This is a genomic window from Pseudomonas sp. GNP012, assembly GCF_054343835.1.
In genome coordinates this window covers 4,323,997-4,439,339 of the sequence record NZ_JBTGUU010000001.1, presented here as the reverse complement: position 1 = coordinate 4,439,339, position 115,343 = coordinate 4,323,997, and the positions used below count along the sequence as shown (strand labels likewise).

At 60.4% G+C, this 115,343-nt stretch carries 96 protein-coding genes, 1 other RNA gene and 2 pseudogenes (2 of these 99 only partly in view); 54 read left to right on the top strand and 45 right to left on the bottom strand.

Annotated features, from left to right (window positions below):
• Window positions 1-1,481, bottom strand: the 5' portion of a protein-coding gene (locus ACXX83_RS19970; protein WP_458549414.1) for a penicillin-binding protein activator. It extends 331 nt beyond the left edge of the window; only the first 1,481 of its 1,812 coding nucleotides appear in the window; it begins with the start codon at window positions 1,479-1,481; its stop codon lies beyond the left edge, outside the window.
• A 177-nt stretch (window positions 1,482-1,658) separates the two neighbouring features.
• On the opposite strand from ACXX83_RS19970, the gene rsmI reads away from it, so the two are divergent.
• The 18 genes from rsmI (at window position 1,659) to lpxC (ending at window position 21,180) form a co-directional block, all read left to right on the top strand.
• A complete protein-coding gene (gene rsmI, locus ACXX83_RS19965; protein ID WP_193601761.1) occupies window positions 1,659-2,564 on the top strand; it encodes a 16S rRNA (cytidine(1402)-2'-O)-methyltransferase in 906 nt (301 codons plus the stop codon).
• Window positions 2,565-2,639: 75 nt separating this feature from the next.
• An RNA gene (rnpB, locus tag ACXX83_RS19960) (RNase P RNA component class A) lies at window positions 2,640-2,993 on the top strand.
• 356 nt (window positions 2,994-3,349) lie between these two features.
• The gene (mraZ, locus tag ACXX83_RS19955) at window positions 3,350-3,805 is read left to right on the top strand and encodes a division/cell wall cluster transcriptional repressor MraZ (protein ID WP_007917012.1); all 456 of its coding nucleotides are present in this window, start codon (window positions 3,350-3,352) and stop codon (window positions 3,803-3,805) included.
• Complete coding sequence (gene rsmH, locus ACXX83_RS19950) at window positions 3,802-4,749, top strand: 16S rRNA (cytosine(1402)-N(4))-methyltransferase RsmH (protein ID WP_437179712.1); 948 nt, start codon at window positions 3,802-3,804, stop codon at window positions 4,747-4,749. The genes mraZ and rsmH overlap by 4 nt, the downstream gene beginning before the upstream one ends.
• Window positions 4,746-5,039 (top strand): cell division protein FtsL, encoded by a 294-nt coding sequence (gene ftsL / locus ACXX83_RS19945; protein WP_007998257.1) that lies wholly within the window; start codon window positions 4,746-4,748, stop codon window positions 5,037-5,039. Before rsmH ends, ftsL begins: the two co-directional genes overlap by 4 nt.
• Window positions 5,039-6,778, top strand: a complete 1,740-nt coding sequence (locus ACXX83_RS19940) for a peptidoglycan D,D-transpeptidase FtsI family protein (protein ID WP_458550217.1) — start codon at window positions 5,039-5,041, stop codon at window positions 6,776-6,778. Before ftsL ends, ACXX83_RS19940 begins: the two co-directional genes overlap by 1 nt.
• Entirely contained in the window at window positions 6,778-8,241 is a 1,464-nt protein-coding gene (locus ACXX83_RS19935) for a UDP-N-acetylmuramoyl-L-alanyl-D-glutamate--2,6-diaminopimelate ligase (protein WP_458549413.1), read from the top strand. Before ACXX83_RS19940 ends, ACXX83_RS19935 begins: the two co-directional genes overlap by 1 nt.
• On the top strand, window positions 8,234-9,601 hold the full coding sequence (locus ACXX83_RS19930; protein WP_458549412.1) for a UDP-N-acetylmuramoyl-tripeptide--D-alanyl-D-alanine ligase: 1,368 nt from the start codon (window positions 8,234-8,236) through the stop codon (window positions 9,599-9,601). Before ACXX83_RS19935 ends, ACXX83_RS19930 begins: the two co-directional genes overlap by 8 nt.
• Window positions 9,601-10,683, top strand: a complete 1,083-nt coding sequence (gene mraY / locus ACXX83_RS19925; RefSeq protein WP_008016698.1) for a phospho-N-acetylmuramoyl-pentapeptide-transferase — start codon at window positions 9,601-9,603, stop codon at window positions 10,681-10,683. Before ACXX83_RS19930 ends, mraY begins: the two co-directional genes overlap by 1 nt.
• A gap of 6 nt (window positions 10,684-10,689) precedes the next feature.
• Window positions 10,690-12,036 carry a UDP-N-acetylmuramoyl-L-alanine--D-glutamate ligase gene (gene murD / locus ACXX83_RS19920; RefSeq protein WP_015096765.1) on the top strand — a complete coding sequence of 449 codons (1,347 nt, stop codon included), beginning with the start codon at window positions 10,690-10,692 and terminating at the stop codon, window positions 12,034-12,036.
• A complete protein-coding gene (gene ftsW, locus ACXX83_RS19915; protein WP_015096764.1) occupies window positions 12,033-13,250 on the top strand; it encodes a putative lipid II flippase FtsW in 1,218 nt (405 codons plus the stop codon). Before murD ends, ftsW begins: the two co-directional genes overlap by 4 nt.
• On the top strand, window positions 13,240-14,310 hold the full coding sequence (gene murG / locus ACXX83_RS19910) for an undecaprenyldiphospho-muramoylpentapeptide beta-N-acetylglucosaminyltransferase (protein ID WP_126047474.1): 1,071 nt from the start codon (window positions 13,240-13,242) through the stop codon (window positions 14,308-14,310). The genes ftsW and murG overlap by 11 nt, the downstream gene beginning before the upstream one ends.
• Window positions 14,303-15,763: a UDP-N-acetylmuramate--L-alanine ligase gene (gene murC / locus ACXX83_RS19905; RefSeq protein ID WP_007989894.1), complete on the top strand. Its 1,461-nt coding sequence runs from the start codon at window positions 14,303-14,305 to the stop codon at window positions 15,761-15,763. Before murG ends, murC begins: the two co-directional genes overlap by 8 nt.
• On the top strand, window positions 15,760-16,743 hold the full coding sequence (locus ACXX83_RS19900) for a D-alanine--D-alanine ligase (RefSeq protein ID WP_217836323.1): 984 nt from the start codon (window positions 15,760-15,762) through the stop codon (window positions 16,741-16,743). Before murC ends, ACXX83_RS19900 begins: the two co-directional genes overlap by 4 nt.
• A 4-nt stretch (window positions 16,744-16,747) precedes the next feature.
• Window positions 16,748-17,614: a cell division protein FtsQ/DivIB gene (locus ACXX83_RS19895; RefSeq protein WP_015096761.1), complete on the top strand. Its 867-nt coding sequence runs from the start codon at window positions 16,748-16,750 to the stop codon at window positions 17,612-17,614.
• Between the two features lie 15 nt (window positions 17,615-17,629).
• Entirely contained in the window at window positions 17,630-18,889 is a 1,260-nt protein-coding gene (ftsA, locus tag ACXX83_RS19890) for a cell division protein FtsA (protein ID WP_007972611.1), read from the top strand.
• A gap of 73 nt (window positions 18,890-18,962) precedes the next feature.
• Window positions 18,963-20,156, top strand: coding sequence for a cell division protein FtsZ (gene ftsZ, locus ACXX83_RS19885; protein WP_007972612.1), 1,194 nt, complete (start codon window positions 18,963-18,965; stop codon window positions 20,154-20,156).
• Window positions 20,157-20,268: 112 nt separating this feature from the next.
• Window positions 20,269-21,180, top strand: coding sequence for a UDP-3-O-acyl-N-acetylglucosamine deacetylase (lpxC, locus tag ACXX83_RS19880; protein ID WP_007939852.1), 912 nt, complete (start codon window positions 20,269-20,271; stop codon window positions 21,178-21,180).
• A gap of 188 nt (window positions 21,181-21,368) precedes the next feature.
• Here lpxC and ACXX83_RS19875 read toward each other — a convergent pair whose 3' ends face one another.
• The 7 genes from ACXX83_RS19875 to ACXX83_RS19845 all read right to left on the bottom strand — a co-directional run bounded on the left by ACXX83_RS19875 (window position 21,369) and on the right by ACXX83_RS19845 (window position 31,541).
• Window positions 21,369-22,871, bottom strand: coding sequence for a sensor domain-containing diguanylate cyclase (locus ACXX83_RS19875; protein ID WP_458549411.1), 1,503 nt, complete (start codon window positions 22,869-22,871; stop codon window positions 21,369-21,371).
• Window positions 22,872-23,118: 247 nt separating this feature from the next.
• On the bottom strand, window positions 23,119-23,343 hold the full coding sequence (locus tag ACXX83_RS19870; RefSeq protein ID WP_217838470.1) for a hypothetical protein: 225 nt from the start codon (window positions 23,341-23,343) through the stop codon (window positions 23,119-23,121).
• Window positions 23,344-23,592: 249 nt separating this feature from the next.
• Complete coding sequence (locus tag ACXX83_RS19865) at window positions 23,593-24,957, bottom strand: heavy metal sensor histidine kinase (protein WP_458549410.1); 1,365 nt, start codon at window positions 24,955-24,957, stop codon at window positions 23,593-23,595.
• Window positions 24,947-25,624 (bottom strand): heavy metal response regulator transcription factor, encoded by a 678-nt coding sequence (locus ACXX83_RS19860; RefSeq protein WP_015096757.1) that lies wholly within the window; start codon window positions 25,622-25,624, stop codon window positions 24,947-24,949. The genes ACXX83_RS19865 and ACXX83_RS19860 overlap by 11 nt, the downstream gene beginning before the upstream one ends.
• A 9-nt stretch (window positions 25,625-25,633) precedes the next feature.
• Window positions 25,634-28,735: a multidrug efflux RND transporter permease subunit gene (locus ACXX83_RS19855; protein WP_458549409.1), complete on the bottom strand. Its 3,102-nt coding sequence runs from the start codon at window positions 28,733-28,735 to the stop codon at window positions 25,634-25,636.
• Entirely contained in the window at window positions 28,732-29,892 is a 1,161-nt protein-coding gene (locus tag ACXX83_RS19850; RefSeq protein WP_015096755.1) for an efflux RND transporter periplasmic adaptor subunit, read from the bottom strand. Before ACXX83_RS19850 ends, ACXX83_RS19855 begins: the two co-directional genes overlap by 4 nt.
• A gap of 680 nt (window positions 29,893-30,572) precedes the next feature.
• Window positions 30,573-31,541, bottom strand: coding sequence for a LysR family transcriptional regulator (locus tag ACXX83_RS19845; protein ID WP_007972623.1), 969 nt, complete (start codon window positions 31,539-31,541; stop codon window positions 30,573-30,575).
• Between the two features lie 341 nt (window positions 31,542-31,882).
• Between ACXX83_RS19845 and ACXX83_RS19840 the strand changes: the two genes are divergently transcribed.
• From ACXX83_RS19840 to ACXX83_RS19825, 4 genes are all read left to right on the top strand, one after another.
• On the top strand, window positions 31,883-33,382 hold the full coding sequence (locus ACXX83_RS19840) for an efflux transporter outer membrane subunit (protein WP_458549408.1): 1,500 nt from the start codon (window positions 31,883-31,885) through the stop codon (window positions 33,380-33,382).
• Window positions 33,383-33,524: 142 nt separating this feature from the next.
• Complete coding sequence (locus ACXX83_RS19835; RefSeq protein WP_458549407.1) at window positions 33,525-35,729, top strand: FUSC family protein; 2,205 nt, start codon at window positions 33,525-33,527, stop codon at window positions 35,727-35,729.
• A complete protein-coding gene (locus ACXX83_RS19830) occupies window positions 35,719-35,919 on the top strand; it encodes a DUF1656 domain-containing protein (RefSeq protein ID WP_007896379.1) in 201 nt (66 codons plus the stop codon). The genes ACXX83_RS19835 and ACXX83_RS19830 overlap by 11 nt, the downstream gene beginning before the upstream one ends.
• Before the next feature lie 24 nt (window positions 35,920-35,943).
• On the top strand, window positions 35,944-36,807 hold the full coding sequence (locus ACXX83_RS19825; protein WP_458549406.1) for an efflux RND transporter periplasmic adaptor subunit: 864 nt from the start codon (window positions 35,944-35,946) through the stop codon (window positions 36,805-36,807).
• 180 nt (window positions 36,808-36,987) lie between these two features.
• Here ACXX83_RS19825 and ACXX83_RS19820 read toward each other — a convergent pair whose 3' ends face one another.
• From ACXX83_RS19820 to ACXX83_RS19810, 3 genes are all read right to left on the bottom strand, one after another.
• Entirely contained in the window at window positions 36,988-37,377 is a 390-nt protein-coding gene (locus ACXX83_RS19820) for a DUF4440 domain-containing protein (protein ID WP_458373941.1), read from the bottom strand.
• Window positions 37,378-37,511: 134 nt separating this feature from the next.
• Window positions 37,512-38,336 (bottom strand): SDR family oxidoreductase, encoded by an 825-nt coding sequence (locus ACXX83_RS19815; protein ID WP_458549405.1) that lies wholly within the window; start codon window positions 38,334-38,336, stop codon window positions 37,512-37,514.
• A gap of 33 nt (window positions 38,337-38,369) precedes the next feature.
• Window positions 38,370-38,834: a hypothetical protein gene (locus tag ACXX83_RS19810; protein WP_015096747.1), complete on the bottom strand. Its 465-nt coding sequence runs from the start codon at window positions 38,832-38,834 to the stop codon at window positions 38,370-38,372.
• 174 nt (window positions 38,835-39,008) lie between these two features.
• Between ACXX83_RS19810 and ACXX83_RS19805 the strand changes: the two genes are divergently transcribed.
• Window positions 39,009-41,834 carry an RHS repeat domain-containing protein gene (locus tag ACXX83_RS19805; RefSeq protein WP_458549404.1) on the top strand — a complete coding sequence of 942 codons (2,826 nt, stop codon included), beginning with the start codon at window positions 39,009-39,011 and terminating at the stop codon, window positions 41,832-41,834.
• A 138-nt stretch (window positions 41,835-41,972) separates the two neighbouring features.
• On the opposite strand, the gene ACXX83_RS19800 is transcribed toward ACXX83_RS19805, so the two are convergent.
• The 13 genes from ACXX83_RS19800 to yaaA all read right to left on the bottom strand — a co-directional run bounded on the left by ACXX83_RS19800 (window position 41,973) and on the right by yaaA (window position 60,213).
• Window positions 41,973-43,424 (bottom strand): mannose-1-phosphate guanylyltransferase/mannose-6-phosphate isomerase, encoded by a 1,452-nt coding sequence (locus tag ACXX83_RS19800; RefSeq protein ID WP_458549403.1) that lies wholly within the window; start codon window positions 43,422-43,424, stop codon window positions 41,973-41,975.
• Between the two features lie 212 nt (window positions 43,425-43,636).
• A complete protein-coding gene (locus ACXX83_RS19795) occupies window positions 43,637-44,293 on the bottom strand; it encodes an alginate O-acetyltransferase AlgF (protein ID WP_015096745.1) in 657 nt (218 codons plus the stop codon).
• Between the two features lie 14 nt (window positions 44,294-44,307).
• Complete coding sequence (locus tag ACXX83_RS19790) at window positions 44,308-45,483, bottom strand: alginate O-acetyltransferase (RefSeq protein WP_458549402.1); 1,176 nt, start codon at window positions 45,481-45,483, stop codon at window positions 44,308-44,310.
• A gap of 11 nt (window positions 45,484-45,494) precedes the next feature.
• A complete protein-coding gene (locus ACXX83_RS19785; protein WP_458549401.1) occupies window positions 45,495-47,060 on the bottom strand; it encodes an MBOAT family O-acyltransferase in 1,566 nt (521 codons plus the stop codon).
• A 213-nt stretch (window positions 47,061-47,273) separates the two neighbouring features.
• Window positions 47,274-48,395 carry a mannuronate-specific alginate lyase gene (locus ACXX83_RS19780; RefSeq protein WP_458549400.1) on the bottom strand — a complete coding sequence of 374 codons (1,122 nt, stop codon included), beginning with the start codon at window positions 48,393-48,395 and terminating at the stop codon, window positions 47,274-47,276.
• An 8-nt stretch (window positions 48,396-48,403) separates the two neighbouring features.
• Window positions 48,404-49,852 (bottom strand): alginate O-acetyltransferase, encoded by a 1,449-nt coding sequence (locus ACXX83_RS19775; protein WP_458549399.1) that lies wholly within the window; start codon window positions 49,850-49,852, stop codon window positions 48,404-48,406.
• Window positions 49,853-49,862: 10 nt separating this feature from the next.
• Window positions 49,863-51,440, bottom strand: coding sequence for a mannuronan 5-epimerase AlgG (algG, locus tag ACXX83_RS19770; RefSeq protein WP_217836309.1), 1,578 nt, complete (start codon window positions 51,438-51,440; stop codon window positions 49,863-49,865).
• Between the two features lie 26 nt (window positions 51,441-51,466).
• Window positions 51,467-52,951 (bottom strand): alginate export family protein, encoded by a 1,485-nt coding sequence (locus ACXX83_RS19765; protein ID WP_458549398.1) that lies wholly within the window; start codon window positions 52,949-52,951, stop codon window positions 51,467-51,469.
• Window positions 52,948-54,453, bottom strand: coding sequence for an alginate biosynthesis TPR repeat lipoprotein AlgK (gene algK / locus ACXX83_RS19760; RefSeq protein WP_458549397.1), 1,506 nt, complete (start codon window positions 54,451-54,453; stop codon window positions 52,948-52,950). The genes ACXX83_RS19765 and algK overlap by 4 nt, the downstream gene beginning before the upstream one ends.
• Window positions 54,454-54,468: 15 nt before the next feature.
• Window positions 54,469-55,638: an alginate biosynthesis protein Alg44 gene (locus ACXX83_RS19755; RefSeq protein ID WP_217836307.1), complete on the bottom strand. Its 1,170-nt coding sequence runs from the start codon at window positions 55,636-55,638 to the stop codon at window positions 54,469-54,471.
• Window positions 55,639-55,674: 36 nt separating this feature from the next.
• Window positions 55,675-57,156 carry a mannuronan synthase gene (gene alg8 / locus ACXX83_RS19750; RefSeq protein ID WP_458549396.1) on the bottom strand — a complete coding sequence of 494 codons (1,482 nt, stop codon included), beginning with the start codon at window positions 57,154-57,156 and terminating at the stop codon, window positions 55,675-55,677.
• A gap of 151 nt (window positions 57,157-57,307) precedes the next feature.
• Entirely contained in the window at window positions 57,308-58,624 is a 1,317-nt protein-coding gene (locus tag ACXX83_RS19745) for a nucleotide sugar dehydrogenase (protein WP_126047434.1), read from the bottom strand.
• A gap of 809 nt (window positions 58,625-59,433) precedes the next feature.
• Window positions 59,434-60,213: a peroxide stress protein YaaA gene (yaaA, locus tag ACXX83_RS19740; RefSeq protein WP_095965506.1), complete on the bottom strand. Its 780-nt coding sequence runs from the start codon at window positions 60,211-60,213 to the stop codon at window positions 59,434-59,436.
• 269 nt (window positions 60,214-60,482) lie between these two features.
• On the opposite strand from yaaA, the gene ACXX83_RS19735 reads away from it, so the two are divergent.
• The 6 genes from ACXX83_RS19735 (at window position 60,483) to ACXX83_RS19710 (ending at window position 65,811) form a co-directional block, all read left to right on the top strand.
• Window positions 60,483-61,607 carry a polysaccharide deacetylase family protein gene (locus tag ACXX83_RS19735; RefSeq protein WP_407799165.1) on the top strand — a complete coding sequence of 375 codons (1,125 nt, stop codon included), beginning with the start codon at window positions 60,483-60,485 and terminating at the stop codon, window positions 61,605-61,607.
• 336 nt (window positions 61,608-61,943) lie between these two features.
• Window positions 61,944-63,338, top strand: a complete 1,395-nt coding sequence (locus ACXX83_RS19730; RefSeq protein WP_007972659.1) for a PhoH family protein — start codon at window positions 61,944-61,946, stop codon at window positions 63,336-63,338.
• A 249-nt stretch (window positions 63,339-63,587) separates the two neighbouring features.
• The gene (gene moaC, locus ACXX83_RS19725) at window positions 63,588-64,061 is read left to right on the top strand and encodes a cyclic pyranopterin monophosphate synthase MoaC (protein ID WP_007972660.1); all 474 of its coding nucleotides are present in this window, start codon (window positions 63,588-63,590) and stop codon (window positions 64,059-64,061) included.
• Window positions 64,058-64,300: a MoaD/ThiS family protein gene (locus ACXX83_RS19720; protein ID WP_217836305.1), complete on the top strand. Its 243-nt coding sequence runs from the start codon at window positions 64,058-64,060 to the stop codon at window positions 64,298-64,300. The genes moaC and ACXX83_RS19720 overlap by 4 nt, the downstream gene beginning before the upstream one ends.
• 3 nt (window positions 64,301-64,303) lie before the next feature.
• Window positions 64,304-64,756: a molybdopterin synthase catalytic subunit MoaE gene (gene moaE, locus ACXX83_RS19715; RefSeq protein WP_015096731.1), complete on the top strand. Its 453-nt coding sequence runs from the start codon at window positions 64,304-64,306 to the stop codon at window positions 64,754-64,756.
• Window positions 64,757-65,034: 278 nt separating this feature from the next.
• Complete coding sequence (locus ACXX83_RS19710; protein ID WP_015096730.1) at window positions 65,035-65,811, top strand: L-arginine-binding protein AotJ; 777 nt, start codon at window positions 65,035-65,037, stop codon at window positions 65,809-65,811.
• Between the two features lie 134 nt (window positions 65,812-65,945).
• Here ACXX83_RS19710 and ACXX83_RS19705 read toward each other — a convergent pair whose 3' ends face one another.
• From ACXX83_RS19705 to ACXX83_RS19685, 5 genes are all read right to left on the bottom strand, one after another.
• On the bottom strand, window positions 65,946-66,587 hold the full coding sequence (locus ACXX83_RS19705) for a helix-turn-helix transcriptional regulator (protein ID WP_007972668.1): 642 nt from the start codon (window positions 66,585-66,587) through the stop codon (window positions 65,946-65,948).
• Between the two features lie 90 nt (window positions 66,588-66,677).
• A complete protein-coding gene (locus ACXX83_RS19700; RefSeq protein WP_458549395.1) occupies window positions 66,678-67,805 on the bottom strand; it encodes an NAD(P)/FAD-dependent oxidoreductase in 1,128 nt (375 codons plus the stop codon).
• A 146-nt stretch (window positions 67,806-67,951) separates the two neighbouring features.
• A complete protein-coding gene (locus ACXX83_RS19695; protein WP_458549394.1) occupies window positions 67,952-68,896 on the bottom strand; it encodes an ornithine cyclodeaminase family protein in 945 nt (314 codons plus the stop codon).
• A 123-nt stretch (window positions 68,897-69,019) separates the two neighbouring features.
• On the bottom strand, window positions 69,020-70,510 hold the full coding sequence (rhlB, locus tag ACXX83_RS19690; protein ID WP_458549393.1) for an ATP-dependent RNA helicase RhlB: 1,491 nt from the start codon (window positions 70,508-70,510) through the stop codon (window positions 69,020-69,022).
• A 109-nt stretch (window positions 70,511-70,619) separates the two neighbouring features.
• Entirely contained in the window at window positions 70,620-71,276 is a 657-nt protein-coding gene (locus ACXX83_RS19685; protein WP_217836302.1) for an alpha/beta hydrolase, read from the bottom strand.
• Window positions 71,277-71,744: 468 nt separating this feature from the next.
• On the opposite strand from ACXX83_RS19685, the gene ACXX83_RS19680 reads away from it, so the two are divergent.
• From ACXX83_RS19680 to ACXX83_RS19655, 6 genes are all read left to right on the top strand, one after another.
• Window positions 71,745-72,776: an amino acid ABC transporter substrate-binding protein gene (locus ACXX83_RS19680; protein WP_217836301.1), complete on the top strand. Its 1,032-nt coding sequence runs from the start codon at window positions 71,745-71,747 to the stop codon at window positions 72,774-72,776.
• 65 nt (window positions 72,777-72,841) lie between these two features.
• Entirely contained in the window at window positions 72,842-74,023 is a 1,182-nt protein-coding gene (locus tag ACXX83_RS19675) for an amino acid ABC transporter permease (protein ID WP_217836300.1), read from the top strand.
• Between the two features lie 10 nt (window positions 74,024-74,033).
• Window positions 74,034-75,131 carry an amino acid ABC transporter permease gene (locus ACXX83_RS19670; protein ID WP_015096723.1) on the top strand — a complete coding sequence of 366 codons (1,098 nt, stop codon included), beginning with the start codon at window positions 74,034-74,036 and terminating at the stop codon, window positions 75,129-75,131.
• 10 nt (window positions 75,132-75,141) lie between these two features.
• Window positions 75,142-75,906: an amino acid ABC transporter ATP-binding protein gene (locus ACXX83_RS19665; protein ID WP_007972685.1), complete on the top strand. Its 765-nt coding sequence runs from the start codon at window positions 75,142-75,144 to the stop codon at window positions 75,904-75,906.
• Between the two features lie 289 nt (window positions 75,907-76,195).
• A complete protein-coding gene (locus ACXX83_RS19660) occupies window positions 76,196-76,855 on the top strand; it encodes a FadR/GntR family transcriptional regulator (RefSeq protein WP_458549392.1) in 660 nt (219 codons plus the stop codon).
• Window positions 76,845-78,155: a CynX/NimT family MFS transporter gene (locus tag ACXX83_RS19655; RefSeq protein WP_458549391.1), complete on the top strand. Its 1,311-nt coding sequence runs from the start codon at window positions 76,845-76,847 to the stop codon at window positions 78,153-78,155. Before ACXX83_RS19660 ends, ACXX83_RS19655 begins: the two co-directional genes overlap by 11 nt.
• Before the next feature lie 7 nt (window positions 78,156-78,162).
• Here ACXX83_RS19655 and ACXX83_RS19650 read toward each other — a convergent pair whose 3' ends face one another.
• The 4 genes and pseudogenes from ACXX83_RS19650 to ACXX83_RS19635 all read right to left on the bottom strand — a co-directional run.
• Complete coding sequence (locus ACXX83_RS19650) at window positions 78,163-78,813, bottom strand: DUF1120 domain-containing protein (RefSeq protein WP_458549390.1); 651 nt, start codon at window positions 78,811-78,813, stop codon at window positions 78,163-78,165.
• Window positions 78,814-78,891: 78 nt separating this feature from the next.
• Window positions 78,892-79,500 carry a DUF1120 domain-containing protein gene (locus ACXX83_RS19645; RefSeq protein ID WP_458549389.1) on the bottom strand — a complete coding sequence of 203 codons (609 nt, stop codon included), beginning with the start codon at window positions 79,498-79,500 and terminating at the stop codon, window positions 78,892-78,894.
• A gap of 86 nt (window positions 79,501-79,586) precedes the next feature.
• Window positions 79,587-80,729, bottom strand: coding sequence for a DUF1120 domain-containing protein (locus tag ACXX83_RS19640; protein WP_458549388.1), 1,143 nt, complete (start codon window positions 80,727-80,729; stop codon window positions 79,587-79,589).
• A gap of 10 nt (window positions 80,730-80,739) precedes the next feature.
• Window positions 80,740-82,515, bottom strand: a pseudogene (locus tag ACXX83_RS19635) (fimbria/pilus outer membrane usher protein); the annotation flags it as partial.
• 32 nt (window positions 82,516-82,547) lie between these two features.
• Between ACXX83_RS19635 and ACXX83_RS19630 the strand changes: the two are divergent.
• From ACXX83_RS19630 to ACXX83_RS19615, 4 genes and pseudogenes are all read left to right on the top strand, one after another.
• Window positions 82,548-82,661 (top strand): annotated as a pseudogene (locus ACXX83_RS19630) (response regulator); the annotation flags it as partial.
• A 110-nt stretch (window positions 82,662-82,771) separates the two neighbouring features.
• Window positions 82,772-83,242, top strand: coding sequence for a nuclear transport factor 2 family protein (locus ACXX83_RS19625; RefSeq protein ID WP_217836296.1), 471 nt, complete (start codon window positions 82,772-82,774; stop codon window positions 83,240-83,242).
• Window positions 83,243-83,282: 40 nt separating this feature from the next.
• Window positions 83,283-83,567 carry a GIY-YIG nuclease family protein gene (locus ACXX83_RS19620; protein WP_015096713.1) on the top strand — a complete coding sequence of 95 codons (285 nt, stop codon included), beginning with the start codon at window positions 83,283-83,285 and terminating at the stop codon, window positions 83,565-83,567.
• 84 nt (window positions 83,568-83,651) lie between these two features.
• Window positions 83,652-84,587 carry a glutathione S-transferase family protein gene (locus ACXX83_RS19615; protein WP_217836295.1) on the top strand — a complete coding sequence of 312 codons (936 nt, stop codon included), beginning with the start codon at window positions 83,652-83,654 and terminating at the stop codon, window positions 84,585-84,587.
• Window positions 84,588-84,694: 107 nt separating this feature from the next.
• On the opposite strand, the gene ACXX83_RS19610 is transcribed toward ACXX83_RS19615, so the two are convergent.
• The gene (locus ACXX83_RS19610; RefSeq protein ID WP_015096711.1) at window positions 84,695-85,045 is read right to left on the bottom strand and encodes a glutaredoxin family protein; all 351 of its coding nucleotides are present in this window, start codon (window positions 85,043-85,045) and stop codon (window positions 84,695-84,697) included.
• On the bottom strand, window positions 85,045-86,049 hold the full coding sequence (yejK, locus tag ACXX83_RS19605; RefSeq protein WP_126047407.1) for a nucleoid-associated protein YejK: 1,005 nt from the start codon (window positions 86,047-86,049) through the stop codon (window positions 85,045-85,047). Before yejK ends, ACXX83_RS19610 begins: the two co-directional genes overlap by 1 nt.
• A 396-nt stretch (window positions 86,050-86,445) precedes the next feature.
• Here yejK and ACXX83_RS19600 point away from each other — a divergent pair, with 396 nt between their 5' ends.
• Complete coding sequence (locus tag ACXX83_RS19600) at window positions 86,446-86,727, top strand: HU family DNA-binding protein (protein WP_007905514.1); 282 nt, start codon at window positions 86,446-86,448, stop codon at window positions 86,725-86,727.
• Window positions 86,728-86,798: 71 nt separating this feature from the next.
• On the opposite strand, the gene rlmF is transcribed toward ACXX83_RS19600, so the two are convergent.
• The 5 genes from rlmF to ACXX83_RS19575 form a co-directional block, all read right to left on the bottom strand.
• Window positions 86,799-87,827: a 23S rRNA (adenine(1618)-N(6))-methyltransferase RlmF gene (gene rlmF / locus ACXX83_RS19595; RefSeq protein ID WP_217836294.1), complete on the bottom strand. Its 1,029-nt coding sequence runs from the start codon at window positions 87,825-87,827 to the stop codon at window positions 86,799-86,801.
• Between the two features lie 214 nt (window positions 87,828-88,041).
• Window positions 88,042-90,888: a valine--tRNA ligase gene (locus ACXX83_RS19590; protein WP_458549387.1), complete on the bottom strand. Its 2,847-nt coding sequence runs from the start codon at window positions 90,886-90,888 to the stop codon at window positions 88,042-88,044.
• Between the two features lie 239 nt (window positions 90,889-91,127).
• A complete protein-coding gene (locus ACXX83_RS19585; RefSeq protein ID WP_458549386.1) occupies window positions 91,128-92,444 on the bottom strand; it encodes an MFS transporter in 1,317 nt (438 codons plus the stop codon).
• Between the two features lie 261 nt (window positions 92,445-92,705).
• Complete coding sequence (locus ACXX83_RS19580) at window positions 92,706-93,938, bottom strand: transporter associated domain-containing protein (protein ID WP_458549385.1); 1,233 nt, start codon at window positions 93,936-93,938, stop codon at window positions 92,706-92,708.
• Window positions 93,939-93,950: 12 nt separating this feature from the next.
• The gene (locus tag ACXX83_RS19575) at window positions 93,951-94,763 is read right to left on the bottom strand and encodes a cytochrome C assembly family protein (RefSeq protein WP_217836290.1); all 813 of its coding nucleotides are present in this window, start codon (window positions 94,761-94,763) and stop codon (window positions 93,951-93,953) included.
• 210 nt (window positions 94,764-94,973) lie between these two features.
• On the opposite strand from ACXX83_RS19575, the gene ffh reads away from it, so the two are divergent.
• The 11 genes from ffh to ACXX83_RS19520 all read left to right on the top strand — a co-directional run bounded on the left by ffh (window position 94,974) and on the right by ACXX83_RS19520 (window position 105,432).
• The gene (gene ffh, locus ACXX83_RS19570) at window positions 94,974-96,350 is read left to right on the top strand and encodes a signal recognition particle protein (protein ID WP_217836289.1); all 1,377 of its coding nucleotides are present in this window, start codon (window positions 94,974-94,976) and stop codon (window positions 96,348-96,350) included.
• Window positions 96,351-96,758: 408 nt separating this feature from the next.
• Window positions 96,759-97,010, top strand: a complete 252-nt coding sequence (gene rpsP, locus ACXX83_RS19565) for a 30S ribosomal protein S16 (protein ID WP_007972721.1) — start codon at window positions 96,759-96,761, stop codon at window positions 97,008-97,010.
• Between the two features lie 5 nt (window positions 97,011-97,015).
• Window positions 97,016-97,552 (top strand): ribosome maturation factor RimM, encoded by a 537-nt coding sequence (gene rimM / locus ACXX83_RS19560; RefSeq protein WP_007972729.1) that lies wholly within the window; start codon window positions 97,016-97,018, stop codon window positions 97,550-97,552.
• A 2-nt stretch (window positions 97,553-97,554) separates the two neighbouring features.
• Window positions 97,555-98,307: a tRNA (guanosine(37)-N1)-methyltransferase TrmD gene (trmD, locus tag ACXX83_RS19555; RefSeq protein ID WP_007897583.1), complete on the top strand. Its 753-nt coding sequence runs from the start codon at window positions 97,555-97,557 to the stop codon at window positions 98,305-98,307.
• A gap of 45 nt (window positions 98,308-98,352) precedes the next feature.
• Window positions 98,353-98,703, top strand: coding sequence for a 50S ribosomal protein L19 (rplS, locus tag ACXX83_RS19550; RefSeq protein WP_003175895.1), 351 nt, complete (start codon window positions 98,353-98,355; stop codon window positions 98,701-98,703).
• Window positions 98,704-98,801: 98 nt separating this feature from the next.
• Entirely contained in the window at window positions 98,802-99,698 is an 897-nt protein-coding gene (gene xerD, locus ACXX83_RS19545) for a site-specific tyrosine recombinase XerD (RefSeq protein WP_095965481.1), read from the top strand.
• A gap of 164 nt (window positions 99,699-99,862) precedes the next feature.
• Window positions 99,863-100,594, top strand: a complete 732-nt coding sequence (gene dsbC / locus ACXX83_RS19540; RefSeq protein WP_015096703.1) for a bifunctional protein-disulfide isomerase/oxidoreductase DsbC — start codon at window positions 99,863-99,865, stop codon at window positions 100,592-100,594.
• A gap of 133 nt (window positions 100,595-100,727) precedes the next feature.
• A complete protein-coding gene (locus ACXX83_RS19535; RefSeq protein WP_085715854.1) occupies window positions 100,728-102,032 on the top strand; it encodes a homoserine dehydrogenase in 1,305 nt (434 codons plus the stop codon).
• 66 nt (window positions 102,033-102,098) lie between these two features.
• A complete protein-coding gene (gene thrC, locus ACXX83_RS19530) occupies window positions 102,099-103,508 on the top strand; it encodes a threonine synthase (RefSeq protein WP_007971289.1) in 1,410 nt (469 codons plus the stop codon).
• Window positions 103,509-103,627: 119 nt separating this feature from the next.
• Window positions 103,628-104,983, top strand: a complete 1,356-nt coding sequence (locus ACXX83_RS19525; RefSeq protein ID WP_458549384.1) for a transporter substrate-binding domain-containing protein — start codon at window positions 103,628-103,630, stop codon at window positions 104,981-104,983.
• Between the two features lie 161 nt (window positions 104,984-105,144).
• Window positions 105,145-105,432: a DUF3509 domain-containing protein gene (locus ACXX83_RS19520; RefSeq protein WP_095965478.1), complete on the top strand. Its 288-nt coding sequence runs from the start codon at window positions 105,145-105,147 to the stop codon at window positions 105,430-105,432.
• A gap of 170 nt (window positions 105,433-105,602) precedes the next feature.
• On the opposite strand, the gene ACXX83_RS19515 is transcribed toward ACXX83_RS19520, so the two are convergent.
• On the bottom strand, window positions 105,603-106,571 hold the full coding sequence (locus ACXX83_RS19515; protein ID WP_458549383.1) for a TIGR02285 family protein: 969 nt from the start codon (window positions 106,569-106,571) through the stop codon (window positions 105,603-105,605).
• Complete coding sequence (locus tag ACXX83_RS19510; RefSeq protein ID WP_458549382.1) at window positions 106,525-107,724, bottom strand: CaiB/BaiF CoA transferase family protein; 1,200 nt, start codon at window positions 107,722-107,724, stop codon at window positions 106,525-106,527. The genes ACXX83_RS19515 and ACXX83_RS19510 overlap by 47 nt, the downstream gene beginning before the upstream one ends.
• A 147-nt stretch (window positions 107,725-107,871) precedes the next feature.
• Between ACXX83_RS19510 and ACXX83_RS19505 the strand changes: the two genes are divergently transcribed.
• From ACXX83_RS19505 to ACXX83_RS19495, 3 genes are all read left to right on the top strand, one after another.
• Entirely contained in the window at window positions 107,872-108,414 is a 543-nt protein-coding gene (locus ACXX83_RS19505) for a YaeQ family protein (RefSeq protein WP_007971297.1), read from the top strand.
• A 66-nt stretch (window positions 108,415-108,480) separates the two neighbouring features.
• Window positions 108,481-110,190 (top strand): single-stranded-DNA-specific exonuclease RecJ, encoded by a 1,710-nt coding sequence (gene recJ / locus ACXX83_RS19500; protein ID WP_458549381.1) that lies wholly within the window; start codon window positions 108,481-108,483, stop codon window positions 110,188-110,190.
• Window positions 110,191-110,466: 276 nt separating this feature from the next.
• Entirely contained in the window at window positions 110,467-111,573 is a 1,107-nt protein-coding gene (locus ACXX83_RS19495) for an NADH:flavin oxidoreductase/NADH oxidase (RefSeq protein WP_015096696.1), read from the top strand.
• A 67-nt stretch (window positions 111,574-111,640) separates the two neighbouring features.
• Here ACXX83_RS19495 and glpD read toward each other — a convergent pair whose 3' ends face one another.
• The 3 genes from glpD to glpK form a co-directional block, all read right to left on the bottom strand.
• Window positions 111,641-113,179, bottom strand: coding sequence for a glycerol-3-phosphate dehydrogenase (glpD, locus tag ACXX83_RS19490; RefSeq protein ID WP_458549380.1), 1,539 nt, complete (start codon window positions 113,177-113,179; stop codon window positions 111,641-111,643).
• A 293-nt stretch (window positions 113,180-113,472) separates the two neighbouring features.
• Window positions 113,473-114,228, bottom strand: a complete 756-nt coding sequence (locus ACXX83_RS19485; protein ID WP_007971301.1) for a DeoR/GlpR family transcriptional regulator — start codon at window positions 114,226-114,228, stop codon at window positions 113,473-113,475.
• A gap of 95 nt (window positions 114,229-114,323) precedes the next feature.
• Window positions 114,324-115,343 carry the 3' portion of a glycerol kinase GlpK gene (glpK, locus tag ACXX83_RS19480; protein WP_015096694.1) on the bottom strand. The gene runs 486 nt beyond the window's last position, so 1,020 of the gene's 1,506 nt are visible here — the last part of the coding sequence; the start codon falls outside the window, past its right edge — the gene reads right to left on this strand; its stop codon occupies window positions 114,324-114,326.

The window sequence follows — 115,343 nt, the reverse complement described above, 5'->3', positions numbered from 1 at the left end:
CTGAACACGTGAGAGGTGGCGTAGACCGGTACATCGCCCGCGTACTGGAAGTTCAGGGTCGGCTTGATCTGTTGGGCCTGTTGCGGCGTTGCGGCGAGGAAGATGAATTCGATGTCCTGGCGGCGCGATGGCTGGGCTGCCACTTGCGAGCCAACAGTGCTTTGCAGGCTCTTGGCGCGACCTTCGCTCTGGCGCAGCTGGAACATGTCGGCAATCTGCTGGGCCAACTGGACCGGTTGGTCGACGCGTTCGGTGGCAACGATGGTACCGCCATTGGCTTGCCAATCCTGGCTGAACGCCTTGAGCACGCGGTCGCCCCATTCGCCTTTCGGCACCATGATGGCTGCGCGATGCAGGCCGTCGGCGCGAGCGCGGCGCGACACTTCACGGGCTTCGTCTTCAGCGGCAAGTCCGAACTGGAACAACTGCGCCGGGCCTTGATCGCCTTCGCTGTAGTTCAGCGCCAGGGTGGTGATCGGGAGTTGCGGGCGAGTGCTCAGCTGTTTGACCAGCGGCTTTTCCAGCGGGCCGACGACCAGTTGCACGCCATCGGCCTGGGCCTTGCGGTAGAACTCGTCCATGGATGTCAGGCGCGAGCTGTCATAAAACTCGATGGCAGGTGGTTTCTGTCCGGCCTGTTGTGCCTGGTAGTGGGCAGCCATGAAACCGTCGCGCAATGCTTTGCCAACCGAGGCCAGCTGGCCATCCTGAGGCAGCAGCAGGGCAATCTTGCTCAGGGGCTGGCTGGCCAGCTCCTTGAGTTGGGTCAGTGGCTGCGGCAATTGAAGGGCAGCCGGGTGTTTCGGATTCTGTGCGCGCCAGTTGTCGATGGCGGCCTGTTGCTGCTCCAGGGTGCCGGCGGATTTCACGGTCAGGGCCAGGGCCATCCAGCCGCCGAGATCGTCGGTGGCGTTCGGCTGCAACTGCTCGGTCGGCAGCGAAGCGATCAGGGTCCAGATCGCTTCGTGGTTTTTGCTCGCGGCTTCACCTTTGAGCATCGGGGCAATGAAAATGCGCTCGCGAGCGGCGGCGAGGGTCTGGCCGTCGGCCTCCAGGGCGCGGGCGTGAACAGTGCCGGTGCGGACCTGTTGTTCCTCGGGCAGTTCGCTCAAGTATTGCATGCTTGGGTGGCTCAAGGCGGCCAGTGCGGCCTTGGGCTGATTGCGGGTCATGGCCAGTTCAGCCGCCAGGGTGTTGGCGAAAATCTGTGGGCCCGGCTTGAGCTGCTCGACCGGGACCTGTTGCAGGATTTGCGCGGACTGGCCGGCATTGCCCTGGCGATAGGCCAGGTCGGCAGCGCTCAAGCGCAGAAGGGCGGCATCTTCCGCAGATTTGCTTTGGGCGGCCTTCTCAAGCAGTTGCTCGATACTGGCGTCCGGTGTCCGTGGTAGTTCGCCAAGGCTGGACGAGGGCGAGCTGGCGCAAGCCGCCAGCAAGGCAGCGAGGCAGAGGGCAGATAACAGCCGCAGGCAAGCGATCATGTAAGCGTTCCTGATACTCGATCAAATTAGCGTGGAATTGTACCCAAGCACTGGCCGGGGCGCGATGTTACTGGCGTGAATCGATCAATTTAGCTGGTGTAAATGTTGCACCGGCGCACAAACGCTCGCCGATGGCGCGATTGCATGCGCGTAGCATGAGCCTCGCTACGCGCTACAATGGCGACTTTTACCGATCATGAGGTGTGCGCTTTGACTGCTCCAGGTGCTTTGAATTCTGCTGCTGGCTCGCTTTATGTGGTGGCGACGCCCATCGGCAACCTGGATGACATCAGTGCGCGGGCGCTGAAGATTCTGCGTGAAGTGGCCTTGATCGCCGCGGAAGACACCCGTCATTCGCAGCGCTTGATGCAACACTTCGGCATTTCGACGCCATTGGCCGCCTGTCATGAACACAACGAGCGGGATGAAGGTAGTCGCTTTATCACGCGTCTGCTTGCCGGTGACAACGTGGCATTGATCTCTGACGCCGGAACGCCGCTGATTTCCGATCCGGGTTATCACCTGGTGCGACAGGCTCGCGCGGCAGGCATCAGCGTGGTGCCGGTTCCGGGTGCCTGCGCCTTGATTGCGGCGTTATCGGCGGCGGGGCTGCCATCCGATCGTTTCATTTTCGAGGGATTTCTGCCGGCCAAGGCTGTGGGGCGGCGAGCGCGCCTCGAACAGGTAAAGGAAGAGCCTCGCACATTGATCTTCTATGAGGCCCCGCATCGCATACTCGAATGCCTGCAAGACATGGAGCTGGTGTTCGGCCCCGAGCGCCCGGCACTGCTTGCCCGTGAGCTGACCAAGACCTTTGAAACCCTCAAGGGGTTGCCTTTGGCCGAGCTGCGCGAGTTTGTCGAGTCGGACGGCAATCAGCAGCGCGGCGAGTGCGTAGTGTTGGTGGCGGGCTGGTCTGCCCCCGAGGAGGAGGGCGCTGTCAGCAGTGAGTCGATGCGCATCCTCAATCTGTTGCTCGAAGAAATGCCGCTCAAGCGTGCGGCGGCTTTGGCGGCGCAAATCACCGGCGAACGAAAGAATGTGCTGTATCAGATCGCACTGGATAAGCAGAAGGGCGAGTAAAACCCGACGCGCAGGCGTGCGCACCGGCGCTTAACGCTTGTTCTTCGGGCGCTCTGCCGGTAACCTTCGCGGCGGAGAGTCGATCGGACAGTCGCTGCCCTCTATGAAAATTAGGGGGGGGAGGAAAGTCCGGGCTCCATAGGGCGAAGTGCCAGGTAATGCCTGGGAGGCGTGAGCCTACGGAAAGTGCCACAGAAAATAACCGCCTAAGCGCTTCGGCGCCGGTAAGGGTGAAAAGGTGCGGTAAGAGCGCACCGCACGTCTGGCAACAGTTCGTGGCTAGGTAAACCCCACTTGGAGCAAGACCAAATAGGGTCCCAAGGCGTGGCCCGCGCTGGGACCGGGTAGGTTGCTAAAGATGTCCAGTGATGGCCATCGTAGACGAATGACTGTTCAAGACAGAACCCGGCTTACAGATCGACTCTCCACCTTTTTTTCCCCTCTGCTTAAATCAATGGGCAAGGGGAATGGTGATAGCAATTTCCCTCCTTACACATTCATCCGCAGAACCTCTTTTGTAATACCAAAAAAATCTTACTCTTAATAAATTACTTTAACTTTCGAACGCAGCCTCCTGCGCTAATTCAAGTTATCGGGCAGTTTCATGTGCCGGATTCTCGTTACCCCTCCGCTAATGATCCTAAATCTCAGTTCTGTAAGGGTTTTCCTTTAATCCGCGCCTTGACGGTGTGGTGGGCGCATTCCTATAGTGTGCGCAAGTGGCGGAAAGTGGCATGAAGTGGGTTTTTTGAACTCAAAACGCTAGAATTTGGAGAAACGCTGACGTGTTTCGCGGAGCCAACGCTATCAGTCTCGATGCAAAGGGCCGTCTCGCAATGCCGAGCCGGTACCGTGACGAGCTTGATTCGCGTAGTTCCGGTCAATTGATCGTGACAATTGATGCCGTTGATCCTTGTTTGTGTGTTTACCCCCTCGATGAGTGGGAAATTATTGAAACCAAACTGCGCGCACTGCCTTCGCTTCGCGAAGAGAACCGCCGCCTGCAACGTTTACTGATTGGTAATGCCGTCGATCTCGAGCTCGATGGCAGTGGTCGTTTTCTGGTTCCGCCGCGTCTTCGTGAATATGCCAAGTTGGATAAGCGCGCGATGTTGGTAGGCCAACTGAACAAGTTCCAATTGTGGGACGAGGATGCCTGGAACGCGGTTTCTGCCGCTGACCTGGCTGCTATTCAACAACCGGGCGCGATGCCTGATGAACTGCGTGATTTGATCCTGTGACTATTGATAGCGGCTTTAACCACATCACCGTACTGCTTGACGAAGCCGTCGAGGCTCTCGCCGTACGTCCTGATGGCTGCTATCTGGACGGTACGTTCGGGCGCGGCGGGCACAGCCGGTTGATTCTCAGCCAGCTCGGTCCCGATGGTCGCTTGCTCGGATTCGACAAAGATCCACAAGCGATTGCCACCGGGCAGACGCTAGCGGCCGAAGACGGCCGCTTTGTCGTTGTGCAGCGCAGCTTTGCCGAGCTCGGTTCGGAAGTCGCCGAACGCGGTCTGGCCGGCAGGGTCAGCGGCGTTCTGCTGGATCTGGGCGTGTCTTCGCCACAGCTCGATGACCCTGAGCGCGGTTTCAGCTTCCTCAACGACGGCCCGCTGGACATGCGCATGGATCCGTCCCGTGGCATCAGCGCCGCCGAATTCGTCAACACCGCGCCCGTGGAAGAAATCGCCCGGGTGTTCAAGGAATACGGCGAAGAGCGTTTCTCCGGTCGCATGGCCCGTGCCGTGGTTGAGCGCCGCGACATCAAGCCATTCGAGCGCACCGGTGACCTGGCAGAAGTCCTGAAGGTCGCCAACCCGGCGTGGGAAAAAGGCAAGAACCCCGCAACCCGTGCATTTCAGGGCCTGCGCATTCACGTCAACAACGAACTGGGTGATCTGGAAGCCGGCCTCGAAGCCGCTCTGGAGTGCCTGGAAGTGGGCGGTCGCCTGGTGGTGATCAGCTTCCACTCGCTGGAAGACCGTATCGTCAAACTGTTCATGCGCAAGCTGGTGAAAGGCGAAGCCGACAACCTGCCGCGCAATCTGCCGGTTCGGCATGTCGCCTTCGAACCGAAAATCAAAGTCCATGGCAAAGCGCAGACGGCCTCTGACGCCGAACTCAAAGCCAACCCACGTTCGCGAAGCGCTGTCATGCGTGTGGCGGAGAAGCTGCGGTGAGCAAGCTTTTCGCCAAGCCATTGCCCGGCGGAAGCTTCTTCATGCTGCTGCTGTTTGTCGGCGTGCTCGTTTCGGCCATCGGCGTGTCCTACAGCGCGCACTGGAACCGTCAGCTATTGAATTCGCTGTACAACGAATTGAGCGTGCGCGACAAGGCGCAGGCAGAGTGGGGGCGGTTGATTCTGGAGCAGAGCACCTGGACCGCCCACAGCCGTATCGAAGTGCTGGCCACCGAACAATTGAAAATGCACATCCCCGGTGCCGCTGACGTGAAGATGGTGGCGCCATGATGAAACTCGAAGGTGCACTCTTTCCTTGGCGGTTCCGCCTGGTGCTGGGCTTGCTCGGCATCATGGTGGCCGCGATTGCCTGGCGCATCATCGATTTGCAAGTGGTCGACCGTGCCTTCCTTAAAGGTCAGGGCGATGCCCGTAGTGTTCGTCATATTCCGATTCCGGCTCACCGTGGCCTGATCACCGACCGTAACGGCGAGCCTTTGGCCGTGAGTACTCCGGTCACCACCCTTTGGGCCAATGCCAAGGAAATGCAAACGGCCAAAGAGAAGTGGCCGGCACTGGCGGCTGCCTTGGGGCAGGACCCGAAAGCCCTGGCCGAACGACTCGAAGCTCAGGCCAACAAAGAATTCATCTATCTGGTGCGCGGGCTGACCCCGGAGCAGGGCCAGGCTGTGCTCGATCTGAAAGTGCCGGGTGTTTATGGCATCGAAGAGTTCCGGCGCTTTTATCCTGCCGGCGAAGTCACCGCCCATATGGTCGGGTTTACCGACATCGACGATCATGGTCGTGAAGGCGTCGAACTGGCCTACGATGAATGGCTGGCCGGGGTTCCCGGCAAGCGTCAAGTGATCAAGGACCGGCGCGGCCGGCTGATCAAGGATGTCCAGGTCACCAAAAACGCCAAGGCCGGCAAGCCCTTGGCGTTGTCCATTGACCTGCGCCTGCAATACCTGGCCAACCGCGAATTGCGCAACGCGATCATCGAGAACGGCGCCAAGGCCGGCAGCCTGGTGATCATGGACGTGAAGACCGGCGAGATTCTCGCGATGGTCAACCAGCCTACCTACAACCCGAACAACCGTCGCAACCTGCAACCGGCGATGATGCGTAACCGCGCGATGATCGACGTGTTCGAGCCGGGTTCGACCATGAAAGCGATCTCGATGAGCGCCGCCATCGAAACCGGTCGCTGGAAACCGAGCGACACCGTCGAGGTGTATCCGGGCTCCTTGCAGATTGGCAAGTACACCATCAAGGACGTTTCCAAGACCGAAGGCCCGGTGCTCGACCTGACCGGCATCCTTATCAACTCCAGTAACGTCGGGATGAGCAAGGTCGCGTTCGATATCGGCGGCGAAACCATTTTCCGTCTGGCGCAGAAACTCGGTCTCGGCCAGGACACCGGCCTGGGCTTCCCGGGTGAACGCGTTGGCAACCTGCCGAATTATCGCGAATGGCGTAAGGCGGAAACCGCCACGCTGTCCTATGGCTACGGTATTTCCGTGACCGCGATCCAGTTGGTCCACGCCTTCTCGGCCCTGGCCAACAACGGCCGCCTCGCGCCGCTGACCCTGATCAAGACCGACAAGGCACCGCAAACCACAGAGGTATTGCCAGAAGCTGTCGCGAAAACCATGCAAACCATGCTGCAGCAAGTGATCGAAGCCCCGCGCGGTGTGTTCCGTGCGCAGGTGCCGGCGTATCACGTGGGTGGCAAGTCGGGTACTGCGCGTAAAACCTCGGTCGGTACCAAGGGTTACGCCGAGAACTCCTACCGTTCGCTGTTCGCCGGTTTCGGCCCGATGAACGATCCACGCTACGCCATCGTGGTCGTAATCGATGAGCCGACCAAGGCCGGTTACTTCGGTGGCCTGGTCTCCGCGCCGGTGTTCAGCCGTGTGATGTCGGGCACCCTGCGCCTGATGAACATCACGCCGGACAACCTGCCACCTACTCAACAAGCGAACGCAACACCGGTCGTTCCGCTGAAAGCCAATGGAGGGCGTGGCTGATGTCTCTGAGCCTGAACAAAATTTTCCCTCACGCCGGCCACGATCTACTGATTCGCGAGCTCGCCCTGGACAGCCGCAACGTGCGAGCGGGCGATCTGTTCCTCGCCGTGCCGGGCGGGAAATTCGATGGGCGTGCACACATTGCCGACGCCTTGCAACGCGGCGCGGCTGCGGTGGCCTATGAGGTGGAGGGTGCCACTGTGCTGCCAATCACCGAGGTTCCCTTGATTCCGGTCAAAGGGCTGGCCGCTCAGTTGTCGGACATCGCCGGACGTTTTTATGGCGAGCCAAGCCATCATCTGAACCTGATCGGCGTGACCGGCACCAACGGCAAAACCAGTGTCACTCAACTGGTTGCCCAGGCGCTGGATCTGCTTGGTCAGCATTGCGGCATCGTCGGCACCCTCGGTTGCGGCTTCTACGGTGCATTGGAAAGCGGCCTGCACACCACGCCGAACCCGATTGCCATGCAGGCGACGCTGGGCGACCTGAAAAAGGCCGGCGCCAAAGCCGTGGCGATGGAAGTCTCTTCCCATGGTCTGGACCAGGGCCGCGTGACGGCACTGGCCTTCGACGTGGCGGTGATGACCAACCTGTCTCGCGATCATCTGGATTACCACGGCACCATGCGGGCCTACGGTGAAGCCAAGGCCAGGCTGTTCGCCTGGAACGATCTGAAGTGCCGGGTGGTTAACCTCGACGACGACTTCGGGCGGCAACTGGCTGCTGAAAAACGTGAATCGCGGTTGATCACCTACAGCCTGCTCGACAGCAGTGCCTACCTCTATTGCCGTCAAGCGCAGTTCGACGACGAAGGCGTGCGCGCCACGCTGGTCACGCCGCAGGGTGAACACCATTTGCGCAGCACCTTGCTCGGCCGTTTCAACCTGAGCAACGTGCTCGCCGCGGTTGGCGCCTTGCTTGGCCTGGATTACGCACTGGACGAAATTCTCAAGGTGCTGCCGAAACTCGAAGGCCCGGCCGGTCGCATGCAGCGCCTCGGCGGCGGCACTCAACCGCTGGTGGTGGTCGATTATGCCCACACCCCGGATGCCCTGGAGAAAGTCCTGACGGCCCTGCGTCCACACGCCAAGGGCCGATTGCTCTGCCTGTTCGGCTGTGGCGGTGACCGCGATCGCGGCAAGCGTCCGTTGATGGCCGAAGTGGTCGAGCGCCTGGCCGATGGCGTGCTGGTGACCGACGACAACCCGCGCACTGAAGATCCATCGGTGATTTTCGATGACATCCGCGCCGGTTTCACGGCTGTGGATAAAGTGGAGTTCGTTGCCGGTCGTGGTCAGGCGATTGCCCGGCTGATCGCCAGTGCCTCGGTGGATGACGTGATTGTCCTGGCCGGCAAAGGTCACGAGGACTATCAGGAAATCAACGGCGAGCGTCATGCCTTTTCCGATCTTGTCGAGGCCGATCATGCCTTGACCGCATGGGGGGTGGCCCATGCTTAAGGCCTTGCAACTGAGCGAACTGACCGGCGCGCTGAATGCTCGCCTGGTGTCGACCGATGCCAGTTTCGACGGCGTCAGCATCGACAGCCGCGCCATCAAGCCGGGTCAGCTGTTTATTGCCCTGGCCGGTCCACGCTTCGATGGCCATGATTATCTGAATGAAGTCGCTGCCAAGGGCGCCGTGGCCGCGCTGGTCGAACGCGAAGTCGCCGACAGCACACTGCCGCAGTTGCTGGTCAGCGATACTCGCCAGGCCCTCGGGCAGTTGGGTGCGCTCAATCGCGCCGCCTACACCCATCCGGTCGCGGCCGTCACCGGTTCGAGCGGCAAGACCACGGTCAAGGAAATGCTTGCGAGCATCCTGCGCACCCGTGGCCCGGTACTGGCGACCCGTGGCAACCTGAACAACGATCTCGGCGTGCCGCTGACCCTGCTCGAACTGGCGCCGGAGCATACGGCGGCAGTGATCGAGCTCGGTGCTTCGCGCCTCGGCGAAATTGCCTACACCGTTGGCCTGACCAAACCGCACGTGGCCATTCTCAACAATGCCGGGACCGCCCACGTCGGCGAGTTTGGTGGCCCGGAAAAAATCGTTGAAGCCAAGGGCGAGATCATCGAAGGGCTGGAGGCCGATGGCGTCGCAGTGCTCAATCTCGACGACAAGGCATTCGGTATCTGGAAGACGCGTGCCGGTGATCGCAAGGTGCTGACGTTTGCGTTGAGCAACACCAGCGCCGATTTCTACGCCAGTGACCTGGCCACCGATGCCCGTGGCTGCCCGGCATTCAATCTGCACAGCCCTGAAGGTGTAGAGCGTGTTCAACTGAACCTGCTCGGCACCCATAACGTCGCCAATGCCATGGCCGCCGCCGCTGCCGCCCATGCCCTGGGTGTGTCGCTGTTCGGTATCGCCACCGGTCTTGGCGCGGTGCAACCAGTCAAGGGTCGCACCGTCGCGCAATTGGCCAGCAATGGCATGCGCGTGATCGATGACACTTACAACGCCAACCCCACCTCCATGTGCGCTGCCGTTGATATACTGGCCGGCTTTTCCGGTCGCACCGTCCTGGTGCTCGGGGATATCGGCGAGTTGGGCGAGTGGGCGGAGCAGGGGCACCGCGACGTGGGCGAGTACGCCCGTGGCAAGGTTTGCGCGCTGTACGCCGTCGGGCCAATGATGGCCCACGCCGTGAAAGCATTCGGTCCAGAGGCTTTTCACTTCAGCACGCAGGCTGAACTGATCAATGCCCTGGGCGCCGAGCAAGACACAAACACCACCATTTTGATCAAGGGGTCGCGCAGCGCTGCGATGGAAAACGTCGTCGCCGCCTTGTGCGGGTCCAGCCTGGAGAAACATTAATGCTGCTGCTGCTAGCGGAGTATCTGCAACAGTTCTACAAAGGCTTCGCGGTCTTCCAGTACCTGACCCTGCGCGGGATTCTCGGTGTACTGACCGCGCTGGTCTTGTCGCTGTGCTACGGCCCGTGGATGATCCGAACTTTGCAGAACCGTCAGATCGGCCAGTCCGTTCGCAACGACGGCCCGCAGTCGCACCTGTCCAAGTCGGGTACACCGACCATGGGCGGCGCGCTGATCCTTTCGTCCATCGGCGTCAGCACCCTGCTTTGGGCTGACCTGACCAACCGTTACGTCTGGGTCGTACTGTTGGTGACCTTGCTGTTCGGCGCCATCGGCTGGGTCGACGACTACCGCAAGGTGATCGAGAAAAACTCCCGTGGCTTGCCAAGCCGCTGGAAATACTTCTGGCAATCGGTATTCGGCCTGGGTGCGGCGATCTTCCTTTATATGACTGCCGCCACGCCGGTGGAAACCACGCTGATCCTGCCGATGCTCAAGGACTACAGCATTCCACTGGGCGCAGGCTTCATCGTCCTCACCTATTTCGTGATTGTCGGTTCGAGCAACGCGGTCAACCTGACCGACGGCCTCGACGGCCTGGCGATCATGCCGACGGTGATGGTGGGCGGCGGCCTGGGCATTTTCTGCTACCTGTCGGGTAACGTGAAATTCGCCGAATACCTGCTGATTCCCTATGTACCGGGCGCGGGCGAACTGATCGTGTTCTGCGGCGCACTGATCGGAGCCGGCCTGGGCTTCCTGTGGTTCAACACTTATCCAGCGCAAGTCTTCATGGGCGACGTCGGCGCACTGGCGCTGGGCGCGGCTCTGGGCACCATCGCGGTGATCGTCCGTCAGGAAATCGTCCTGTTCATCATGGGCGGCGTGTTCGTAATGGAAACCCTGTCAGTCGTCATTCAGGTCGCCTCTTTTAAACTGACCGGTCGCCGCGTATTCCGCATGGCGCCCATTCACCACCACTTTGAACTCAAGGGTTGGCCCGAGCCACGAGTGATCGTCCGTTTCTGGATCATCACCGTGATTCTCGTGCTGATCGGCCTTGCCACCCTGAAGCTGAGGTAGAAACTCGTGTCTCTGATCGCTTCTGACCACTTCCGCATCGTTGTCGGCCTCGGCAAGAGCGGCATGTCCCTGGTTCGCTTCCTGGCGAACCGGGGCGTGGCGTTTGCAGTGGCCGATACGCGGGAAAATCCACCGGAACTGGCCACGCTCAAGCGTGACTATCCGCACGTGGAAGTGCGTTGTGGCGAGCTGGACGTCGAATTCCTGTGCCGCGCCGACGAGCTCTACGTGAGCCCCGGCCTGGCGCTGGCGACCCCGGCCCTGCAGGCCGCCGCCGCACGTGGCGTGAAATTGTCCGGTGACATCGAGCTGTTCGCGCGTAACGCGAAGGCGCCGATCGTGGCCATCAGCGGTTCCAACGCGAAAAGCACCGTCACCACCCTGGTCGGCGAAATGGCGGCGGCGGCGGGCAAGCGTGTGGCCGTCGGCGGCAACCTCGGTACCCCGGCGCTGGATCTGCTGCGCGATGACGTCGAGCTGTACGTGATGGAGTTGTCGAGTTTCCAGCTGGAAACCACCGATCAACTCAACGCCGAAGTGGCGACCGTGCTCAACGTCAGCGAAGACCACATGGACCGTTACAGCGGTCTGCCGGCCTATCACCTGGCCAAACACCGGATCTTCCGTGGTGCCAGACAGTTCGTGGTCAATCGCCAGGATGCCCTGAGCCGTCCGTTGATGGGCGAGGGCCAGCCGTGCTGGACCTTCGGCCTGAGCAAACCGGATTTCAAAGCCTTCGGCATCCGTGAAGAAGACGGCGAGAAATACCTGGCCTTCGAATTCCAGAACCTGATGCCGGTGCGCGAATTGAAGATTCGCGGTGCCCACAACCAGTCCAACGCCCTGGCGGCCCTGGCCCTTGGCCATGCGGTCGGTCTGCCGTTCGATGCCATGCTGTCGAGCCTGCGCACCTTTGCCGGCCTCGAGCACCGCTGCCAATGGGTCCGCGACCTTGATGGCGTGGGTTACTACAACGACTCCAAGGCCACCAACGTAGGCGCCGCGCTGGCCGCCATCGAAGGCCTGGGCGCGGACATCGACGGCAAAGTCGTGCTGATCGCCGGCGGTGACGGCAAGGGTGCCGAGTTCAAGGACCTGCGCGATCCGGTGGCGGCCAACTGCCGCGCCGTGGTGCTGATGGGCCGCGACTCCGACAAGATCGGCGAGGCCATTGGCGACGCCGTTCCGCTGATCCGCGCCGCTTCCCTGGTCGAAGCCGTCGAACGATGCCGCGCCGCCGCCCAGCCGGGCGACGTAGTGCTGCTGTCGCCAGCCTGCGCCAGCTTCGACATGTTCAAGAACTACGAAGACCGTGGCCACCAGTTCGTCCAAGCCGTGGAGGATCTGGCATGAGCCTCAAAGGCATCATCAAGCCCTATCCATCGCCGCTCATCACCGGGCGCGGTATCGACCTCGACTTCCCGATGCTCGCCGGTTGCCTGACGCTGCTCGGCCTGGGACTGATCATGATTGCCTCGGCATCGACCGAAGTGGCGGCCGTGCAGTCGGGCAGCGCGCTGTATTACATGATCCGCCACCTTATTTACGCGGTGCTGGGCCTGGGTGCCTGCATCGTTACCATGATGATCCCGATCGCCACCTGGCAACGCCTGGGCTGGCTGATGCTGCTGGGTGCGTTCGGCTTGCTGATCATGGTGATCATTCCGGGGATCGGCCGTGAGGTTAATGGTTCGATGCGCTGGATCGGCTTCAGTTTCTTCAACGTCCAGCCTTCCGAGATCGCCAAGGTGTTCGTGGTGATCTACCTCGCCGGTTATCTGGTGCGTCGCCAGAAGGAAGTGCGTGAAAGCTGGATGGGCTTCTTCAAGCCGTTCATCGTACTGCTGCCGATGGCGGGCCTGCTGCTGATGGAGCCGGACTTCGGTGCAACGGTCGTGATGATGGGGGCCGCGGCGGCGATGCTGTTCCTTGGCGGCGTCGGGCTGTTCCGTTTTTCCCTGATGGTGGTCCTGGCCGTCGGCGCGGTGGTGCTGTTGATTCAAATGCAGCCGTATCGGATGGCGCGCCTGACCAACTTCGCCGATCCGTGGGCCGACCAGTTCGGTGCCGGTTATCAGTTGTCCCAGGCATTGATCGCTTTCGGTCGCGGTGAATGGTTCGGTGTCGGCCTGGGCAACAGCGTGCAGAAACAGTTCTACCTGCCTGAGGCCCACACTGACTTCGTGTTCTCGGTCCTGGCTGAAGAGCTGGGCGCGGTGGGTTCGTTGTGCACCGTGGCACTGTTCGTCTTCGTGTGTATTCGTGGCATGTACATCGGACTCTGGGCCGAGAAGGCCAAGCAGTTCTTCGCCGCCTATGTTGCCTACGGTCTGTCGTTCCTGTGGATCGGCCAGTTCCTGATCAACATCGGCGTGAACGTCGGCCTGTTGCCGACCAAGGGGCTGACCCTGCCGTTCCTCAGTTACGGCGGCAGTTCGTTGGTGATCTGCTGTGCCTGTCTCGGCTTGTTGCTGCGCATCGAGTGGGAAAGTCGAACCCACCTGGGCAGCGAGGAGATGGAGTTCCATGAGAGCGACTTCGCCGAGGAGCCGCACCATGGGCGCTAACGTGATGATCATGGCCGGCGGCACCGGGGGCCACGTGTTCCCGGCGCTGGCCTGTGCCCGCGAATTCCAGGCGCGCGGCTATACCGTGCACTGGCTCGGAACCCCGCGTGGCATCGAGAACGATCTGGTGCCGGCAGCCGGCATCGAACTGCACCGGATCAACGCCAGCGGTCTGCGCGGCAAGGGCAAATTGTCCCTGCTCAAGGCACCGTTCATGTTGTTCAAGTCGGTCTGGCAGGCACGGGCGATCATTCGCCGTCTGCAACCGGTCTGCGTCGTGGGCTTTGGTGGCTTTGTGACCGGCCCTGGCGGTGTCGCAGCCAAACTGGCCGGCGTGCCGGTGATCGTTCATGAACAGAACGCCGTGGCCGGTACCGCCAATCGGTTGCTGGTGCCGTTGGCCGCCCGAGTCTGTGAAGCGTTCCCCGACACCTTTACCCTGTCGGACAGCCGCCGGACCACCGGTAACCCGGTGCGCACCGAGCTGTTCCTCGAGACATTGCGACCTGCCCTGGCCGGTCGCAAGGCGCGTTTGCTGATCCTGGGCGGAAGCCTTGGCGCAGAGCCGTTGAACAAGTTGCTGCCTGAAGCCCTGTCGCAAGTCGCTGTCGACTTGCGTCCGGAAGTGTTCCATCAGGCCGGCAAAAACCACGATGAAGTGACTGCAGAGCGCTATCGCGCGGCTGGCGTCGAGGCGCAGGTGCAGCCCTTCATCAAAGACATGGCCCAAGCCTACAGCTGGGCCGACCTGGTGGTCTGTCGCGCAGGCGCGCTGACCATCAGTGAACTGGCCGCCGCCGGTCTGCCCTCGATGCTGGTGCCTTTGCCCCACGCCATCGACGATCACCAGACCCGCAACGCCGAATATTTGGCCCGTGAAGGCGCAGCCTTCCTGATGCCACAAAGAACGACTGGTGCAGCGGATCTTGCCGCTCGCCTGACAGAGGTCCTGATGCAACCACAACGACTCAACGAAATGGCTACCGCGGCACGCCGCCTCGCCAAACCCGATGCCACCCGTAACGTCGTCGATAGCTGCCTGGAGGTGGCCCATGGTTGAGAGTCAGAAAGCCATGCCACAACCGGAAATGCGCCGTATCCGTCGCATCCACTTCGTCGGTATCGGCGGTGTGGGCATGTGCGGGATCGCCGAAGTGCTGCTGAACCTGGGTTATGCAGTGTCCGGCTCCGACCTGAAGGCTTCGCCGGTGACTGAGCGTCTGGAGTCCTTCGGGGCGCAGATCTTCATCGGCCACCGTGCCGAGAACGCCGCTGCCGCCGACGTGCTGGTGGTGTCGAGTGCCGTGAACACGTCCAACCCGGAAGTCGCAACCGCACTGGAGCGCCGTATTCCGGTGGTGCCGCGTGCAGAAATGCTGGCTGAACTGATGCGCTACCGCCACGGCATCGCCGTTGCCGGTACCCACGGCAAAACCACCACCACCAGCCTGATCGCCTCGGTGTTCGCCGCCGGTGGCCTGGACCCGACGTTCGTCATCGGTGGCCGCCTGAATGCCGCGGGCACCAATGCCCAGCTTGGCACCAGTCGCTACCTGATCGCCGAAGCCGACGAAAGCGACGCCAGCTTCCTGCACTTGCAGCCGCTGGTGGCCGTGGTCACCAACATCGACGCCGATCACATGGCGACCTACGACGGTGACTTCAACAAGCTGAAGAAAACCTTCGTCGAGTTCCTGCACAACCTGCCGTTCTACGGCCTGGCGGTGGTGTGTCTGGACGATCCGGTGGTGCGTGAAATCCTCCCGCAGGTAAAGCGTCCGACTGTGACCTACGGCTTCGGCGAAGACTGCGACGTGCGCGCCATCAACGTGCGCCAGCAGGGCATGCAGACTTTCTTCACTGTGCTGCGCCCTGACCGCGAGCCGCTGGATGTGTCGGTGAACATGCCGGGCAACCACAACGTATTGAACGCACTGGCAACCATCTGCATCGCCACCGACGAAGGCGTCAGCGATGAAGCCATCGTCCAGGGCCTGTCCGGCTTCCAGGGTGTTGGCCGACGCTTCCAGGTCTATGGCGAACTGCCGGTTGACGGTGGCAACGTGATGCTGGTCGATGACTACGGTCACCACCCGACCGAAGTCGCGGCCGTGATCAAGGCCGTACGCGGTGGCTGGCCGGAGCGCCGCCTGGTGATGGTCTACCAGCCGCACCGTTACAGCCGCACCCGCGACCTGTACGACGATTTCGTCAATGTGCTGGCCGACGCCAACGTACTGCTGCTGATGGAGGTCTATCCGGCCGGCGAAGAGCCGATTCCGGGTGCCGACAGCCGCAAACTGTGCAACAGCATCCGTCAGCGTGGCCAGCTCGACCCGATCTACATCGAGCGTGGTGTCGACCTCGCGCCAGTGGTCAAGCCGCTGCTGCGTGCCGGCGACATCCTGCTGTGCCAGGGCGCCGGTGATATCGGTGGTCTCGCACCGAAACTGTTGAAAAGCGAGTTGTTCGCCGGCGCCGTTGCCGCACCGGAGAAGGGGAAGTTGAAATGACTGCTGCCTACGCCAACCTGGTCTCCACGATCGCGCCGAAAGACTTCGGCCGCGTCGCCGTGCTGTTCGGCGGCAAGAGCGCCGAGCGCGAGGTGTCCCTGAAGTCGGGCAACGCGGTTCTCGACGCGCTGCTTAGCGCCGGTGTCGACGCGTTCGGCCTCGACGTGGGCGATGACCTGCTGCAGCGTCTGCAGAGCGAAAAGATCGACCGCGCCTTCATCATCCTCCACGGTCGTGGCGGTGAAGACGGCAGCATGCAGGGCCTGCTCGAATGCCTGGGCATTCCGTACACCGGCAGCGGCATCCTGGCGTCGGCCCTGGCGATGGACAAACTGCGCACCAAGCAGGTCTGGCACAGCCTGGGCATTCCGACGCCACGTCACGCAGTCCTTTGCAGCGAGGCCGATTGTATTTCGGCAGCGACGGAACTGGGCTTCCCTTTGATCGTCAAACCGGCCCATGAAGGTTCAAGTATCGGTATGGCCAAAGTGAGTTCCGCGTCCGAATTGATCGACGCATGGAAAGCGGCCAGTACCTACGATTCGCAAGTGTTGGTCGAGCAATGGATTCACGGTCCGGAGTTCACCATCGCCACTCTGCGTGACCAGGTGTTGCCTCCGATTGCCCTGGGCACGACGCACAGCTTCTACGACTACGACGCCAAGTACATCGCCAACGATACCCAGTACCGCATTCCATGTGGTCTGGACCGCGTCAAGGAACAGGAACTCATGGAACTCACGGCGAAAGCCTGTGAAGCGCTGGGTATCGCCGGTTGGGGCAGGGCAGACGTGATGCAGGACGCCGAAGGGCAGTTCTGGTTCCTGGAAGTCAACACCGCACCGGGCATGACCGATCACAGCCTGGTGCCGATGGCGGCCCGTGCCGCCGGTCTGGATTTCCAGCAACTGGTCCTGGCCATTCTGGCCGAGAGCGTTGCCGGCAATGCTGCCGGTTACCAAGAGTCGACGAGAGGTTAAGGCCATGCAAGGCGCTCAGCTCAGACATCAGCCTCCCGCACCCGGCCGCAAGCCGGTGCCACGGGGTGCCAGCCGAATGGTGGCCAAAGAGCCGATGTCCGCGCGCCTGCCGAAAGCCAACTTCGGTTTTCTCAAAGCGTTGTTCTGGCCGGTGCTGCTGGTGGCCTTGGGGTTCGGTACTTACGAAGGCGCGACACGCTTGTTGCCGTATGCCGACCGGCCGATCTCCAGGATCAACGTGCAGGGCGACCTGAGTTACATCAGCCAGCAAGCGGTGCAGCAGCGGATCGCCCCGTACGTGGCGTCGAGCTTCTTCACCATCGACCTGGCGAGCATGCGCACCGAGCTTGAAACGATGCCATGGATTGCCCACGCCGAAGTGCGTCGGGTGTGGCCGGATCAAGTGGTGATCCGCCTGGAAGAACAACTGCCGGTGGCCCGTTGGGGTGACGAATCGCTGTTGAACAACCAGGGCCAGGCCTTCACCCCGCGCGAGCTGGCGAACTACGAACACTTGCCTCAGCTGTTCGGCCCGCAGCGGGCCCAGCAGCAGGTGATGCAGCAATACCAGGTGTTGAGTCAGATGCTCCGGCCTCTGGGCTTCTCGATTGCACGCCTGGAGTTGCGTGAACGCGGCAGCTGGTTCCTGACCACCGGACCCGGAAGTGCCGGCCCGGGGATCGAACTGCTGCTCGGACGCGGCAACCAGGTGGAAAAGATGCGCCGCTTCATCGCCATCTATGACAAGACGCTCAAAGAACAGATTACGAACATTGCGCGCATCGATCTGCGCTACGCCAACGGCCTCGCCGTTGGCTGGCGGGAACCTGTAGCGCCCACGGCAGCCCAACCCGCTGTCGCGAAGAATTAAGAAGAGGCAGGACCCATGGCAAACGTGCAAAGCGGCAAAATGATCGTCGGTCTCGATATCGGCACCTCCAAGGTGGTGGCGCTGGTAGGCGAGGTCGCGGACGACGGCACGCTGGAAATCGTCGGGATCGGTACCCATCCGTCCCGTGGCCTGAAAAAAGGCGTGGTGGTGAATATCGAATCCACCGTGCAATCGATCCAGCGCGCCATCGAAGAAGCGCAGTTGATGGCCGGTTGCCGCATTCACTCGGCATTCGTCGGCGTGGCCGGCAATCACATCCGCAGCCTGAACTCCCACGGCATCGTGGCGATTCGTGATCGCGAAGTCAGCTCGGCCGACCTCGAACGCGTGCTCGACGCTGCCCAGGCCGTGGCGATCCCGGCTGACCAGCGCGTGCTGCACACCTTGCCGCAAGACTACGTGATCGATAACCAGGAAGGCGTCCGCGAGCCGCTGGGCATGTCCGGCGTGCGTCTGGAAGCCAAGGTCCACGTGGTCACCTGCGCCGTCAATGCCGCGCAGAACATCGAAAAATGCGTGCGTCGCTGCGGCCTGGAAATCGACGACATCATTCTCGAGCAGCTGGCTTCCGCCTACTCGGTGCTGACCGACGACGAGAAAGAGCTGGGCGTGTGCCTGGTGGACATCGGTGGCGGTACCACCGACATCGCGATCTTCACCGAAGGTGCGATCCGTCACACCGCGGTCATCCCGATTGCCGGCGACCAGGTGACCAACGACATCGCCATGGCGTTGCGCACTCCGACCCAGTACGCCGAAGAAATCAAGATTCGCTACGCCTGCGCCCTGGCCAAACTGGCCGGTGCCGGTGAAACCATCAAGGTGCCAAGCGTTGGCGACCGTCCACCACGCGAACTGTCCCGCCAGGCCCTGGCCGAAGTGGTCGAGCCGCGCTACGACGAACTGTTCACGCTGATCCAGGCCGAACTGCGCCGCAGCGGCTACGAAGATCTGATCCCGGCCGGCATCGTGCTGACCGGCGGTACCGCGAAGATGGAAGGTGCCACTGAACTGGCCGAGGAAATCTTCCACATGCCGGTGCGCCTGGGCGTACCGCATGGCGTGAAAGGTCTGGATGACGTAGTACGCAACCCGATCTATTCCACCGGCGTCGGCCTGTTGATGTACGGCCTGCAGAAGCAGTCCGATGGCATCTCGTTCTCGGGCATCGGCAGCCGCGACAGCTACAGCAACGAAGAGCCACAGGCTCCGCTGCTGGACCGCCTGAAGAAGTGGGTCCAGGGCAATTTCTGAAGATTTACCGCAACACCGTTACACCGAAGCACGCAGTAGGCGAAAAAACTAGAGAATGTAAAGGAGAGGGAAAATGTTCGAACTCGTAGACAACATCCCCGCAAGCCCGGTAATCAAAGTTATCGGTGTCGGCGGTGGCGGCGGCAACGCTGTCAACCACATGGTCAAGAGCAACATCGAAGGCGTCGAGTTCATCTGCGCCAACACCGATGCTCAAGCGCTGAAAAACATCGGCGCGCGTACCATCCTGCAACTGGGCACCGGCGTGACCAAGGGCCTGGGCGCTGGCGCCAACCCTGAAGTCGGCCGTCAAGCTGCTCTGGAAGACCGTGAGCGCATTGCCGAAGTCCTGCAGGGCACCAACATGGTGTTCATCACCACTGGCATGGGCGGCGGTACCGGTACCGGTGCTGCGCCGATCATCGCCGAAGTGGCCAAGGAAATGGGCATCCTCACCGTTGCGGTGGTGACCCGTCCATTCCCGTTCGAAGGCCGCAAGCGTATGCAGATCGCCGACGAAGGCATCCGCATGCTCTCCGAAAGCGTCGACTCGTTGATCACCATTCCCAACGAGAAGCTGCTGACCATCCTCGGTAAAGACGCCAGCCTGCTGTCGGCTTTCGCCAAGGCTGACGATGTACTGGCCGGTGCCGTTCGCGGTATCTCCGACATCATCAAGCGTCCGGGCATGATCAACGTCGACTTCGCCGACGTGCGTACAGTGATGAGCGAAATGGGCATGGCGATGATGGGCACTGGCTGCGCCAGCGGTCCGAACCGTGCACGCGAGGCCACCGAAGCGGCCATTCGCAACCCGCTGCTGGAAGACGTGAACCTGCAAGGCGCTCGCGGCATCCTGGTAAACATTACCGCCGGTCCGGATCTGTCCCTGGGCGAATACTCCGACGTGGGCAGCATCATCGAGGCATTCGCTTCGGAACACGCGATGGTCAAGGTCGGTACCGTTATCGATCCGGACATGCGCGACGAGCTGCACGTGACTGTCGTTGCAACCGGTCTGGGCGCTAAAATCGAGAAGCCTGTGAAGGTCATCGACAATACCGTTCACACTTCGATGGCTGCACAGCCACAACAACAGGCCCCTGTTCGTCAGGAAGCTCCAGCGGTGAACTACCGTGACCTGGACCGTCCGACCGTCATGCGCAACCAGGCCCAGGCCGGTGCTGCGACTGCCGCGAAGATGAATCCGCAAGATGACCTGGACTACCTGGACATCCCGGCTTTCCTGCGTCGTCAGGCCGATTGATGAAATGTATCAGGGCTATGAAGGTGATTGGTGTTCAGCAAAGGCGTGGTCTGCTATCATCGCCAGCCTTTGTTGATACCAGTTCGCAATTTGCGCTGAAGCGGCCCATGCCATGATTAAACAACGCACCCTGAAGAATATTATCCGTGCCACAGGTGTCGGCCTGCACTCCGGGGAGAAGGTCTATCTGACCCTCAAGCCAGCGCCTGTCGACACTGGCATTGTGTTTTGTCGCGCCGACCTCGATCCCGTGGTGCAGATTCCTGCCCGCGCGGAAAACGTTGGTGAAACCACTATGTCGACCACGCTCGTTAACGGTGACGTCAAAGTGGACACGGTAGAGCACTTGCTCTCGGCCATGGCAGGCCTGGGCATCGATAACGCCTACGTCGAGCTCTCCGCGTCCGAAGTCCCGATCATGGATGGTAGCGCCGGACCTTTCGTATTCCTGATTCAATCGGCTGGCCTGGAAGAACAGGACGCCGCCAAGAAGTTCATCCGCATCCTGCGTGAAGTGACAGTGGAAGATGGCGACAAGCGCGCTACTTTCGTCCCTTTCGAAGGGTTCAAAGTGAGCTTCGAGATCGATTTCGATCACCCGGTTTTCCGTGACCGCACCCAAAGTGCAAGCGTGGATTTTTCCAGCACTTCGTTCGTAAAAGAAGTCAGCCGCGCCCGTACCTTTGGTTTCATGAGTGACATCGAGTACCTGCGCAAGCACAACCTCGCACTCGGCGGCAGTGTTGAAAACGCTATTGTGGTCGACGCCGATGGCGTACTGAACGAAGACGGCCTTCGCTATGAAGACGAATTCGTGAAGCACAAGATTCTCGATGCAATTGGTGACCTCTACCTGCTGGGCAATAGCCTGATTGGTGAGTTCAAGGGCTTCAAGTCCGGCCACGCACTGAACAACCAGCTGCTGCGCAAGTTGATTGAGCAGACAGATGCCTGGGAAGTCGTGACGTTCGAAGACGCCAGCACTGCACCGATCTCTTACATGCGCCCGGTTGCGGCCGTGTAAGCAAAAAACCTCTCTAGTTTTTTAAAGGCTACCTTCGGGTGGCCTTTTTTTATGTCCTGATTTTGATGGTGGCAGTGAAGGCCCCTTCGTCGGAACGCCGCCCGGAGCAAGCCCGCTCCCACAGGGGGGCGCAATCAACTGTGGGAGCGGGCTTGCTCGCGAAGAGGCCAGTCGGTTCAGCATAGAATTCAGCTGGCATACACCACCCGGTTACGCCCCCTCTCCTTGGCCTGATACAGCGCCTTGTCCGCACTGAATAGCAACTGTTCCAGGGTGATATCGCTGGTCGCCGTCCAGGTGGCAATACCGATACTCACGCTCATCGGCCGCTCACCGACGTCGACCAGTGGCAGTTTTTGTACAGCCTCACGAATATGTTCGGCAATCTGCCGTGCACCGTCACCGCTTGTTTCGGCCAGGACCACCGAAAACTCTTCGCCCCCGTAGCGCGCCACCAGGTCTGTGGGGCGGTGGACATTGGCACTGATGACCTCGGCCAATGCCCGTAACGCTTCGTCGCCGGCCTGATGCCCGTGCCGGTCATTGAAGGCCTTGAAGTGATCGGCATCGATCATCAGCAACGACAACGGCTTGCCACTGCGCTGCGCGCGAAACCATTCATGGCGCAGGGTCTGATCAAGAGATCGGCGGTTGGCCACGCCGGTCAAGGCATCGGTGGCCGCCAGTTGCGCCAATTCCTGCTCGGCACTCTGGCGCAGGCGCAACTCGCGGCAGAGCAGCCAGGTCAACCACAGCAAACCTATGCACAAAACCCCGGTAGCACCGCTGATCACATAGGCCGTACGGTTCCAGGTGGCGAACACCTCATCCACAGAAAGCGCCACGATGACAGTCAGCGGCAGGTTGCCGACCCGGGTAAAGGTGTACAAGCGCCGTTGATGGTCGACGCTCGACACACTTTCAAAGGTGCCATTGCGCTCCTGCAGCATGCGTACGACGTTGGGGCGGCTGGAGAAGCTTTTGCCGATGGAGTTCGGTTCCCGGTACGGCTTCTGCGCCAGGAGGATCCCGTCATTGTTGATGATGCCCAGCGTGCTGCCGGTGCCGATGTCGAGGCTGTTGAACAACTGATCGAAGTAGCTCATGCGCATCGAGGCTACCGCAACCCCCAGAAACTCACCCGTGGGCGAGGAAATGCGCCGGCTGAAACTGATGCGCCATTGGTCGCTGTCATCGCAGTCGCAGCGCGGCTTGAACGGTCGGCTGATAAACATGCCGGTATCACGATTGAAGACATGGGCCAGGAAATAATCGCGGTCAGCGAAGTTACCCGGTTTCGGTTCGATCAACGATGAGTCGGCCAGCACGTCGCCGTGCTTGTCCAGCAGCAGGATGTCGCCCTTGTAGCGCGCGGTGGTGGAGCGGTCGAACAGCGCCAGATGACGAATCTGCGGCGAAACCTGTTTCAGGTCGTCCCGTTGGGCAGCGGCGATCAGGCCCTGCAAGGTCAGATCATAGAGCTCGACCGTACGCAGGACATCGGCATCGATCAGTTGCGCAATGGTGGTCGCGCTGCGTGTGGCGATTTGCTGAGCGTAGGCGTGTTCGCGGATCAGCAGAAAAGTGACGATGCACAGGATCGAGATGACCGTCAGGGTGCTGCCGAAGATCACCATGATCTCGGGTCGCCCGGACGGGCCTAGAAAATGTGGGGTGCGGCTTGCGGTCATAGGGCTGACGTCTGCTAAAGGGACGTTGTAAGCGTAGTTGCATTAACGTAGCAGCCGGGTGAATCGTGCCTGTTGCTCTAACGACTGGTCAATGGCGTGGGCATCAGCGCTTGTCGTTGCGAAAATTGCAATGAAAGTTGAATCGCCATTATAAAAAAAGCCGCTGAAAGCAGCGGCTTTGCAGACAATTTTTCAAAGGGAAGAGCCGATGAACAGTGTCGTGGGAAGCGGGAGTGAACGGTGCAGATCAGCTGTCCTTCTCGACCTGTGGCCGGGCCTGATTGGTCGAGGCTTGCGGGGCTTGGGCGTCTTGCGCAGCCTTGGCCGTCATCTCGATCTGATGCTCTTCGAGCGCTGCAGCGCGTGCGGCGTTATGTGCGACGAAAGTCTGCGATTCTTCCGCCATCGCCAGTGGCGACAGGAACAAAGAGGACAAAACGAAAGCGCTGGCAATACCCATACTGTTGGACATCTTTAAAACCTTCTTGCTTGGCAAGTGCTGTTTGGTGCGGGCAAAGATAAGGATCTTGAGCGAGGGGAAAAAGAGCGGATTCATGAAAGGACTGTTGCTGTTATGGCAACAGTTGGTTGGTTGCACACTTGTGTTCAAGCCGGAACCAATGTGGGAGCGAGCTTGCTCGCGATAGCATCACCTCGGTTCAGAAGTTGCACCGAGTCGCTTGCATCGCGAGCAAGCTCGCTCCCACAAAGGAAGAGGGGGTCAGACAGGAAGATGAATGCCGAAGGTATTCATCCCATGGTCACTGCGCACGAACACATCGCCGCCATGCATCAACGCAATCGCCTTGACGATGGCCAGCCCAAGGCCATGGTTGTGGCCGCTGTTGCTGCGCGATGCATCGACCCGGTAGAAGCGTTCGAACAGCCGTGGCAGGTGTTCGTGGGCAATCGGTGAGCCGGGGTTGGCGACGCCGATGCTGACCTGATGTTCTGCGGCTTCAATGTGCACTTCAATCACCTGGCCGGGCGCAGTGTGCTGCACCGCGTTGTTCAGCAGATTGATCAACGCCCGGCGCAGATGGGCGATCTCGATGCTCACTTGCGCGTCACCACTGACCTCTACCTGGACCTGAGCGTCCTCGAGAATGAAGTCCAGATATTCCAGGGTCGTGGCCACTTCATCGGCCAGCGACGTGGACGTCAGTCTGGTTGCCTTGCTGCCCTGATCGGCACTGGCCAGGAACAGCATGTCGTTGATGATCGAACGCAGTCGCTCAAGCTCTTCGAGATTCGATTGCAGCACTTCGAAGTAATGCTCGGCGGAGCGTCCGCGGGTCAATGCAACCTGGGTCTGGCCGATCAGGTTGGTCAGTGGCGAGCGCAGTTCGTGGGCGACGTCGGCATTGAACGATTCAAGGCGTGAGTAAGCCTGCTCGACCCGTTCCAGGGTCGAGTTGAAGGAGCTGACGAATTGATCGAGTTCCGGGGGCAACGGTGACAATCGCAGGCGTCCCGAGCGCAACGGCGGAGCCAGGCGCCGGGCTTCCTGGGACAGTTTGATCAGCGGCTTGAGGCCGATCCGCGCCACCCAGTAACCCAGTGCCGAGGCCAGCAGCACGCCGACAATCGCCAGGCTGATCAGCGCGATCAACAGTTGATGCTGGGTCTGGAAAAACGTCTCGGTGTCGATGGCGATCATGAAGCGCAGCGGTGGGCGCTGGTCCTTGGCCGGGAATTCGCTGACCAGCACTTTCAGCGGATAGGGGTGATCCGGCAGATGCATGTCGCGCATGCCCAGTGGCCCTTGGGCAAAGGTGCGGACCTGCGGGGTCAGGTTGCCGTATTCGTAATGCGGATCGCCACTGATGATCCAGAAGCTGATGCGCTTGTCTTCTTCGCTCAGCAGGTTGAGCTTGTTGTTGATCTTCACCCAATGCTCAGGCGTGCCGTAACGGCCGACCGTGGATTCGAGCACGCTGTAGCGCGCATCCAGCTCGGCTTCGGGCAACAGGCCCAGGCCTTTGTCGACCTGTTGGTACAACGCCCCGCCGATCAACAGGAACACCAGCAACGCCACCAGCGTGAACATCCCGCTCAGGCGCAAGGCGATGCTGTTACTGGACACCGCGGCTCTCCAGCACATAACCCATGCCGCGAATGGTGTGCAGCAGTTTCTCTTCGAAGGGTCCGTCAAGCTTGGCTCGCAGGCGTTTGATCGCGACTTCGACGACGTTGGCGTCGCTGTCGAAATTGATGTCCCAGACCATCTCGGCAATGGCGGTTTTCGAGAGGATTTCCCCCTGGCGCCGGGCAAGCACGCTGAGCAGCGAGAACTCCTTGGCGGTCAGGTCCAGCCTTGCGCCGCCGCGAGTAGCCTTGCGGCTGATCAAATCTATCCACAGGTCGGCAATGCTCACTTGCACCGGTTCATGACCGCCGCTGCGCCGGGTCAGCGCTTGCAGGCGTGCCACCAGCTCAAGGAAGGAAAACGGTTTGCCCAGGTAATCATCGGCCCCGTCACGCAGGCCTCTGATGCGATCTTCCACACGTTCGCGGGCGGTGAGCATGATCACCGGGGTCTGCTTGCGCGCACGCAAGGCGCGCAATACGCCGAAACCGTCGAGGCCCGGCAACATCACGTCCAGGACGATCACCGCGTAGTCGCTCTCCAGCGCCAGATGCAGGCCTTCGACCCCATCCTGCGCCAGGTCCACGGTGTAACCCTGTTCCGTCAGGCCGCGGTGCAGATAGTCCGCGGTTTTTTCCTCGTCTTCGATAATCAGGACGCGCATGACCCCGCCTCAGTCTGTGGTCGCCAGCGCCGGTACTGGCGAAGGTTTAGGCCGATGAAATAACCGCTCCAGCCACAAGTATATGACCGGCGTGGTGAACAGCGTCAGCGCCTGGCTCACCAGCAAGCCGCCGACTACCGCGATCCCCAGGGGTTGGCGCAACTCGGCGCCAGTGCCGTAGCCAAGCATCAGCGGCAGGGCGCCAAGCAGGGCGGCGAGGGTGGTCATGATGATCGGCCGGAACCGCGTGATGCAGGCCTTGAAGATCGCTTCTTCAGGCGACAGTCCGCCATTGCGCTGCGCGTCGAGGGCGAAGTCGATCATCAGGATGCCGTTTTTCTTGACGATACCGATCAACAGCACCAGCCCGATCAAGGCCATGATCGAAAAGTCCTGGCCGCAGATCCACAGCATGATCACTGCGCCGAGGCCCGCCGAAGGCAAGGTCGAAATGATCGTCAGCGGATGCACGAAGCTCTCGTAGAGCACGCCGAGAATGATGTACACCGCCAACAGCGCCGCCAGGATCAGCCACGGCTGGCTGGCCAGCGAACTTTGGAACGCCTGGGCTGCGCCCTGGAAATTACCGCTGATGGCGGTTGGCATGCCGATGTCGGCCTTGGCCTGGTCGAGCATGATCACCGCATCGCCCAAAGCCACGCCGGGCGCCAGGTTGAACGACAGGTTGGCGGCCGGGAACATGCCGTCATGGGCGATGGACAGTGGGCCGATGGTTGGCGCATCGAACCTGGCCAGGGCCGACAGCGGTACCATTTCCCCGCTCAGGGGTGAGCGCAGGTAGAAATAGTTGAGGCTTTCGGCTTTGCCACGTTGCTGTGTGTCCAGCTCCAGGATCACATTGTACTGGTTGACCTGGGTCTGGAATTCATTGATCTGTCGCTGGCCGAAGGCATCGTACAGGGCTTCGTCGACGTCGCTGGCGGTCAGGCCGAAACGCGCCGCGGCGCTGCGGTCGATGCTGATGTGGGTGATGCTGCCGCCCAGTTGCAAATCGTTGGAAACATCGCGGAAGGCCGGGTTGGCGCGCAGTTTTTCCGTCAGGCGCTGGGTCCAGGTGCTCAGGGTCGGGCCATCGTTGCTCTTGAGCACATACTGATACTGAGCACGGCTCGGGCCTGAACTGAGGTTTATGTCCTGGCCGGCGCGCAGGTACAGGACGATGCCCGGTACTTTCATCAGTTGCGGACGAATCCGGTCGATGAACTGACTGGCCGAGACATCGCGGTCGCTGCGTTTTTTCAGGGTGATCCAGAAACGGCCGTTGGCGATGGTCTGGTTGCTGCCGGAGACACCGACCGAGTGCGAGAACGTTTCCACAGCAGGGTCGGCGGCGACGATTTCCGCCATGGCGAGGTGTTTTTTCACCATGTCGCCGTAGGAAATGTCAGCAGCGGCTTCGGTGGTGCCGAGGACGAAGCCGGTGTCCTGGATCGGGAAGAAGCCTTTAGGAATGAAGATGTAGCCGGCGACGGCCAGACCCAGCGACAAAGCGAACACGCCGATCATCGTTTTCTGATGGGCGAGGGCGCGGCGCAGGCCTTTTTCGTACCAGGCCAACAGACGCTCACCAAAGCCCGGTTTGTCGTGGGCATGATGCACTGGCGCGCGCATGAACAGCGCGGCCAGGGTTGGCGCCAGGGTCAGCGACACCACCACCGAAATCAAGATGGTCGAGGTGGCGGTCAGGGCGAACTCCTTGAACAGTCGCCCGACCACGCCCCCCATGAACAGCAACGGAATGAACGCCGCCACCAGCGAAAAGCTGATCGACACCACGGTGAAACCAATCTCGCCCGCGCCCTTGATCGCCGCTTCGCGCATGCCGTCGCCGGCCTCCAGGTGCCGGTGAATGTTTTCCACCACCACGATCGCATCATCGACCACAAAGCCCACGGCCACCACGATCGCCACCAGCGTCAGGTTGTTCAGGCTGAAGCCCATGACGTACATCAGCGCAAAACTGGCGACCAGCGAAACCCCCAGCACCGCCGACACAATCAGGGTCGCCGACAACTGGCGCAGGAACAGCGCCATCACCGCCACCACCAGCATGATCGCGATCAGCAGGGTGATTTCCACTTCATGCAGGGACGCGCGAATGGTCTGGGTCCGGTCGATCAGCACCTTGACCTGCACCGAGGCGGGGAGCATCGCTTCCAGCGCCGGCAAGGCGGCCTGGATACGGTCCACGGTTTCGACGATGTTGGCGCCCGGTTGGCGGAAGATCACCAGGTTCACCCCCGGTTGTGAGCCCGCCCAAGCCTGGACGTAGGCATCTTCCGATCCGTTGACGACTTTGGCGACATCGCGCAGATGAACCGGCGCGCCGTCCTTGTAGGAAACAATCAGCTGGCTGTAGTCCTCCGGGTGGAACAACTGGTCGTTGGTGGACAGGGTCGAGATGCTCGACTCCCCGTACAGCGCACCCTTGGCCAGGTTGAGGCTGGTCTGCTGGATCGCCAGGCGGATGTCGGCAAGGGTCAGGCCGATGGCGGCGAGTTTGTCCGCCGAAACCTGGACGCGGATCGCCGGACGCTGCTGACCGGTGATGGCGACCTGGCCTACACCGTCGACCTGACTGAGCTGACGGGACAACAGGGTTTCCGTCAGGTCGCTGAGCTCCGGACCGGGCATCAGCGAGGAGTTGACGCTGAGGATCAGCACCGGGCTGTCGGCCGGGTTGACCTTGCGCCAGGTCGGCAGGTTCGGCATGTCCTTGGGCAGCTTGCCCGCGGCCGTATTGATCGCCGCCTGCACTTCCTGGGCGGCGGTGTCGATGCTCTTGTCGAGGGTGAATTGCAGGGTCAGGATGGTCGAGCCCAGTGCACTGCTCGAGGTCATCTGGGTCACGCCGGGAATGGCACTGAATTGCACTTCAAGGGGGGTGGCCACCGAGGAGGCCATGGTTTCCGGGCTGGCGCCGGGCAACTGCGCGGCCACCTGGATGGTCGGGAATTCTGCCTCCGGCAACGGCGCTACCGGCAGGCGCGGAAAGGCGATGACGCCCAGCAGCACCAGGGCGAACGTCAGCAGAACCGTGGCCACCGGGTGGTCGATGCACCAGGCGGATACCGAACCGTGGCCCTTCATTGTGCCGCCTCCGATTGCACCACTTGCGGCGGCTCGGTCATCACCTGCACCGTCGACCCTGGTTTGAGCCGCGACTGACCATCGCTGACCAGTACATCACCCGGTTTCACACCCTTGATGATGTCCTGGCCACTGCCTTGATAGACCATTTGCACCTGGACGGCTTCGACCTTGTCGCCATTGACCCGGTACACGAAGTGCTGGTCGAGGCCGCGTTGTACGACCGTCGGCGGCACCACCAGCGCATCTTTATCCAGGGCTGTCTGAATCTTTACCGTCACCAGCAGACCCGGCCACAGCTTCTGCCCCGGATTGTCGAACTCGGCCTTGGCGCGGATGGTGCCAGTGTTGGCATTGATCTGGTTGTCGATCAGGGTCAGGTGACCTTCGCCGAGCAGGTTGCCGGTTTCGCCGTCGGTGTCAGCTCCGATGTAGGCCTTGACCCGAGCGTGCTGCGGGTCGTTGATCAGGCCCTGCAAGGTCGGCAGCATTTGCTGCGGCAGGGAGAACTCCACGGCGATCGGGTCGATCTGGGTCACGGTGAACAGGCCTTGGGTGTCGGTCATGCGCAGGAAGTTGCCTTCATCCACGGTGCGAATGCCGACGCGACCGGTCACTGGGGAGCGAATCTGTGTGTAGGAAAGTTGTACCTGAGCTGCGTCGATTGAAGCCTGATTGCCTTGGGCGGTGGCTTTGAGTTGGTTCACCAGCGCCTGTTGCTGGTCGTAGGTCTGCTTGGAAACGCCGTCGTCAACGCTCAGCAGTTTGTAGCGTTTAAGGTTGACCAGCGCCACTTGCAGCTGCGCCTGGCTTTCGCCCAGCTGTGCCCGGGCCTGGTCGAGGCTGGCGCGGATCGAGCGGTCGTCGATGGTGGCCAGCAGGTCGTCTTTTTTCACCAGTTGGCCTTCCTTGACCATGATTTTGGTGAGGATGCCGTCGATTTGCGGACGGACCACGACGCTGTGCAGGGACAGCACCGACCCGATGCCGCTGACATAGCGTGGCACGTCTTTTTCGGCGACGGCGACCACGCGCACCGGGATGGCGGTGGGGGTGGCGAGTTTGGTCTTGACCGGTTTGGTGGCATACCACAGGCCCAGCGCTGCCAAGACGATCAGAAGGGCGACAAGCAGGGCGGGTTTTTTCTGGATTCGCATGCGAGTGAGGCGCCGGGGCTGGGTGGTCGGTAGGTGAGTAAGGTAGTTTCCTTTATAAACCTGTTTGCTGGTCAGGAGGGTGACTGCTAACTGACGGCGCTGTCAGTTTGTGTGTCTTGGCGGCCTTTCAGCCGACCATGTTCTTGGTTGACCGAGTACATATCCGTTTCTTTGGTAATGGCGGCTTATGGTTCCGCCCTTTCGGCGGGTTACTTGGAAGAGCGGAACGCCGCCCGGCCTGTAGGAGCGAGCTTGCTCGCGATGGAGGTCAACGATGATGCGGGGAGCCTGACACCCCGCGGTGCTCTCAGGTTTTTCGTCGGAACGCCGCCCGGAGCAAGCTCGCTCCTACAGAGCCCGCCGCCATCGGCCATCCATGCCGGGTTGCCCACTACGCAGAACCGGAACGAAGCCTCTCGAGGCGTGTACCGCAAAAGCGCCCGAGGCGACCTACCGGGCCGGCCTGATTGTCTGGTTCGGTGTACACAGTACCTGTGGGAGCGGGCTTGCCCGCGAAGGCGGCCTGACAGCCGACCAATCTCTTGCAGATGTACTCGATTCCTGTGGGAGCGAGCCTGCTCGCGAAAGCGGTGTATCTGCTCACAGTGATGTTGAAGGTGAGAACGCTATCGCGAGCAAGCTCGCTCCCACAAAGGATCAATCTGTGAACTGAGAGATTTTCAGTTCGCCACCCGAACCCCGCCCAGACTCCCACTCAATTCATACGCCGCCAGTTCCGCCTGATGCGCCGCCAGCAACTCCGGCAACGATCCGCGCAAATACTCGACCCAGGTCTTGATCTTCGCATCCAGGTACTGACGCGAAGGGTAGATCGCATACAGGTTCAGCTCCTGCGAGCGGTATTTGGGCATCACCCTCACCAGCGTGCCGTTGCGCAGGCCTTCTATCGCGGCGTACAGCGGCAGGACGCCAACGCCCATGCCGCTGATGATCGCGGATTTCATCGCATCGGCGGAGTTCACCAGAAACGGTGAGCTGTTGATGGTGACCATTTCCTGGCCGTCAGGACCGTCGAAGGCCCATTTTTCCAGCGGGATCACCGGGCTGACCAGGCGCAGGCAGGCGTGGTTGAGCAGGTCGCTGGGTTTCTGTGCGCAGCCGTTGGCTTTGACGTAGGCCGGCGAGGCGCAAACGATGCTGTAGGTGATGCCCAGGCGCTGGGAGACGAAACCCGAATCCGGCAGTTCGCGGGCGAGGACGATGGACACGTCGTAACCCTCGTCGAGCAGGTCCGGCACGCGGTTGGCCATGGTCAGGTCGAAGGTCACGTCCGGGTGGGTCTTGCGGTAGCGGGCGATGGCGTCGATCACGAAGTGCTGGCCGATGCCGGTCATGGTGTGCACTTTCAGTTGCCCGGCCGGGCGTGCGTGGGCGTCGCTGGCCTCGGCTTCGGCTTCTTCGACGTAGGCCAGGATCTGCTCGCAACGCAACAGGTAACGCTTGCCGGCTTCGGTCAGGGCGATGCGGCGGGTCGTTCGGTTGAGCAGGCGGGTTTGCAGGTGGGCTTCCAGGTTGGAGACCGCGCGCGAGACGTTGGCCGTGGTGGTGTCCAGTTGCACGGCGGCGGCGGTGAAGCTGCCGGCTTCGGCCACGTAACTGAAGGCGCGCATGTTTTGCAAAGTGTCCATGGGGTGCTCTCTCGTCGAATGACAAATTGTGACACGAAGTTTCTGTTTATTTACAGGCGACTAAAGATCGACTTACGGATTATCTCGTTAACGGTAACAAAGATTCACAAGAAACCCAGCTTATCGCCATTCAGGCCTCCCCCTAGAATTGCGCAACTGGGCAACCGGGGCTCGACCCACCGCACAACCTGTGGGAGCGGGCTTGCTCGCGAAGAGGGCATCAGATTCAACAGAGATGTTGACTGGCAGACCGCTTTCGCGAGCAAGCCCGCTCCCACAAAAGCGGATCTCCGGTTTTCAGAAAATTTCGTGTCTCCCCCTATTTTCAGGAAATCGCAGCAGTGCCGCGTCGCATCAGCAGAGCGCTTCAGCCGCTCAGTGTTTTGGCTTTAACCCTGGCAATCAGCGGCTGCATCGGAACCGGAGGTATTGCCCCGCAGGGCAAGGCGCTGGAGGCCAATTCGCTGGTCACCGACCAAGCAATCCAGAGCGCCGCGCAAGATGCGAATTGGCCCACCGCGCAATGGTGGCAAGTCTATGGCGACCCGCAACTGAATCGCTGGATCGACCTCGCCCTGCAAGGCAGTCCGACCCTGGCCATCGCCGCCGCCCGGGTGCGTCAGGCCAAATCCATGGCCGGCGTGGCCGAAGCGGCCGAGTCGCTGCAGATCAATGGCGATGCCACCCTCAAGCGCCACAACTGGCCCACCGACCAGTTCTACGGGCCGGGTGAGCTGGCCAACTCCACGACCTGGGACAACAACGCCGCACTGGGTTTCAGTTATGCCCTCGACCTCTGGGGCCGCGAAAGCAATGCCACCGAGCGCGCCGTGGACATGGCGCACATGAGCGTCGCCGAAGCGCGACAGGCCCAGCTGGAATTGCAGGACAACATCGTGCGCGTCTACATCGAACTCTCGCTGCATTACGCGCAACGGGACATCGTTGATGCAACCTTAAAGCAGCAGCAGCAGATCCTTGAACTGGCGCAGAAGCGTTTGAAGGGCGGCATCGGCACCCATTTCGAAGTCAGCCAGGCCGAGACGCCGCTGCCGGAAACCCATCGCCAGCTCGATGCCCTCGACGAAGAAATCGCCCTGAGCCGCAACCAGCTCGCCGCCCTCGCCGGCAAGGGGCCGGGTGAGGGCGCGCAGCTGCAGCGGCCAACGCTGTCGCTGGGAGCGCCACTGAAACTGCCGTCGTCGCTGCCGGCGCAATTGCTCGGCCAGCGCCCGGACGTGGTCGCCAGCCGCTGGCAAGTGGCGGCGCAGGCGCGGGGCATCGATGTCGCCCATGCCGGGTTTTATCCCAACGTCGATCTGGTCGGCAGCCTCGGGTATATGGCCACTGGCGGCGGGGCCCTGGAGTTCCTGACCGGCAAGAAGCTCAACTACAGCGTGGGGCCGGCGATTTCGTTGCCGATTTTCGATGGCGGGCGTTTGCGTGCCGAGTTGGGCGAAGCCTCGGCCGGGTATGACATCGCCGTGGCCAAGTACAACCAGACCCTGGTCAATGCCCTGAAAAACATCTCCGACCAGTTGATCCGCCGCGAGTCCATGGACAAGCAGCAGGCGTTCGCCGCCGAGTCGGTGGCCACCGCGCAGAAGACCTACGACATCGCGATGATCGCTTATCAGCGTGGCCTGACCGATTACCTCAATGTGCTCAACGCCCAGACCTTGCTGTTCAAGCAGCAGCAAGTGCAGCAGCAGGTCCAGGCGGCGCGTTTGAGCGCCCATGCGCAATTGGTGACGGCGTTGGGCGGTGGTTTGGGTGCCGGCAACGACGTGCCGAACGACAGCCAGACCCAGGCGCCGAAAACCCCGAGCCTTTTGCGTTGAACACAAAACCTGTGGGAGCGGGCTTGCTCGCGAAGGCGGTGTGTCTGATGACACTTTTGTTGCCTGACAATCCCTCTTCGCGAGCAAGCCCGCTCCCACAGTTTCCTAGTTTTGGCTGATTTTTTTCACTGAGCAGGATTAGATGACTCCCTTGCCCGCACCCTTGCCCTGGCTGTACTCCCTTGAATGGCGCCGGGGTTTCTTCGACTGGGCACGCAGCGACGGCGTGACCTGGGTCTACATCTTCAAGGTGCTGTTCGCGGCATTCCTGACGCTTTGGCTGGCCATGCGCCTGGAGCTGCCGCAACCACGCACGGCGATGATCACCGTGTTCATCGTCATGCAGCCGCAAAGCGGCCAGGTGTTCGCCAAGAGTTTCTATCGTTTTCTCGGCACCCTGGCCGGGTCGGCAGTGATGGTCGCGCTGATCGCCCTGTTTGCGCAGAACACTGAGCTGTTCCTCGGTTCGTTGGCGATCTGGGTCGGTATCTGCACGGCCGGTGCCGCGCGCTGCCGCAACTTTCGCGCCTATGGATTTGTCCTCGCCGGATACACCGCCGCGATGGTCGGTCTACCCGCGCTGGCCCATCCGGATGGCGCGTTCATGGCGGCGGTCTGGCGGGTGCTGGAGATCTCGTTGGGCATTCTCTGTTCGACCCTGGTCAGTGCGGCGATCCTGCCGCAATCGGCCAGCGCGGCGATGCGCAATGCCTTGTACCAGCGCTTTGGCGTGTTCGCCCTGTTCGTCACCGACGGCTTGCGCGGTCGCAGTCAGCGCGAGGCGTTCGAGGCCGGCAACGTGCGTTTCATCGCCGAAGCCGTGGGTCTTGAAGGCTTGCGCAGCGTCACTGTTTTCGAAGACCCGCACATGCGTCGGCGCAATGGCCGGCTCAGTCGCCTGAACAGCGAATTCATGGGCATCACCACGCGCTTCAACGCCTTGCACCAGTTACTCGAACGCCTGCGCAGCAGCGCGGCAGACCAGGTGGTGGAGGCGATCAAACCCGGCTTGCAGGATCTCGCCGAGCTGCTCGACGGCTTCAGTGGCCGAGCCCTGACCAGCGCCGATGCAGCGCGTCTGGTCACGGTGCTGAGCGTCTACAAGGAAGGTTTGCCGGCGAGGGTGCGTTGTCTGCGGGCGACGTTCCAGCAGAGCAATCCGAGCGAGGCCGGGCAACTGGATTTCCACACCGCCTACGAACTGCTCTATCGCTTTGTCGACGACTTGCACAGTTATGCACAGACCCACGCGTCGCTGGCCGATCACAGTCACGAACGGGAGCGCTGGGACGAGCCGTTCACCCCGCAAACCAACTGGCTGGCAGCGGCAGCATCGGGGATACGCGCGGCGTTCATTCTGGTGGTGTTGGGCAGCTACTGGGTGGCAACCGCCTGGCCGAGCGGTGCGACCATGACCCTGATTGCCGCCGCGACCGTGGGCCTGTCCGCCGCCACCCCGAACCCCAAACGCATGGCCTTTCAGATGGCGTGCGGGACATTGCTCGGGGCGCTGATCGGCTTCGTCGAGATGTTTTTCATTTTCCCGTGGATCGACGGATTTCCATTGCTGTGCGTGATGCTCGCACCGGTGATCGTACTCGGCTCGTTCCTGACCTCGCGGCCGCAATACGTGGGCGTCGGCCTGGGCTTGCTGATCTTCTTCAGCACCGGTTCAGTGCCGGACAACCTCACGGTCTACAACCCCTACACCTTCATCAACGACTACATCGCCATGGTGCTGGGCATGCTGGTGTGCGCAGCGGCCGGGGCGATCATTCTGCCGCCCAACAGCCGCTGGTTGTGGCGTCGCCTGGAGCAGGACCTGCGTGGTCAGGTGGTGTACGCCATCAGCGGCAAGCTCAAGGGCCTGGCGTCGAGTTTCGAGAGCCGCACCCGTGACCTGGTGCATCAGGCCTACGGCTTCGCGGCGGGCCAACCGCAGGTGCAGCGGGACTTGTTGCGCTGGATGTTCGTGGTGCTGGAAGTCGGCCACGCGATCATCGAATTGCGCAAGGAACAGGCGATTCTGCCGGTGCATCCGGCCTATGCCGAATCCCAGCCATGGCGCCAGGCAATCCGGGTGATGGGACGTGCACTGGTGCGGCTGTTTTTGCAACCGAACAGCAGCAACCTCGAACGCGCGCTGATCGCGGTCGATCACGCGATCAGTCGTGTGCAGTCCACCGACGAACCTTTCGCCCCGCATTTCGATACCTCGGCGTTGCGCCGGGTGAAGAGCTACCTGCACTTCATCCGCACCTCGCTGCTCGATCCGCAATCACCGCTCGCCGGCTACATGAATGCCAGTGCCAGCGCCAAGCCACAAGGACTTGAACATGCCTCGTGAAATCGCTTTCCACGGCGTGTACATGCCGACCATGACCCTGATGTTTTTCATCGCGGCGGCCCTGGCCTGGGCGCTGGACCGGTTCCTGTCCGGGTTCGACCTGTACCGTTTTTTCTGGCACCCGGCGTTGCTGCGCCTGAGTCTGTTTACCTGTCTGTTCGGCGCTTTGGCGCTGACTGTCTACCGTTGACTCTCTATCACTGAGAATGCCCTGATGAAAAAGTTTTTCAGCCTGCTCGCGACCCTGCTGGTGCTGGCCCTCGCGCTGTGGGTCGGCCGCACCCTGTGGGAGCACTACATGAACACGCCGTGGACCCGCGACGGCCGCGTGCGCGCCGACATCATCAACGTCGCCGCCGACGTCACCGGCGAAGTGGTGAACGTGCCGGTGCGCGACAACCAGCTGGTGAAAAAAGGCGATTTGCTGATGCAGATCGACCCCGAGCACTACCGCCTGGCGGTCAAGCAAGCGCAGAGTCTGGTGGCATCGCGCAAGGCAACCTGGGAGATGCGCAAGGTCAACGCCCATCGTCGCGCCGATATGGACAACCTGGTGATCTCCCGGGAAAACCGCGACGACGCCAGCAACCTCGCCGACTCGGCCCTGGCTGATTACCAGCAGGCCCAGGCGCAACTGGAAGCCGCCGAACTCAACCTCAAACGCACTGAAGTGCGCGCCGCAGTAGACGGCTACGTGACCAACCTCAACGTGCATCGTGGCGACTATGCGCGCATCGGCGAGGCGAAAATGGCCGTGGTCGACATGAACTCGTTCTGGGTCTACGGATTCTTCGAGGAAACCAAGCTGCCCCACGTACGCGTCGGTGATAAGGCCGACATGCAACTGATGAGCGGCGAAGTGCTCAAGGGCCACGTGGAAAGCATCTCGCGCGGTATCTACGACCGCGACAACCCGGAGAGTCGTGAACTGATCGCCGACGTCAACCCGACCTTCAACTGGGTGCGCCTGGCGCAACGGGTACCGGTGCGCATTCACATCGATGAAGTGCCGGAGGGTGTGGTGTTGGCGGCGGGGATTACTTGTACGGTGGTGGTGAAGCAGGAGGGTGGGGCATAGCCGTTAGACCGAGTCGCCTGCTTCGCGAGCACCGCCGCACCCACATTTTTGAATGCAACCCCCTGTAGGAGCGAGCCTGCTCGCGATGAACCAGAGCGCGCCGCGTGTATTCAGAATGCACGCGTTATCGTTGACGTCCATCGCGAGCAGGCTCGCTCCTACAGTCGATCGTCGTCGTGTTCAGCAGAAGGTCTCTTGCAAATGCCGCCAAAGAATCCTTTCATCTACCTTCTCGAACACAACCGTGGAACGACGACTGGAGTGCAGCCCGGTCGCATCGGTCTGTTGTTCGCGGTAACTCACGGTGGCGCCACCCTCGTACAACGCGATGCCACGCAGCTCGCTGAGCTCGATCCTGAACCCGAGTTTCTTGCCGCCCGCCAGCGTGAACAGTTCGTTCAGCGCGTCAAAGTCCAGTACCCGGCCGAGCGGAGAGACCATGGAGAACTGCGGCGAAAAACGCGTCAGCAGTTTTTCCAGCTCGGACGCGTCACGCTCCTCGGCCAGCCATTGTTCGATGGCCACGTGGGCCAGGATCACTTCGTCGAAGTATTCGGTGTAGTCGGTCATGTTGTTTCCTGAAATTCTGCGGTGTCTGTTCTGACGCCTTCGCGGGCAAGCCCGCTCCCACAGGATTAGCGCTATTTCAAAATCTGCGCATGACCTGTGGGAGCGGGCTTGCTCGCGAAGGGCGCGACGCAGTGTCAGAGCTGCCCACGCAACCCGAACCGTTTCATCAGCCCGGATTCGAGCAAGCCCTTGGGCAGCAAACTGGCCATCAGCGGCAACGCGCGGCTGCCATTGCCCAAACGGATCAGCCGTGGCGGTTTGGCTTGCTGCACGGCCTTGAGCAATCCGGCGGCAAACTCACTGGCCGGGGTCGGCCTGTCCTGGGAAGCTCTGGCCCGTGCGCGTATGCCTTCACGCAGCGGGAACCATGGCGACTGTTCACTGATCAGTTGCTCGGCTTCGTGCCCGGCATTCTTGGCAAAACTGGAAGCGATGGCCCCCGGCTGCACCTCCATGACCCGCACGCCGAACGGCGCCAGTTCCATGCGCAAGGCATCGCTCAAGGCATGCACGGCGGCTTTCGAGGCGCAGTAGGCGCCGGCGAACGGCGTGACCAGTACGCCGGACACGCTACCGATATTCACCACCAGCCCCTTGGCCCGGCGCAGCACCGGGAACAAGGCGCGGGTGACGCCGACGATGGCGAACACATTGGTTTCAAACTGGCGCTGCATGGCCGGTACGCCGCCATCGAGCAACGGCCCCATGGCGCCATAACCCGCGTTGTTGATCAGCACGTCGAGGCCGCCGGTTTGCTGGTTGATCCGCTCGCTCAAGGTTTCGAGTGCCACGGCATCGTTGACATCCAGTTGCACGGCTGTGAAGCCCGCGGCGTTGAGTGCCGCGACATCTTCGGCCTTGCGGGCACTGGCCCAGACTTCATAGCCGGCGACCTTGAACGCATCGGCAAGGGCACGGCCAATGCCGCTGGAGCAACCGGTAATCAACGCAACGGGCATGGCGCATTCCTTGTGCAAAAAATGGGGGAGGGATCAGTCGGAAAAACTACCCTGCAATCGCTCGGCGCGAAACTCCAGGGTTTCCGGTCGGTAGCCAGGGCGCAACGGCGGCAGTGGCAAGCAATCTTCCCAATTGCCACCGGCCTGCAATTCGCCGGGGCCGCGATAACGCGGGGCGGAGTATTGGTTGTCGGCCAGGTTCACCGTGTCGCCCGGCGCATAGGCCGCAACCCGCCAGCGCAGTTCCGTCAGCGGCACGTCATTGCCATTGTTCATCGTCAGTTTCAGCGGTCGGTCGGCCGGGCAGTGCTCGGGCGCATAGCTGATGCGCAACTCCAGGCGTTGCAGTTGCTTGAGTTCGCGGTGGTCCATCCAGATGACCCAGGTCGCGACGATGCCCAGCCCAGCGGCGGCGGCCAGGGAAACGGGCAAGGCCTTGGCTGGATAGCGCAGCAGCAGGATCAGCCAGGTGATGACCAGCAGGACGCCGATGAACATGACGTAAATCTCGGGAGCAGAGAGGGTCATCCTACCTAAGCGCAGGTGGGGTTGGCGATGGGCGGGATGTGGCGATGGTACGCAAGACCATCTGTCGACACTGTAATTTCTGACAGTAGCCGGGCCCTTGATAGACAGGCTTATATCAGGGGGAGTGATTCCGGAGCGCATACTGTGCCATCAACCCCACCAATCCACCGCCACACCCCGAGCCTGACCGCGATTGACCCTCGGGGGCTGCCGGTGCGTGCTGTGGGTTACTGGCGTGACAACGACGGCGTGCGCCCTCAGGCTCGGATCAACCGCACGGTCCATGATTGGGCGGGGCGAGCGATTGCGCAGTGGGACCCGCGATTGTTTCTGAACGCTTCGGCTCCAGCCAATCTGCAAACGATTCACGCGCTGTCCGGTGCAGAGTTGAGTACGAACAGCGTTGATGCCGGATGGCGTGTGGCGCTGTTGGGTGAGGCAGGGCAACCGATCCACTACTGGGATGGCCGAGGCTCCCGGCGCTGGATGCAATACGACACTCAGTTGCGCCCGGAATCGGTGTTCGAGCAGCCGCTGGATGGCAAAGCGCTTTGCACGGAACGCTTGAGTTACGGCGCGAGCGATCCGGCTGCTGCCGAGCGCAACCAATGCGGCCAACTGATCCGCCACGATGACCCGGCGGGCTCGCAGCAGTTTGCCGAGTTCGGACTGCACGGCACGGCGCTGGAGCAGACGCGGCATTTTCTGAACGACCTGATGCTGCCGGACTGGCCCGAGTCGATAGCGGATCGTGAGTTGCTGTTGGAACCGGGCGAGGGCGCCACCACCCGTTCACAGGTCAATGCATTGGGTGAGGCCTCCCATCAAACCGATGCCAAGGGTCACCGCCAGTTGTTCAGCCAGACCCTCGACGGGCAGTTGCGCGAGGTTCGCCTGCAACTCAACGGCACACCCACCCCGAAAACGCTGGTCAGCGCCATCACCTACAACGCCCACGGCCAGACCGAACGGGAAGTCGCCGGCAACGGTGTGATCACCACGCTGGAATACGACGCGCAAAATGGCCGATTGACCCGCCTCAGTGCCCAACGCGGCAACGAAGCCCTGCAAGACCTGAACTACGCCTACGACCCGGTGGGCAATGTGCTGAGCATCAAGGATGCCGCGCTGCCGATTCGCTACTTCGCCAACCAGCGGATCGAACCGGTCAATTGCTACGTCTACGACAGCCTGTCGCAACTGATCGAAGCCCTCGGCTGGGAAGCGGGCGGCGCCAATAAAGGCCCACAGTTTTCGACGTTCGATGATCCCGCCCCCCGAGCGAACTATCGCCAGACCTATCACTACAACTTGGGTGGCAGTCTGATGGAACTGACCCACAAAGGTCCGCAAAGCCATGGTCATCGACTGGTCGCGGCGGCGCACAGCAACCGTTGTTTGCCGGTGCTGGAAGATGTGGAACCGGACGAAGAGGACTTCCGCCGAGGCTTCGACGCCAACGGTAATCTGCTCAACCTGCAACCAGGACAAACGCTGAGTTGGGACCTGCGCAATCAATTGTATGAAGTACGACCGGTCGAACGTGTTTCGGGCCTCAATGACCGCGAACGTTATGTCTACGGCGCCGACGGGATGCGCCTGCGCAAAGTCCGCGAGACCCTGGCCCATGCCCGGACATTGATCGCTGAAACCCGCTATCTGCCAAACCTGGAACTGCGCAATTACAGCGGTACGGGTGAAGTGTTGCAGGTGATCAACGTCCAGGCCGGGCGCTGCAGTGTTCGGGTGTTGCATTGGGAGTCCGAAACACCAAAGGACGCTGCCAACGACCAATACCGCTACCACCTGAACGACCATTTGGGTTCCTGCACTTTGGAACTCGACAAGGACGGTGAAGTGATCAGCCAGGAGCGTTATCACCCGTATGGCACCACCGCGTGGTTCGCTGGACGCGGGGAGGTGGAGGCGAGTTACAGAACGGTGCGTTATTCGGGGAAAGAGCGGGATGCGACGGGGCTTTATTATTATGGGTTCAGGTATTACGCAGCGTGGTGGCAGCGGTGGTTGAATCCGGATCCAGCAGGAAGTATTGATGGATTGAATTTTTTTAGAATGCTCATGAGTTCTCCCATCAATAACCGAGAATGGGTGGGGTTGAGCAGTTATGATGTGATGAATGAACAAGAAGCCTTGAGTGAAGAGCTTCATGGGGCACGGTTGATAGCTCGTGGACTTGGTAACTTTCCAGATAACCTTCAACGGTCTGTAAAGGGGAGTATGGCACTTGGAGCAAATTGGTTGGATAAAACCATTTCTGCGCTTGAGTCAAATCAGTTAGATACGTTTACAAGCAAAATAATGGAGTTTTCGTTCGGTACGGATTACCTGTTGCAAGAAAATGATCCAGTTGGCTTGAAGAGGCAACTATTGGGGACGTTTAAGCGATTGAAAACATTTATAGGAAAGGTCGGTGGTGAAGAAGATTGGAGGCTTTCCCTCGCTGAGAATGACGGTCGTTTCGCAGGTAATACTATTAGCACTGCCGCTCAAGGAAATTTAATATGGTTGAGTCGTTCATTCATTGAAAAAACGCATCCAGTTGGATTGGCGGCAACTTTGTTACATGAAGGCCTGCACGCGATGGGGTCGTTTACCAGTGTTAATTTTATAAACGATTTTTGGTACGTGGGAGCGCAGGCGCCTTCAATCGATGCAACACCAGATGGCATTGAAAATTACCTTGAGCAGGCAATGAATTCTTCTTTTAATCGTGTTGTAAATCCGTCAGGAGAAATGATGGCTCCGTCGGAGACGGAAATGTCGGATGGCCCACGTGATAGCTACATAAGACTTTTAGACGAGCTTATGAGTCGTGTTGGCGAGGCAGCGACTACGTCAAGCGATGAGCGGGCAGATCTCTATCGCGACTACGCCAGTGTGCGGCAGGCCGTAGTGTTAAGAAACTCCGACTCGCTGACTGCGATATTGATGGCCCGACATCACCCTTGACAAGAAAGGCTGATGTGGTGGGGGAAGGTAGTTGACTATTATCATTCGACAGCAGATTAAGATATGACAACTCCACCCAGACCACTGCGGATAGGGAACGCAGCGGACTGGATGGGAGCTTTTTATACTATCAATCGCTTACTGCGCGATCGTCTTCACCACAACCCCACGTTCAACCGGCGTAGACCGCCCGTAGATATCTTCAAACCGCTCGATATCGTCCTCACCCAGATAACTCCCCGATTGCACCTCGATGATCTCCAACGGAATCTTCCCCGGGTTACGCAGGCGATGCACCGAAGCAATCGGAATGTAAGTCGACTGGTTCTCGGTCAGCAGGAACACGTTCTCGTCACAGGTCACTTCCGCCGTACCGCTGACCACGATCCAGTGTTCGGCGCGGTGGTGGTGCATCTGCAGCGACAGGCACGCGCCCGGTTTGACCGAGATGTGCTTGACCTGGAAGCGGCCGCCCATGTCCACCGAGTCGTAGGAGCCCCACGGACGGTAGACTTCGCAGTGGTTCTGGGTTTCGCTGCGGCCCTGTTCGTTGAGGGTGTTGACCATCTGTTTCACGCCTTGGACCTTGTCCTTGTGGACGATCATCATGGCGTCCTTGGTTTCGACCACGACGATGTTTTCCAGGCCGATCACCGACACCAGTTTGCCGTTGCCGTGGATCATGCAGTTTTTGCTGTCCTGGATCACCACGTCGCCTTTGGTGACGTTGCCGTTGGCGTCTTTTGCATTCACTTCCCACAGCGACGACCAGCAGCCGACATCGCTCCAGCCGGCGGTCAGCGGCACGACGCAGGCGCGTTGGGTTTTTTCCATCACCGAGTAGTCGATGGAATTGTCCGGGCAGCAGGCGAAGGTGGCTTCGTCGAGGGTGATGGTGTCGGCGTCCTGGTGGCTGCGTTCCAGAGTCAGCAGGCAGGTGTCATAGATGTCCGGATCGTGCTTTTTCAACTCTTCGAGGAAGCGGCTGGCGCGGAACAGGAACATGCCGCTGTTCCAGAAGTAACCGCCGGACTGGACGAACTCGGTGGCGCGCTTCACGTCGGGTTTTTCGACGAAGTGCGAGACGCGGCTGACGCCTTCGGGCAGCAGCGAATCGTTGGTCGACTTGATGTAGCCATAACCGGTTTCCGGCTTGGTGGCCGGTACACCGAACAGCACCATTTCACCGTTTTCGGCAGCGACTGTGGCCAAGGCCAGGGCGCGTTGCAGGGCTTTCTGGTCTTCCAGTACGTGGTCGGCCGGCAGTACCAGCATCAGTTCGTCGCGACCTTCGTTGACCAGCATCATCGCGGTCAGGGCCACGGCCGGCGCAGTGTTGCGCCCGAACGGCTCCATCAGGATGCGCTGGGATTCCAGTTTGCGCGCCGCCAATTGCTCGTTGACGATGAAGCGGTGGTCTTTGTTGCAGACCACGATGGGCGTGTCCATGCCTTCGAACACCAGGCGCTCCAGGGTTTGCTGGAACAGGGTGTGTTCGCCGGTCAGGGCCAGGAACTGTTTAGGGAATTGTTTGCGGGAAAGCGGCCAAAGACGTGAGCCACTACCACCTGACAAGATCACTGGAATCATGTTGTTACTCCTGGAATATCGATTGGTTAGAGCTACTGCGTTCTGTCGTTTCACTCTTGTTTTTGTTTCGTAGCCCGATTGACGCCTAGATACTTTGTGGGAGCGGGCTTGCTCGCGAAGGCGATGGATCAGTCGACATTGATGTTGAATGTCAGACCGCTTTCGCGAGCAAGCCCGCTCCCACAGGGGGATGCGTCAGTCAGGCAAATTGTTTAGCGCGTCGATACCGGGCGTTTCACCCAGACCGGCGACAGGCTGCTGCCGCTGCCGGTGACGTACAGCACCGCGGCTTCACCGCGTTCCAGGGCCACCGGTTTCACGTCGCCGACTTTGGTGGTGCCGTCATAGAGCGCCAGGCTGACCTTGACCGGGTTGATTTCACGCTCGCCGCGACCCTTGGGCGCAACGTTCGGGACCACGTCGGTCTTGCCATCGGCGGTTTTCAGGGTCAGCGCCTTGTCGCTGAGGTTTTGTACGCGGACCAGGGACTTCTGCTTGTTCTTGAACGGCGGCTCCTCGATCAGTTGCGGTGCGCCGCTGGCGTTGTTGACCAGGGTGTAATAGTGGTCGCCGGCCAGTTTCACCGGCAGGCTCTGGCTACCGACCTTGGCGCTGTAGTCGCCACCCGGCATGAAGCTGAAGTCAGTGCTCGACAGTGGCGCGACCTCGCTCAGGTTGGTGCTGCCGACGGTGGCGCTGACTTCGGCGTTGCTGGCGTTGTAGATACGCACGAAGGTCGAGCCTTTCGGTGCGGTCGGGCCATACAGGGCGGCGTCGCCAGCGGCGAAAGCCTGTACCGACAGCACGCTGAGGCCGGCAACCAGGGCAAGGCGTTTGGCGAGACGACGAGGAGTAGTAGTGAAAGTCATGGTGTACCTCTCTTTCAGTTTTGCGCCCGGTCGGGCGTCTCGGATTTGTTGTTGATGGCTACGTTTTGTTGGCGGGCGCCGGCTTGTTTAAGCTCTGCGACCCACTGCGGGTCGGCGTCGCCGATTTCGTTGTTCACAGGCAGATATCGTTCAGGGAACTCCCAGATCAGCACTTGTGGCGGGCTGTTCTTGAAGGCATCGCTTTTCAGGTAGCTGAGCATCGGCAGAATCGGGCCGTGACCGTCTTCGGCGTAATTGACCACGTCGCTGTTCAGCGCTTGCTTGAGCGCACCGACGAAGTTCCAGTTCGGGTTGGCGCTGTAGCTGGTGCCGATCAGGGCCACCGGCACTTCGGTGTTGGCAAACAGCGCGTCGTCACCGGCGGGCTGGTCTTCAGCCGCGACCGTATTGCGCTTTTGCAATTGTTCTTGTTTAGGCATCAGGTTTTCGAACAGCGGGTCCAGCGGCAGGAACAGACGCAGGTCGCCCTTGTGGGTGATGGTCTCGGCAGGTTCGGTGACGAAGCGCTGCGGCTCGCCGCTCAGCGGGTACTTGTCGGCGATGGTCCTGGCCAGACGGTTGGCGGCGATCTCGGCGCCTTGCGGCGTCCAGTGGGTGTCGGTGCGCAGGAACACTTGCTGGCCATTCTGCTTGGCCTGTTGCAGCGGGCCGAGCAGGTCGGGAGCCGGAATCCGGTCGGCGGCCAGGCGCTGGTGGAAGTCCTTGTAGAGGTTGGCGTGGATGCTCGCCGGTTTCTCCTCACCGAGGTGTTCCGGGTACAGGCGCACCTTGGCCGGCACCACTGCCATCACCAGTTGCACGCCTTTTTCCTTCAAGGTCTGGCGCACGCCTTCGACCAGCGCGTAGTTGCCTTGCAGGTTCAGCTCTTCGTTGACCACCGGGTGGAATTCTTCATCGCTGTACAACCACTGGTCGCGACCGAGCACTACGCCCGGACGACCTTCGTTGAACAGTTTGAAATCCAGCGCGGCCCAGAGGTTGGTGCCCAGGCGCTTGATCGGGAACTCGTCGTCGTAGTGGGTTTCCACGGCTTTGCTCCAGCGGCCGTTGAGCACCGTCGCATCCGCGTTGGTGCTGAAGCCGAAGAAGCTGCGCACCGACCACAGACCGAGCACCAGCAGGGTCACCAGGAACAGCGCGATGTAGAAGATGCGTAATGAGCGGGTCATGGTCAGATCCCTCAGAACTGGAAGTAAAGGAACGGCGAGAAGCTTTGCGCCGAGAGTTTGAGAATCGAGGCGATGAACAGCAGCAGCACCAGCGCACGCATCACGTAGCGCGACCAGTCAGCGGTCCAATAGGCCGGTTGCACCTGGGCCTCGACGCCGACGGTGTAGCCAGGCTGGTGGATGCTCGCCGGGTTATCCCCAGGCACGGCCTTGATCGTTCCCGGTGTCGCAGCGGCAGGGCCGTCGGCGTCGACGTTCACTGCAGGCTTGGTCTTGACCGGAGGCTGATTGCTGTAGAAATCGCGCAGGCCGAAGAACGCCAGGGTCACGTAGGCCACGATCAGGGTTGCCACTTGCAGGCCGGTGAGGCTGGCCTGGTTGAGTTCCGACAGCGACCAGTCGCCGAAGCTGAACATTGCGCCGTACATGCGCCCGGCCACGTGCAGGTTTTCCGCGCGGAAGATCACCCAGCCCATCACCACCAGCAGGAAGGTCAGTGCCCAGCGGATCGGGTTGATGCTGCGTGGCGAGGTGTTCAGGCCGATGGCTTTTTCAATCGCCAGCCACATGCCGTGCCAAGCGCCCCAGACGATGTAGGTGATGTTCGCGCCGTGCCACAGACCACCGAGCAGCATGGTCAGGAACAGGTTGCGATAGGTCATCAGCGTGCCTTTGCGGTTGCCGCCCAGGGTGATGTACAGATAGTCACGCAGCCAGGTCGACAGGCTGATGTGCCAGCGCCGCCAGAACTCGGTGATCGACTGGCTGATATACGGCTGCTTGAAGTTTTCCATGAAACGGAAACCCATCATCAAGCCCAGGCCGATGGCCATGTCGCTGTAACCGGAGAAGTCGAAATACAGCTGCGCGGTGTACGCCAGGGCGCCGAGCCAGGCATCGCCCGTGGTCGGGTTTTGCAAGGCGAAGCAGTGGTCGGCCACCACCGCGAGGGTGTCGGCGATGAAGACTTTCTTGATGAAACCCTGCATGAACCGCGTGCAGCCCTCGGAGAACTTGTCGAGAGTGTGGGTGCGGTTGTTGAACTGGTCGGCCAGGTCGCGAAAACGCAACACGGGACCGGCGATCAAGTGCGGGAAGATCGCCACGAATGCTGCGAAGTCGATCAGGTTGCGCGTCGCCGGGGTGTCGCCACGGTAGACGTCGATGATGTAGCTGATGGACTCGAAGACGTAGAACGAGATCCCGATCGGCAGCAGCACGTGAGTCAGGATGAAAGGCGAAAGACCCACCGATGTCATCATCGCGTTGATGCTGTCGACGCCGAAGTTGGCGTACTTGAAGTAGCCGAGAATGCACAGGTCGACGGCCACGCCGAGCAACAGCCAGCGCTGTGCCGGTTTGGTCCTGACCCCGGCGGCACCGACTTTCAGGCCGATCCAGTAGTTCCACAGCGTGACGCCGGCGAACAGTGCGAGGAAGTCCACACGCCACCAGGCGTAGAACACGTAACTGGCAATCAGCAGCAGCAAATTGCGATAGCGTTGCCCGCTCAGGTAGTACAAGCCGAGGAAGATCGGCAAGAACAGAAACAGGAACACGTTGGATGAAAATACCATCCCGATCTCTCCATGTTTAACCAACAGTCAAGGGCCAACGGCCCCCCCAAACCCCCCACCGAAAACCGAGGGAATATCACTCAACTCAAATCTTGCACTGACCCCTTGTGGGAGCGGGCTTGCTCGCGAAAGCGGTGTATCAGTCGACATCATTGGTGAATGTCAGACCGCATTCGCGAGCAAGCCCGCTCCCACAGGAGTTTTGTGGTGGTGCTAAGAACCCTTGCCCTTTTCATTGGCCGGGTCGTAGACCTTGGTCAGGTCACCGCCGAGGCGGAAGGTCTTGAACGGTTGCATCTTGTGTTTCTTGGCCAGCACCTCGGGCGAGCAGGTGTAGAGCGTGCAGAACGGTTCGAGCCAGGCGAATTTCGAGTCGACCTTAAGGTCGGTCATGTCCTGTTCCTTGCCGTTCTTTTCCTCGAACTCATCCGGGTCTTTCACCCCGGCGAGCACGCGATCACCGAGGCGTTTCAATGCACCGTTGTTTTCCTGACGCAAGTCCACGCCGTTGACCTGGGCGAAACTGGCGATCATCGCCAGCGGCGGCAGGGCGTAGTTGTGGTAGGCCAGGGCCCGCTGCTGACGCTTGAGTTCGTTGGGCAGGTAGCCGTCGGCGTCGACCTGGTTGGCGCCGACCTTGAATTCCTTCACGGCCCAGTCGAACAGGTCGCGGCGGTTGGTGGCGACGGAAGTGGCCATCACCGACCACGCGGCCCAGTACGAGTGGTTGTTGGTCTGCTCGAGCGGCAGGTTGTCCCAGTCGCTGACCACCTGGTCGGCCATCTTGCTGAACCAGGCTTCGATCAACTGCGACTCTTGCTGATGGTTGGCCAGCGGACGGGAGTCGGAAAACTTCAGGCGAATGTATGAAGACGCCATGCTGCCCAACGCCCATTTACGCATCGACTTGCCGGTGTGGTTGAAGTCCTTGGACATCAAGGCATCGGCCTTGGCCCACGCGGTCAACCAATTGAGCGTGCATTCCAGTTGTTCCGGGCGACCGTCACGCATGAACTGCATCACTTGCTTGCTGGTGCCGCGCTCGATCTTGGTGATGTCGGCAGTACTTTCACGGAAGGCTTTTTCCGACTGCACGTTCAGGGTCGAGCGGGCCTTGTCCGAACCTTCGTACTTGCTGCGAAATTGCAACGAGCCGGTGTAGGGCGTCGGCATCGCATCGCAGCCTTCGCTCTTGTCGCCCGTCTTGAATTTATCCACAGGCGCAAAATAGCCCTGGGGTGGACGCAGTGGCGCCGCCGCTTGCGTGGCCCCGGCGAACATCGCCAGGCTCAACAGCGTCGGTGCCAACAGATGCTTCAGTTTCGGATTTCGCATAGCAGACCTCATTGCCCGACCGAAGCAGTACGCTGCTCGGCACCCGGGAATACGTTGCGTTTGCAGATTTTCGCTTCGACTTTCTGAGGCGCGGCACCGGCTTCGGGGCCCTGGACTTCAACGGCCAGCAGGTTCTGCGAGGCCCAGTCTTCGTCCGTGCGCAACTCGAAAGCGAAACGCCCGTCAGTCTCGGAAGTTTCCGGTTTGTCGATCTTGATGTCCTCGTGGCGACCGTTCATGTACCAGAGGGTGGCTTGCAGGGTTTTCACCGACGTATCGGCGAAGCGGATGTCGACCTGGTGGCTGCTGTTGCGCAGGTCCATGTTCTTGCTGTTGACCATCAATTCGTTTTTGCCCGGCTTGAGCGTGGCGCTGCCGGACATCTGTGCATCCTTGCCTTCGCAACCGTTGTCCAGCAGCGCCATCATCTGGCGGTAGATGGTTTCCTGGTCGAGGCGGTACAGCGGCGAGAATTCCCAGATGAGAATCTTCGGCGGGTTCTTCTGGAACTCGTCGCTGCCCAGGTACTGCAGCATCGAACCTTCCAGGCCGCCGCCGGGGAACGCCACGTTGAGAATGTCGGCGCCGATGGCCTCTTCGAGGAAACCGGCGAAGTTGTAGTTCTTGCCACTGTGGGAGGTACCCACGAGGGTGATTTGCGGATTGCCGGAATCGCCGAACAGATCGCCATCGCCCGCTTCGCCCTTCGGCTCGGTGATGAACTGATCCATGTACTGGATCGCGTAGCTGGTGCCACAGAGTTGACCGGCCATGTTGTGCAATGTTCCGGTCTTGCCCATGCGACCCGACTTTTTGGTCTCGAATTCGCGCTTGGGAATGTCGGCGAATTCAGGCAATTGCTTGACCTTCTCGGCGACGATTTTCGCCGTGCGCTGGGCACCGTACGGGGTCCAGTGCTGGTCGCCGCGGAAGTAGAAGTCGTGGGCGGGCAGAGTCTCGGGCAGCGACTCGTCGGTCAGCGGCGACAGGTCCGGAACGACGTAGCCCATCTGCGCGAAACGGCCCAGCATGGTCTTGTAGTTCCTCAGCGCCTTGTCGAAGTCGAAGCTGGCTTTCTCCGCCGGGTTGAGCTTGTTGCGGTTCACCAGGCCACGGGTCGGCTGGTACACGACAACCAGTTCCACGCCTTTGCTCTTGAACGCATCGTGCAATTGCTTCATGCGTTTGTATCCGGCGGGCGTGGTGTCGAATTCTGTGCGCAAGTCTTCTTGCGTACGGAACAGCCAGTCGCCCTGGGCCTGTACCAGCGTGGTGAAGTTCTGCTGATAGCGGGTGGTGTAGTTCTTCGGATCGTGCGCCGCCGGGCACAGGCTGCAGCACGGTTCGGCGCTGAACTTGGGCGCTTGAACTTCATCGGCACGCGCGCCAGTGCTGGCCGCGAGAATGCCGGCGGTCAGGGCCGACAGGCTGAGTAATTTGATCAAGTGTGGGTGCATAAGATTATCCTCAGTCCTGCATTTCGGTCTGGCGTTCGACGGGGTCGATCAGCACGGCTTTCTGCTGGCGCACCAGCAGGTCGAGAATTTCATCCTGGCGCTCGCCAAGGATGCCGGTGAAGCTGATACCGCTGGATTTGGTCGGGGCGAGCATGGACACGCGATACAACTCGACACTCAGCGGCGAGTCGATGGACAGCGGGCCGCTGCCGTTGGCCGCCAGCTCACCGCCGACCACGATCAGCGACACCTGGGCGTCGAACGGGTCGAGCTTGATGTCACGGTCGGTGTTGCTCAGGTCCTTGATGTGGCCGTAGACGCCGGTCAGCCCGTTGGCCATGGCGACGTTTTCGTACAGGCGAATGTTCACGCTGTTACGAATGCGGATGCCGTGGCGACGGTTGCTGATGACCTTGTTGCCCCACAGCAGGTTGTCGGCACTCTCGTAGAGGGTGATGCCGTCGGTGTGGTTCTGGTAGATCTCGTTGTAGGCGATCAGGTTGTTCACGCTGTTACGGTCGATCACCAGGCCCGACAACTTGTTGTCGTAGCTGCGGTTGTTGAAGATGAAGCTGTCGTTGACCTCACGGGAAATAATGATCCCGTGCTTCTTCTTGGTCCCGTAGACCGTGTTGTCGGCAATGATCAGGCCGTGGGAACGGTCGTGCGGGTCGATGCCGTAGACGATGTTGTCTTTGTAGGTGTTGCCCTTGACCACGAAGTCGCGGGTCTCATAGCAGTAGAAGCCGTACCACATGTCCGAGAACTCGGAGCCGACGATCCAGCCGGTCGGCTCAGGACGTTTGAGCACCTTGGCCATGTTCGGCGTGTACTGGGAAATACTCACGCCGTAGGACTTACTGTTGGCATAGCCGAAACTGGCGATCTTGCTGTTGGCGATGTAGGTCTCGGTGCCGCCCCAGGACAGCAGGAACGGACGGAATTCCTTCGGCGAATTGAACGTCGCCGGGCCGTTGTCCTTTTCGCGCCAGCCAGTGATTTTGGTATCGCGTACGAACAACTGACCGTCGTTGACCAGAAACGCACCGCCCTCCTGGGACAGGCGCAGTTCCTGAGTCTGTTTGTCGATTTCGAGGATGCCGTGACGACCGACCACGATCGGCAGCCTGGCGAGGTAAACGCCCGGTGACGTTTCGATGACGTACTTCGGCAGTTTCTTCGCCACGTCCTTGAGGTTCATGTAGCCGTCGTCGACGAAGATCGCCTGCGGGATGCCGTGCTGACGCACCACCCATTCGGCCATCTTGTTGTCGCCACCGATGAAGTCCTTCAGGGCGTCTTCCTGCATCATCCGGCGCAGGCTGACTTTACCGACCTTGCTGCGCACGATTTTTTTCGCGATGGCCTCGGCGGTGTAGCCCGAGACGTCCGGCAGCGTCGGCTTGGCCAGTTCCAGCGGCGCGGTCGGCGCGCTGCTGACGGTGTAGGTCTTGGCATGTTGCAGTTCCTTGGCAACAGTGGCCGGCTTGGCGGGGGCAGCCGGCTCCACAGTCGCGAAGGCTGCCGCACTTGCCAGTAGCATCGCGCCGGCCAGCAAGGTCAAGGAACCTTTCTTGGCACTGTTCATGTCGAGGACTCCCTTCGCGCTCTGCATCAGAATTTCCAGACCACGTCGATGAACGCGCGATGCATGTACGAATCGACTTCTTTGCCATAGGCGTCGCCAGGCTTGAACACACCGCCACGGAACCGCACCAGGGCCGAAGGTTCATCGATTTTCTGGCTCAACGCCGCAGGCAACAGGCCTTGCTTGAAGTACTTGGTGACGACCAGATCCATTTCCTGGCCGAGGTCTTTTTCGCCATCGTTCAGCGGCAGGGAGGTGCTGGACAACACGGCGCCGGTCACGTCGTCGGTGTTGTTCTGCACGGCATCGATGCCGTCGCTGGTGATCGGCTTGTTGCCGTCGACGCGCCAGAATTTGTGGTAGATCAGGCTGGCGTCGTACTCGTCGTTGAGCATCCACGAACCGAACAGCGTGGCCGATTGCATGTTGTTCATTTCGCCACGGAAGGCTTCGCCGAAACGGTGCACGCGTGAACGTGTACCGGTGTAGTTCGAGCGGTTGCTTTCCAGGCCGTTCTGTTCGTAATCGGCGCTGGCCCGGGCGTAGGCCGCACCGACTTGCCATTGCGGATCGAGGCGCAGGCGCACGCCCAGGTCGGTGGCCCAGCCATCGACATTGCCGCTGCTCTTGGGTTGTGCCGGAGCGGTGCCATCAGCGTTCAGCGGGTTGACCGTGTCGCGGTCGCCACTCATGCCGGTGATGCTGCCCCAGTAGTTGAAGGTATTGGTGTTGCGCCAGTTGTAGGCATCGCTGTTGGCCTGCAAGCCCAGCCAGCTGATGTCGCCATTCTGTTTTTTGTCCAGCGAATCGGAAGGTACGCCCGGTTCCGGATAGTCGAGCTTGCCGTCATCGTGAGTGTGGTGACCGCGAATGCCGGCCCAGTGACCCGGTGTCCATTGGTATTCGGCATCGGCGTAGGCGTGCAGGCGATCCTTGTCCTTGGGGGACAGTTCTTTCAGGTCAGTGCGGTACTCGCTGAAGCGCTCGGCGACACCCGCGTTGGCGCGCAACAAGGTGGTGTCGAAGGTCCAGTTCAGGGCTTCGATGTTGGTATCGCGCCATTGACCGTCGTCGTTGTGCAGACGTTGACGACCGAATTTCAGGATCTCGCCGGGGTAGGGCGTGAAACCGCGGTAGCCGACCCAGAATTCGCGCATCGCCAGGTAGTTCTTCTTGGTTTTGCGGTCATTGTTGCTGGTGTTCTCGGTGCCTTCGGACTCTTGCAGTGTGTCGGTCTCGATGATGTCGGTGGACGTCACCGCCTGACCCATGGCGTAAGCGCTCCACGCGCCGCTTTCGCCATACACCCACGGGCGCAGGTCAAGGCCGACGCCGTTGACGTCGCCGCCGCGCTGGGTGCCGAGGTCACGGTCGTCTTCGGACTGGCCGGTGATTTTCACGTCCAGGCCGAAGTTCTTGGTTTCTTCAGTCATCGCTGCCAGTGTCGGGCAAGACCAGATCAGCGCGAACGTCAGGCCGATGCCGGCCTTCATGAATGGATTCAACTTCATAGGGATTCCTCGCCATCTTCTTCTTGCAGGGCATGCATTTGCAGCGTGTTCTGGCTCAAGTTGCCGCGAACCGCCTGTTCCTGTTTCAACAGGCGCTGGGCCTCGGCCAGCTGCGCAGGTGGCAGTTGCGCTTCGAGTGTTTGTGCAAGCTCAGTGGCTTGCGGGGTGTTCTGCGCCTTGGCCAATTGGCTGAAGACGTACGCGTTGAGCGGGTCGGGCTTGGTGCCTTTGCCTTGGGAAAACAGCTGGGCGATGGCGAAGTCGGCGCTGTTCTGGCCGTTGCGCGCAGCGGTCAACAGGTGATCCAGCGCCTTCTGCGGATAGACCTTGCCCAGGTAGCCACGGCGGTAGATCTGGCCGAGGTAGTAATCGGCGGCGACTTCGCGGCCGACGGCTTTCTGGAAGTGTTCTTCGGCGACCTTGGCGTCGGCCGGGACCATCTTGCCTTCGTAGTAGAGCTTGCCCAGCAACAGTTCGGCGCGTGGCTGGTCGGCGGCGCGGCCGTTGTCCAGGTACTTCATCATCTGGTCGACGTCGCCCAGTTCGGGGAAGTCGTAGATCAACTGCGCCAGGGTGACCCACGACGCCGGGTAGCCGGGTGCGATCGGTTCGAGCAGCGATTGCGCGGTCTTCTCGTCGGTCTTGCCCAGGGGCGCATCGGCGAGCACACGGGCGACGCTGTCGACCCGTTGCGCGGACACGGTGCCGCGAGCGTGAGCCGCTTGCATCTGCTTGATCAGCTCGGCCTGTTGCTCTGGCTTGGCTTGTTTCTGGTAGACCGTGGCCAGTTCGACGTAGCAGATGTCGCTGGTGTTGAGCGCGCCCTTGCAGATCTTTTCCACGTCATCCAGATGCTGGTCGTAGGTGCCCTGGGTGCGATAGAGCAGCACTTGCGCCAAGCCGGCTTCCGGCTTGTTCTCGGCACGCCATTGGCTGATCTGCTGCTGGGCATTCACGTTGGGAAAGCTGTGCGGGTATTGCAGGTACAGCATCGCCAGCGGAATCAGCGTGTTGCCTTCGCCCGCGGCGGCCGCTTTTTTCAACAGGGTTTCGGCTTCGTGCTGCTCGGCTTCGGTGGAACCGGGCTTGGCCACCAGCAGGCGACCGAGGCGTGCCTGGGCGCGCGGCGAAACGCTGGCCGCGGCGCGGTAAGTCGCCTCGGCCTGTTTCATCTGCGCCGGGTCGCGACTGTCGACCTGGATATCGGCCAGGCCGACCTGCGCTTCGCTGTAGCCCAGGTCTGCCAGTTGCCGGTAGTTTGCCGCAGCGGTGGCGGTATCGCCGCGCTTGAGCGCTTCGTTGGCCAGGCGCTGGTCGGGGAGGCCGGCGCAACCGGCGAGGCTCACCGCCAATGCCACGGCACACAGCGAGCCCATGTGGGAGCGGGCTTGCTCGCGAAAGCGGTGTGTCAGCAAGCATTGATTCTGAATGTTAAACCGCATTCGCGAGCAAGCCCGCTCCCACAGGGGATGTGGTGTGTTCAGAAAACTTGGAGTAGTCACAGGCATATCCTCGACTTAAAGACCGACAGCCATGGCTTTGTCGATCAGCCAGTTCAGGTTCGGGCCACGGTCGCTGCTGACTTCCACCGGGCGGCCGGCGAGGGCGCTGTCCAGAGTTTCGTCCGGCTGGATCAGCACGCGGATGTCCGAGGACAGGTCGGCGCTTTTCAGGCTGGTGCTGCTGACGATCTTGCCGGTGCGGCTCTTGTCTTCGCCGGCGATCTGGAAGCGCACCGAAGCACCCGGGCGTACGTCGCCGAACTGGCGATAGGAGAAGCGCGCTTCAACATTGGCTTCGCCGCCCCGCGGGACCAGTTGGAAGATCACGTCGCCCTTGCTGGCGTACTGACCGTCGGCGACCATTTGCTGGGCCACGGTGCAATCGCAAGGCGAGGTCAGGGTGCCGGTCATCTGCTTGCCGAACAGTTCTGCAACCTTGGCCGGTTGCAGTTGGTCTTCGTCCAGATGGCCCTTGAGCACGTCGAGCATGCTGGTGCTGAAGGTCGCCAGCGGTGCGCCCTTGGCGGCTACGCCGTCGGCTTTCACCAGGCTCTGTACGGTACCGTCGCGAGGCATGGTGATGTTCACGCCCGGCACGCTGACCAGTCCGGCCTGGGCATGGCTGACGAAGTACATGCCGTACACCGATTTGAAAACAAAACCGAAGGCGGCCAGGCCGACAGCGAAGATCCCCAGGCTGAAGGTCACGGCTTTCAGGCGTCCGAACGCGGACATGCCATGGCCGCCGTCCTTGACCTTGCGCGCCTTGGTGAAGTTGTCGCGCTGCAGAGTCGCCAGCATTTCACCCACGCTGACGATGTCGCCAGCCAGGTGCGAAGTGATCAGGTGGCGCAGGGTCGAGATGTCCCGTGGTTCCAGGTTCTGGAACTGGCAGCCGGCACGTCCGGTTTCGCGGTCGAAGGAGCGGACCTGCAACTCGACGTCCATGGCCAGGCCGAGGTTGTCGATGACGAATTGCAGGCGGGCCTTGTACACATCGCCAATTTTCAGCGGCAACTGACCGGCGTTGAACGCCAGGCCACCGGCGGAAAGGTCGATCACCCGGGCTTCGACCGGTGTCCGGTCAGGGCCGAAGAAGCGCAACTTGGCCGGGATTTTCACGCGGGCGTGTTGGCGCTGGGCTTCGGATTCGTGCACTACGTTGGCGTTGACGGCGGTATTCATAAGGGCGATTTCCTGGTTAATTCAATAAGGGGGCGGTCAGACCATCAACAGCAGCACGGCGACAAAAATGCTGCCGGCAGAGAAGGTCATGGTCCGAGACGACCAGGTGTTGAACCAACGTTGAAAGCTGGCGAGATCACGGGTCAGAGAAGTGGGTTGGCGAGTCCAGGACTGTTGGTCGAGGCGGAAGAACACGTAGATCTTCACCAGCGCGCCGACGATCTGGTTGTAATAGAGAATCGCCGGGTAGGCCGGGCCGATCCGGTGTCCGGAGCACGACAGCAACAAGGTCAGGATGAACCGGGTGATGCCGATCCACAGCAGGTACACCAGGATGAACGCGGTGCCGTACTTGAAGGTGGCGATCAGCGCCACGGTCAGGCCCAGCAGCGAGGTCCACATCGACACGCGCTGGTCGAACAGCACCACCGAAGTGAACATGCCGAGGCGTTTGATCCCCAGGCCCAGGGCACGGGAGTTCTGCCGCAGGTTGTTGCCGTACCAGCGGAACATCAGTTTGCGACTGGCCTTGATGAAGCTCTTTTCCGGCGGGTGTTCAACGGTGTTGATCGCCGCGTCGGGCACGTAGAACGTGTCGTAGCCCAGGCGCATCAGGCTGAACCAGCTCGACTTGTCATCGCCGGTAAGGAATTTGAAGCGACCCAGGCGCCAGTGTTGCAGCGAGTCGCTTTCCACGTCGGCGATGAATTCCGGGTTGGTGACCACGGTGGCGCGGAACACCGACATGCGCCCGGTCATGGTCAGCACGCGCTTGGACAGGGCCATCGAGCACATGTTGATGTGGCGCTGGGCGAAACGCAGCTTGTGCCATTCGCTCATGATGTAGCCGCCGCGCACTTCGCAGAATTCGTTGGTGGTCAGGCCGCCGACGTTGCCGAACAACTGGAACCACGGCACGGTCTTGCGCACTACGCCTTCGCCGAGCACGGTGTCACCATCGATCACTGCGACCACGGCGCGATCGTCCGGCAGGTGCCGGGAGATGGCGCGGAAGCCGTAGGCCAGGCCATCGCGCTTGCCGGTGCCGGGAATGCGCACGAAGTCGAGCTTGACCCGGGCCGGTGGGTTCATCCGGTTCCACAGGCTTTTGACCAGCAGCTCATCGGACATTTCCACGATGGAGCAGACCACGGTGGTCGGCAGGTCGCAGTCGATGGCTTCGCGGATCACCGAGCTGTAGACCTGCGCAGTGGTCAGCGCATCGATACGAAAGCTGGTGACCATCAGAAACACGTGGGACGGGTCAGCCGCTTTGCCCAGCTTGCGCACTTTGCGCCGCAGGTGCGGGTAGACGATGTACAGAAAAATCATGCCGCGCACAAAGTGCGTGGCACCCATCGAGTAGCGCCAGATACCCACGGCGCCAATCAGGAAAATGAAGTCCTTCGACTCGGAGTCGAACGTGGACAGGGGCAACGCCATGGCGAGGCCCATCAGTAAACTCAGGTAGAACAGCCAACCGGCGGCCTGGAGTAGGCCGTGCTTTAGCCTGTGCATAATCTGCATCCGTCTAGATCTCGGGTTAACGCAGGCGTACAAACCTGTAGGAGCGAGCTTGCTCGCGATGGTCGCCAACGATGACGCTGGGTATCTGATACCCAGCGGTGTACTCAGGTGCATCGCGAGCAAGCTCGCTCCTACAGGGGGCTTACCAGCAGATACCTTCGGTGCGACCTTTGACGCTGGTGGCCTTGGACATGAAGCCCACCAGGTCGATCACCTGCTTGCCGTGTGGAACGTCCTGCACCAGGGCACGGAATTTCTCGTCACGGTTGCCGAGGATGATCACGTCGGAGTTGTTGATCACCGCGTCGAAGTCGGCGTTGAGCAAGGACGAGACGTGCGGGATCTTCGACTCGATGTAGTCCTTGTTGGCACCGTGAACGCGGGCGTACTCGACGTTGCTGTCGTAGATGCTCAGGTCGTAGCCCTTGCCGATCAGCATTTCCGCCAGGTCAACCAGCGGGCTTTCGCGCAGGTCGTCGGTACCGGCCTTGAAGCTCAGGCCCAGCAGGGCGACTTTGCGTTTGTCGTGGCTGGAAACGATGTCGAAAGCGTTCTGCACCTGGGATTCGTTGCTGCGCATCAGCGAGTTGAGCAATGGCGCTTCCACGTCCAGGGAGCTTGCGCGGTAGGTCAGTGCACGCACGTCCTTTGGCAGGCACGAGCCGCCGAAGGCGAAGCCCGGGCGCATGTAGTACTGGGACAGGTTGAGGGTCTTGTCCTGGCAGACCACGTCCATCACTTCGCGACCGTCGACGCCGACCGCCTTGGCGATGTTGCCGATTTCGTTGGCGAAGGTGACCTTGGTGGCGTGCCACACGTTGCAGGTGTACTTGATCATCTCGGCGACCGCGATGTCCTTGCGGATGATCGGCGCGTCGAGTTCTTCGTACAGCGATTGCAGAACGTCACCGGACGCTTTGTCGAACTCGCCGATGACGGTCATTGGCGGCTGGTCGTAGTCGGCGATGGCGGTGCTTTCGCGCAGGAACTCAGGGTTCACGGCCACGCCGAAATCAACGCCGGCCTTCTTGCCGGAGCAGTCTTCGAGAATCGGGATGACCACGTTGGCCACGGTGCCCGGCAACACGGTGCTGCGCACGACGATGGTGTGGCGGGTGGTCTTGTCACGCAGGACAAAACCGATTTCGCGGCACACTGCCTCGATGTAGTTCAGTTCCAGATCGCCGTTCTTTTTGCTCGGCGTGCCCACGCAGATCATCGACAGGTCGGTGTCGCGAATCGCCTCGGCGAAGTTGGTGGTGCCACGCAGGCGACCGGTCTGGATGCCTTGGGCCAGAAGTTCGCCCAGGCCTGGTTCAACAATCGGCGATTTGCCGGCATTGATCATATCGATCTTGTCTTTGGCCACATCGACGCCAACGACGTCATGACCCCGTGCAGACAGGCAACCGGCACATACTGCGCCAACGTAACCCAAACCAAATATGCTGATGCGCATCGCAATTACCTCTGTATTGATCAAGCCATTTAGATGGCCGGAGTTAATGGTGTTCAGCGTGTTTTAGTGCACTCGCAAGTGCGCCTTACAGGCGCAGCAATGCCGTGTGCTGGCATATAAGTTACGAGTGTCTAAATAAATGCACTCAAGGGGTGCGCAACTAGGCCTTGTTGTTATGATTTGCCCTGTTATGCAGCCGATCCTCCTTTCGAAGGATGCAGGTGCAACGGCCTTGCACGCTTGATCTCAGGCCGGAAGCCCGTAGATCAAGCGGTTGGGTGCTCGGGTGAGCACGTTTATAGGGGCACAGCCGTGGCCTTGTAGGGGATAGTCATGCTGCGTTATCTCCTGTCCGCTTGCAGTTGCTCAAATCAGTGATTAGTCAGCGCAAGTTAGTATTGCAACTTGGCTACAAGAATCGCTTATCTGCGTAAGTTATCTCGTACAGGCACGGCGAGAATCGTTACCAGTGGTATGAGCGGCACGTTTGGACATAGTTCCAGTCCGCTCATCGTGAAATCTGAAATTTCTTGAAATATTGAGAAAGATGGCACTGCTCTCATATTGATAGCACTTGCTGTTTGGCCCTTGATATATAGGCTGATAATTGGGTCGGATAGTTTTTTGCCACTACTGTTAAAAAAAGTCAGTGCCACTACGCAAAAAAATGATTGAAGTCGAGTGAAACTAAAGTTAGGAAATGATTAATGGTTTTTTGACGCCAATAGGTTGGCGATTAGAGGGGGAATTGTCGGACGATCAATGGGCAGCGCATGAGGGGTTGTTCGCTCATGCGCCGACCGGCTGCATCACTCTGGTGCGTGATCGCGCAGAAACACCAGGTTGTCCGGTTTGGACTGTTCAGCGCTGTAGCGATAGCCTTGAACGTCGAATTGCTTGAGGGTGGCCGGATCGTTGATGCGTTCTTCGATGACGAAGCGGCTCATCAAGCCGCGAGCCTTTTTCGCGTAGAAGCTGATGATCTTGTACTGGCCGTTCTTCAGGTCCTTGAACTCGGTATTTATGATGCGTGCGTTCAAGGCGTTGCGTTTGACCGCCGAGAAGTACTCGTTGGACGCCAGGTTGAGCAGCACGTCATCGCCTTGATCGACCAGCGCTTCGTTCAGCCATTCGCTGATGCGTGTACCCCAGAAGGCATACAGGTCCTTGCCCCGGGCGTTGGGCAATTTGGTGCCCATTTCCAGGCGATAGGGTTGCATCAGGTCCAGTGGACGCAGCAGGCCGTACAGGCCGGACAACATGCGCAGATGCTGCTGGGCATAGTCAAAATCGGCTTCGCTGAAGGTTTGTGCATTCAGGCCTGTGTACACATCGCCCTTGAAGGCCAGCAGCGCCTGCTTGGCGTTTTCCGGGGTGAACGCGGGCGTCCAGCTGCCGAAGCGCGCGGCGTTGAGCCCGCCGATCTTGTCGGAAACGTGCATCAATTCGCTGATCTGTGCCGGGGACAACTCGCGCAACTGCAGGATCAGCTCCTGGGAGTGGTCGAGGTACTGCGGCTGGGTGAAGCGCTGGGTCGCCGGCGGTGTTTCATAATCGAGGGTCTTGGCGGGTGAAATCACCATCAGCATGAGTCGTCTCCTTTAATCGTGGCGGCGATTCTAGGGGGTTGTCGGCGTTGACTCCAGCTATGGCGTCCATAGGTGGATGGCCGGTGGCTTTGCACCAAACCCTGTGGGAGCGAGCTTGCTCGCGATAGCGGTCTGACATTCGGAAAAGATGTTGGCTGATGCACCGTCATCGCGAGCAAGCTCGCTCCCACAGGAGATTGGGGTTGCTGCGGGAATGAGGGCCGCGATCAGCTATAGTGCCGCGCGGGTTTTGTTATGGAGACATCCCATTGCGTATCGCTTTTCTCATCTCGATCTGGCTACTGAGCGTCGCTGCCATCGCGGCACCGGGCGATGTGGCGACGCTTGATCGCAGCACCTGGCCAGAAAAACTCGTCAGTCCAACGCTGTTCGACGTGGCGTCGAGGGCCGAGATCCTCATGTTTTCCAGTGTGCTGTTGGCCAGCGAAGCGCTGGACGAGCCCGCCATGGCCCAGCGCCTGGGCTTGCGTACGATCAACCTGGAATCGGTCAACCGGGTTCGCCAGCATCTGTGGCAACGGCTGCTGGCCAACTACAACTACGCCCAACAGAGTTGCGACCAGGATGCGTCGTTCTGTTTTCTGGTCGAAGACATGCCCACCCTGCGCGAACAAGCCGCCAAGTTCCAGGTCAGTGCAGACAGCTACTACATCAAGTGGGCCGAACCGAGTCGTGTGTTCCACACCCAGTACCTGGACGAACAATTGCGCAAGGCCGCCCTGTTCCCGCAAACCAGCAGCGAAGTCGATCATTTTGGCGACTATGAGCGCTCCGGCGACGGGATGCACGACCGGCTGTTTCTGCTGACCTTCGACAGTGCTGCCAACGCCGCGCCGGACAACACCGCCTGGGTCACCGAGTACCTGCGCAAGTCGAACATGAGCGGGACGTTCTTCGTCCTCGGCAAGGACATCCAGGCCCGTTTGGCCGAGCAATCGGTGAGTCACCTGCAAGCGACCTACTCGACCCAGTGCATCGGCGTGCAAGGCTGGGAGTTTCGCTCCCACAGTCACTGGCAGGACTGGCAGGACTCGGTGCGCCGCAGCGCCGAACTGGTCAAAAGCAAGCTGCCGGAGAACTTCGTGCCTCTGTTCCGTCCGCCCGATGGCCAGCGCCGTTCCGATGCCGAAGGCTTCTTCAAGGCTCAGGGATTGCAGGTAGCGCTGTGGGACATCGACGCCCAGGACGGCGCCGGCAAACTCAAGGGCAACCCGAGTGCGCAACGGGTGCTGACCCTGATGCTGCTGTGGCGGCACGGGGTCATCAATTTCAATGTGAAGCAGGATGGGGTGAAAACGGCGTTGCCGTGGCTGGTCACGCAAACGGCGCCGGTCGGGATCGGTTGGGAGGATTGCCAGGATGCGTTTCGCTGAAACGGCAAAACCCAGTAAACATTGGGTTTTTTGTGATTTTGGACGGAGATTCGTTGCAGGTGGACTTCCGACTGTAAACGGGTGATGGCAGTCCGCCAAGTGTTATTGGTCACTCTGAAAAATAAACTTCAAAAAAGCGTCAAAGTGCTTTTTTCTGTCACACGTTTTGGAGTATTACGAAGACAGACCGCCGAAACCTGCAACACAGGTGGCGTCTCCCAAGACCCAGCTATGCAGGCAAAACACTTGAGTCCCCGCAGGTGTATTCGGCAGTCACTTCGAGGCGCAGCACCGTCAGGGTATTGCGTCGAATGGCTCCCACAAAGGTGACCGAGTATGGATGATCACGGACGTAGCTCTTCTTCCAACCAGCCAATCCTTTATGTACTCGATACCAACGTATTGATTCACGATCCAAACGCGCTGCTCAACTTCGAAGAACACCACGTCGCAATCCCGATGACCGTGCTTGAAGAGCTCGACAAGCTCAAGAGCGGGCATCACAGCGTTGCCGCCGAATGCCGCCAGGCCATCCGTCTGATCGACAAGACCCTGGGCGATGCCTCACCCGAGGACGTCGAGCAGGGTGTGCCGATCCAGCGTGGCAAAAGCGGACCCAAGGGTTTGCTGTCAATTCTGATGAGCAAGCATGCCGAGCCGAACCTGATTCTGCCCGAGCACCTGAATGACAACAAAATCATCAATCAACTGATCGATCTGCACACACGCGACCCGAAGAAGCCCGTGGTGCTGGTCACCAAAGACATCAACATGCGCCTCAAGGCGCGCGCCTGCGGGATCGCGGCCGAGGACTACAGCACCGACCAGCTGGTCGATGACGTGTCCTTGCTGCCCAATGGCTACCACAACATGACCGGCTCTTTCTGGGACCGCGTGAGCAAGGTTGAAACCCGTCAGGACCACGGCCGCACCTGGCATCAGGTGCAGTTGATCGACAACCTGCCGGCGGTGCACATCAATGAATTCATCATTGATGAACAGGGCTTTGTCGGCTGGATCAAGGAGATCGAAGAGGACCGCTTGCTGATCCTCGACCTGCACCAGGAACCGCTGCTGCACCAGGAGGCCTGGGGCCTGAAACCGCGTGATATCTATCAGAGCCTGGCGTTGTACGCCTTGCTCGATCCGGACATCCACCTGGTCAACCTGTCTGGTGCCGCAGGCTCGGGTAAAACCATCCTGGCGCTGGCCGCTGCGATCGAGCAGACCATGGTCAGCAAACGTTATCGCCGCATCATCGCCACCCGCAGCGTGCAGGGCCTGGACCAGGAAATCGGCTTCCTGCCCGGCACCGAGGCGGAAAAAATGGAGCCATGGCTGGGCGCCATCACCGACAACCTCGAAGCCTTGCACATGGATGACGAAAGCACCCATGGCAGCGTCGACTACATCCTCAGCAAAGTGCCGTTGCAGTTCAAATCCCTCAACTACATCCGGGGCCGCAGCTTCCAGCAGAGCCTGATCCTGATCGACGAATGCCAGAACCTCACACCGCACCAGATGAAAACCATCATCACCCGTGCCGGCGCCGGTTCCAAAGTGGTGTGCCTGGGCAACCTGGCACAGATCGACACCCCTTACCTGTCCGCGACCAGCTCCGGGCTGACCTACCTCACTGAACGCTTCAAGGACTTCCCGAACGGGGTGCACATCACCTTGCAAGGGGTACCACGCTCGATCCTGGCCGAATACGCCGAATCGCACTTGTAATCGCTCCACACAAAACCGGGCGGCCTTCGCGGGCCGCCCGGTTTTTTATGCCCGACCCATAACCCCTGTAGGAGCGAGCCTGCTCGCGATGGACGTGAACGATAATGCGTGCTGCCTGAATGACCGCGTTGTCCTTGCGTTTTTCGCGAGCAGGCTCGCTCCTACAGGGTGATGTGTGGGCCGACAATCGTGCGTGCGAAAAATTGACCCACAGGTTTACAATCGACGCTCCTGATCAGGAGTAATCCCGTGCTGACTCATCTCGATTCCCAAGGCCGCGCCAACATGGTCGACGTCACTGAAAAAGCCGTGACGTTCCGTGAGGCGACGGCCCAAGCGCTGGTGCGCATGCTGCCCGAGACCCTGCAGATGATCGTCAGCGGCGGCCACCCCAAGGGTGATGTGTTTGCCGTGGCGCGCATTGCCGGCATCCAGGCGGCGAAGAAAACCAGTGATCTGATTCCCCTGTGCCATCCGCTGATGCTGACCGGCGTCAAGGTCGAGCTCAGTGCCGAAGGCGACGATTCGGTGCGCATCGTGGCGCGCTGCAAGCTGTCCGGGCAGACCGGCGTCGAGATGGAGGCCCTGACCGCCGCCAGTGTCGCCGCGCTGACCATCTACGACATGTGCAAGGCCGTGGACCGCGGCATGACCATCGAAAGTGTGCGTCTGCTGGAGAAGGTCGGCGGCAAGAGCGGACATTTCCAGGCGGAGCAGCCATGAACGTGACCGTGAAGTTTTTCGCCCGTTATCGTGAAGCGCTGGGGCTGGACTCGGTGAAGGTTGAAGGCAACTTCGCCACCGTCGACGATGTCCGAGCCCTGTTGGCCCTGCGTGACGGTGCCGAGGTATTGCGCGAGCAGAACCTGATGTGCGCGCGCAACGAAGACCTCTGCCAGCTCGACGAGCCGGTCAGCGAGGGCGATGAAGTGGCGTTCTTCCCGACCGTGACCGGAGGCTGAACCATGGCCATTCGCGTGCAGTCCACGCCGTTCGATCCGGGCGCCGAGGTCAACGCCATGCACGACGCCAATGTCGGTGTGGGTGCGGTGGTGAGCTTTGTCGGCTATGTGCGCGACTTCAATGACGGTCTGGACGTCGCCGGGATGTTCCTCGAACACTATCCCGGCATGACTGAAAAAGCCTTGGGCAAGATCGCCATCGAGGCGGAGCAGCGCTGGCCGCTGCTCAAGCTGGAAGTGCTGCACCGCATCGGCGCCCTGGAGCCGGGCGAGCCGATTGTCTTCGTCGGCGCGGCCAGCGCCCATCGCCAGGCGGCATTCGACGCCTGCGCCTTTGTCATGGATTACCTGAAAACCCGCGCGCCGTTCTGGAAGAAGGAAAATACCAGCGACGGGCCGCGGTGGGTCGAGGGGCGTGACAGTGACCATGCGGCGGCGGATCGCTGGAAGCAGTAAGCACTGCGGCGCTCTCAAGTCAGCCTTCGCGAGCAAGCCCGCTCCCACAGGTACAGCGCAATCCCTGTGGGAGCGGGCTTGCTCGCGAAGGGGCCATCAGTTGCAGCCAAAACTTTCCTGACAAACCACCCGACCATCGGCCGGCACGGGCTGCATTTGCCTGATTGACGACTAATACATAAAAGTCCAAGATGGAATTATAAGTACAAAAAGTTTCCACCCCGTTTCAGCTTTTTCTTCTGTCTTGCCAAACCAACAACAACCGCGAGAAAACGAACATGAAGAAGTTTCCCCTCATCACCGGTCTGGCCCTGAGCCTGTTGGCGTGCAGTTCTGTGTTCGCCGCCGAGAAAACCCTGCGCATCGGCATCGAAGCCGCGTATCCACCGTTCGCTTCGAAAACCGACAAAGGAGAGATCGTCGGTTTCGACTATGACATCGGCAATGCCCTGTGCGCGCAGATGAAGGTCAAGTGTGTGTGGGTCGAAGGCGAGTTCGACGGTCTGATTCCTTCTCTGAAGGTGAAGAAAATCGACATGGCGCTGTCGTCCATGACCATCAACGAAGACCGCAAGAAGTCGGTGGACTTCACCCACAAGTACTATTTCACCTCCTCGCGCCTGGTGATGAAGGACGGCGCGGTGGTGGATGACCAGTACGCCAGCCTCAAGGGCAAGACCGTCGGCGTGCAGCGCGCCACCACCACGGACCGTTACGCTACCGAGGTGTTCGAGCCCAAGGGCATCAACGTCAAGCGCTACAGCAACAACGAAGAAATCTACATGGACCTGGCGGCTGGTCGCCTCGACGCGATTTTTGCCGACACCATTCCACTCAATGACTTCCTGTCGATGCCGCGTGGCAAGGGTTATGCCTTTGTCGGGCCGGAGCTGAAAGATCCGAAGTATGTGGGCGAGGGTGCCGGGATTGCCGTGCGCAAGGGCAACACTGAACTGGTCAGCGAGCTGAACACGGCCATTGATGGCATTCGTGCCAGTGGTGAGTATCAGAAGATTTCGGACAAGTACTTCAAGTCGGATATCTACGGCGACTGATCAATCGCTTTCGCGAGCAGGCTCGCTCCCACATTGGATCTCCCTCAAACACAGATTTTGTGTTCGGCGCAGAACCCTTGTGGGAGCGAGCCTGCTCGCGAAGGGGGCCTGTCAGGTAATACGTCTCTCAGGGCTCAGCCCTTCAATTCCTTCAAATGCTTGTACACCGTCGCCCGGCCCATGTTCAGCACATTGGCCACGTAGTTCGATGCGCTTTTGCCCTTGAACGCGCCTTCGGCGTGCAACGCCAGCACCAGCTCACGTTTGTGGTCGCGGGTCAGCAGGTTCAGGCTCAACTGACGTTCGCGCAGCCAGGCGTGGAGGAAGGTGTTGATCCGCTCCTGCCAGTCATCGCGGAACAGTGCATCCGGTTGCGGGATCAGTTTGGTCGGCGACAGGAACAGGTCCAAAGCGGCCTTGGCATTCTCGAACAGCGAAATATTCAGGTTGATGCACAGCACCGCCAGCGGATGACCTTCGCTGTCGCGCAGTACCGTGCTTAGGCTGCGAATCTTCTGGCCATCCCAATTGAGCTTTTCGTACGGCCCGATGTTTCGTTCGCTGACATCGTCGCTGAGCATGTCTTCCAGTGCCGAGTCGTCGCCGATTTCCCGCTTGGACAGGTTGTTGGCGATGTAGTCGACCTTTTGCGTGCGCAGGTCGTGCAGCACCACTTCGGCGTGGGGGAAAAACAACGTGGCGATGGCGTCGGCGATCGCGTGGAAGTTATCCAGGGACGTGTCGTCCAGGGCCGAGTCTTTTTCGGGGGCGTTCATACAGTGGAACTCCAGGCAGCGTCAGCGCCCCATCAAAGGGGCGCTGAAAGTGTGCCGTAATCGTGGGGGCACGTCACCTGAGGATCAGGCTCAGCCGAGTCTGGCAGGGGAGAGCATGTCGGCATTCAGGCCAAACCGGCCGAGCGACTCGGGCAACGCTGCACCGCGCACCAGTGCGGCGCTGGCCTGGCCCATGGCCGGCGAAGTCTGGATGCCATACCCGCCTTGCGCCGCGACCCAGAACAGCCCTGGCACCTGTGAATCGAAACCGGAGAGCAAATCGCCGTCGCTGACGAAGCTGCGCAGGCCGGCCCAGGTGCGGGTCGGGCGGCGAATGGTCAGGGTCGTGGCTTCTTCGATCTGGTAGATGCCCATGGCGATGTCCAGCTCTTCAGGCTGTACGTCATGGGGCTCCACCGGGTCGGCGTTGGCCGGCGAACCGAGGAACATCCCGGCGTCGGGTTTCATATAGAAGGATTCGTCGAGGCTGACCAGCATTGGCCAATGATGGATGTCCACGCCCTCCGGGCCGGCGAAGATGAACGCGGCACGGCGTTTCGGTTGCAGGCCCAGGGGCCTGGCGCCGGCCAGTTCGCCGATCCTGTCGGCCCAGGCGCCGGCGGCGTTGATGATGACCGGGGCGCTGAACGTCTGAGTGCCGGTCTGGACGTGCCAGATACCCTGGTCATCGCGGCTCAGGCTGACGACTTCGGCGTCGGTGTGGACTTCGCCCTGATTGCGGCGGATGCCGCGCAGGTATCCCTGATGCAGGGCATCGGTGTCGATGTCGGTAGCGGTCGGATCGTAGATCGCGCCGTGGACTTTTTCCCGGCGCAGGACAGGTACCAGCGCACAGGCCTCGTCGGTGCTGAGCAATTGCATCTCCGGCACCGTGGCTTTCGCGCTCTGGTATTGCCTGTTCAGTTCGTCCGGGTCGCCGGTGAAATCCACGGTCATTTCGCCGCGTGGCGTCAGCAGCGGGTGTTCGCAGAAACCGCTGGGCGGATTGTCGAAAAAGTCCCGGCTGGCCAGGGTCAGTGCGCGAACCTGCGGGGTGCCGTAGGCGGCGGTGTACAGGGCAGCCGAACGTCCGGTGGAGTGGTAGGCCGGATGGGATTCGCGTTCGAGTACGATCACACGGCCATGCTGCGACAGCCAGAAACCGGTGGAAGCGCCGGCGATACCGCCGCCGATGATGATGAAATCTGCCTGGCTCATGAACGTCTCCTGTGAGGCGCGATGCTGAAATTGTAGTGATCCCCTGTGGGAGCGGGCTTGCTCGCGAAAGCAGTTTGACAGTCAATATCTCAGGTGAATGTCAGACCCTATTCGCGAGCAAGCCCGCTCCCACAGGTTTCGCGTTGTTAGTGATTCAGCTGGTAGATGGCATTGGCCAGCGCAATGTCTTCCAGGCCCAGGCCGATGGAGCGGAAAAACACATGCCGATCGTAACCGGGGCGCTGGACTTTATCGCTGAGCAGGTCCGGCAGGTCGCCGACAATCGCGCTCTTGTCCCAGCCATGTTGTTCGCCGGCGATCAGCATTTCACCGGCTGCGCCCGGAGTTGTCAGGCGATAGTCGCAGAACACCTGCATGTCATTGAGGCTTTGCGGCGGCACTTCGTGGGCACGCGGCGCGTTGGTACTGATGGAGGTGATCAGCGCCGGTTTGCGCAAGCTCGACGGGTCGATCACCGGACCTGCGGATGAGGTGCAGAGCATGATCACGTCGGCGTCCTGCACGGCAGCTTCGCGACTCTCGACGATGTTCAGGCGTGGCTCGATGTTTTTCAGCAGGCTCACGGTTTGAGCATCATCGCTCAGGTGCGGCGCGTACAGGCTGATGCTCTGCCAGTCGCGCAGGCCTTTCACGTAATGCAGGTGCGCCTGGGCCACTTTGCCGCTGCCGATGATGGCCAGGCGATTGGCAGTCAGCGGCGCGAGGGCATCGACCGCCACGGCGGTGGTCGCGGCGGTGCGTGCGGTGGTCAGTTCACCCGCGTCGCACAGCAACAGCGGCTGGCCGGTGTGCATCGACATCAGCACAGTCCATGCAGTCACCAAGGGTCTCTGCTCACGGACGATGTACGGCGAGGTCTTGATGCCGTACACGCCGTCTTCGGCCAACACACCCAGGTAGTTGATGAAGTCACCGGCGCCCTGGGGAAATTCCACCAGTTGTTGTGCCGGTTGCACGGCTTGCCCGGCCGCCAGGTCACGGAACATTTTGCGCAGGATCTGCGGCACGTCGACCTGCGCCAGCAACTCGCGAGCCTGGTTCTGGTTGATCACTTGGGGCGTATTGGACATGGTCGGCTCCGGGACTGAAAGTAAACTAATTTGTCCATTATGGACTTTTAGTTGTATCTCACAATATCCGGGCGAAAAAAAAGCGCAGTCCGTTTCCGGCTGCGCTTGTCTTTGCAGCGTCCTTTAGTGTGGGCGCTTGCGCTCAACCGCCCGCAACAGATGCGTCGGTGGTGTTTCACAGCTGATCTTGCGCCCCAGTTTTTCCTCGATGGACGGTAACTGGTAGGAGTCGTCTTCACCGGCAAAGCTGATGGACACACCGTCGGCGCCAGCACGACCGGTCCGTCCGATGCGGTGCACGTAGTCGTCCGGCACTTCCGGCAGGGTAAAGTTGATCACGTGGCTGATGCCGTCGATGTGGATACCGCGACCGGCCACGTCGGTGGCGACCAGGACGCGGATCTTGCCTTCACGGAAACCTTCGAGGGTTTTGATGCGCTTGTGCTGCGGCACGTCGCCGGACAGTTGCGCGGCGTTGATGCCGTCGCGCACCAGGCGTTCTTCGATGCGTCGCACTTCATCCTTGCGGTTGGCGAACACGATCACCCGTTCCCAGCCATTGTCGTTGACCAGGTTGTAGAGCAGCTTGTACTTGTCGGCAGCGGCCACGGCGTAGATGTGCTGCTCGACGTTTTCGTTGGCCACGTTGGTGACTTCGATTTCGACGATGGCAGGGTCGGTGGTCCATTGCTTGGCCAGGTTCATCACGTCTTCGGTGAAGGTCGCGGAGAACAGCAGCGTCTGGCGCTCGGCCTTCGGCGGCGTCTGGCGAATGATCTGGCGCACTTGCGGGATGAAGCCCATGTCGAGCATGCGGTCGGCTTCGTCCAGCACCATCACTTCGACCATGTCCAGATGCACGTCGCCGCGCTGGTTGAAGTCCAGCAGGCGGCCCGGCGTGGCCACCAGGATGTCGCAGTGGCGGGCTTCGAGGTGCTTGAGCTGTTTGTCGAAGTCCATGCCGCCGACGAAGGTCATGACGTTGAGGCCGGTGTACTTGGTCAGGTCGGCGGCGTCCTTGGCGATCTGCACCACCAGTTCGCGGGTCGGCGCGATGATCAACGCCCGTGGCTCACCCATGTAGCGCTCTTTCGGCGGCGGGGTTTGCAGCAACTGGGTGATGATCGAGATCAGGAACGCAGCGGTTTTGCCGGTGCCGGTCTGGGCGCGGCCGATGGCGTCTTTGCCGGCGAGGGTGAAACCCAGCACCTGTGCCTGGATCGGCGTGCAATACGGGAAGCCCAGGTCCTGGATGGCGTGCATCAGTTCAGGAGCCAGCTTGAAATCGTGGAAGCGGGTTTTGCCTTCCTGGGGCTCGACAACGAAGTCTTCGAGTTTCCATGGGATGACCGGCGCCTTGGGCTTGGGTTCGCGGCGCGGTTTGGCGGGTTTCGGTGTTTCGCTGAGCGGCTGTTCCGGGGCTGCTATCGCCACAGGCAGGGCAGCGGGTGCGGACTTGGGCTCATGCTTGGGTGCCGTCGTGGTGGCGGCCCGTTCAGGCTGATTACCGTCGGTGCGGTGGCTGGGAGCGTGAGACGGAGCGCTGGGGACTGGCGCGAGTTGCTCAGTCTCGCTTTTACCGAACATTTTCTTGAGTGCTTTGAGCACGGTCATCTCATCAATTGGTTAAGGAATGTACGCCGGCCAGTGTAATGCAAGAATCGGGCGCGGCGTAGTGGGATGGATCAAAGGGGCCTTTAAACAAAGAAAGGAACCTGAAGGATTAACGCAAGCGCTCGGTGAGCCAGGTGCCGATGTCGCGAATTTCCTCGGGTAACACTTCGTGGCCCATTGGGTATTCCTGCCATGTCACGGTGACACCACGATGCTTCAAGTGCTCGTAGGCGCTGCGTCCCATCGAGTTCTGCACCACATCGTCGTATTGGCCGTGCATCGACAGTACCGGAATGCGCTGCTGGCTGGCGGACAGTTGCAGTTCGTCGCTGAAGGTCGGTGCATAAGTAGAAAGGGCAACGACGCCACCCAGCGGTCCCTGCCACTTCAGAAACGCGGTGTGGAACACCACGGCACCGCCCTGGGAAAAACCGGCCAGGAAGATCCGCGAGGCGTCTATTCCGCTGGCCTTCTGCGATTCGATCAGTTCGATGATCCAGTCGGCAGACTCTTCCAGTTGCTCGCGGTTGATCGCGCGCGCGGGGCTCATGGCCAATATGTCGTACCAGCTCGGCATCTCGTATCCGCCGTTGATGGTGACGGCGCGGCTCGGCGCCTGGGGCAAAACAAAGCGGGTGCTCAACAGGGATTCCTGCAGGGCTTCGGCCACTGGCAGGAAGTCGTAGCGATCGGCACCCAGGCCGTGCAGCCAGATAACGCAGGCGTCTGCGGTCTTGACGGGTTCAAGAATCAAGGGGTTGGTCATGGCTGCTCCAAAAGTGTGCGTGCGCTCTCATTGAGTGCGAGGGCTGAGTGCGTGTCTGGTTGATCAGTTACGAAGATGTCGCAAGGTTACAAGTTTTGCTATTGACCTGCAGCTGAACCGCTTCGGCGAGCGGTGTGGTACGGGCTTTGCTATGGCGAACTCTGTATGAAAAATCCTACGCCTGTCGGTAACACTATCAGGCCGAGGTTGTTAGTGGGATTGAAAAGAATCCGGTGATGGATGTTCGCCAAAGGCCGATACGGGGCTTCGCGAACGTGAAAGGGCTACAGCCCGTTCGGCCGACTGGTGAGAGCGAGTTTTCCATGACGTGGATTTTCTCCTACTAGACTCATAGCTAACGTCTTACGTCGGTTGACCCAAAAACAAGCCAACACGGGTCGACTACGCCTCAAAAGGGTGCGACAGGACTCACGCTCCGACACAACAAGAGCAAAACTGGAGGTTTGAATGAAGATGTTGAAATCCACCCTGGCTATCGTGACTGCAGCCGCGGTACTCGGTGTCAGCGGGTTTGCCCAGGCGGGCGCAACCCTGGATGCAGTGATGAAAAAAGGTTTCGTGCAGTGTGGCGTCAGCGATGGTCTGCCAGGCTTCTCGGTTCCGGATTCCACCGGCAAGATCGTCGGTATCGATGCTGACTACTGCCGTGCAGTGGCGGCGGCTGTCTTCGGCGACGCGACCAAGGTCAAGTTCAGCCAGTTGAACGCCAAGGAGCGCTTCACCGCGCTGCAGTCCGGCGAAATCGACATTCTGTCGCGCAACACCACAATGACCAGCTCCCGTGATGCGGGCATGGGCCTGAAATTCCCGGGCTTCATCACTTACTACGACGGCATCGGCTTCCTGGTAAACAACAAGCTGGGCGTGAAAAGCGCTAAAGAGCTGGACGGTGCAACCATCTGCATCCAGGCCGGTACCACTACCGAGCTGAACGTTTCCGACTACTTCCGCGGCAACGGCCTGAAATACACCCCGATCACCTTCGACACCTCCGACGAAAGCGCCAAGTCGCTGGAATCCGGTCGTTGCGACGTACTGACCTCCGACAAATCCCAGCTGTTCGCCCAGCGCAGCAAGCTGGCTTCGCCGAAGGACTACGTGGTTCTGCCGGAAACCATTTCCAAGGAGCCTCTGGGCCCGGTCGTGCGTAATGGCGACGACGAGTGGCTGGCCATCGCGCGCTGGACTGGCTACGCCATGCTCAACGCTGAAGAAGCCGGCATCACTTCGAAGAACGTCGAAGCCGAAGCCAAGGGCACCAAGAACCCGGATGTTGCCCGTCTGCTGGGTACCGACGGTGAATACGGCAAAGACCTGAAAGTGAAGAAAGACTGGGTCGTGCAGATCGTCAAGCAAGTGGGTAACTACGGCGAAGTGTTCGAGAAAAACCTCGGCAAGAGCACTCCGCTGGAAATCGACCGCGGGCTGAACGCTCTGTGGAACGCTGGCGGCATTCAATACGCACCACCAGTGCGCTGATGGTTCTATCACCCGGTGGGCCAACCACCGGGTGATGTTCTGTTCCATTATTTCCGGGGCACTTCATGCAAAATTCAATCGGCGCACCTAAGCAGAGGCTCAGCCTCAGCGATCCACGAGTGCGTGCGTGGGTATTCCAGATCATCACGATTATCGGGGTGGTCTCGCTGGGCTGGTATCTGTTCGATAACACCCAGACCAACCTGCAGCACCGGGGCATTACCTCCGGTTTCGACTTTCTCGAGCGCAGTGCCGGTTTCGGCATCGCTCAACACCTGATCGACTACACCGAAGCGGACACATACGCCCGGGTGTTTGTCATCGGCCTGCTCAACACGCTGCTGGTGACCTTCATCGGCGTGATCCTGGCGACGATCCTGGGTTTCATCGTGGGTGTGGCGCGGCTGTCGAAGAACTGGATCATCGCCAAAGTGGCGACGGTGTACGTGGAAGTCTTCCGTAACATTCCGCCGCTGCTGCAGATCCTGTTCTGGTACTTCGCGGTGTTCCTGACCATGCCTGGGCCGCGTAACAGCCACAACTTCGGCGATACCTTCTTCGTCAGCAGCCGTGGTCTGAACATGCCGGCGGCGCTGATGGCGGATGGTTTCTGGCCGTTTGTGATCAGCGTTGTAGTCGCCATCGTCGCCATCGTGCTGATGTGCCGCTGGGCCAACAAGCGCTTCGAAGCCACCGGCGTGCCATTCCACAAGTTCTGGACCGGCCTGGCCTTGTTCCTGGTGATTCCGGCCCTTTGCGCGCTGGTTTTCGGCGCCCCTGTGCACTGGGAAATGCCGCAGCTCAAGGGCTTCAACTTCGTCGGCGGTTGGGTACTGATCCCGGAACTGCTGGCCTTGACCCTGGCGCTGACGGTGTACACCGCGGCGTTCATCGCCGAGATCGTGCGTTCGGGCATCAAGTCGGTCAGCCACGGCCAGACCGAAGCGGCGCATTCCCTCGGCCTGCGCAATGGTCCGACCCTGCGCAAGGTGATCATCCCGCAAGCCCTGCGCGTGATCATTCCACCGCTGACCAGCCAATACCTGAACCTGGCGAAGAACTCCTCGCTGGCGGCCGGTATCGGTTATCCGGAAATGGTCTCGCTGTTCGCAGGAACGGTGCTGAACCAGACCGGCCAGGCGATCGAGGTGATTGCGATCACCATGAGCGTGTACCTGGCGATCAGTATCAGCATTTCCCTGCTGATGAACTGGTACAACAAGCGCATTGCGCTGATCGAGCGGTAAGGAAAAGCGCATGAGCACTCATACTTTCAAACCTGACATGCCCCCACCGAGCAGCAGCATCGGTGTGGTGGCGTGGATGCGCGCGAACATGTTCTCCAGCTGGCTCAACACGCTGTTGACCCTGTTTGCGTTCTATCTGATTTACCTGGTTGTCCCGCCGATCCTGCAGTGGGCGATCCTCGACGCCAACTGGGTTGGCACCAGCCAGGCCGACTGCACCAAGGAGGGCGCCTGCTGGGTGTTCATCCAGCAGCGCTTCGGCCAGTTCATGTACGGCTACTACCCGCCGGAACTGCGCTGGCGCGTCGACCTGACCGTGTGGCTGGCGATCGTTGGCGTGGCGCCGTTGTTCATCTCGCGCTTTCACCGCAAGGCCGTGTATGGCCTGAGCTTCCTGGTGCTGTACCCGATCATTGCCTGGTGCTTGCTGCACGGCGGCGTCTTCGGCCTGACCCAGGTGGCGACCAGCCAATGGGGCGGCCTGATGCTGACCCTGGTGATCGCCACCGTCGGCATCGCCGGTGCGCTGCCGCTGGGGATTGTCCTGGCCCTGGGGCGTCGTTCCAACATGCCGGCGATTCGGGTGGTCTGCGTGACCTTCATCGAGTTCTGGCGCGGCGTGCCGTTGATCACGGTGCTGTTCATGTCCTCGGTGATGCTGCCGCTGTTCCTGCCTGAAGGCATGAACTTCGACAAGCTGCTGCGGGCACTGATCGGCGTGATCCTGTTCCAGTCGGCCTACGTGGCCGAGGTGGTGCGCGGTGGTCTGCAAGCGATTCCCAAGGGGCAGTACGAAGCGGCTGCAGCGATGGGGCTGGGCTACTGGCGCAGCATGGGCCTGGTGATTCTGCCGCAAGCCCTGAAGCTGGTGATCCCCGGCATCGTCAACACCTTCATCGCGCTGTTCAAGGACACGAGCCTTGTGATCATCATCGGCCTGTTCGATCTGCTCAACAGCGTCAAGCAAGCCGCCGCCGATCCGAAGTGGCTAGGCATGGCCACTGAAGGCTATGTGTTCGCGGCCCTGGTGTTCTGGATTTTCTGTTTTGGTATGTCGCGCTATTCCATGCATCTGGAACGCAAGCTCGACACAGGCCACAAGCGTTAGGAGTTCTTTTATGAGCGAAGCAAATAAAAAGCCTGTGAGCCCTGAAGGCATTATTCAGATGCAGGGCGTGAACAAGTGGTACGGCCAGTTCCACGTGTTGAAAGACATCAACCTCAACGTCAAGCAGGGCGAGCGTATCGTGTTGTGCGGCCCGTCGGGTTCCGGCAAGTCCACCACCATCCGCTGCCTCAACCGTCTGGAAGAACACCAGCAGGGCCGCATCGTGGTCGATGGCGTGGAACTGACCAACGACCTCAAGCAGATTGAAGCGATCCGCCGCGAAGTCGGCATGGTGTTCCAGCATTTCAACCTGTTCCCGCACCTGACCATCCTGCAGAACTGCACGCTGGCGCCGATGTGGGTGCGCAAGATGCCCAAGCGCAAGGCCGAGGAAATCGCCATGCACTACCTGGAACGCGTACGCATTCCGGAGCAGGCGCATAAATACCCGGGGCAGTTGTCCGGCGGTCAGCAACAGCGTGTGGCGATCGCCCGCGCGCTGTGCATGAAGCCGAAAATCATGCTGTTCGACGAGCCGACGTCGGCACTCGACCCGGAGATGGTGAAAGAGGTACTGGACACCATGATCGGCCTGGCCGAAGACGGCATGACCATGCTCTGCGTGACCCACGAAATGGGCTTCGCCCGCACCGTGGCCAACCGCGTGATCTTCATGGACAAGGGCGAAATCGTCGAACAGGCCGCGCCGAACGACTTCTTCGATCACCCACAGAATGATCGCACCAAGCTGTTCCTGAGCCAGATCCTGCATTGATCGAGCCCAGGCACTGAAATAAACCCGGACTGAGTTCCGGGTTTATTTTTGCCCGCGATTTAACGTCCGAATGCAAAACCCTGTGGGAGCGGGCTTGCTCGCGAAAGCGGAGTGTCAGGCAACATACTCGTTGAATGTTAAGCCGCCTTCGCGAGCAAGCCCGCTCCCACAGGGGGTTGTGCTACCGACTCCATTGATCACGCGCCAATTCTGAACGGTTGCCCTCTTGGAATATGTTGACTAACATGACAGAAAATTCATCCTATGATTGGATGAGAGGGCGAATTCCATGTCACAAATCTCTCCGTTGGTAAAACGATCCCTGGTCGATCAGGCTCTGGACCAACTGCGCCAGCGTATCAACAAGGGTATCTGGGTCGTCGGCCAGCGTTTGCCCACCGAGCCCGAGTTGTCGGCGGAACTGGGCATCAGCCGCAACACCGTGCGCGAAGCCATGCGCGTGTTGGCGTTTTCCGGGTTGATCGAAATCCGCCAGGGCGACGGCAGTTACCTGCGGGCGGTGGTCGATCCGCTCGATACCCTGAAGGCGTTGTCCCGTTGCTCCCTTGAGCAGGCCCGGGAAACCCGGCACATCCTCGAAGTCGAGGCCATCGGCCTGGCAGCCATGCGCCGCACCGATGAAGACCTGGTGGCATTGCGCGAGGCGCTGGGTGTCAGCGGCAGTCACTACCACGGCGATCTCGACACCTACATCGCCTGCGATCTGGTGTTTCACCGCCGCCTGGTGGACGCCGCGCACAACCCGACTCTCAGCGAGTTGTATCGCTATTTCTCCAGCGTCGTCGGCGCGCAGTTGCGCCAGACCCTGAGCATCGTCCCGCGCCGCCAGGAAGTGTTCGACCTGCATATCGAGTTGCTCGATGCCGTCGAACAACGCGACCCGGAGCGGGCCAAATCCTTGTCGAGGCAGTTGATCAATGAACCTTGAAACCGGGAAGTCGATACCGCGCAGTGATTTATCCACAGCCGCAAAACGTACGGCAGAGCTGGAAGAGCTGCTGATCGACGCCGAGGCCGATGACGAACAGGTTCAGCAAACCCACCCGGTTCTGCGCCGGCCGTGGCTGTTGCTGCTGGGCCTGATTCTGGTGGCGCTGAACCTGCGCCCGGCGCTGTCGAGCATGGCGCCGATGCTCAGCGACGTCTCGAAGTCCCTCGGCTTGTCGGCGTCGGCGGCAGGATTGCTGACCACGTTGCCGGTGCTTTGCCTTGGCCTGTTTGCGCCGCTGGCTCCGCTGCTGGCCAGACGTTTTGGGGCTGAGCGGGTGGTGCTGGGCATTCTTCTGACCCTGGCTGGCGGGATCATCCTGCGCAGTTCATTCGGTGGGATCGGCTTGTTTGCCGGCAGTGTGCTGGCCGGTGCCAGCATCGGCGTGATCGGTGTGTTGCTGCCAGGCATCGTCAAGCGCGATTTCCCGAAACAGGCCGGGACCATGACCGGCGTCTACACCATGGCCCTTTGCCTGGGTGCGGCGATGGCGGCGGGTGCGACCGTGCCGCTGAGCGAGCACTTCGACAAGCGCTGGGAGCTGGGCCTCGGTTTCTGGGTTGTTCCGGCATTGGCGGCGGCGCTGTTCTGGCTGCCGCAAGTAAACCAGAAGCACGGCGCGCACAACGTTGCCTACCGCGTTCGAGGCTTGCTGCGCGATCCGCTGGCCTGGCAGGTGACCTTGTACATGGGCCTGCAATCGTCCCTGGCCTACATCGTGTTCGGCTGGTTGCCTTCGATCCTGATCGGTCGCGGCCTGACCCCGACCCAGGCCGGGCTGGTGCTGTCGGGTTCGGTGATCGTGCAACTGGCCAGCTCCCTTGCGGCACCCTGGCTGGCGACTCGCGGCAAGGACCAGCGCCTGGCAATCGTGATCGTGATGGTCCTGACCCTCGGTGGTCTGTTCGGTTGCCTGTATGCGCCGATCGAAGGCTTGTGGGGTTGGGCGATCGTGCTGGGGCTGGGGCAGGGCGCCACGTTCAGCCTGGCCTTGACCTTGATCGTGTTGCGTTCGCGGGACTCCCACGTCGCCGCGAACCTGTCGAGCATGGCCCAGGGTTTTGGTTACACTCTGGCGTCCATGGGGCCGTTCGCGGTCGGTATCGTGCATGACTGGACCGGTGGCTGGACAGCGGTGGGCTGGATCTTCGGCGTCATCGGCCTGGGTGCGATCATCGCCGGTCTCGGCGCCGGGAGGGCGCTGTATGTGCAAGTCAGCAGCGAGAGAATTCAACCGTGACGGATGTCTATAAATAGACAACCTCCAGGGTCGCGGAACCGTCGATTATTGCATCGTCACTCAGGTCCAGCGTTGAAGTGGGGGCAATGACGGCGACGAGAGTGACCCGGCTGCTCAGGTTCTTGATCTCGACAGGACCTGCGGTGCTGCCCGCCACATCGATGAAGCCCAGCCAGCTGTTGGCGGCAATCGGTATGGGGCTGGAGCTGGATGTACTCCACGCCCGCCCGCCAGTGGTGGAGTCGGTTCGATACACTTGCGGCAGAGCGTCCGCTACGGTGCGGTCAGGATCGAAGTGCAGTGAGTACAGACCGATCCTGTTGCCGCTGCGGTCGAAATTCAGACCGTAGTAGATCTCACTGTTGACGATGGCCGAGCCTTCGCGGTTATCCCGCATGATCAATGCAAAAGGCGCCGCTGTGTTGCAGCTGATGCTGAGGTCGAGGAACTCGTCACGCAGTTGCGTCCTTGTGTCGACGTTCAGGTCCTGTCGGGAAATTTTTCCGTAGTCGACAAGACCGTTGTTGGAGAAAGTCGGGGTGCAGGCGACCGGGGTGATGGTGCCTTTGACCAAGAGTTCATTGGGGGGCACCGCAAGGGCAGCAGTCGCTGTGCCCATCAGCAGTTCAGTGGTCAGGGCCATGGGAATACGCTTCATCGATAAATTCCTTTTTTTCGTAGAAGTTTAGGCGCTGAACCGTTCATTCAGGCAACGAACGGTTCAGTGCCTTGGCCCTTAGTAGTACGCCACTTCGAACGTTGCGGAGCCGTCAATGGTGACGTCCTGGTCCAGGGTCAGCCCGTCGGCGGGGGCGATATAGGTATCGACCCTAAAATCAAAGGTGACAACTTCTGCATCAATCGGTGAGGTGCCGCCAATAGCGGCAACGGACAAGTAACGTCCCGGTTTGGCAGAGGTTGCTTTCGACCAGTTCTCCTCGTCTATTGAGTCGATTGGGTCCAGCGGTGTTGCACCGTCCTTGACACTCAGAATTTCGGGGTAAAAGTAGCCCAACTTTTCTGAGTTGTTGGTCAGACCAAGGCCAAACCAATCACCAGTTGATGTCTCGCGTCGATTGTCAATTGGATTCAGTGAGAACCTTTGTGGAGCACTGCAGGTTACGACCAGTTGAATGTTATTTTCCCTGATCTTTTTATGGGTGTCTGGATTAAGCTCTTTGGACGAAATCTTGCCTAGTTCGATGGTGCCATTATTGGAGAAGACCGGCGTGCAAGCGACTGGAATGATAGTGCCTTTGACCTCCAGGGTATTGTCCACCGCGAAGGCCTGAGGGGCGGTGCTGATTACAGCTGTAGTAGCAAATGCTGCGAGGTATTTTTTCATGGATAAAGCTTCCTTTCTTTAGTTGTTGGCCTTGAATGTTCCGAGGGGCGTAAGTGCCCCGCGGCTTCAACAAGGCAGGGTGGGTGTTACGGGTATAGAATTTCGATCGTCCCCGAGCCGTCGAGGTGAACGGCAGTGCTCAGGTCCAGGCTATTGGTGGGGGCAATGACGGCCTCGACCGTCACCGTAGTGGTGAGGTTCTGGATAAAGGCCGGGCCTGCGGTGCTGCCGGCCCTGTCCGTAAAGCCCAGGTAACTTCTCTGGGCGAACGGAATCGGGTTCGAACTGGAGGTTCTCCAGGCCGCGCCCTGGGTGGTGGAGTAGGTTTGATACAGGCGGGCGAAGCTGTCGGCGCTGGCGTTAGCGGGATCGACATTGAGTGAGTACAGGCCGATCTTGTTGCTGCGGTGATCCAGACCCAGCCCGTAGTAAATCTCGCTGTTGTCCGTTGCCGAGCCAGGGCGGTTGTCATGCATGACCAGGGCAAACTCCGTCGGGGCGTCGCAGTCAAACCGCAGGGTCAAATCCTTGGGTGGCAGTGGGGTGTTTTTGTCAGCGTTCAGATCGTTTTTCGTTAGCTGACCGAAGTTCACCAGGCCGCCATTGGACAGATCCACTTTGCACGCGGTGGGGGCGAAACTGGCGCGCAGGGTTATCTCACTTGAGCGACCCGTCGCGACCGCGTCGAACAGGCCGGTGGTTTCCCAGGTTACGGCGTCACGTACCTGCAGCGCTTTCTCCGACACCCAGGCAGTCAGCTCCAGTTGTGCTGAAAGACTTTGCCCTTGCGCCGCCACACCGCCCCGAACCGGAACGATGGCCTGCTGCGGTTGCCAAAGCAGACTCGAAGTGGTTGCTTCAGGTACCTGGCCGACGGCAGAAATCAGGCCCAGGTCCACCGGTTGTCCATCGAGCACGGCGTCACTCATGCGCACGGCATAGCTGCCGTGTTCGGCAAAGCGAAAGCGCTCGGCGGTCGCGGCCATGGCGCGGTAGAACAGGGTCATGTCAGTGGGTTGGGGGCAGCTCAGGTTCAGGCTCAGGCGGCGCTCGCCCAGGGGGCGCTCTGCGGAGCCATTGGCGCATATGGCCCGATTCGTCAAACCGTAATCGAGTACCGGCTGACTCAGGGTGAGCTTGCATTCATCGGCGAGGGCCCAGGCGTGCGGCGCAAGTCCGCTCAACATCAACGTGCCGAGTGTTAACAACAGAGTGTGGGGCAGCTTCATGGGGAGATCCTCAAAGTGTGTGGCACCGGGCGTCGACGGTCTCGTAATACACCTGGGTATTGGCCTTGGCCGGCAGTTCGAAACGCAGCTCGCAGCGCTCCAGCTCTGGTGCGGTTATCCACAGCTCGCGGGTGTTCAGTGCGTTGGGCAGAAACACCAATCCACCTTCTTGAGCGAGCGTGATGAACTCACCGTCTGCGCTGCTTACCGTCGCGCCACGGGGCAGGGGGGCACCGTCGTCCGTGGTGACTTTGAGCAGGGCACGGCGGGTCAAGGTGACGCCGAACTCGACCTTGTCGACGGCCCCGCGTCCGGCGGAAACCACGGCCAGTCCGTTGTTGATATCGAGGTTGCGCGGCAGCGAGCGGGTGTCGACTTCTACCGGGCTGCGCCCATAGGCGCTCACTTGAGGCACAACGGCCTGACCTTTCCAGTCGGTCCAGACCGGACCGCTTGGGGTCGAGACTTTGATGGCGCTTTCGTCGCCAACCGAAAGCAGCGCGAAGGTGTCCCGTACGGCGTATGGCGATAACGTCAGGCCGTCGCCGTGCAGAACGGCACCGCCACGCGCGCCAATCTGGTAGCTGGAGCGTTCGGCATCGGAGCGGGTGTAGTTCAAGTCCAGTTGGCTGTAGCGCGGCAGCAGGGAAACCCCTGCGGAGGACTGCACTTGTTTGTCTCGTGTGTCGTGCTCAACACCGACCCGGTAGCTCAACTGGTCGTTGATCTGCTCGTTCAAGCCGACACCGCCGCGGTATTCGCCAGCGGAATGGCGTACCCAGGTGCGCGCCCGGCGACGTTCACCCAGTGGAATGCTGAGGCTCAGATAAACACTGTCGTCGCTACGTTGGGTGCCGCTGACTTGCCATTGCGCGGTGGCCGACACCGACACGTCGCCAATCCGGGTGCCCCAGGACGCCAGGGCGCGGCTGCTGTTTTGCCCGTCGAATGTCGTTGAGCGATTGAAGCCGCTGCTGAACGCGCCAAACCCGGGGTGTGACCAGGTCAGCGACAGGCTCTGCTGATCGCGGTAGCGCGACGGGCGACGCTCCGACTGAGTATCGAACACCGCCTCGGACAAGTCGCGATAGCCGAAAGTCCGGTTCGAGGTTGCGGCATTGATCGACCACTGTTCACCCCAACGTTGCGAAACATTCAGATCGACCTGAAGCCCCCTGTCGGCCTGACGGGTGCTGGTGTCGGCCGCTTGCAGGGTGGTCCGGATCTGTGTGGCGGGCCCTGGCAGCAGGCTCAGGCCAGCGCCCGTAGCACGGTAATCGGCGGTGCCGGTGGCACCGGTGCTGAGCAGGACATTCGGGTTGAGTGCTCCACTCCAGCCACCGCTGATCACCCAGGGGTCACCGCTCCGGGCATCGCCGAGACTGCGTACCTGGCCGGCGGCCAACGAAAAGCCGGGAGCCGGCAGGTCAACGCCGAGCATGGCGACGGGGACTGTGAAGCGTTGCTCGCTGCCATCCGCTTCCTTGACGGTGACTTCAACATCGGAGCGACTGTCGAGCCGACGTACGTTACTCAGGGAAAACGGTCCGGCCGGTACCACTGTCGAGTGGATCAGCGAACCGTTCTGGCGTATTTCGACCTGGGCCTGGCTGCGGGCAATCCCTTCGATGGGATTGCCTTGGCCTTCAACCTGGAGCGCCTGCTCGGTCATGAGCTGAACGCCGGTGATCTGCGCGCCGGCCAGTACCGGGTTGTAGAGATTGACCTGACCGGCTTGAAGCACTGTTTCGTGGCTGGTAAAGAAGCGCTGGGCGTAAGCCGCCAGGGAACGGTCAAAGCACAAGTCGCCCTCCCGGCTTCAATCGCAGCGTGTCGACCATCAGTAAACAAAAGAAAATGGCCATGCACCGGTTAGGTGTTTGCACGGACGTTGATCTTTTTTCCTACGCCCGGGACAGCGGAATGATGTGAATAGTCATCGCGTTATTTTCGTCGTGAATGCCGATAGTGTTCGATGCATTTGCAGACTATCGTGCAGGCACTGTTTCGAAGTCACTATGCAAACCCAGGGGAACCCGCAGATGAGTGAAGCCCATAGCGCCTTGATCACCCGTTTCTACCAGGCTTTCCAGCGCCTGGATGCCGAAGCCATGGCTGCCTGCTACACCGATGATGTGGTGTTCAGTGACCCGGCGTTCGGTGAGCTTCGCGGTCGCGATGCCGGTGACATGTGGCGCATGCTGACTACTCGGGCCAAGGATTTTTCCCTGACCTTCGATCATGTTCACGCCGACGGGTGCACCGGTGGTGCCCATTGGGTGGCGACCTACCTGTTCAGCCAGACCGGCAACACCGTGGTCAACGACATCCAGGCGCGCTTCGTCTTTCGCGACGGCAGGATTTGCGAGCATCACGACAGCTTTGATCTCTGGACCTGGTCACGACAGGCATTGGGTTTCAAAGGTCTGCTGCTGGGCTGGACGCCACTGGTGCGCAACGCCGTTCGCGCCCAGGCATTGAAGGGGCTGAAGGCATTTCAGGCCGGTCGCTGATAAGATCGCGGCTCGTTTCCTTTCAAGCCTTGATCGTGCCGTGACCACCCCAAGCGAGTCTCCCGTCAGCAAGCCCTGGTTCGTTTACCTCGTTCGCGCGGCCAATGGTTCGCTGTATTGCGGGGTCAGCGATGATCCCGTGCGCCGCTTCGCCAAGCATCAAAGTGGCAAGGGTGCACGGTTCTTTCTGTCCAGCCCGGCCATGGCGCTGGTCTACACCGAACTTTGTCGCGACAAAAGCGAAGCGCTGCGCCAGGAACGGCTGATCAAGAAACTGCGCAAAAGCGCCAAGGAATGTCTGGTCGCGTCTTATCAATCTGGCTGATCGGCTCCCATCAGGCACATCTGTAGGCTGCCAACCGATTGCGCGCTAAGCTGCGGATTCCTAATTTGTGCGGCGGAGCCGAGCATGTCCGAGTTGATTCTTCATCATTACCCGACGTCCCTCTTTGCCGAAAAGGCCCGCTTGTTGCTGGGCTTCAAGGGCTTGTCATGGCGTTCGGTGAAGATCTCGCCAGTGATGCCCAAACCGGACCTTACGGCATTGACCGGTGGCTACCGCAAGACACCGGTGTTGCAGGTCGGTGCTGATATTTATTGCGATACGGCATTGATTGCCCGGCGACTGGAGCAGGAAAAAGCCTTGCCGGCGTTCTTTCCGCAAGGTCAGGAAATGATCACCGCGTCGTTTGCAGCCTGGGCTGACTCTGTTGTGTTCCAGCACGCGGTCAGCCTGGTGTTCCAGCCGGAATCGATAGCGGTGCGTTTTGGCAATTTATCGCCGGAAGCGATCAAGGCGTTTCTGGCCGACCGTGCCGGTTTGTTCAGTGGTGGTAGCGCGACAAAATTGTCTACCGAACAGGCCAAGCATCAGTGGCCAACGATCATGTCGCGGCTGGAGCTGCAGTTGCAGCGTGAAGAGGGTGATTTCCTGTTCGGTGAACCGTCGATTGCCGACTTTGCCTTGGCCCATTGCCTCTGGTTCCTCAAGGCCACACCGGTGACGGCTCCACTGGTCGAGGCTTACCCGGCAGTCAATGCGTGGCACTCTCGGGTATTGGGCTTTGGTCATGGCGCCTCCAGCGAGATGACGTCCGAAGAGGCGCTGGAGGTGGCGCGCAGGTCCACGCCAGCGGCATTGCCGGATGAGCAGTTCGTCGATCCCAACGGATTCACGGCGGGTCAGCAGGTGGTCATCGCGGCCACGGACTATGGCGTTGATCCGGTCGCGGGAGAGCTGCTGTTTGCCGGCAGCGAAGAGTTGATTGTGCGGCGCAAGGACGAACGTGGCGGCTTGGTGCATGTGCACTTCCCGCGGTTTGGTTTCCGTATCGAAGCCATCTGACCTTTGTAGGAGCGAGCTTGCTCGCGAAGATCGTGAACGATAACGCGTAAAACCGGATGCCCAGCGGCGCCCATGGTTTTTTCGCGAGCAAGCTCGCTCCTACAGGGTTACTTCAACGCCGCCAGAATCGCATCCGGGTCATACCCGCGAATCAGGGTTCCGTTCACATCGATGATCGGAATTCCGCCACCACCCAAGGCCTCGTAATCCTTGCGCGCGACGGCATCCTTCTCGATATCGAATTCCTTGTACGGAATGCCTTTCTGATCGAGAAACCGCCGGGTCAGTTTGCAGTAACCACACCATTCGGTGGCGTAGAGCACGACGTTGGCCTTGGTCTGCGTCTGCTCTGACACCACTTGCGAAGGGTTGAAGACCCGCTCGATCTTGCCCCAGTTCTGGTAAGCCACAACCACCAGCAGGATCAGCAGGAATTTTTTCAGGACGCCGCCGAGCATCAGTTGCGACGCTTCAGCTGATCGGTGAGCGAAGTGGGCAGGCCCTTGATGATCAGCGTGCCGGCTTCTTCGTCGTACTCGATCTTCGAACCCAGCAGGTGTGCTTCGAAACTGATCGACAAGCCTTCGGCGCGGCCGGTGAATCGACGGAACTGGTTCAGGGTGCGTTTATCGGCCGGGATTTCCGGCGACAGGCCGTAGTCCTTGTTGCGAATGTGGTCGTAGAAGGCCTTCGGGCGTTCCTCGTCGATCAGCCCCGACAATTCCTCCAGGCCCATCGGCTCACCGAGCTTGGCCTGGCTGCTGGCGTAATCCACCAGGGTCTTGGTCTTCTCGCGGGCGTCGTCTTCCGGCAGGTCTTCGCTTTCAACGAAATCACTGAAGGCCTTGAGCAGGGTGCGGGTTTCACCCGGACCGTCGACGCCTTCCTGGCAGCCGATGAAGTCGCGGAAATACTCCGAAACCTTTTTGCCGTTCTTGCCTTTGATGAACGAAATGTACTGCTTGGATTGTTTATTGTTCTGCCACTCGGAAACGTTGATCCGCGCCGCCAGGTGCAATTGGCCCAGGTCCAGGTGACGGGACGGGGTCACGTCCAGTTCATCGGTCACGGCCACGCCTTCGCTGTGGTGCAGCAGGGCGATGGCCAGGTAGTCGGTCATGCCTTGCTGATAGTGTGCGAACAGCACATGGCCGCCGACGGACAGGTTCGATTCTTCCATCAGTTTTTGCAGGTGCTCGACCGCCACGCGGCTGAACGCCGTGAAATCCTGGCCGCCCTCGAAGTACTCCTTCAGCCAGCCGCTGAACGGAAATGCACCGGATTCCGGATGGAACAAGCCCCAGGCTTTACCCTGTTTGGCGTTATAGCTTTCGTTGAGGTCGGCGAGCATGTTCTCGATGGCCGCGGACTCAGCCAGTTCGGAGTCACGGGCATGGAGAACTGCAGGTGTGCCGTCGGGTTTTTTGTCGATCAGGTGGACGATGCAATGACGGATCGGCATGGGCTTCTCGGCTGAATGAGGAGAGGAGGGCGTGCTCCCCCGAAAAAGCGCTCAGTGTACCGCAACCACTGGTTTTGGCGCGGCGCGAAGGGCAATTGGCAGGCGACCGACGGTTCTTATGCGTTTTTTTCATGTTTTAGCGCAATAAAGCTGACCAAATGGGTAGCTAGAGGCGGATATTTCCACGTCTGTGTGCTAGCTTTGCCCGGTCTTGCGCGAAGTCACTGCGTTAAGCGTGCAGTCAGCATTTGTCAGGTCGAACCAAACCCTGATTTCGGTATCTATAACCCCGATCCCGAGGTTATTTGGCCGAGGGTGCCGGATCCAGAAGATCGGGCTCGATGGCTGACATTGCACTCTGCAATCCATATGAATTTGATAGGGAAGGAACACTAAATGGCTCTTACTAAAGACCAACTGATCGCCGACATCGCTGAAGCTATCGACGCGCCGAAAACCACCGCGCGTAACGCTCTGGACCAACTGGGCCAAATCGTTGCCGATCAGCTGGAAAACGGCGGCGAAATCACTCTGCCAGGCATCGGCAAGCTGAAAGTGACTGAGCGTCCTGCCCGTACCGGCCGTAACCCTTCGACTGGCGCTGCCATCGAAATCGCTGCCAAGAAAGTGATCAAGCTGGTTGTGGCCAAAGGCCTGACCGACGCTGTTAACAAGTAAGACTTGTTAAGAAAAGCCGTGCGCCGGAGCGATCCGGGCACGGTTTTTTTATGGGCGCGATAAAGCGCTCGCTACGCTTGAGCGTTGCTCCAGCGTGCCTGACGCCAGGCCTGTTGCTGCGCCTGGGTCTGAAAGGTCCAGGCGACGAAGCGGCTCTGCTTCTGTCCCTGACCCATTTCCACCACCCGACTGTCCAGTGCGCCGGCCTTGGTCAGGGCCGTCTGGATCGCCGGCAGGTTCGACGCTTTTGACACCAGCGTGCTGAACCACAGCACTTGTTGCGCCACCTGCACGCTCTCGCTGACCAGTTGCGTGACGAAACGCACTTCCCCGCCCTCACACCACAGTTCCGCCGCCTGCCCGCCAAAGTTCAGCACCGGCAGCTTGCGTTTCGGATCGGCCTTGCCCAGGGCTCGCCATTTGCGCGTACTGCCCCGCGTGGCCTCATCCAGCGAGGCGTGGAATGGCGGGTTGCACATGGTCAGGTCGAACCGCTCTGCACTCTCCAGCAGGCCTGTGAGGATCTGCTTGGGATTGTTCTGCTGGCGTACCTGGATTGCCTTGTTCAAGCCATTGGATTGAATGATGGCCTTCGCCGCAGCGATGGCGGTCGCATCAATGTCGGAGCCAAGGAATTGCCAGCGATAATCGCTGTAACCGATCAGCGGATAAACGCAGTTGGCGCCCATGCCGATGTCCAGCACCTTCACGGCAGCACCACGGGGGATCGCTCCGTCATTCCCGCTGGCCAGCAGGTCGGCGAGGAAGTGCACGTAATCGGCACGGCCTGGCACTGGCGGACACAGGTAGTCGGCGGGGATGTCCCAGTGAGCGATGCCGTAGAACGACTTGAGCAGCGCCCGGTTGAACACCCGTACGGCCTCCGGGCTGGCGAAGTCGATGCTTTCCTTGCCGTACGGATTGATGATCACGAATTTTTTCAGTTCCGGCGTGCTTTTGATCAGCGCCGGAAAGTCGTAGCGACCCTGATGGCGATTGCGCGGGTGCAGGCTGGCCTTCTCACGCGGCGCCGCGGATTTGGCTGCAGGCGCGGATTCAGGCTTTTTGCGCGCAGGTTTTGGTGTGCGGGGGGCGGTCATGGCGGTGGTCGATTCGGGTATGGCTAAAAGTGGCGGGCATTGTCCCACATCCAGGTGTTCCCTGTAGGAGCTGCCGCAGGCTGCGATCTTTTGATCTTGCTTTTTAAAAACAAAATCAAAAGATCGCAGCCTGCGGCAGCTCCTACAGGGAGGGGGGGCAGCGGCATAAAAAAGGGAGGCCACTTGGGCCTCCCTTTTTCATTGCGATCCGCCGTTACAGGCTGGCAATCCGCGCATGCTGCTCGGCCAACTTGCCCAGGGCCTGTTCAGCCTCGGCCAGTTTGGCGCGTTCCTTTTCGATGACTTCGGCTGGCGCCTTGTCGACGAAACCGGCGTTGGACAGCTTACCGCCGACACGTTGCACTTCACCCTGCAGACGCTGGATTTCCTTGTCCAGACGCGCCAGCTCCGCACCTTTGTCGATCAGGCCGGCCATAGGCACCAGCACTTCCATCTCGCCGACCAGTGCGGTGGCGGACAGTGGTGCTTCTTCGCCGGCAGCCAACACAGTGATCGATTCGAGGCGCGCCAGCTTCTTCAGCAGGGCTTCGTTTTCGGCCAGGCGACGCTGATCCTCGGCGCTGACGTTCTTCAGGAACAGCGGCAGCGGTTTGCCCGGGCCGATGTTCATTTCGCCACGGATGTTACGGGTGCCGAGCATCAGGCCCTTGAGCCATTCGATGTCGTCTTCGGCCGCCTGATCGATGCGTGTTTCGTTGGCCACTGGCCAAGGTTGCAGCATGATCGTCTTGCCTTCGATGCCGGCCAGCGGCGCGATGCGCTGCCAGATTTCTTCGGTGATGAACGGCATGAACGGGTGCGCCAGGCGCAGGGCGACTTCCAGTACGCGCACCAGGGTGCGACGTGTGCCGCGCTGGCGTTCAACCGGAGCGTTTTCGTCCCACAGCACAGGCTTGGACAGTTCCAGGTACCAGTCGCAGTACTGGTTCCAGATGAACTCGTACAGCGCTTGTGCCGCCAGGTCGAAACGGAATTGGTCGAGTTGGCGGGTCACTTCGGCTTCGGTGCGTTGCAGCTGCGAAATGATCCAGCGGTCAGCCAGGGACAGCTCATAGGCTTCGCCGTTCTGGCCGCAGTCTTCGCCCTTGTCCAGCACGTAACGTGCGGCGTTCCAGATCTTGTTGCAGAAGTTGCGATAGCCCTCGACGCGGCCCATGTCGAACTTGATGTCGCGACCGGTGGACGCCAGCGAGCAGAAGGTGAAGCGCAGGGCGTCGGTGCCGTAGCTGGCGATGCCTTCGGCGAACTCGTCGCGGGTCTGCTTCTCGATCTTCTTCGCCAGTTTCGGCTGCATCATGCCGGAGGTGCGCTTCTGCACCAGGGCTTCGAGCTCGATACCGTCGATGATGTCCAGCGGGTCCAGGACGTTGCCCTTCGACTTGGACATCTTCTGCCCCTGGCCGTCACGCACCAGGCCGTGAACGTAAACGGTCTTGAACGGAACCTGCGGCGTGCCGTCTTCGTTTTTCACCAGATGCATGGTGAGCATGATCATCCGGGCAACCCAGAAGAAAATGATGTCGAAGCCAGTCACCAGGACGTCGGTGGAGTGGAATTTTTTCAGGAATTCGGTTTTTTCCGGCCAGCCGAGAGTGGAGAAGGTCCACAGGCCCGAGCTGAACCAGGTGTCGAGAACGTCGTTGTCCTGTTGCAGCGCAACGTCCGGGCCGAGGTTGTGCTTTGCACGCACTTCGGCTTCGTCGCGACCTACGTAGACCTTGCCCGACTCGTCGTACCAGGCCGGAATGCGGTGGCCCCACCAGAGTTGACGGCTGATGCACCAGTCCTGGATGTCGCGCATCCACGAGAAATACATGTTTTCGTACTGTTTCGGTACGAACTGGATGCGGCCGTCTTCAACGGCGGCGATCGCAGGTTCGGCCAAAGGCTTGGTGGACACGTACCACTGGTCGGTCAGCCACGGTTCGATGACGGTGCCGGAACGGTCGCCTTTCGGCACTTTCAGGGCGTGATCGTCAACGCTGACCAACAGGCCGGCAGCGTCGAACGCGGCCACGATCTGCTTGCGCGCTTCGAAGCGGTCGAGACCGGCGTATTCGACCGGGATCTTGCCGTCGATGGTCTCGTTCAGCGTGCCGTCGAGGTTGAACACCTGACAGGCCGGCAGAACGGTGGCGTTCTTGTCGAAGATGTTCAGCAGCGGCAGGTTGTGACGCTTGCCGACTTCGTAGTCGTTGAAGTCGTGGGCCGGGGTGATTTTCACGCAGCCGGTGCCGAATTCAGGGTCGCAGTAATCGTCGGCGATGATCGGGATGCGGCGGCCAACCAGCGGCAGCTCGACAAATTTGCCGATCAGGGCTTTGTAGCGTTCATCGTTCGGGTTCACCGCCACGGCGGAGTCGCCGAGCATGGTTTCCGGGCGAGTGGTCGCGACGATCAGGAAATCGTTGCCTTCAGCGGTCTTGGCGCCATCGGCCAGCGGGTACTTCAGGTTCCACAGGAAACCTTTCTCGTCGTGGTTTTCCACTTCGAGGTCGGAAATCGCCGTGTGCAGCTTGGTGTCCCAGTTGACCAGGCGTTTGCCGCGGTAGATCAGGCCGTCTTCGTGCAGGCGTACGAAAGCTTCTTTAACAGCTTCCGAGAGGCCGTCGTCCATGGTGAAGCGCTCGCGGCTCCAGTCGACGGACGAACCGAGGCGACGGATCTGGCGGCTGATGTTGCCACCGGACTCATCCTTCCATTCCCAGACTTTCTCGAGGAATTTTTCGCGGCCCAGGTCGTGGCGGCTCTGGCCCTTGGCTTCGAGCTGACGCTCGACCAGCATCTGTGTGGCGATACCGGCGTGGTCGGTGCCCGGCTGCCACAGGGTGTTGCGACCCTGCATGCGGCGGAAACGGATCAGGGCGTCCATGATCGCGTTGTTGAAGCCGTGACCCATGTGCAGGCTGCCGGTGACGTTCGGCGGCGGGATCATGATGGTGTAGGACTCGCCCGCGCCTTGCGGGGCGAAGTAATTCTCTGACTCCCAGGTGTTGTACCAGGAAGTTTCAATGGCGTGCGGCTGGTAGGTCTTATCCATGCGCGGCGGGACCCTATTGGCATTTATTCAGGAAAAGCCGGGAAGTATAGCGGGGATGAGCCGATGCGCGTAGAGCGAGGTGACAATGGGCTTGGGAAAAGTTGTGGTTTTTCGGGAGGCGTTTTGTCTGCAATGACGCCATCGCGGGCAAGCCACGCTCCCACAGGATCCGTGTCGATCACAAAATAGTGGTTCGACAAAAGACCTGTGGGAGCGGGCTTGCCCGCGAAAGCGATCTGTCAGGCGACCTGATTCAAATCGTTATGCCGTGTTTCCTTCAGGCACAGCACCGCAATCAAACTCAGCACCGCGGCCCCGGACACATAACCGCCGACGTAGCCCAGTCCGCCCATCGCCACCAGTTTCTGGGCGAAGAACGGCGCTGCGGAGGCGCCCACGATACCGCCCAGGTTGTAGGCCGCCGAGGCTCCGGTGTAGCGCACGTGGGTGGGGAACAGTTCCGGCAGCAGCGCGCCCATGGGCGCAAATGTCACGCCCATCAGAAACAGTTCGATGCACAGGAACAACGCCACACTCCAGGTCGAACCTTGGGTCAGCAGCGGTTCCATGAGGAAGCCGGACAGGATCGCCAGCACGCCGCCGACGATCAGCACCGGCTTGCGCCCGTAACGGTCGCTGGCCCAGGCCGACAGCGGGGTGGCGGCCGCCATGAACAGCACCGCGAAGCACAGCAGGCCGAGGAAGGTTTCGCGGCTGTAGCCGAGCGTTGCTACGCCGTAGCTCAGGGAAAACACCGTAGAGATGTAAAACAGCGCATAGCACACCACCATCGCGCCGGCGCCCAGCAAGACTGGCATCCAGTATTGGCCGAACAGCTCGAACAGCGGGATCTTCACCCGTTCCTGGCGCGCCATGGCGTTGGCGAATACCGGGGTCTCATGCAGCTTGAGGCGCACGTACAGGCCGACCATCACCAGTGCGGCGCTGAGCAGGAACGGAATACGCCAGCCCCATGAGCGGAACTGTTCATCGTCCAGCACCACGGCCAGGGTCAGGAACAGGCCGTTGGCCGCCAGGAAGCCAATGGATGGACCCAGCTGCGGGAACATGCCGAACCAGGCGCGCTTGCCTTTCGGCGCGTTCTCCGTGGTCAGCAATGCCGCGCCACCCCATTCACCGCCCAGCCCCAGGCCCTGGCCGAAGCGCAGGATGCACAGCAGGATCGGTGCCCAGGCGCCAATGCTGTCGTATCCCGGCAGCACGCCGATCAGTGTGGTGCACACGCCCATCAATAGCAGCGAGGCGACCAGGGTCGACTTGCGGCCGATACGGTCGCCAAAGTGGCCGAAAAGGGCCGAACCCAAGGGGCGGGCGAGGAAGGCGATGCCGAACGTGAGAAACGCCGACAGCATCTGGGCGGTGCCAGATGTCTGAGGAAAGAACACCGGGCCAATCACCAGCGCCGCGGCAGTGGCATAGACATAGAAATCGTAGAACTCGATGGCGGTACCGATGAAGCTTGCAGTGGCCACGCGGGTGGCGGAGTTCGTCGGTTGTGCAGGTGTGGAGTCGCTGTAAGTCGTGCTGGTCGTCATGCGGTGATCCCTGACAGTCATGTGCTCCAGTGGAGCGAATTATTATGGTCGAGAACCCAGGGATGTGGGTGGAGGCACGGTCGCTGTTCAAGGTAGGAACAGTCGTCGGTTCGTTGCGGGCTTTGCGGGTGGACAGGCCGGAAGCTGCGAGGTGCGGGGTAAGCACGGGGTCGGCGAGGCTTGGGTAAGCGCTTCGATTATAGGAAGGTGGCTAACTATCGAACAAGTGGCTTGAGTGGCCATGGGGATTTGTGTCGGGTTTTAGATAACCACAGGCATCGAGCTGGTCTGCCAGATCAGCACCCGCGTGACACGGTTGTCCTCGGTCTCGAGAATTTCCAGGCGATACCGGCCTATTTTCAGGCACACCGCACTATCGGGAATAGTCTCCAGGGCCTCGGTGACCAAGCCGTTCAGGGTTTTCGGGCCATCGCTGGGCAGGTGCCAGCCGAGGCTCTTGTTCAGTTCGCGAATGGACGCGGCGCCGTCGATCACCAGGCGTCCGTCTGCTTGCGGGTGAATGTGCGGGTTGTCCAGGCTGTGCTGGCTTTCGAACTCGCCGACGATTTCTTCGAGTATGTCTTCCAGGGTGACGATGCCCAGCACTTCGCCGTATTCATCGACCACCATGCCCAGGCGTCGCTGCTGTTTGTGGAAGTTGAGCAGTTGCAACTGCAGCGGGGTGCTTTCCGGCACGAAGTACGGCTCGTGGCTGGCCGCCAGCAAGGCTTCCCTGGTCAGGCTTGCGTCGGGCAACAAGTGCAGGATATGCCGGGTGTTGAGGACGGCTTCGACCTGGTTGATATCACTGTGAAACACCGGCAGGCGCGTGCGCTTGTTGTGGCGCAATTGTTCGATGATTTCTTCGATGGAGTCATCGAGATTGATGCCGTCCACGTCGCTGCGCGGTACCAGGATGTCATTGACGGTGATGTTGTCCAGTGCGTGGATGCCTGGCAGCGCGTGAGGGCGGCTTACGGTTTCGGAGGGCGCATGCCGCTCCGTCAGTGCTTCGTCCTCACTCTGTTGCACCACTTTGGCCTTACGGACGAATGGGCGCGTCAGCAACCGGCTGATGCTGGTGAGCAGCCATGCCGCGGGATAGATGATTTTCAGCGGCAACCGCAGCAGGTTGTTGCCCTGGGCCAGGATCGTCTCCGGATAGCGAGCGGCGAGGGTGCGTGGCAAGTAGTCGGAAAACACCAGCAACATGGCGCCCGCCCCGAGGCAGGCGACCCACGGGCCGTTCTCGGCCCAGGTGAAAATGGCCAGCAAGGTGCTGATGACCACCACGAGTGCACGGCACAGTGTGTTGCAAAAAATCAGGCTGGCCAGGGGGAAGTTGAGTTTCGCCACCGGTTTGTCGCTGGAACGCGTTGCGGTGCGCTGGGCCAGCAAATGCTGGTGCGCCGCCTCGATGGCGGTAAACAGCCCCGACCATAAAACCAGCAGGGTCACTACCGCGAGCATCGGCCCTATGGGCAAGTCGTCCATTAATGCCGCCCGTCAGATATGCAGGATGTATTCACGAACCAGCTTGCTGCCGAAATACGCCAGCATCAGCAGGCAAAAGCCGGCCAGGGTCCAGCGAATGGCTTTGTGTCCGCGCCAGCCCAGGCGATTGCGTCCCCACAGCAACACGCTGAAAACGACCCAGGCCAGGCAGGCCAGCAAGGTTTTGTGCACCAGATGCTGGGCGAACAGGTTCTCGACGAACAGCCAGCCGGAAATCAGCGACAGCGACAACAGCGTCCAGCCGGCCCAGAGAAAACCGAACAGCAGGCTTTCCATGGTTTGCAGCGGCGGGAAGTTCTTGATCAGTCCGGAGGGGTGCTTGTGCTTGAGTTGGTGGTCCTGGACCAGCAGCAGCAAGGACTGGAACACCGCGATGGTGAACATGCCATAGGCCAGAATCGAAAGCAGGATGTGGGCGAGGATGCCCGGCTCCTCATCGATGACCTGTACCGTGCCGGCGGGGGCAAAGTGCGCCAGCATCACGGTCAGGGCCCCAAGCGGGAGCAGCAGGACCAGCAGGTTCTCTACCGGTATCCGCGAGCAGGCCAGCAGGGTCAGTGCGATGACCGCCACGGCAATCAGGCTGGCGGCACTGAAGAAGTCCAGGGCCAGGCCGGTCGGGGTCAGCAGGTGGGTGAGCAGGCTGACGCTGTGGGCCAATACGGCGAGCACGCCGAGCAGGACCAGCAGGCGTTTGTTGACCTTGGCGCCGGACGCCAGGTGAGTGCCCTGGTAAATGGTCGCAGCGGCATACAAGCAGGCGGCGGCGAGGGTCGTTAGCAAGCTGGGTGACAAGGGGAGCATAAATCCTGTTAGGCAAGCCCGAAAGTCGCTGAGTTTGGCATAGAACCCCTGCCACACGAAAGACCGCGCAACCCGACGGCGAGGTGTCCGCCGGCCACAGTCTTCGCTATAATCCGCGACCTGCCCACGCCGCAGGCTCGCCGAGCACACGTTTAGTCCGGTCCGGGCCGCCATTATCCCGGTCTACACAGGGCCTGAAAGGATCGCGCAATGTTTGAAAACTTAACCGACCGTCTCTCGCAGACGCTGCGCCATGTCACCGGCAAGGCCAAGCTGACTGAAGACAACATCAAAGACACCCTGCGTGAAGTGCGCATGGCGTTGCTCGAAGCCGACGTCGCCCTGCCGGTGGTCAAGGACTTCGTCAATTCGGTCAAGGAACGCGCCGTAGGCACCGAGGTGTCGCGCAGCCTGACGCCGGGCCAGGCCTTCGTGAAGATCGTCCAGGCCGAACTCGAAAGCCTGATGGGTGCGGCCAACGAAGACCTGAACCTGAGCGCAGTGCCGCCAGCGGTCATCCTCATGGCTGGTTTGCAGGGTGCTGGTAAAACCACCACCGCCGGCAAGCTTGCGCGCTTCCTTAAAGAGCGCAAAAAGAAGTCGGTCATGGTCGTGTCCGCCGACGTTTACCGTCCGGCGGCGATCAAGCAGCTGGAAACCCTGGCCAACGACATCGGCGTGACCTTCTTCCCGTCGGACCTGAGCCAGAAGCCGGTCGACATCGCCAATGCGGCTATTAAGGAAGCAAAACTCAAATTCATCGACGTGGTCATCGTCGATACCGCCGGTCGCTTGCACATCGATGAAGAGATGATGGGCGAGATCAAGGCCCTGCACGCCGCGATCAACCCGGTCGAAACCCTGTTCGTGGTTGACGCCATGACCGGCCAGGACGCCGCCAACACGGCCAAGGCCTTCGGCGATGCATTGCCACTGACCGGCGTGATCCTGACCAAGGTCGACGGCGACGCCCGTGGCGGTGCCGCGCTGTCGGTGCGCGCAATCACCGGCAAGCCGATCAAGTTCATCGGTATGGGCGAGAAGAGCGAAGCGCTCGATCCGTTCCACCCTGAGCGTATCGCCTCGCGCATCCTCGGCATGGGCGATGTGCTTAGCCTTATCGAGCAGGCCGAAGCGACCCTCGACAAGGACAAGGCCGACAAGCTTGCTAAAAAGCTGAAGAAGGGCAAGGGCTTCGACCTCGAAGACTTCCGCGATCAGTTGCAACAGATGAAGAACATGGGCGGCCTCGGCGGGCTCATGGACAAGCTGCCGAACATGGGTGGCGTGAACCTGGCGCAAATGGGCAACGCCCAGGGTGCGGCAGAGAAGCAATTCAAGCAGATGGAAGCCATCATCAACTCCATGACCCCGGCCGAACGCCGCGACCCCGAGATGATCAGCGGTTCGCGCAAGCGCCGGATCGCCATGGGTTCCGGCACACAGGTGCAGGACATCGGCCGCTTGATCAAGCAGCACAAGCAGATGCAGAAGATGATGAAGAAGTTCTCTGCAAAAGGCGGAATGGCCAAGATGATGCGCGGCATGGGCGGTATGTTGCCCGGCGGCGGCATGCCCAAAATATAGTGTCCTTTCACGCCAATACTGCTCACTTTTGGCGGCGTCTGGTGCCCTCATGCGGCGTTGCCGCTCCTCGCCATAGCGGGCTATGACTCGTCGCGGCGCCTTGCCTGAGGGCACCAGTCACTCGCCAAAATGTGAGCGTATTGGCGAGAAAGGACACACGAATTCGCGCCGGTCGTCGCACCGGCGCTAACCCACACGGACGTGGGATATACAGCAAACCCGCACTTGGCGGGAGCTGACCGGCCGTTTTCAACGACGGCTCTATAGCAAATCTGCATGGCGGCCGATAGACCGCCGGAAAAAGTCATTTGCAAAAGTCCGGATATTCCTTAGAATATGCGGCCTTTCGGGCACCCATGCCCGCTGTGCCTTTAGATTTGCAGCACCGACTACAGGAACGATGTTCACATGCTAACAATCCGTCTTGCCCTTGGCGGCTCCAAAAAGCGCCCGTTTTACCACTTGACCGTAACCGACAGCCGCAACCCGCGCGACGGTTCGCACAAGGAACAGGTTGGCTACTTCAACCCTGTTGCCCGTGGTCAGGAAGTTCGTCTGTCCGTGAACCAAGAGCGCGTAGCCTACTGGCTGAGCGTTGGTGCACAACCTTCTGAGCGCGTTGCTCAGTTGTTGAAGGAATCTGCTAAGGCTGCGGCCTGAGCAATATGAACGCGACGCCAGCTGTTGCTGATGATTTGATCGTTATCGGCAAGATTTATTCTGTTCACGGCGTTCGCGGCGAAGTGAAGGTGTACTCCTTTACTGATCCGATTAAGAACCTGCTGGATTACAAAACCTGGACGCTCAAGCGTGACGGCAATGTAAAGCAGGTAGAGCTGGTCAGCGGACGCGGGAATGACAAGTTCCTGGTCGCAAAGCTCAAGGGTCTCGATGATCGTGAAGAAGCTCGTCTTCTGGCCGGTTATGAGATCTGCGTGCCGCGCAACCTGTTCCCTGAACTGACCGACGGCGAGTACTACTGGTACCAGCTGGAAGGTCTCAAGGTCATCGACACCCTCGGGCAACTGTTCGGGAAGATCGATCACCTGCTGGAGACCGGCTCGAACGATGTCATGGTGGTCAAGCCTTGCGCTGGCAGCCTGGATGATCGCGAACGCCTGTTGCCCTATACCGAGCAATGCGTGTTGGCTGTCGACCTGGCGGCAGGCGAGATGAAGGTGGATTGGGACGCGGATTTCTAAGCGTGGCTAACTTGCGCGTAGAAGTGATCAGTCTGTTTCCCGAGATGTTCTCTGCCATCAGCGAGTACGGCATCACCAGTCGTGCGGTGAAACAGGGGCTCTTGCAGCTCACCTGTTGGAATCCGCGAGACTACACGACGGATCGACATCACACTGTGGACGATCGCCCGTTTGGCGGTGGTCCGGGCATGGTGATGAAGATCAAGCCCCTGGAAGATGCTCTGGTTCAGGCCAAGGCAGCAGCCGGGGAGGCGGCGAAGGTAATTTATCTGTCGCCCCAAGGCCGCCAGCTGACTCAGTCGGCGGTACGCGAGTTGGCGAATCTGGATGCATTGATCCTGATTGCCGGCCGCTATGAAGGCATTGACGAGCGTTTTATTGATGCTCATGTCGATGAAGAGTGGTCGATTGGCGACTATGTACTGTCTGGCGGCGAGCTGCCGGCGATGGTCCTGATCGATGCGGTTACACGACTGCTGCCTGGAGCTTTAGGGCATGCGGACTCCGCCGAGGAAGATTCCTTTACGGATGGTTTGCTGGATTGCCCGCACTACACCCGACCGGAGGTGTATGCGGATCAGCGTGTTCCCGACGTATTGCTAAGTGGCAATCACGCGCACATCCGGCGTTGGCGTTTACAGCAGTCCCTTGGTCGGACCTTTGAACGACGCGCCGATCTTCTGGAAAGCCGCTCGCTTTCTGGAGAAGAGAAGAAGCTGCTCGAGGAATACATCCGCGAGCGGGACGATAGTTAACAACGTATCGATGGTAGATCCGACGATTTACCTTAGGAGCACAGCATGACTAACAAAATCATCCTTGCACTCGAAGCAGAGCAGATGACCAAAGAGATCCCTACCTTTGCCCCGGGCGACACCATTGTCGTTCAGGTGAAAGTGAAGGAAGGCGACCGTTCGCGTCTGCAAGCGTTCGAAGGCGTAGTTATCGCCAAGCGTAACCGCGGCGTAAACAGTGCATTCACCGTTCGTAAAATCTCCAACGGTGTTGGCGTAGAGCGTACTTTCCAGACCTACTCCCCGCAAATCGACAGCATGGCTGTCAAGCGTCGCGGTGACGTACGTAAAGCCAAGCTGTACTACCTGCGCGACCTGTCGGGTAAAGCAGCTCGCATCAAGGAAAAACTGGCTTAAGTCCAGCTTCCGATGCAAAAAAAGCAGCCTGCGGGCTGCTTTTTTGTTGCCTGCGATTTATCTTCGTTGACCGTGTTGCCGGTCTTGCCTGAGCCTTTATGCCCGCCATTGATCATCCCCTGATAGACCAGTTCCTCGACGCCCTCTGGCTGGAGAAAGGCCTTTCCGACAACACCCGCGATGCCTATCGCAGTGACCTGGCTCTGTTCAATGGCTGGCTGCAGGAAAAAGGCCTGGAGCCGATCAACGCCGGACGCGAGTTGATCCTCGATCACCTGGCCTGGCGCCTGGAGCAAAACTACAAGCCCCGTTCAACGGCAAGGTTTCTCTCTGGCGTGCGTGGCTTCTATCGCTATCTGCTGCGGGAAAAGCTGATCGCCGTCGATCCGACCCTGCGCATCGATATGCCGCAACTGGGTAGGCCATTGCCCAAATCCTTGTCGGAAGCAGACGTAGACGCGCTGTTGGCTGCACCGGACCTCAGCGAAGCCATCGGCCAGCGTGACCGGGCGATGCTCGAAGTGCTTTATGCCTGTGGTCTGCGGGTGACGGAGCTGATCAGCCTGACCCTGGAGCAGGTCAACCTGCGCCAGGGGGTGCTGCGCGTGATGGGCAAGGGCAGCAAGGAGCGGTTGGTGCCGATGGGCGAGGAGGCGATTGTCTGGGTCGAGCGTTACATGCGTGATGCCCGCAGCGAACTGCTTGGCGGACGTCCCAGCGATGTGTTGTTTCCCAGCCAGCGTGGCGAGCAGATGACGCGCCAGACCTTCTGGCACCGGATCAAGCATCAGGCCAAGGTCGCCGGGATTGGCAAGTCGCTGTCGCCGCACACCTTGCGCCATGCCTTCGCCACGCATCTGCTCAACCATGGCGCCGATTTACGGGTGGTGCAGATGCTCCTTGGTCACAGCGATCTGTCGACCACCCAGATTTACACACACGTCGCCAGGGCGCGGTTGCAGGATCTGCATGCCAAACACCATCCACGGGGGTGATTCAGTGCTTCAAATGGAATACGAGCCTGTGGCGATCCGACAAGCCCCCTCGCCACAGGAATCTTATGTGATAGGCTTGACCGGTTTGCACGATGGGCGGTTATGACCCGGTGTTTCGGCACGGGCGTTCTGATCGTCCCATATGTTCGCCTTCAGGAGTTCTCATGCGTCTGACCCAGATTTTCGCCGCCGCAGCCATTGCGTTGGTCAGCACCTTTGCCGTCGCCGATGACGCGGCCGACAAAGCCATTCGTAAAAGCCTGGAAAACCTCCAGCTCGAAGTGCCGGTAGAGACTATCACCGCCAGCCCGATGCCCGGTCTGTACGAAGTCAAGCTCAAGGGCAGCCGTGTGCTGTACGCCAGCGCCGACGGCCAGTACGTGGTGCAGGGCTACCTGTTCGATCTCAAGGACGGCAAGCCGGTCAACCTGACCGAGAAGACCGAGCGCCTGGGCATCTCCAAGCTGATCAACGATATTCCGGTTGCAGAAACCGTGGTGTACCCGGCCATTGGCGAAACCAAGTCGCACATCACCGTATTCACCGATACCACCTGCCCGTACTGCCACAAACTCCACGCCGAAGTGCCGGAGCTGAACAAGCGCGGCATCGAAGTGCGTTATGTCGCATTCCCTCGCCAGGGCCTGGGCTCGCCGGGTGACGAGCAACTGCAAGCCGTGTGGTGCTCGAAAGACAAGAAAGCGGCCATGGACAAAATGGTCGACGGCAAGGAAATCAAGGCCGCCAAGTGCGATAACCCGGTTTCCAAACAGTACGCACTCGGCCAGTCGATCGGCGTGAACGGCACACCGGCCATCGTTTTGGCCGACGGACAGGTCATTCCGGGCTACCAGCCTGCGCCACAAGTCGCCAAACTGGCGCTGGGCGCGAAGTAAATTCGCATCGTCACGGGCAGCCATTGACGATCATGGTCCGGCAGCGACATCGCCGGGCCATTAATAGAGAGCCGCGAGCATGCGGCTGTTTTCACGGCCGGCCTTGAGTCGGCCGTTTTATGGGGAGTTCACAGTGAAACCGGTCAAAGTAGGCATCTGTGGGTTAGGGACCGTCGGTGGCGGTACCTTCAACGTACTTCAGCGCAACGCCGAGGAAATTGCTCGTCGTGCCGGGCGTGGGATCGAAGTGGCACAAATTGCCATTCGCACGCCAAAGCCTCAGTTCCAAACGACCGGTATTGCGATTACCACCGATGTCTTCGAAGTGGCCACGAACCCTGAGATCGACATCGTTATAGAGCTGATGGGCGGCTACACCGTTGCCCGCGAGCTGGTACTCAAGGCCATCGAGAATGGCAAGCATGTGGTCACCGCGAACAAGGCGCTTATTGCTGTTCACGGTAATGAAATTTTCGCCAAGGCACGCGAGAAAGGCGTGATCGTTGCGTTCGAAGCGGCGGTGGCCGGTGGCATCCCGGTGATCAAGGCGATCCGCGAAGGCCTGTCCGCCAACCGTATCAACTGGGTGGCCGGCATCATCAATGGCACCGGCAACTTCATCCTGACGGAAATGCGCGAGAAGGGTCGCACTTTCGAGGACGTATTGGCCGAAGCCCAGGCTTTGGGTTACGCCGAAGCCGATCCGACCTTCGACGTTGAGGGGATCGACGCTGCTCACAAGCTGACGATCCTGGCCTCCATCGCGTTCGGCATCCCGCTGCAATTCGACAAGGCCTACACCGAAGGCATCACCAAGCTGACCACCGCTGACGTGAACTACGCCGAAGCGCTGGGTTACCGCATCAAGCACCTGGGCGTGGCGCGCAGCACCGCGGCCGGTATCGAACTGCGCGTGCACCCGACGCTGATCCCGGCCGATCGCCTGATCGCCAACGTCAACGGCGTGATGAACGCGGTGATGGTCAATGGCGATGCTGCCGGTTCGACCCTGTTCTACGGCGCTGGCGCCGGCATGGAGCCGACTGCTTCGTCGGTGATCGCCGACCTGGTGGACGTGGTTCGCGCCATGACGTCCGATCCGGAAAACCGTGTACCGCACCTGGCGTTCCAGCCGGATTCGCTGTCGGCTCACCCGATCCTGCCGATCGAAGCCTGTGAAAGCGCCTATTACCTGCGCATTCAGGCCAAGGATCATCCGGGCGTTTTGGCTCAGGTCGCGAGCATCCTTTCGGAGCGCGGCATCAATATCGAGTCGATCATGCAGAAGGAAGCCGAGGAGCACGACGGCCTGGTGCCGATGATCCTGCTGACCCACCGCGTGCTGGAACAGCACATCAACGATGCCATCGCTGCTTTGGAAGCCTTGGCGGGTGTGGTCGGTCCGGTTGTTCGGATCCGTGTCGAGCACCTGAACTAAGCCGATATCGTTGACCGGGCTCGCTTGCGGGTCCGGCACTACGAACACTGTCCATTGGAGTCAGTCATGCGTTACATCAGTACCCGCGGCCAGGCACCGGCCCTGAATTTCGAAGACGTCCTGCTGGCAGGCCTTGCCACCGACGGCGGTCTGTACGTCCCGGAAAACCTGCCACGTTTCACCCAGGAGGAAATCGCTTCCTGGGCCGGCCTGCCGTATCACGAGCTGGCCTTCCGCGTCATGCGCCCGTTTGTCACCGGCAGCATTCCGGACGCTGATTTCAAGAAAATCCTTGAAGAAACCTACGGCGTGTTCGCCCACAGCGCCGTCGCGCCGCTGCGTCAGCTGAACGGCAACGAATGGGTGCTGGAGCTGTTCCACGGCCCGACCCTGGCGTTCAAGGACTTCGCCCTGCAACTGCTCGGTCGTTTGCTTGACTACGTGCTGGAAAAGCGCGGCGAGCGCGTGGTAATCGTCGGCGCTACCTCCGGTGATACCGGTTCGGCCGCCATCGAAGGCTGCAAGCACTGCGAAAACGTCGACATCTTCATCCTGCACCCGCACAACCGCGTGTCCGAGGTGCAACGTCGGCAGATGACCACCATCTTCGGTGAGAACATCCACAACATTGCCATCGAAGGCAACTTCGATGACTGCCAGGAAATGGTCAAGGCCAGCTTTGCCGACCAGGGCTTCCTCAAGGGCACTCGCCTGGTCGCCGTGAACTCTATCAACTGGGCGCGGATCATGGCCCAGATCGTTTACTACTTCCACGCAGCCCTGCAGTTGGGCGGCCCGGCGCGTTCGGTGGCGTTCTCGGTGCCGACCGGCAACTTCGGCGACATCTTCGCCGGTTACCTGGCACGCAACATGGGCCTGCCGATCAACCAGTTGATCGTCGCCACCAACCGCAACGACATCCTGCACCGCTTCATGAGCGGTAACCAGTACGTCAAGGAAACCCTGCACGCCACGCTGTCGCCGTCCATGGACATCATGGTGTCGTCGAACTTCGAACGCCTGCTGTTCGACCTGCATGGCCGCAATGGTGCGGCAATCGCCGGACTGATGGATTCATTCAAGCAGGGCGGTGGTTTCAGCGTCGAGCAAGAGCGCTGGACCGAAGCCCGCAAGTTGTTCGACTCGTTGGCCGTGGATGACGCGCAAACCTGCGAAACGATCGCCGAAGTCTACGAGCAGACCGGTGAAGTGCTCGACCCGCACACTGCCATCGGGGTGAAAGCTGCACGCGAATGTCGTCGTAGCCTGGACATTCCAATGGTGATCCTGGGTACCGCCCACCCGGTCAAATTCCCGGACGCCGTGGAAAAAGCCGGTGTAGGAAAAGCTCTCGAACTGCCTGTACATCTTTCTGATTTGTTTGAGCGAGACGAACGTTGCACCGTATTGCCAAATGACCTGAAGGCCGTGCAGGCCTTTGTCAGCCAGCATGGCAACCGTGGCAAGCCGCTGTAACCGGTCAGCGCTGTAACATTTTGAAGCCCGTCTCCTGACGGGCTTTTTCATTTCTGCATGCACACTTGTCGTGTTCTCGCCGCGAAGGGACAGGCGAGTGGATCACCAAGGACATGGGAATGCGGTTTACAAGTGTGTTCAAGTCAGTCGCGCGCTGGCTGGTTTTATTCGGCATCGTGGGAGTCGCCGAATGGGGAGGGGCAAGCCCTGCATCGATTCAGGAGCGTGGGAAGACTGTTGCACGTTCAGCGGTCGTGCTGGATGACCAGGAGCTGCAGTGGATAGCCAGCCATCCACGGGTCGTGGTCACGGCACTGGAATACCCGTTGTACCTCTTCAAGGATGAGCATGGTCAATGGGCGGGCCTGAACAGTGACATGCTCAAGCGCATCAGTGACATGACGGGGTTGCAGTTTGTTTACGAAGAGTCTTTTTCCGTTGATCAGATGCTGGCTCGTCTGGAAAGCGGCGCGGCGGATTTGAGCACCATGCTGTCAATGAATGACGAACGCCGGACGTTTCTCGATTTCAGCCATGCGTACGGTGGTGCAGGATGGGTCTTTGTCGGATTGGCCGGGGCACCGCCGGTGCAGTCGCTGGAGGATCTGGCGAAGCGGGTACTGGTGCTACCGACCCGGCATGCACTGGAAGCGATGATCCGTCGCGATTTTCCGTCCATCGAATTGCGTTCGGTCAAGACCTACGCCGAAGCCCGTGCCTGGGTTGAAAGCGGAGAAGCCTATGCCACCATCGAGAGCGAAATCGGCGCCCAGCTTTTTCCGTCGGGCCGGCTGCAGATCGGATCTGTGGTGCCGTACAAATGGGATGCGGATTATCTGGCGGTGCGCAAGGGGCAGCCGCAGTTGCTGAGCATCCTCAACAAGGCGCTCGAGGCCTTTCCTGCTCAGGAGCTGCACGATCTTCGCCGCAAGTGGTTCGGTGGCGCTACCACGGCACAGGCGCCTGGCCTCTGGCAGCGGCTTGACCAGTGGGTCTGCTGGGGCATGTTTGTGCTCAGCCTGTTCGGCCTGTTGTCCCTGCTCTGGAACCGGCGCTTGGCGGTGGTCGTCAGGCAGCGGGTCGAGGCCCAAAGGAACCTGCAAGATCAGCTCACATTCCAGCATGCCCTGATGGATGCCATGCCTGACCCGATGTTTGTCCGTGACCTGCAAGGGCGTTTGATCATGTGCAACAAAAGTTATGAGGACGCCTTGTCGACACGTTTTGACCGGATGCAGGGACGACAGTTGATCGAGGTCGATGTCATGCCCAGACAAACCGCGGAACTGCTGCATGCCGAGTTCATGGCGCAGTTGAGTACGCGCAGGGCACGTTTCTTCGAGCGTCAATTGCTGTTCAAGGAGGGGGTCAGGGACATCTACCAGTGGACAGTGCCGTTTTACACGGCGGATGGCCAGATGAAAGGCTTGTTGGGAGGCTGGGCCGACATCGCCCGGCGCACCCGACAAACGTGATGGCCGGGTTTTTTCTCTGTCATGTTCGCCGTGCATGCTCTCTTGACTGCACGGCAGGTTCGCCTGCGGTCAGTCTCCAGAACTTTCTTCTCGGGCAGGTGGTCATCTGTTGCAGGCATGCCCCAGGCACGTTGTTTTCGGACTATTGAGTGGTGATCGGGATGGAAAGTATCAGTCTGTTGCTCGGTGAAGCGCTGAGCCCGTATCAGGTCACATTGACCCCGTCAGGCATTCGTGGCGAATGTCGGGTGACCCTGAAAAATGCTATCGGCGCGACCGTGGTCGAGCGCGAGTTCAATCAGGCTCAGTTGAATGACAAGCGCCTGCTGACGGATGTGGTTGACGGTTTGCATCGCGACGTGCTGATCGCTGAAGGACGCCTTGAGCCTTGTGTCATCGCGGCATTGCGTAATGCTGCCCGGGACAGGCTTCTGGCCAGCCGCAATTGAACGGATTTTTGTGGGAACCTTCCCGCGCCCAGGTCAGTCAGATTTCGTAACAGCAGGATCAAGCATTGTGCTCCGGTGCTTGTAGCTTGCTGCTACTGGTCTTCAAGCAGGCCACGTTTAACCCCGAGTCGTTTCCCCACTTCTCGGGGTTTCTTTTTGCCCGGGATTGATCATGGCTGCGTCAGATTGTCGAAAAACGCCTTGCTGTCTTTCAGGTACTCGCTGCGACTTTGCGGATCCAGCCAGGCGGCATAAGCCTCGTCCAGGCGCTCGCGGGGCAGGGTGCGCAGCACCTGATTGATTTCGGCAATGGCCTGTCGGCCCTTTGGCGTGTCGGTGCAACCGATGTAGCCGGACAGGTATTTGCCCGTGCCACGGATTGGATAGAACTGTAATTCATCCTCGGCGATGCCTTGCAGCGAAGCCTGGTAGCGGATTTCCGGGCGATAGCCCAACAGCAGGCGCAAACGCCCAAGGCGCTGCATTTGCAGGAGGCTGCCCAAGGCGTCGTCGCCGTAATGAGGTGTCAGCACGTCGGCGGGTGCTTGCTTGAGCAGCCCGTCGAGGTACTCGCCGTAATTGCGCTCGGCGATGATCCCCAGTTTTTCGTTGCCGCTGGCGAGCAACTCGGCGAGGTCCACTTCGCCATCCTTGATAAAGGGGGTCAGTACCTTCTGGTCAACGCGCCGCACGGCCAGGCCATTGCTCATGGCACGGAAGACCGGGATGGAAAAGGCGATCCACTGTTCCCGTTCCTTGCTCCAGTTCAGCGCCGCGTCGCAGACGAGGGACGGTTCGTGAAGCATTTGCAGGCCACGCGCACGATTGACCCTCATCACGCTGTGCTGGTACTGCGGCATGCCGGCAATCAACAGGGGAAGCAGTTGATCGATAACGCCCTGGCCCTTTTTCGGTCCGTCGAAGATCGTCAGTGGCGGCAGGTCGCGTTTTAGCCAGATCAGGGTTTCCCTGGATTGCGCCAGGGCTGACGGGACCGGTTCAATGAGCAGGAGCAGGGACGCCAGCACGCAAAGCAAGCAGCCAGCGCGCGACGGGCAGAACCGAATGACCCATGCAGGCAGGTGCCTCAGTTCAGATGGCTCCGTCTTTGTGCAACTGTGCGATCTGCGTCGCGTCATAGCCAAGTTCCTGGAGTACCTGTGCGTTGTGCTCACCCAGTTGTGGCCCGACCCATTCACATTCACCGGGTGTCTCTGAGAGTTTCGGCACGATTCCCGGCATCTTGAAGTCTTTACCGTCCGGCAGTTTGGCCTGCAGGAACATTTCACGGGCCAGGTACTGAGGATCATTGAACATGTCTTCGGCGCTGAAGATCCGGCTCGCCGGCACCTCGGCCTGATTGAGCAGCGACAGCACCCTGTCCAGCGGCAGTGAATTGACCCAGCGATCGATGACGCCATAGAGCTCGTCGCGCCGCGCATCGCGGCCATCGTTGCTGGTAAGCAGAGGGTCGTTGGCGAGGTCTTCACGGCCGATGATCAGCATGAAGCGTTTGAAAATGGCGTCGCCATTGGCGCCGATCTGCACGTGTTTGCCGTCGGCACTGGTGTGGATCGAGGACGGGGTGATGCCCGGCATGATATTGCCCGTGCGTTCGCGGATGAAGCCGAACACGTCGAATTCCGGGACCATGCTTTCCATCATGGCGAAAATGGCTTCATACAGCGCCACGTCCACCACTTGCCCCTGGCCGCCGTTGACCTCGCGATGACGCAGGGCCATCAGCGCGCCGATCACGCCCCAGAGCGCGGCAATCGAGTCACCGATGGAAATGCCGGTGCGCACCGGTGGCCGGTCTTCGAAGCCGGTGATGTAGCGCAGGCCGCCCATGGACTCACCGACCGCGCCAAAGCCGGGCTGATCTTTCATCGGGCCGGTCTGGCCGAAACCCGACAGCCGCACCATGACCAGTTTCGGGTTCAAGGCGTGCAGGACGTCCCAGCCCAGGCCGAGTTTTTCCAGGACGCCGGGACGAAAGTTCTCGATCAGAATGTCGGCTTCACCGAGCAACTGTTTCAGGATCGCCTGACCGTCGGGGTGCTTGAGATTGAGGGTCAGGGACTTTTTGTTGCGCGCCTGGACGAACCACCACAACGAAGTGCCTTCATACAACTTGCGCCATTTGCGCAATGGATCACCGCCGTCCGGGGATTCGATCTTGATCACATCGGCACCGAACTCAGCGCAAATGCGCGAAGCAAACGGGCCGGCAATCAAGGTACCCAATTCGATGACTTTCAGACCGGAAAGCGGTTTGGCGGTGAACGGCATGCGGGATCCTGCTGGGCAAGGGGTGGGCGAGTACAGTGTTTTAACATAGCCGACTGTCAGGCGCTTCAGGTTGATCACCTTCAATTCGTGGATTGCCCGCCGCATCGGTTAGACTTGCCGCCTTTCCTCGTATCAAGAAGCCCGTTCATGGCCCAGCCGTCCACGACCTACAAGTTTGAACTGAATCTCACCGACCTCGACCGCAGCGTCTATGAGAGCGTAAAGCAGACCATCGCCCGTCACCCCTCGGAAACCGAGGAACGCATGACCGTGCGCCTGCTGGCTTACGCCCTCTGGTACAACGAACAGCTATCGTTCGGCCGTGGTCTGTCGGAAGTGGATGAACCTGCCTTGTGGGAAAAAAGCCTGGATGACCGCGTCCTGCACTGGATCGAAGTCGGCCAGCCGGATGCCGAGCGCCTGACGTGGTGCTCGCGCCGCACCGAGCGCACCAGTCTGCTGGCCTACGGCAGCCTGCGTGTGTGGGAAGGCAAAGTGGTGCCCGCGGTGAAAAACCTGAAAAACGTCAACATCGCTGCCGTGCCTCAGGAAGTCCTGGAGACCCTGGCCAAAGACATGCCACGCGTCATCAAGTGGGACGTGATGATCAGCGAAGGGACGATCTTCGTCACCGACGACCGTGGTCAGCACGAAGTTCAGTTGCAGTGGCTGGCCGGTGAGCGCGGCTGATTTTTCGCCGCTTTAGCGCGTCACCCGGTTTTATCCTACGTATTGAAGAGAAGCATCTTTCACCCCATGCGCATTGAACCTCGCCTGCTGCCCGACACCCTGCCATTCCTCGGTGATATTCCGCCACTGCTGACCCGCCTGTATGCGGCGCGAGGTGTGCAATCGGAGGCGGAACTGGACAAGAGCCTGGCACGGCTGATTCCGTTCCAGCAGCTCAAGGGCATTGATGCCGCCGTGGATTTGTTGGTGACGGCGCTCGAACAGCGCCAGCGCATTCTGATCGTCGGCGACTTCGATGCCGACGGCGCAACGGCCAGCACCGTGGGCACGCTGGGCCTGCGTTTGCTGGGGGCGGCGCATGTCGATTATCTGGTGCCGAACCGTTTCGACTACGGCTACGGCCTGACCCCGGAGATCGTCGCAGTCGCGCTGGAGCGCCAGCCGCATTTGCTGATCACCGTGGATAACGGCATCTCCAGCGTCGAAGGCGTGGCTGCGGCGAAAAAGGCCGGACTCAAGGTGCTCGTCACCGACCACCACTTGCCCGGTGAGGAGCTGCCGTTGGCCGATGCCATCGTCAATCCGAACCAGCCAGGTTGCGAGTTTCCGAGCAAGGCCCTGGCCGGTGTCGGGGTGATTTTCTATGTGCTGATGGCCCTGCGTGCGCGATTGCGCGAGCTCGGCTGGTACGCCAGCAAGCCGCAGCCGAATATCGGCGAACTGCTCGATCTGGTGGCCTTGGGCAGCGTGGCCGACGTGGTGCCGCTGGATGCCAACAACCGGATTCTGGTGCATCAGGGCCTCGAGCGGATTCGCGCCGGACGTGCCCGGCCCGGGATCAAGGCGATCCTCGAGGTGGCCAAGCGTGACCATGCGCGCATCACCTCCACCGACCTGGGTTTTATCGTCGGCCCACGCCTGAACGCTGCAGGGCGCCTGGATGACATGAGCCTGGGCATCGAATGCCTGTTGACCGAAGACGCAGGTCTGGCCCGTGAGATGGCGGCTCAACTGGATGGCATGAACCAGGATCGCAAATCCATCGAGCAGGGCATGCAGCGCGAAGCGCTGGCCCAGCTCAAGGATCTGCCGGTGGAGTCGATGCCGTTCGGCTTGTGCCTGTTCGATCCCGAGTGGCATCAGGGCGTCATCGGTATCCTCGCATCACGGATGAAAGAGCGTTATTTCCGCCCGACCATCGCCTTTGCCGATGCCGGTGACGGCCTGCTCAAGGGGTCTGGGCGTTCGGTCCAGGGCTTTCACATCCGCGACGCCCTGAGCGTGGTGGCGGCGCAGCATCCGAATCTGATTACCAAGTATGGTGGCCACGCAATGGCGGCCGGCCTGACGTTGCCGGAAGCGAGCTTCCCCCTGTTCGCCGAGGCCTTTGACGCTGAAGTGCGCCGGCAACTGCGCGAAGAAGACCTGACTGGCCGCTTGTTATCGGACGGCACCCTGGCAGTGGAGGAGTTTCACCTGGAACTGGCTCGCGCCCTGCGGCATGCCGGCCCTTGGGGGCAGCACTTCCCGGAACCGTTGTTTCATGGCGTGTTTCAGTTGGTCGAGCAGCGCGTGGTGGGCGAACGGCATCTCAAAGTGGTGCTCAAAAGTGAATGTGGTTCGGTGAAGCTCGACGGCATTGCCTTCGGGATCGACCGCGACATCTGGCCGAATCCGACCATCAAGTGGGTGGAACTGGCCTACAAGCTCGACCTCAACGAGTTTCGTGGCAACGAAACGGTTCAACTGATGATTGCCCACATCGAACCGCGTTGACCCCACACCTGTAGGAGCGAGCTCGCGATGGACGTGAACGATGGCGCTGGGAACCTGATACCCCGCGTTGTCCTGTCGTCCATCGCGAGCGAGCTCGCTCCTACAAGGGGGCGACATCCGTCGATGTCGACTAGGCTCTAATCACTGCTTGATTTTGGTCTTGTGACGTCTTGTCGAATTTTTTGCCCGCGGGGGCGGGTGTTGTACCTTTTTCCTGTCACTCGTCGACTATTCAAACAGAACCTGGAGCCTGCCCACTGATTCGAGAGGTGCCCCATGAGTCTGCTGCTTGAACCCTTTACTCTTCGCCAATTGACCCTGCCCAACCGTATCGCGGTATCGCCGATGTGCCAGTATTCCAGTGCCGATGGCCTGGCCAATGACTGGCACCTGGTCCACCTCGGCAGCCGTGCTGTCGGCGGGGCCGGGCTGGTGTTTACCGAAGCCACGGCGGTCACCGCCGACGGGCGTATCACCGCTCAGGACCTCGGTCTGTGGAATGACGAGCAGATCGAACCCCTGCAACGCATCACCCGCTTCATCAACGCCCAGGGCGGCGTTGCCGGCATTCAACTGGCCCATGCCGGGCGCAAGGCCAGTACCTACCGGCCATGGCTTGGCAAACACGGCAGCGTCAAACCCGACGAGGGCGGCTGGGTGCCGGTCGGACCTTCACCGATTGCATTCGATCCACAGCACACCCAACCCAGACAACTGGATGACGGCGAGATCGCCAAGGTGATCCAGGCCTTTGTCGATGCGGCAAAGCGCTCTCTGACGGCCGGTTTCAAGGTGGTCGAAGTGCACGCCGCCCATGGCTACCTGCTGCATCAGTTCCTGTCGCCGTTGAGCAATCAGCGTCGCGATCAATATGGCGGTTCGTTCGAAAATCGCATTCGACTGGTGCTGCAGGTCACCGAAGCGGTGCGTGCGGTGTGGCCTGAGGAGTTGCCGGTGTTTGTCCGGGTGTCGGCCACCGACTGGGTGGAAGACGGCTGGAACCCCGATGAAACCGTGGAACTGGCGCGTCGCCTCAAAGCCTTGGGCGTGGACCTGATCGACGTCTCGTCGGGCGGAACGGCGGTGAATGCCGAAATTCCCACAGGCCCCGGTTACCAGACCCGTTTCGCCGAACGTGTGCGCAAGGAGTCGGGCATGGCCACCGGCACGGTCGGCATGATCACCGAGCCGGCCCAGGCCGAGCACATCCTGCGCACCTGCCAAGCGGACATCATCTTCCTGGCCCGTGAATTGTTGCGCGATCCGTACTGGGCGCTGCATGCCGATGATGACCTGGGCGGGCACAAGGCCGTGTGGCCGGCGCAGTATCAGCGGGCGACTCACCGTGAGCAGCCGATTCACGAATCGGATTTGCGCGACTGAAATCCATCGATACGAAAAAGCCCCTGAATCGCGAGATCCAGGGGCTTTTGTTTATGCCGGTGACCGATCAGGCCGCTTCGATCTTGCTGCGGTTCTGTTCGACCTGGTTCAGGTAGTCCTTGAGCTTGTCCTGCTCGGCCACTGTCGTGAACAAGCCGAGCTTGCTGCGGCGCCAGAGGATGTCGTGGGCGCTGGTGGCCCATTCTTCGCTGCACAGGTAGTCGACTTCACGGGTGTAGAGACCGCCGCCGATATGCTCGCCCATGTCGCTGAGGTCCTGTACACCTTCGAGCATGCGCCAGGTGCGGCTGCCGTAGGTGGTGGCCCAGCGGCGCGCGATCTCGCTCGGTACCCAGTCGAACTTGTCGCGGATACGCGAGCTCAAGGCTTGCGGGGTGGTCATGTCTTCACCGCCCGGCAGCGCGGCGCCGGCGGTCCAGCTCGGTTTGATGTGCTTGAAGTACGGGGCCAGTTGCGCCAGCGCTGACTCGGCGAGCTTACGGTAAGTGGTGAGCTTGCCACCGAACACCGACAGCAACGGGGCTTCTTCGCCGCTGCCCGACAGTGCCAGGGTGTAATCGCGGGTGACGGCCGACGGGTTGTCGGATTCGTCGTTGCACAGCGGGCGCACACCGGAATAGCTGTGCAGGATGTCGTCGCGGCTGATCTGCTTTTTGAAATGGGCGTTGACCACGTTCAACAAGTAATCGGTTTCGCCATCGGTGATTGCAACGGCAGCCGGGTCACCGGTGTACTCGCGGTCAGTAGTGCCGATCAGGGTGAAGTGGTTCAGGTACGGAATGGTGAACACGATGCGCTGATCTTCGTTTTGCAGGATGTGCGCGTGTTCGCCTTCATACAACTTCGGCACGATCAGGTGACTGCCCTGGATCAGGCGGATGCCGTAGGGCGATTCCATCTTCAGGTCGTCGCGAATGAACCTGGCGACCCATGGCCCGGCCGCGTTGACCAATGCCTTGGCGCGAATCGAAAACAGGCTGCCATCGCTGCGTTCCAGGTGCAGGTGCCACAGGCCCTTGGTGCGGCGCGCGCTGACGCAGCGGGTTTGGGTGTGAACGTGGGCGCCTTGTTCCCGGGCGGCCATGGCGTTCAACACCACCAGGCGTGCGTCGTCGACCCAGCAATCGGAGTATTCGAAACCCTTGGTGATCTCGCTTTTCAGCGCACTGTCGGGGCCGAACTTCAGGCTTTTCGAGCCCTGGAGTTGCTCGCGCTTGCCCAGGTTGTCATAGAGAAACAGCCCGGCGCGGATCATCCATGCCGGGCGCAAGTGCGGGCGGTGGGGCAAGACGAAGCGCATTTGCTTGACGATGTGCGGTGCTTTGGCCAACAGCACTTCACGCTCGGCCAGGGCTTCACGCACCAGGCGAAATTCGTAATGTTCGAGGTAGCGCAGGCCGCCGTGGATCAACTTGCTGCTGGCCGACGAAGTATGGCTGGCCAGGTCATCCTTTTCGCAAAGGAACACCGAAAGACCGCGACCGGCGGCATCTGCTGCGATCCCCACGCCATTGATCCCGCCACCGATGACGGCGATATCGTAGACCTCGGCGAGAGGGGGCGTAGGCAAGGTGGAAGTGGGCATCGGCACGGCCTCGGAATTCTTTGATGTTCTGTATTTGAATTCGAACATTAATGTTCATTTGCGAAAATACTAGCCCATAAAGAGACGCACAGCCAGTCAGCTTCGATTGAAAATACTCATCGAAGGGCCGTTAAAGGAAAATTTACGAACATTTTGATGCGCGTTATGGCGCAAGAGGGATGCTGTATGTGCGATCGTCTTCGCGGGCAAGCCCGCTCCCACAAGGATCACACGGGCCTGTGGGAGCGGGCTTGCCCGCGATAGCGCCAGTGTAGGCACTGGAGATGGTGGGGTTAAACGACTTCCAGCCGAACCTTGTGCTGGTTCAACAGTTGCGCCAGCGCCGGGGAAGGCTGCTGATCGGTGACCAGGCAATCGACCAGGCTGATCGGTCCCAGGCGAATCATGGCGTTGCGCCCGAACTTGCTCGAGTCGGCTGCGAGTATCACTTGTCGGGCATTGGCGATGATCGCCTGGGATACCCGCACTTCCTGATAATCGAAGTCCAGCAGGCTGCCGTCCTCATCGATACCGCTGATGCCGACCAGGGCGAAATCGACCTTGAACTGGTTGATGAAGTCGACACTGGCCTGACCGACCACGCCGCCGTCGCGCCGCACGTTGCCACCGGTCAGCAGCACGTCGAAGTCGTCCTTGGCGCTGAGCATGGAGGCCACATGCAGGTTGTTGGTGATGATCTTCAGGTGACTGTGGTTGAGCAGCGCCCGGGCGATGGATTCGGTGGTGGTGCCGATGTTGATGAACAACGAGGCATGGTCGGGAATCTGCGCGGCAATGGCTTCGCCGATACGCTGTTTTTCATCGCGCATCTGATCGGCGCGCATGGCGTAGGCGGTGTTTTCGACACTGGAGTCATAGGCGGCGCCACCGTGGTAGCGACGCAACAGGTTGGCTTCCGCGAGCTGATTGATGTCGCGGCGGATGGTCTGCGGTGTAACGACGAACAACGTGGCCATTTCCTCAATACTGACATAGCCGCGTTCGCGAACCAGCTCGAGGATTTGCTGCTGACGGGGAGGCAGATTCATGGGGCGTCCTTTGGGCTGCCGTGCAAAATTTGCCCATGATGCCGCAGGAATCCGCTCCCTACCAGTTACAGACAGATACGGGCGATGTAGTTCGCTTATTCAGCCTCGTCTTCAACCGCCCAATCGCGGGTGCGGCTGACCGCTTTTTTCCAGCCGGCGTAGAGTTTTTCCTTCGCCGCTTCATCCAGCGTCGGCTCGAACCGGCGCTCGATCACGGCCTTGCCACGCAACTCTTCCAGGCTGCCCCAGAAGCCACAGGCCAGGCCTGCCAGGTAAGCGGCGCCGAGTGCTGTGGTTTCGCGCATTTGCGGGCGCTCGACCTGCGTGCCGAGGATGTCGGCCTGGAACTGCATGAGGAAATTGTTGGCCACCGCGCCACCGTCCACGCGCAGGGCCTTGAGGCGTTCGCCGGAGTCCTGCTGCATGGCGTCCAGCACGTCGCGGGTCTGGTAGGCAATCGACTCCAGCGCGGCGCGAATGATGTGGTCCACGCGAACGCCACGGGTCAGGCCGAACAATGCGCCACGGGCATATGGGTCCCAGTACGGTGCGCCAAGTCCGGTGAAGGCCGGCACCAGGTACACGCCGTTACTGTCCTTGACCTTGTTGGCGAAGTATTCGGTGTCGTGGGCGTCGTTGATGATCTTCAGTTCGTCACGCAGCCACTGTACGGTGGAGCCGCCGTTGAACACTGCACCTTCCAGCGCGTAGGCCACTTCGCCGCGAGGGCCGCAAGCGATGGTGGTCAGCATGCCATGCTTGGATTTCACCGCTTTGTCACCGGTGTTCATCAGCAGGAAGCAGCCAGTGCCGTAGGTGTTTTTTGCCTGGCCTGGCTCGACGCACATCTGGCCGAACAGAGCGGCTTGCTGGTCACCGGCGATACCGCCGATGGCGATGCCGCTTTTGGTGTGGCCGTAGATTTCCGAGGACGATTTAACTTGCGGGAGCATTTCGCGCGGGATATCCAGCAGCTCCAGCATCTTCGCGTCCCACTCCAGGGTGTGGATGTTGAAGAGCATGGTGCGCGAGGCGTTGGTGTAGTCGGTGACGTGCACCTTGCCGCCGGTAAATTTCCAGATCAGCCAGCTGTCGACGGTGCCGAATAGCAGTTC

Bases quoted from the DNA above. Each gene is read 5' to 3' on its own strand.
- rsmI (WP_193601761.1), top strand. From the start codon at position 1,659: ATGGCGACTTTTACCGATCATGAGGTGTGCGCTTTGACTGCTCCAGGT.
- ACXX83_RS19940 (WP_458550217.1), top strand. From the start codon at position 5,039: ATGAAACTCGAAGGTGCACTCTTTCCTTGGCGGTTCCGCCTGGTGCTG.
- ACXX83_RS19935 (WP_458549413.1), top strand. From the start codon at position 6,778: ATGTCTCTGAGCCTGAACAAAATTTTCCCTCACGCCGGCCACGATCTA.
- ACXX83_RS19930 (WP_458549412.1), top strand. From the start codon at position 8,234: ATGCTTAAGGCCTTGCAACTGAGCGAACTGACCGGCGCGCTGAATGCT.
- mraY (WP_008016698.1), top strand. From the start codon at position 9,601: ATGCTGCTGCTGCTAGCGGAGTATCTGCAACAGTTCTACAAAGGCTTC.
- ftsW (WP_015096764.1), top strand. From the start codon at position 12,033: ATGAGCCTCAAAGGCATCATCAAGCCCTATCCATCGCCGCTCATCACC.
- murG (WP_126047474.1), top strand. From the start codon at position 13,240: ATGGGCGCTAACGTGATGATCATGGCCGGCGGCACCGGGGGCCACGTG.
- murC (WP_007989894.1), top strand. From the start codon at position 14,303: ATGGTTGAGAGTCAGAAAGCCATGCCACAACCGGAAATGCGCCGTATC.
- ACXX83_RS19900 (WP_217836323.1), top strand. From the start codon at position 15,760: ATGACTGCTGCCTACGCCAACCTGGTCTCCACGATCGCGCCGAAAGAC.
- ACXX83_RS19895 (WP_015096761.1), top strand. From the start codon at position 16,748: ATGCAAGGCGCTCAGCTCAGACATCAGCCTCCCGCACCCGGCCGCAAG.
- ftsA (WP_007972611.1), top strand. From the start codon at position 17,630: ATGGCAAACGTGCAAAGCGGCAAAATGATCGTCGGTCTCGATATCGGC.
- ftsZ (WP_007972612.1), top strand. From the start codon at position 18,963: ATGTTCGAACTCGTAGACAACATCCCCGCAAGCCCGGTAATCAAAGTT.
- lpxC (WP_007939852.1), top strand. From the start codon at position 20,269: ATGATTAAACAACGCACCCTGAAGAATATTATCCGTGCCACAGGTGTC.
- ACXX83_RS19875 (WP_458549411.1), bottom strand. From the start codon at position 22,871: ATGACCGCAAGCCGCACCCCACATTTTCTAGGCCCGTCCGGGCGACCC.
- ACXX83_RS19870 (WP_217838470.1), bottom strand. From the start codon at position 23,343: ATGTCCAACAGTATGGGTATTGCCAGCGCTTTCGTTTTGTCCTCTTTG.
- ACXX83_RS19860 (WP_015096757.1), bottom strand. From the start codon at position 25,624: ATGCGCGTCCTGATTATCGAAGACGAGGAAAAAACCGCGGACTATCTG.
- ACXX83_RS19855 (WP_458549409.1), bottom strand. From the start codon at position 28,735: ATGAAGGGCCACGGTTCGGTATCCGCCTGGTGCATCGACCACCCGGTG.
- ACXX83_RS19850 (WP_015096755.1), bottom strand. From the start codon at position 29,892: ATGCGAATCCAGAAAAAACCCGCCCTGCTTGTCGCCCTTCTGATCGTC.
- ACXX83_RS19845 (WP_007972623.1), bottom strand. From the start codon at position 31,541: ATGGACACTTTGCAAAACATGCGCGCCTTCAGTTACGTGGCCGAAGCC.
- ACXX83_RS19835 (WP_458549407.1), top strand. From the start codon at position 33,525: ATGACTCCCTTGCCCGCACCCTTGCCCTGGCTGTACTCCCTTGAATGG.
- ACXX83_RS19830 (WP_007896379.1), top strand. From the start codon at position 35,719: ATGCCTCGTGAAATCGCTTTCCACGGCGTGTACATGCCGACCATGACC.
- ACXX83_RS19825 (WP_458549406.1), top strand. From the start codon at position 35,944: ATGAAAAAGTTTTTCAGCCTGCTCGCGACCCTGCTGGTGCTGGCCCTC.
- ACXX83_RS19820 (WP_458373941.1), bottom strand. From the start codon at position 37,377: ATGACCGACTACACCGAATACTTCGACGAAGTGATCCTGGCCCACGTG.
- ACXX83_RS19815 (WP_458549405.1), bottom strand. From the start codon at position 38,336: ATGCCCGTTGCGTTGATTACCGGTTGCTCCAGCGGCATTGGCCGTGCC.
- ACXX83_RS19810 (WP_015096747.1), bottom strand. From the start codon at position 38,834: ATGTTCATCGGCGTCCTGCTGGTCATCACCTGGCTGATCCTGCTGCTG.
- ACXX83_RS19800 (WP_458549403.1), bottom strand. From the start codon at position 43,424: ATGATTCCAGTGATCTTGTCAGGTGGTAGTGGCTCACGTCTTTGGCCG.
- ACXX83_RS19795 (WP_015096745.1), bottom strand. From the start codon at position 44,293: ATGACTTTCACTACTACTCCTCGTCGTCTCGCCAAACGCCTTGCCCTG.
- ACXX83_RS19790 (WP_458549402.1), bottom strand. From the start codon at position 45,483: ATGACCCGCTCATTACGCATCTTCTACATCGCGCTGTTCCTGGTGACC.
- ACXX83_RS19785 (WP_458549401.1), bottom strand. From the start codon at position 47,060: ATGGTATTTTCATCCAACGTGTTCCTGTTTCTGTTCTTGCCGATCTTC.
- ACXX83_RS19780 (WP_458549400.1), bottom strand. From the start codon at position 48,395: ATGCGAAATCCGAAACTGAAGCATCTGTTGGCACCGACGCTGTTGAGC.
- ACXX83_RS19775 (WP_458549399.1), bottom strand. From the start codon at position 49,852: ATGCACCCACACTTGATCAAATTACTCAGCCTGTCGGCCCTGACCGCC.
- algG (WP_217836309.1), bottom strand. From the start codon at position 51,440: ATGAACAGTGCCAAGAAAGGTTCCTTGACCTTGCTGGCCGGCGCGATG.
- ACXX83_RS19765 (WP_458549398.1), bottom strand. From the start codon at position 52,951: ATGAAGTTGAATCCATTCATGAAGGCCGGCATCGGCCTGACGTTCGCG.
- ACXX83_RS19755 (WP_217836307.1), bottom strand. From the start codon at position 55,638: ATGAATACCGCCGTCAACGCCAACGTAGTGCACGAATCCGAAGCCCAG.
- alg8 (WP_458549396.1), bottom strand. From the start codon at position 57,156: ATGCACAGGCTAAAGCACGGCCTACTCCAGGCCGCCGGTTGGCTGTTC.
- ACXX83_RS19745 (WP_126047434.1), bottom strand. From the start codon at position 58,624: ATGCGCATCAGCATATTTGGTTTGGGTTACGTTGGCGCAGTATGTGCC.
- yaaA (WP_095965506.1), bottom strand. From the start codon at position 60,213: ATGCTGATGGTGATTTCACCCGCCAAGACCCTCGATTATGAAACACCG.
- ACXX83_RS19730 (WP_007972659.1), top strand. From the start codon at position 61,944: ATGGATGATCACGGACGTAGCTCTTCTTCCAACCAGCCAATCCTTTAT.
- ACXX83_RS19720 (WP_217836305.1), top strand. From the start codon at position 64,058: ATGAACGTGACCGTGAAGTTTTTCGCCCGTTATCGTGAAGCGCTGGGG.
- moaE (WP_015096731.1), top strand. From the start codon at position 64,304: ATGGCCATTCGCGTGCAGTCCACGCCGTTCGATCCGGGCGCCGAGGTC.
- ACXX83_RS19710 (WP_015096730.1), top strand. From the start codon at position 65,035: ATGAAGAAGTTTCCCCTCATCACCGGTCTGGCCCTGAGCCTGTTGGCG.
- ACXX83_RS19705 (WP_007972668.1), bottom strand. From the start codon at position 66,587: ATGAACGCCCCCGAAAAAGACTCGGCCCTGGACGACACGTCCCTGGAT.
- ACXX83_RS19700 (WP_458549395.1), bottom strand. From the start codon at position 67,805: ATGAGCCAGGCAGATTTCATCATCATCGGCGGCGGTATCGCCGGCGCT.
- ACXX83_RS19695 (WP_458549394.1), bottom strand. From the start codon at position 68,896: ATGTCCAATACGCCCCAAGTGATCAACCAGAACCAGGCTCGCGAGTTG.
- rhlB (WP_458549393.1), bottom strand. From the start codon at position 70,510: ATGACCGTGCTCAAAGCACTCAAGAAAATGTTCGGTAAAAGCGAGACT.
- ACXX83_RS19685 (WP_217836302.1), bottom strand. From the start codon at position 71,276: ATGACCAACCCCTTGATTCTTGAACCCGTCAAGACCGCAGACGCCTGC.
- ACXX83_RS19680 (WP_217836301.1), top strand. From the start codon at position 71,745: ATGAAGATGTTGAAATCCACCCTGGCTATCGTGACTGCAGCCGCGGTA.
- ACXX83_RS19675 (WP_217836300.1), top strand. From the start codon at position 72,842: ATGCAAAATTCAATCGGCGCACCTAAGCAGAGGCTCAGCCTCAGCGAT.
- ACXX83_RS19670 (WP_015096723.1), top strand. From the start codon at position 74,034: ATGAGCACTCATACTTTCAAACCTGACATGCCCCCACCGAGCAGCAGC.
- ACXX83_RS19665 (WP_007972685.1), top strand. From the start codon at position 75,142: ATGAGCGAAGCAAATAAAAAGCCTGTGAGCCCTGAAGGCATTATTCAG.
- ACXX83_RS19660 (WP_458549392.1), top strand. From the start codon at position 76,196: ATGTCACAAATCTCTCCGTTGGTAAAACGATCCCTGGTCGATCAGGCT.
- ACXX83_RS19655 (WP_458549391.1), top strand. From the start codon at position 76,845: ATGAACCTTGAAACCGGGAAGTCGATACCGCGCAGTGATTTATCCACA.
- ACXX83_RS19650 (WP_458549390.1), bottom strand. From the start codon at position 78,813: ATGAAGCGTATTCCCATGGCCCTGACCACTGAACTGCTGATGGGCACA.
- ACXX83_RS19645 (WP_458549389.1), bottom strand. From the start codon at position 79,500: ATGAAAAAATACCTCGCAGCATTTGCTACTACAGCTGTAATCAGCACC.
- ACXX83_RS19640 (WP_458549388.1), bottom strand. From the start codon at position 80,729: ATGAAGCTGCCCCACACTCTGTTGTTAACACTCGGCACGTTGATGTTG.
- ACXX83_RS19625 (WP_217836296.1), top strand. From the start codon at position 82,772: ATGAGTGAAGCCCATAGCGCCTTGATCACCCGTTTCTACCAGGCTTTC.
- ACXX83_RS19615 (WP_217836295.1), top strand. From the start codon at position 83,652: ATGTCCGAGTTGATTCTTCATCATTACCCGACGTCCCTCTTTGCCGAA.
- ACXX83_RS19610 (WP_015096711.1), bottom strand. From the start codon at position 85,045: ATGCTCGGCGGCGTCCTGAAAAAATTCCTGCTGATCCTGCTGGTGGTT.
- yejK (WP_126047407.1), bottom strand. From the start codon at position 86,049: ATGCCGATCCGTCATTGCATCGTCCACCTGATCGACAAAAAACCCGAC.
- ACXX83_RS19600 (WP_007905514.1), top strand. From the start codon at position 86,446: ATGGCTCTTACTAAAGACCAACTGATCGCCGACATCGCTGAAGCTATC.
- rlmF (WP_217836294.1), bottom strand. From the start codon at position 87,827: ATGACCGCCCCCCGCACACCAAAACCTGCGCGCAAAAAGCCTGAATCC.
- ACXX83_RS19590 (WP_458549387.1), bottom strand. From the start codon at position 90,888: ATGGATAAGACCTACCAGCCGCACGCCATTGAAACTTCCTGGTACAAC.
- ACXX83_RS19585 (WP_458549386.1), bottom strand. From the start codon at position 92,444: ATGACGACCAGCACGACTTACAGCGACTCCACACCTGCACAACCGACG.
- ACXX83_RS19580 (WP_458549385.1), bottom strand. From the start codon at position 93,938: ATGGACGACTTGCCCATAGGGCCGATGCTCGCGGTAGTGACCCTGCTG.
- ACXX83_RS19575 (WP_217836290.1), bottom strand. From the start codon at position 94,763: ATGCTCCCCTTGTCACCCAGCTTGCTAACGACCCTCGCCGCCGCCTGC.
- ffh (WP_217836289.1), top strand. From the start codon at position 94,974: ATGTTTGAAAACTTAACCGACCGTCTCTCGCAGACGCTGCGCCATGTC.
- rpsP (WP_007972721.1), top strand. From the start codon at position 96,759: ATGCTAACAATCCGTCTTGCCCTTGGCGGCTCCAAAAAGCGCCCGTTT.
- rimM (WP_007972729.1), top strand. From the start codon at position 97,016: ATGAACGCGACGCCAGCTGTTGCTGATGATTTGATCGTTATCGGCAAG.
- rplS (WP_003175895.1), top strand. From the start codon at position 98,353: ATGACTAACAAAATCATCCTTGCACTCGAAGCAGAGCAGATGACCAAA.
- xerD (WP_095965481.1), top strand. From the start codon at position 98,802: ATGCCCGCCATTGATCATCCCCTGATAGACCAGTTCCTCGACGCCCTC.
- dsbC (WP_015096703.1), top strand. From the start codon at position 99,863: ATGCGTCTGACCCAGATTTTCGCCGCCGCAGCCATTGCGTTGGTCAGC.
- thrC (WP_007971289.1), top strand. From the start codon at position 102,099: ATGCGTTACATCAGTACCCGCGGCCAGGCACCGGCCCTGAATTTCGAA.
- ACXX83_RS19525 (WP_458549384.1), top strand. From the start codon at position 103,628: ATGCGGTTTACAAGTGTGTTCAAGTCAGTCGCGCGCTGGCTGGTTTTA.
- ACXX83_RS19520 (WP_095965478.1), top strand. From the start codon at position 105,145: ATGGAAAGTATCAGTCTGTTGCTCGGTGAAGCGCTGAGCCCGTATCAG.
- ACXX83_RS19515 (WP_458549383.1), bottom strand. From the start codon at position 106,571: ATGACGCGACGCAGATCGCACAGTTGCACAAAGACGGAGCCATCTGAA.
- ACXX83_RS19510 (WP_458549382.1), bottom strand. From the start codon at position 107,724: ATGCCGTTCACCGCCAAACCGCTTTCCGGTCTGAAAGTCATCGAATTG.
- ACXX83_RS19505 (WP_007971297.1), top strand. From the start codon at position 107,872: ATGGCCCAGCCGTCCACGACCTACAAGTTTGAACTGAATCTCACCGAC.
- recJ (WP_458549381.1), top strand. From the start codon at position 108,481: ATGCGCATTGAACCTCGCCTGCTGCCCGACACCCTGCCATTCCTCGGT.
- ACXX83_RS19495 (WP_015096696.1), top strand. From the start codon at position 110,467: ATGAGTCTGCTGCTTGAACCCTTTACTCTTCGCCAATTGACCCTGCCC.
- glpD (WP_458549380.1), bottom strand. From the start codon at position 113,179: ATGCCCACTTCCACCTTGCCTACGCCCCCTCTCGCCGAGGTCTACGAT.
- ACXX83_RS19485 (WP_007971301.1), bottom strand. From the start codon at position 114,228: ATGAATCTGCCTCCCCGTCAGCAGCAAATCCTCGAGCTGGTTCGCGAA.